Origin of the sequence: Bacillus sp. T3 (assembly GCF_033449965.1) — a bacterium.
Taxonomy (GTDB): Bacteria; Bacillota; Bacilli; order Bacillales; family Cytobacillaceae; genus Bacillus_BU.
Genome location: NZ_CP137761.1, coordinates 1,903,158 through 2,018,500 on the forward strand (window position 1 = coordinate 1,903,158; position 115,343 = coordinate 2,018,500).

Below are 115,343 nucleotides of genomic sequence, written 5' to 3' on the forward strand. Positions count from 1 at the left end.
AAGGTTAAGGTCGGCAGCATCGGTTTCATATTGGTTCATCCTCTGTAGCATTACTTTTTATTAGTGTTCCATCTTTCATTGACATCATCCATTACCAATCTTTTGAGCGTATGACTGCAACAAATTACACAAAAAGTAATAAAAAATAAACAAGAATGGAGAAATCCACATGCACACAATCTGGAAGGGAAGCATTAGTTTTGGATTGGTCAATATTCCAATCAAGCTCCATACTGCCACAGAGGACAAAGATATAAAGTTAAGAACACTTCATAAGGAGTGTCATTCTCCTATAAAATATGAGAAGCTTTGTCCGGTATGTGAGGTCGAAGTGAAACCTGAAGAAATAGTTAAAGCATATGAATATTCAAAAGGAAAATTTGTCGTTCTTGAAGAGGAAGACCTAGAAAAATTAAAAAAAGAAAATGAAGATCGTGCGGTTGAAATAATCGATTTTGTCAAAATGGAACAAATAGACCCAATCTATTTTGATCGGACCTATTTTATGTCGCCAAGTGAAGGCGGTGTGAAAGCTTACTCGCTCTTAAGAAAGGCGCTTGCGGAGACAGCAAAGGTTGGGTTAGCAAAAATAATCATTCGCTCAAAGGAGCAGCTCGGGGTAATCCGGGTTTATGAAAACACGCTGGTAATGGAAACGATACATTATCCTGATGAAGTGAGAAAAACCGATGATGTACCAAATGTACCACAAGAAAGCAATGTGACAGAAAAAGAATTAGACACCGCCATCATGTTGATCGATCAATTAACGACAGAATTTCAGCCTGAAAAATACAAAGATGATTACCGAACGGCCTTGATGGAGCTGATTGAATCAAAACGAACTGGACAAGAAACGGTTGCACCTGCAACGAAAGAAACTGTTTCGAATGTCACTGATTTGATGGCTGCACTGCAAGCTTCAATAGATCGTACAAAACCACAAACAACAGCACCTGCAAGAAAAAAACGGACCATTACAAAGGTAAAAAAAGAAGCGTAAAAGGTCAGAAACAAATTGGAAGGTCATTAAATTTATCGAAGAGGATGGAGATCTATAATAAATGACTATTGACATTTAGAAAGAGTTACCATATGATTATAGAGACGCTGTTAGGTCGTTCTATAATTTATATGGATATAAGTAGTCGTAGCTGCATGTATTGTAGGCGATGGTTTATCCCCTACATTCAACTGATGCTACGCTTTTTTTGTTACTGAGTTATACGAAAACTAATGGTGAATGAATTTTTGGAGGTCATTACATGACTACAGGTAAAGTAAAATGGTTTAATGCAGAAAAAGGATTTGGATTTATTGAAGCAGCTAATGGTAACGATGTATTCGTTCACTTCTCTGCAATCCAAACAGAAGGTTTCAAAACGTTAGAAGAAGGTCAAGACGTAACGTTTGAAATCGTTGAAGGTAACCGTGGACCACAAGCAGCTAACGTTCAAAAAGCATAATTTGAACTGATATTATGAGGTGATGCAGCATAATCGCATCACCTTCTTTTATGATTTAGTATGATAATCGATATTCTTCATGTTCCTCTTGCTAAGTCTCCTCAAACGTATATGTATTTTTGATACTAAGCCCCTTCTAAGGACGTTTTCCGAACAGAAGTTGATTTATTTGTGGGGATTCCACATAATTGCATATTGATTACTTTTTTTAAAAACCTGATTCACACTGGAGCGGCTTAGGAGCCGTGAGGACGAAAGAGAGGCAGGGCTTTTGTTGTTTTAGGAAAGAAACTGGCAGATGACGGAATTCTGCACGGGAATGAAGTACAAGCAAAAACAATGCAATAATGTAGTAACTTGAATTAGTTATGGTTACCATTCTTTTTTATGAAAAAAGATTACCGTTTTAGATAATAATGTAGATATGGAACATTGTAAGGAGGAAATTTATTTGACAACATTTTCAGATTTTAATTTAAGCGAAGTATTAGAAAAAGCATTATCACAAATGGGGTTTGAAGAGCCAAGCCCAATTCAAGCACAAGCTATTCCCGTTGCATTAACTGGGAAAGACATAATTGGCCAGGCACAAACAGGAACAGGGAAAACAACAGCATTTGGTGTTCCATTGATTGAACGCACAAAAGTCGATGAATCATCCATTCAAGGTCTTGTACTTGCACCGACACGGGAGTTAGCAGTACAGGTAGCTGAAGAATTAAACCGTATCGGTAATGTAAAAGGAATTCGCACATTACCAATATATGGTGGACAGGATATTAACCGCCAAATTAGAGGGTTAAAAAACAGACCACATATTATTGCTGCAACTCCAGGAAGATTAATTGATCATATTGAACGTAAAACCATTCGCTTACAAAACATTCACACGGTTGTATTGGATGAAGCCGATGAAATGTTAAATATGGGCTTTATTGAAGACATTGAAAAAATCCTTGCAGGGATCCCAAATGAGCGTCAAACCTTATTGTTCTCTGCGACGATGCCTAAACGTATTAAAGCACTAGCTGAGAAATTCATGGACAATCCTGAGCTTGTTACCGTTAAAGCAAAGGAAATGACGGTAAAGAATATTGAGCAGCATTACGTAGAAGTTCAAGAAAAGCAAAAGTTTGATGTAATGTGTAGCCTGTTGGATATTCAATCACCTGAGCTTGCCATCGTATTTGGAAGAACAAAGAAACGGGTTGATGAGCTCGTTGAAGGTTTAATTAAGCGTGGATACTCAGCTGAAGGAATTCACGGCGATATTCCGCAATCAAAGCGTGATCAAGTTATTCGACGCTTCAAAGAGTCTACAATTGATATTATGGTCGCGACAGATGTTGCTGCTCGTGGATTAGATATCAGTGGCGTATCACACGTATATAATTTTGATATTCCGCAGGACCCTGAGAGCTATGTTCACCGTATAGGAAGAACAGGACGAGCTGGAAATAAAGGCTTAGCTGTTACATTTGTATCACCAAGAGAAATTGACCACTTAAGAGTGATTGAAAATATTACGAAATCTAAGATTATTAAAAAGCCAATCCCAAGCTTTAAAGATGTTTTATTTGGGAATCAACAAGCAACAATTAACAAAATTTTAGGTGTAGTCGAATCTGGAGAATTTAGTGAATATAAGCGTGCTGCCGAGAACCTTTTAGAGGACACAGATTCCGTGACTTTATTGGCATCAGCACTGAAGTTGTTAACAAAAGAGCCGGATTCAACACCAGTTACTTTAACAGCTGTTGAGCCGCTTCGTTCGAAAAAGCCTAGATTTGATCGTGACAGAAATAGACGCAATGATCGTCCTAAAGGGAACAGCAGCCGTCCAAGAACCAATGACAGAAGACCAAGAAATGAGAAAACAAAGCGACCATCTAGACCACGTCCGTAATATTTTTCATTTTTTTGTATGATTTTTGGATGTTTGTCCCATATTATATAATGTTTGAAAGTAACATGCTATATAGTTAATTAGGAGGATTTTTCATGGAAACAGGTAAGGTAAAATGGTTTAATAGTGAAAAAGGTTTTGGATTTATTGAACGTGAAAATGGAGAGGATGTATTTGTGCATTTCTCTGCCATTCAAGGTGAAGGCTATAAGTCATTAGATGAAGGCCAAGAGGTGACCTTTGAAGTGGAACAAGGTCAACGTGGACCACAAGCAATTAACGTTCAAAAATCATAATTTCATTATCGAGATCGAATTGATCTTTTGTAATCCGAATATTTGAAAATTTTTAGTAAAAACGTTATGATGTAAATATCTATTGAATGATATTTCGTGTAAATTCACTGATTATAAAGAGTAACATTTGTTGTCAACTTTTTATAATTGGTGAATTTTTCATTTGGTTTCAATTAGCAGTTGGCAATTCTGTTATGACAAAAAATGGATACACTGGAGGTAGATAGGATGGCTTTCGGCAGAAGAATCGTTGAAGAAATCGTTACAGTTGAAACAAAGGTTTGGGAATGTGAGTCAGAAAACTGCAATTGTTGGGTACGTGATAATTTTAAAAACTCAGAGGTTCCTAAATGCCCTATCTGTAACAGTGACATGGTTTCAACAACAAAATTGCTTCAATCGATTGATAACCACAATAAGAGTTACTAATTATTCATGTTAATTACGTAATCATTTTATTTGCTTTTAGAAATAAAAAAGGAGGCGGACATTTAGTCTGCTTCCTTTTTTATTTATTCCACCGGTAAATGTTCTTTACAAAAGTTAAAAACCATTTCGAGTTCCTCATCCTCAAGAGCTAAATCAATATATTTTTCGGTCGAGCTTTCGAGGAGACTATAATTTAAGATTTTTTCCTCCGTCTCATCGGCAACATAAAGAATTTTTAACAGTAGTCCATTTTCATTGTAGAGCTCATCATCTTCATCAACTTCAATATCTAAAAAGAACTCATAGCGGTCCCCGCTTAATATTCCGAATGGATCTGTTAATTTTTCAACAGCGAAACCAGTAACATTCATTGTAATTCATCCTTTATTTAATTTTTTAACCAACATCCTTCCTTATCTATTATATACTTATTTTACGATAGTAAAAAGCTTCTGCTGTGATCTCGCTGCTTTCTGTCCGTTCTCTTTCATTTTGATTAGCTGTGCAATTAAACTAAGTACTCTTTTTTGGCGAACCATTTCCATCCGGCTTGATAGCAAACAAGGTAAATAACCCAGTTAATAAACTTATCCCGGCGAATAAATAAAAAATCCATTGATCTGAATGCTTCATCAGAAGGGCAACTACCGGTGGACCGGCAGCTACGCCTATAAAACGCATTGAACTGTATAACGAAGTAATCGTCCCTCTTTCTTCCTTTTTAATTCCCTCCGTAATTAAAGCATCTAAGCAAGGAAGACTTATCCCAATTCCAATTCCGCAAATTCCGAATATCAATATCATGATCCACAGTGAATCAAAAAATCTCAATGCTAACGAAGCAATAGTGAGCAGTATAATTCCAATGAATGTAATCCACTTCATAAGAACTTTATCTTCCTTAATTTTTTTCCCTGTAAAATAGGAGGATAAACAAAGGGCTCCAAGTGGAATAGCCAAAATGCAGCCTTTTTTTACATCCTTAATCTGGTAGATTTTCTCGAGTGAATCGGACAAATAAAAAAGAACTCCAAATAGAACAAACATTAGAGCTCCACCAATAATAAAAACAGCTGTCAGCCACCTTCCGTTATTGGAGAATATTTCTCGTGTTTGATGGATAAATTCCTTAAAGCTAGTTTTTTCTTCATTCTTTTTGGGAGCTTTTACTAGAAAAACAATCATCAGTATTGATATTAAGCAAAAAATAGGAAATGCGAAGAATGGAATAAACCAAATAATTCCTGCCAAGAACGCTCCTAATATAGGACTCAATACTTTTCCAAGTGTATTTGATGTCTCGATTAACCCTAAAGTACTACTAACTTCATCATCATTTGTAAACATGTCACCAACTAAGGGCATGACAATCGGCGCTGCACCAGCTGCTCCTACTCCCTGCAAGGCTCTGCCTAATAAAATAAGCCAGTATGCATCCTGAAGCTTCCATCCAGCATAACCAGAAACAAGTCCTCCAATACCAGCAATAATTAGACTTGGAATCATAACTCTTTTTCGGCCGATATAATCAGAGAGGAAGCCTGCGATAGGAATTAAAATAATCGCCACGATCGAATATACTGTCAAGACCATACTTGTTTGAAAAGAGGTAATATTGAGCTCCTTTTCCAATGCAGGGAGAACGGGAATCAACATTGAATTCCCAAGTGTCATCACCATTGGAATCGAGGAAAGTGATACAATGGTCCACCTTTTTTGAATCGCTTTCTTTTCTTTTTTATGATCATTAAAATGCTCAAAAAGACTATCGGTCTGTTCCATTGAGAAGCCACCTTTGCTCTGTTTCACTATTGTTAATATGGACTGTTTTGTTTTTAATTAACGATGTAATAATTGGGATATGTTTGGAAATGATTTATAGTGAATGGTGAAAATCAGTTTAAAAAAGTGTTGACATTTTTTCAGAAAGTTTATAATATTAAATACAACATAAGGATTCGGCGTTGACAAAGAGTAGTAACTTAAATGGATTCTCTAGAGAGCTGGTGGTTGGTGCAAACCAGTGCTGAAATTTAAGTGAATGGACTTTCGAGCCTCCAAACTGAAACCCAAATAAGGGGATTAGGCTTTGGCGAAATGCTTCATCGTTACAAGAAGCGGGTATTCAAGCAAACGCTTTGATACTTATTAAGGGAGCTAAAATTTATTTTAGCTAATTAAGGTGGCACCACGGGTTTCTCGTCCTTTTTATGACGGGGAACCCTTTTTGTATTCAAAAATAAATATGTAAAATCGTGGATTAAGAATAGTAAACAGAATCACTTCCTTTCAGAGAGCCGGTAAGGGTGAGAGCCGGTAGGAAGCTTCTGTCGAATGGACTTATGAGTGATGCCTGAACTTAAGTAAGGTATCCAGTGTTCACCGTTATATGATGATGGATTGAAAAGATTTTCAATCCAAAAGCGGGTTCAAGCAACAGTCTTGGACCAATCGAGGTGGCACCGCGGTCAACTATCGTCCTCTATATACACAGATAATCTGTGTATATAGGGGATTTTTTTATTTCTGTTATTTTATGGAATGGATAAAAAGGGAGGTACAACAATTGAAAAAGATATTAAATCCTTTTAACGGATTGATTGAGCAAATGGAAGGGGATACGCACACTCCAATTTCTATTTTTCAAAAAATTAGTGGTACAAAGAAATTCTTACTAGAGAGTTCTTTAAAATATGAAAACACAGGTAGATATTCGATTATTGGGGCAGATCCAGTAATTGAAATAAAGGGATATGGTGATGAAAACAGAGTTACGACGGAAAAGGGAACGGAGATCGTTCCTGGAAGACGTTAGATATTGTAAAACAATTAATCCCACAATATCAGCTTGAAGGAGAAGGTTTCCCATTTGTCGGTGGTGCAGTTGGATATGTTGGTTATGATACGATCCGACAGTATGAAAACATTGGGCCACAACCTGAAAATGAATTAAACATGCCCGATGTTCATTTAATGGTGTACGAACAGGTGATTATTTATGATCATCTTGAGCAAAAAGTGTATTTAGCTGCTACACCAATCCTTGCAGATACAGACGAAAAGAAGCTAGAGCTACTAAATGCGAAGCGCAAAAAGGAAATCTTAGCAGAATATCATACAGATGAGCCGTCAAAAGTTACGTTGTCAGCCTTTCAAGCCTCAACAACTAAGCAAGAATTTATCAGGAATGTCGAAGTAGCGAAGGAATATATATCAAAAGGTGATATTTTTCAAGTCGTTTTGTCTCAAAGAATGAAAGCAAGTATAACAGGTGATCCATTTTCATTTTATCGAAAATTAAGAATATCTAATCCATCTCCATATATGTACTTCTTAGATTTTGAAGACTATGTAGTCGCTGGTTCTTCTCCAGAAAGCTTAGTGAAAGCCAAACAATCATACGTCTTGACTAACCCAATTGCTGGTACTCGTCCAAGAGGTAAAGACGCGGAAGAAGATGCTCAGCTTGAACAGGAATTAATCCATGATGAAAAGGAATTGGCTGAACATCGGATGCTCGTCGATCTTGGTCGAAACGACTTGGGGAAAATTTGTAAGTTCGGAAGTGTTGAAGTTCCTAAATATATCGCCGTCGAGAAATATAAGCACGTTATGCATCTTGTTTCGGAGGTAAGTGGTGAATTATCAGAGCAATATGCAAGTGCAGATGCGCTCATTTCTTGTTTACCTGCTGGAACTGTTTCGGGAGCACCAAAAATTCGGGCAATGGAAATTATCAATGAGTTAGAACAGGTGAAACGAGGAGTTTACTCTGGAGCCGTTGGATATTTCTCAGTTAATGGAAATATGGACTTTGCACTGGCGATTAGGACGATGGTCATTAAAGATGAGACAGCATACATTCAAGCAGGTGCAGGAATCGTGTATGATTCGGTCCCAGAAACTGAATACGAAGAAACGATTCACAAACTAAAAACATTTTTGGAGGATCCTAATGATTTTATTAATTGATAATTATGATTCTTTTACCTATAACCTATATCAATATTTTGGCGAGCTTGGGGAAGAAATTACAGTTATTCGCAACGATCAGTTAACCATTAATGATATTAAGAAACTTAACCCTGAAGCAATCATCCTGTCACCTGGACCAGGAAGGCCTGAAAATGCAGGGATTTGCGTCGATGTCATTAAAGCCTTTCAAGGGTCTATTCCAATTTTAGGAATTTGTCTTGGTCATCAAGCCATTGGTTATGCGTTTGGGGCAACAATTGACAGGGCTGACAATATTATGCACGGAAAGACATCCCAGGTTGAACATAATCGTTCAGACCTATTCGCGGGGTTGCCGCAGCATTTAGAGGTAATGCGTTATCATTCATTAGTGATCAATAAACAAACAGTACCAGAGGAATTGGTCGTTCTGGGAACCACCACATGTGATGAGCAAATTATGGCAGTAAAGCATAAACAATTTCCAATCTATGGATTACAATTTCATCCGGAATCAGTCGGTACGATTCATGGGAAACAGATGTTAGCCAATTTTCTTGCGGAAATAAGAAAGGAGTCAAATTATGAAGTTATTTCTTGAACAGCTATCACAACAACGTTCATTAACCGAAACAGAAATGGAAGACGCAGTAAAATATCTTTTCTCGGATGAAATCTCTGATAGTGAGATGGCTGCATTTCTTATTGGTTTAAAAATAAAGGGTGAAACAGTTGAAGAAATTATCGGACTTGTCAACGTCATGCGCCAATTTGCGCTTCCGTTTTCAAAGCAAATTACGGGTGCAATCGATAATTGCGGTACTGGTGGAGACGGTTCAAAAAGCTTTAACATTAGCACAACTTCTGCATTTGTCATGGCTGGTGCCGGAATAACGGTGGCAAAGCACGGGAATCGAAGCATCTCTAGTAAAACAGGAAGTGCAGATGTGCTTGAAAATTTAGGCGTGAACTTAAACATTCAGCCCGAGGCTTCAGAAGAAATCTTACACGAAACAGGAATCACATTTTTATTTGCACAGTATGTTCATCCCAAAGTTAAAAGAATTATGAAGGTCCGTCGGGATTTACGCATTCCAACGATTTTCAATTTAATTGGGCCATTAACAAATCCTATTACATTAGATTATCAATTGTTAGGAATTTATCGTCGGGATTTATTAGAAATGTTTGCAGAAGTATTACTGCGTCTTGGTCGAAAACGCGCAGTCGTACTTAATGGAGCTGGCTTTATGGATGAGGCATCCTTGCAAGGTGAAAACCATTTGATGATTGTGGATAATGGAACAATTACAAAGAAAATTATCCATCCAGAGGATGTTGGACTTAGTCTCTATGCAAACCAAGAAATCGTTGGCGGTGACTCACAGGTGAATGCCGAAATCCTTCGACGTGTTTTAACTGGCGAAAAAGGCGCACGTCGTGATACCGTATTATTGAATGCAGGAATTGGTATTTATACAGCTCAAAAGGCTGAATCGATTGAAGAGGGCATTTCGATAGCGAAGGAAAGTATTGATTCAGGTGCTGCAATTGAAAAGCTAGAACAATTGATTGAATTGAGTAATAGCTACCAACAAGAGGTGATATAAATGACAACTATATTAGATCGAATAATTGAAGTGAAAAAAACTGAGCTAGATCAATTAAGGAGTTTGTCCTTTATTAATGATGGAGAAAGAAAAAAGAGATCTTTTATTGAAAAAATCAATCAAGCAAACGAAATGAACATTATTGCAGAGTTTAAGCGAGCATCACCGTCAAAAGGGGATATTAATCCAAATTTAAACCCAGTCGAGCAGGCACAAAAATATGCGCAGTTTGGTGCTGATGCCATTTCTGTTTTAACCGATTCCAGCTTTTTTAAAGGTTCATTCGCCGATCTCCAGGCTGTTCGTGAAGCAGTTGATTTACCAATATTATGCAAGGATTTTATCATTGATCAAGTGCAAATTGACATAGCGAAATTCGCGGGCGCAGATCTTATTTTATTAATTGCAGCAGCCCTTGAAGGTTCTAAGTTAGTAGAACTATATCAGTATGCACAATCTCAGAATTTAGAGGTATTAGTAGAAATCCATGATGAAGAGGATTTAGCAAAAGCCATATTAGCAAAAGCTCAATTAATTGGAATCAATAATCGTAATTTAAAAACCTTTGAAGTTAGCCTTGGGACAACTGAAAATCTTGCACCACTTGTAACAGAAACAGGTGCTGCTCTAATCAGTGAAAGTGGGATAAAGTCTATTGAAGATGTAAGTCGAGTTCAAGCAGCAGGAGCGCGCGGAATATTAGTTGGGGAAACCTTTATGACATCAGATGATTTAAAAGGAACCTTCGGACAATTAAAGTTACCATTAGGAGCGGTGCGGTAACATGAAAGTGAAAATATGCGGAATTACTGATTTAGGTACCGCCCTCCAAGCAGTAGCATTTGGTGCTGATGCAATTGGCTTTGTGTTTGCCAAGAGTAAACGAGAAATTGAACCATCAGCAGCAGGTTACATCGCTAAGGCTTTACCTACTAATATTGAAAAAATCGGTGTGTTTGTAAATGAATCTCGAGAAAAGATTGAAGAAATTGCATCTCAAGCTAATTTAACCATGGTCCAGCTTCATGGAGATGAATCACCTGAATTTTGTGATTCTCTAACTCTACCAGTCATTAAGGCTCTCAGTATTGGTTCTGAGCAGGATTTAGAGAAAATACAGCTATATTCGAACCATACGATATTAGTGGATAGTCCTGCCGGGAAGTATCGAGGGGGCAATGGGACTTCCTTTAATTGGGATTTGTTATCCTCTGCTAGATTTTCCAATCAAAAAATCATCCTTGCAGGCGGACTACATCAGGAAAATGTTGCTAGAGCCATTGAAATCGTTAAACCCTACATGGTGGATGTAAGCTCTGGTGTAGAATACAACGGAAAAAAAGATTTAAAGAAAATGAAAGTGTTTATCGAAACAGCGAAGCAATCTATTACGCAATAGGAGGAACAGAGGATGACAACAACCTATACATTACCAGATGCACGTGGTCATTTTGGAAAATATGGAGGCAAGTATATACCTGAAACATTAATGAAGGCTATCGTCGAGCTTGAAGCGGAATATACAAAAGCCAGTCAGGATGAAGCGTTTCAACAAGAATTAAAGGAATTGCTAACAGATTATGTCGGGCGAGAAACTCCACTTTATTATGCTAAACATTTAACGAAATACAGTAACGGTGCAAAGATTTATTTAAAAAGAGAAGACCTAAATCATACTGGTGCACATAAAATTAACAATGCTATCGGTCAAGCTTTACTTGCCGTTAGAATGGGAAAACGAAAAATTGTGGCAGAAACAGGTGCTGGACAACATGGTGTTGCCACGGCAACAGCCTGTGCTTTATTGGATTTAGAATGCGTTGTTTTTATGGGGGAAGAGGATATTAAGCGCCAGCAGTTAAATGTATTTCGGATGGAACTGTTGGGCGCAAAAGTGGTCAGTGTGACATCTGGAAGTGCGACATTAAAGGATGCTGTAAATGAGGCACTACGCTATTGGGTTTCCCATGTTGAGGATACGCATTATATTTTAGGTTCAGTCACAGGGCCTCATCCATTCCCCATGATTGTGCGGGATTTTCAAAGTGTAATTGGCATTGAAACAAAAGCTCAGCATTTGGCTAAAGAAGGTAAGCTACCTGAAGCGGTTGTAGCCTGTATTGGTGGAGGCAGCAATTCAATGGGTATGTTCTATCCCTTCATTAATGATCCATCCGTTCAATTATATGGAGTGGAAGCAGCCGGACACGGAACGGTTACAGAGCGTCACGCTGCATCACTAACAAAAGGCACACCAGGAGTGTTACATGGCGCGTTTATGTATTTACTTCAGGATGAAGACGGACAAATACAAGAAGCTCATTCCATTTCCGCCGGGTTAGATTATCCAGGGTGTTGGACCTGAGCACAGTTATTTAAAGGATATTGGCCGTGTGCAATATGATTCTATTACGGATGAAGAAGCACTTGCAGCTTTACAGCTACTCTCAAAATTAGAAGGAATTATTCCTGCGCTTGAAAGTGCACATGCAGTAGCTTATGCATTGAAACTAGCCCCAACAATGAAGCCGGATGAGAGCTTAGTTATTTGCTTATCGGGTCGTGGAGATAAAGATGTTAACACTGTAAAGGCAAGATTAGGGGGAGAATAAGGATGAACCGTTTAGAGCAAACATTCCAAGCGTTAAAGATTAAAAAAGAAAAGGCATTTGTGCCGTATATAATGGCAGGAGATGGAGGACTTGAAGTGCTAGAGGAGCGTCTCCTATTTCTTGAAAAATGTGGCGTAACAGCAGTTGAACTTGGAATTCCATTCTCTGATCCTGTCGCAGACGGCCCGACGATTCAACAGGCAGGGATTCGGGCACTTGAAAATGGGACTACGCTTAAGAAAGTGCTTCAAACAGTTGAAGCTGCCCGTAAAAAAGTCAGTATCCCTATTATTCTTATGACGTATATGAATCCAATCCTTGCGTTTGGAATAGATCGGTTTGCAGAGCTTGCACATCAAGCTGGAGTAGATGGCTGTATTATTCCTGATTTACCGATTGAGGAAGAAGAAATTATTGAACCGCTTCTGAATCAATTCAACATAGACTTAATCCGTTTGGTAACATTAACGAGTACCTCAGAACGAATAAAAGAAATTGCTACAAAAGGAAATGGTTATGTATATGCCGTCACTGTAACGGGAATTACTGGTGCTCGAACTGGCTTCGATGAAAACCTTGGAAAGTTCTTAAATGAGGTAAAATCAATGAGTCCACTGCCAGTATTAGCTGGCTTTGGGATCTCGACTCCTGAGCACGTAAAAGAAGTAAGTCAATACTGTGATGGTGTCATCGTTGGAAGCAAAATTGTGGACCTATTTGCTCAAAATAAATTGCAGGAAATTGAAGTGTTAATAAAATCAGCCAAGGCTGTAATAGCATAGAACAATATTTCAAGAGGGGCTCATAAAGAGTCCCTTTTATCATAAAAATTTATAAATTGAAAGTATTGACAATATTTAATTATTTCTTGGGAAAGCGCAAAAATAGACATGGTTTTCGGTTTTTGTCGAATTAGGGATGCTGGATGCTATGTAGATTTAATAAACGATTTAGAATATAATGAAAAAGGTTAGAGGTCAATTAGTCTAAAATATTGACATACAACATAGATTTCCATCAATAGGACAACTTTTCGTGCCATTTGTTACAGCTTTATTAATTATATATCGTTATACTTTAATACATACTGAACCCAATAAATTAAGATGCTAAGTTTTTATCGAAAAAGTAGTTAAGGGGTATTGAACAAATGGGTTGATTTTGAAAATAAATGGGGGAAATGATCCAATGTTTTTGTATGAAATGATTTATAATATTTTAGAGGAAAAAGGGGCATTGTCGATTCCCTCAATCTGTCAGGAACTTAACGAAAAGACAAATCACCATCAAGAACAGGAAAAACTTGTTCTGCCTGCACATATTAAGTCTGCAATCAGCAGAAAAAAAGACTTATTTAAAGTTGAGGAAAATGTGGTATCCATTGACCCTGAAAAGAACATTCAAGCTTTAACAGTTCATATTGGTGGAATTATCGAACCTTCCATTACAATCAAAATTGATTTTAATAAAAATCGCTTTATCATCTTTGAATGGAATCATGAATCACAAGCATGTAACAACCCAGGGATCCAGCCAACTCGAACCTGCGGTGAGATGGATGCCTTTAAAAAGGAGCTTTTTCGCATAAAACCGTGGGAATGGAGTGCTAACTATCATCAGGAACAGATGATTCTAGATGGGATATTCTGGTCAATTAAGCTTGTTACTGAGGGAAAAGTTTACGAAAGTGAAGGGTTGCATTGTTTTCCAAAAGAGTGGGGGAAATTGTGTAATAGCTTAACAAAATTAACTGGATTGAATCTTAAGAAACAGCTATCGGTCTGAGGCCGGAGCTGTTTTTTATTCATCAAAAAAGTCTTAATCATTGAATCCCTATAGCATTTACGGAATAATGGAGTTAAACATTTAAGGTACTAGGTGAAGGGAGTGAAGGTTAATTGAATTTTAGACAACTTGATTCACAGATTGATCGATTGAAGTTAATGGATCAATTAAAGGACTCGTTTCATAGTCGGGCGGCTAAAATTGATGAAGAGGGGTTATTTCCGTTTGAAAATATCGAAGACCTAAAGACGAGTGGATATACTTCCTTAACTGTTCCGTACAAATATGGAGGATGCGAGATTTCATTAACTGAAATGTTGATGCTTCAAGAAAAAATAGCGGAAGGGGATGGAGCCACAGCCCTTTCGATTGGCTGGCATATGGGGATTGTGAAGAACATCGCCGAAAAACAGCTTTGGTCTGAGGATATGTATAAAGAAATGTGCGAAAAGGTTATGGGAGGAGCATTACTAAATGGTGCGGCATCGGAGCTTCAAACGGGAAGTCCGACACGTGGTGGACGTCCAGTAACGTTTGCAATAGAGAAAGGCAACAGTTGGGTTATTACTGGCAGGAAAATATTTACGACAATGGCACCTGTTCTTGATTATTTTATTGTTAGTGCCTCTATGGATGATGGTGGGGTCGGAAATTTCCTTGTTCCACGAAACTCAATTGGACTAACAATTGAAGAAACATGGGATAGCATTGCACTTCGAGGAACAGGAAGCCATGACTTGGTATTAAACAATGTGGAAATCGAGAAGAAATACTTGGTTGAAAAAATTGAACCTGGGAAAAAACAGGCGAATGGCTGGCTCCTTCACATACCTGCTTGCTATCTTGGAATTGCCACCGCAGCTCGAGACTATGCTATAAACTTTGCGAAACACTACTCTCCATCTAGCATTACAGGACCGATTAGTCAATTGCCCAATGTACAGCAGAAAATAGGTGAAATGGAATTGTTATTATTGCAATCACGTCATTTTCTCTACTCTGTTTCCAAACAATGGGATCTTGCAAATGACCAGGATAGAACGACTATGCAGCCGGTATTGAGTGCGGTAAAATATACAACTACCAATTCTGCGATATCGATTGTGGATTTAGCGATGCGTATTGTTGGTGCCAAAAGCTTGTCTTTAAAAAGTCCACTGCAACGCTATTATCGTGATGTCCGAGCTGGTCTACATAATCCACCTATGGATGACATGACATTAGGGTTGCTGGCAAAAGAAGCATTACAATCAAAACAATAATCCCATAAAAGAAACGAGCAGGTGAAAAATCTGCTCGTTTTTACATGAGATTTTACATTTAAGCGACAGCGATTCGATTACGACCAGTGTTCTTAGCGGTATACAATGCATGATCAGCTTGGTGAATTATATCCGAAACACTTTGATCGATTGAGCTTAGAGCAACACCAATTGACACTGTAATTGATATGAAATTCCCATTAGGCAAATAGAACTCATGATCCTCAACGATGTTTCGAATCTTTTCTGCAAGTTTAAGGGCAGTCTCTTGGTCGGTATTAGGAGTAAGAATTGAAAATTCTTCTCCACCATTGCGAAAAACATAATCTTTTATTGAAGTTGATTGAATGAGCAAGCGACTTAAACTTCTTAAAATTTCGTCACCAGCTGGATGACCATATGTATCATTTACTCTTTTAAAGTAGTCGATATCGATGAAGAAGAGAGCGTATTGGCGATTATTCTGCATTGATTTTTTTGACTCTTTTTCTAATAATAACTCAAATTGACGAACATTTTGTAGTCCGGTTAAATAATCAAATTGGGCTTGCTTTTTTAATTCCAAATAGGAATGGTTGGAGGACAAAATATAGTTCGTTAAATAAAAGGTTAAATAACCACCTAGCAGTGATATTGGTGTATAGGACAATAAAATAGTATCAACAAAAGTATCCTGTATATTGTAATGGGACAAAACAAACGCAAACATAATAGAATATAGACTCGTACTACATATAAGCATGAGAATGGTTTTGTTATGTTGGGAAAATTTTAGTTTTTCAATTATTATTACACAAAAGCAAACAACAAACAGTGTAATGATTGTTGCATAGGTTGAAAAACCAACAGGAAAAAAAATAAACCTTGTAAAGGCTATGATGCAAGTGGTAATGATAGCTGAAAATGTACCACCAAAAAATGCCGATATGAGAATGGCGAGATGTCGAAGATCAAGTAATACATATTCCGACAATTTTACATTAAAGAAAATGATGATGGACCCGATAACTCCCGAGATAAGTCCAAATATGATCCTGGAAAATCGATTTGTTGGAGTTTGGTAAATCCTAAAAATGGAACCAACTATAAAATATAGGGTAATGACTACGCAGCTATGAGCAAACAAATCTTTAAACATCGTTTCACCTTTTTGATAGAATCTATAACTTTTTTATAATAACAAAAATTAATCGATAAATCTTTGGAAGAAGGCGATAGTTATTACAATTTTTTGTATTTTTACATTAATTTTACCTAAAATATTTCAGAAAATGGTATAGGAAGAAGATGCTGGTTCTTTTTTAAGTAATCCCCTATATAAAATATGTATTTTTTGGTATACAATAGTAAGAGTGATTTTAAAAGTATATGGAGGTTTATTACCTTGTTTGATATATCAGTACAACAATTTTTATCCATGAACAACGCTATTCCTGTGGATGTTCGTTCCCCCGAGGAATATGAAGAGGCAACCATTCCAGGAGCGATAAATGTTCCACTGTTCAATAATGAAGAACGAAAAGAAATTGGGACCATTTATAAGCAAATTGGTCCAGAAAATGCTAAGTGGCGAGCAATGGAATTAATATCGCCAAAACTACCAGCCCTATTATCACAAATTAAAAAGCTTGCAAAGGACGGTAGTATTCCAGTCCTTTTTTGTTGGCGAGGGGGCATGCGTAGTAAGTCTGTAGCGACGTTTATGGATTTTGCAGGATTTTCAGTTCATCGTATTGAAGGCGGTTATCGAGCGTATCGAGAAGAAATACTTGATATAATCCCAAAAATGATTCCAACTCACACTGTCGTTATTCATGGCATGACTGGTGTTGGGAAAACGGAAATTCTAGCAAAACTAAATCAAAACGATTATCCAGTACTCGATTTAGAAGGTCTTGCAGGTCATAAAGGTTCAATTTTTGGTTCTATGGGTAAGGAGACAGATGTTAATAATCAAAAAACCTTTGATGCTTTATTATTTTCACGTTTAGTCCAATTAAAGGATTCCTCTTATGTTATTGTTGAAGCAGAAAGTAAACGGATTGGGAAAATCACTCAACCCGAGGAATTGTTAATAACCAAATTGGGCGGTGTTCATTTTTACATTGAAGCGTCTTTAAACAGTCGGGTTGAACGAATTTATCATGAGTATGTTGAAACTTTTTATCAAGAAGAGTGGTTTCATCCACAAGTAGTTGAGAAATTTTCCCGGATTCAAAAACGCATTAAGAACGTCGATATTAAGTTGGCTATGACCTCGTCATTGGAAAATCAAGACTATAAAGAGTTTATTAAGCTTTTACTTGAATTTTACTATGATCCACGTTATCAGCATAAGCAATTGGATTATGAAGGAGAATTTATCCAAATTGCTACGGATGATTCTGAGCATGCAGCTAAAATTATCGCTGGAAAATTGGATAAAATTTTTACAACTCCACACATACATTATTGATGAAAAACCAGGGCAACCTGGTTTTTTTAATCTAAAATTCTCCCTGTTGCCCCCACAGATTTATCGGTATTTTCTTGGCTATTATAATCGGACTTATTAAAGTTCCCACTGTTATCAAGGGTTTTATTGCTGACATATGGAGACTGATGCTTTTTTTGTTCTTGATTAAATTTATTAAAATTTTCGTTAACCACATTTTTCCCTCCTTAATTGTCAAATTCCATCTTATCATCCATTTCCCCTAAGATTTTTATGCATAAAAGACATTTCTTTCTTAAGAATGAAAGAAGTTGTCTTTGGAAAACTAATGTTATAATTCGTGCAAATGAAATAAACATATTTGATTATATGTGAGCGAATTCTCCCTGATTGGGTTGAAAGGAGTTAGATTATGCTTACTTCAGAACAACTATCCAACTTCCGCAAACAGCTAAATGATGAAAAACAAGATTTACTAATGCGATTCGAACAAAATGATCATTTTGGTTTAGAAAGAGGTCACTATCATGAGTCGATGGGGGAGCTGTCAAGTTATGATAACCACCCTGCAGACGAAGGGACAGATCTTTACGAACGGGAAAAGGATATTGCTTTAAATGAACACGAAGAACTGCATTTAAGAAATATTGATAAGGCACTAAAATCGATAGATCAAGGGACGTATGGGAAATGCGAGGTTTGTGGAGTTGAAATCCCTCTAGAACGTCTTGAAGTACTACCAACCACAACCTATTGCAAAGAACATAGTCCAGATCGACTCGTGTCACACAAACGACCATTAGAAGAGGGCGTATTAATGCCTCCATTTGGCAAGTTTGATTTAGATGAAGAGGATGAGTCCGTTGCGTATGATGCAGAAGATTCTTGGCAGGAAGTAGCAGAATGGGGCACTTCTGAATCGCCATCTGACTTTGCGTTTCCAAATGATCGTTATGAAAACAGTTATAATGAAGCAGATGAAAAAATTGGATATGTTGAAGATTTTGAGAATTTTATTGGAAATGATATGTATGGAAAAAATGTGACTGTATACCCTAACGAATTGCATGATCAATACGAGGATACCTTGGACGAAGAAGGTATCATGACAACCTTTGGGGATCTTCCTGCTGTAGAGCATGATCCATACACGGAGGAAGAAGCAGAAAAATAGGTTAAAAAAAACAGCCTTCATACGAAAGCTGTTTTTTTGTGTTATTATTCATTCCGTAATACGGTAAAATATCGAGCATCAGGGTGAGCAAAAACCATCGCAGATACTGATGCCTCTGGTTCCATCATAAATCCTTCTGTTAAGTTTACTCCAATATCTTCAGGCTGGATAAGGGAGAATAGTTTTTCTTGATCATCAAGCTCAGGACATGCTGGATAACCGAACGAGAACCGTTGTCCTTGGTATTTCGCTGAGAAGCGGTCCTTCATTGTAAAATCAACAGGATCAGGGAAGCCCCAACGGTCACGCATTTGTCTGTGAATAAGTTCAGCTAAACCTTCAGCAGTTTCTAAAGCGAGAGCCTGAAGAGCATGGCATTCTAAAAATCTCCCTTGTTCCTTTAAGTTTTCAGCAATTTCACGTACACCTGGTCCCGCCGTTACGGTAAAGAAACCAACGTAATCAGATAAACCACTGTCGACAGTTTTGATAAAATCACTCAAACAAAGGTGTGCCCCCACAGCTTGACGAGGGAAATCAAATTCTTGTAACACCTTTTTTGGTTCTTTAGGATCATAGATAATGACCTTATTTCCATCGCTTTGAGCAGGGAAGAATTGGTAGACAGCCTGTGGCTTAATCCAATTATTCTTTTTTGCATCCACGATTAATTGATTGACCATGTCATTAATTTTTACTGTCTTTTCATCACCAGCGGCAAGGAGTTTTTCGATATTTCCTTTAACACCAAGATGATGACCAATTAACATCTGCTTATTGATATAAGGTTCAACATGGTCCATCGTATAGCTTTTCACAATATGACGGTCTGTATCTTTTGGGACATAAACCGGGACATCCGTTCTTACACTAGAAACGACTTTCACAGCTGTTGCAACCGTGCTTTTCGATACTTGAGCAGGTGATTGAGCTAAGTTGTTTCGTTTTGTTTCTTTTTCTTGAACCAATTTATCAAAGTCTTCAGGATTTTGGACTTGATTAGCAAGGTCTAACCCATTCATGGCGTCTTTAGCATAAAGAACGAGTCCTTCGTATTCATTTGAAATTTTTGTATCTGTAAATTTACGAGACAAAGCAGCTCCCCCTACTAAAATAGGGATATCAATACCTGCTTGCTTCATATCATGAGCTGTAATCACCATCTGTTGAGCTGATTTAACCAATAATCCAGACAAGCCAACCATATCTGGTTCTTCTTTCTTGATAGCTGCTACAAGTTCGGCAGGGGCAACCTTTATACCTAAGTCAATGACTTCGTAGCCATTGTTACTTAAAATAATATCAACCAAGTTTTTCCCAATATCATGTACGTCACCTTTTACAGTTGCTAAGATAATCTTTCCTTTTGTTGAACTGGAACTGTTCGTTTCCATATGTGGCTCAAGGAAGGCAACTGCCGCTTTCATGACTTCAGCACTTTGTAGAACTTCAGCTACGATTAACTGATTATCGTTAAAGAGACGCCCAACTTCCTTCATTCCATCCATTAACGGTCCATTAATAATATCAAGTGGGGCGGGATATTTTGTTAAGGCTTCATCTAAATCTGGTAGCAAACCTTCCTTTGTTCCTTCAACGATATAGTAGGCCAGACGCTCCTCTAATGTCATCGATGGTATTGTTTGCTTAGTTTCTTTCTTCTTGTCTCGATAAAAATCAGTAAACGTTGCGAGAGTTTCTTCATTAGTATCGAACAAAAGCTTTTCAGCTAGTTCTACTTCTTCCTTGGAAATAGAAGCAAACCGTTCTAGCTTTTCCGTATTGACAATGGCATAATCTAAGCCTGCCTGAGTACAGTGGTATAAAAAGACAGAATTTAATACTTCTCTTCCAACAGCAGGTAATCCAAAGGAAACGTTACTAATTCCAAGAACAGTTTGGGTTTTTGGGAACGCTTCTTTAATTCTTTTAATTCCATCCACAGTTGCTTTTGCTGAACCGATATATTGTTCGTCTCCCGTTCCAACAGGGAAGACAAGCGGATCGAAAATAATATCTTGTGGTTGAATTTTATACTTATTAACGAGTAAATCATATGATCGCTTTGCAATTTCTAGCTTTCTCTCAGCCGAAACACCCATTCCAATCTCGTCAATCGTTCCTACTACAATAGCAGCTCCATAACGATGTATTAATGGAGTAATCGCCTCAAAACGCTCTTCACCATCTTCAAGATTAATCGAGTTGATGATGGCTTTCCCTTGGGAATAGGTTAAAGCTTTTTCGATGACAGCATCATCTGTAGAGTCAATAACCAGAGGCACCTTTACTTTTTTGACAACTTCCTTAATAAAGCCTTCCATGTCTTGAATTTCATCTCGGTCAGGGTCGGCAAGACATAAGTCAATAACGTGAGCACCGCCCTTAACCTGAGCGCGAGCTACTTCTGCCGCTTCTTCAAATTTTCCCTCTCCAATTAATCGCTTGAACTTTCGAGAACCGATAACATTCGTTCTTTCTCCAACCATGATTGGACGTAATGTTGGATCATCATAAATAAAAGGTTCAATCCCTGAGACCATATGAGAAGAGTTTTCGGTAGCCTTTCGCGGTTTGTATTCTTTCATAACCTCTGAAATGGCTTGAATATGTGCTGGGGTTGTACCGCAACATCCCCCAACAATATTTAGCCAGCCTTCTTTAGCAAATCCTGCTAGCTTTTTAGCCAAAATGTCAGGTGTTTCATGATAATGACCTTCCTCATTCCGGTAGTCCTGCATTTGGATAGCAAATGACAGAAGTTGAGGCGAGATTTGAAAGTGAGCGTATATGGTCCTGCATAAATTCTGGACCAGTCGCGCAATTTAGCCCAACAGCAACAGGATTCATGTGCTGAACCGAAATATAGAAGGCATCGATGGATTGACCCGCAAGAGTGGTACCCATCGGTTCAATTGTCCCTGAGATGATTAACGGCAATGTTTTTCCTGTTTTTTCAAATGCACGTTGTATTCCAACAAAGCCAGCCTTTACATTTAATAAATCTTGGCTAGTTTCAAGTAAAAGTAAATCGACATCTCCGTCGATTAAGCCTATCGCTTGCTCTTCATAAGAGTCTGCGAGGGCATCAAAAGTCGTTCCGCCTGTAACACTTAACGTTTTCGTAGTAGGACCCATCGAGCCTGCTACAAAACGTGGTTTTTCAGGGGTCGAGAGTTGGTCTGCGGCATTCCTGGCAATTTGGGCAGCTTTTTTATTAAGCTCATATGCCTTATGTCCAAGCTGGTACTCATCTAATACAATACTGGTTGATCCGAAAGTATTGGTCTCAATAATATCTGCACCAGCCTGTAGATATTGCAAATGAATTCTTTCAATGACATCAGGTCGAGTGAGGGTTAAATTTTCATTACAGCCTTCATATTGCTCTCCGCCAAAATCCTCAGCAGATAAATTCTCTTCCTGAAGCATCGTTCCCATCGCGCCATCCATAATGAGGATCCGTGATTTTAACTGATCAGTAAATGATGCTCTGGACATCTTGTTTCCCCCTTGCTAATTTTGCGATTCTCTTGTTGGTATAGTCTGCTAATTCGACAGTTAGCTCATAGCGAAGGAATGGTGTAATAAGGTAGATGCCGTTGAAAAGCTCTAATGCCGTATCAATTAACGACTTTGTAATAGCTAAACCTTCTAGGGCTGCTTGAGCAGGGTCATCCTTGTACTTCGCAATGGTTTCTCTGATTGAATCAGAGATTTTAATGCCAGGTACTTCATGATGTAAAAATTCCATGTTTTTATAGCTAGTTATTGGCATTAAGCCAATGTATATTGGAGCACTAATATGTCGGGTTGCTTCATATACCTCTATTAATTTCTCTTCAGAATAAACAGGTTGGGTAATAAAATAATCTGCTCCATGAGCGATTTTTTTCTCCATTCTAATGACGGCTTTTTCTACTGATCGAACGTTTGGATTAAAAGCCGAAGCAACGGAAAAAGTGGTTTTTTGCCCTAATTCTTTACCAGAAACACTTACGCCTTCGTTTAACTGCTTAATCATCGAAATTAATTCGAATGACGATACGTCGTATACCGACGAGGCACCAGGGAAATCGCCAACACGAGCAGGGTCGCCTGTAATCGCTAATACATCCGTTAATCCAAGTGTAGAAAGTCCCATTAAATGAGATTGTAAGCCGATAATATTACGATCACGACAGGTAATATGGATTAAAGGTCTAAGTCCAATTTCTGTTTTTACCAAATGTCCAATGGCCGAATTTGAAATCCGTGGTGAGGCAAGTGAGTTATCCGCAAGGGTAATGGCATCAATTCCCACTTCCTTTAATGCTTTTGCACCCGCGAAAAATTTGGTCGTGTCTAGCTTTCTAGGTGGATCCAACTCAACTAAAATTGAATGGCGTTTTTTTACGATTTCGTGTAATGCTGGAATTTCCCTAATGGTTGCAACCGGCTTAATATCAATTTTTGGTGGTTGCTGCTTCGTTACCTTTTCCGTAATGGGTGGTACGTTTCTAAGTGCTTCACTAAAAGCACGGATATGCTCAGGAGTTGTCCCGCAGCAGCCACCAAGTAATCGTACCCCTTGATCTCTAAACAATGGAGCAGAATTTTTAAAGTACTCAGCATTTCCTTCATAGTGAAAAACACCATCAGTAAAGGTTGGCAAACTTGCATTAGGATAAGCCGATAAAAATGAATGCTTTGGAAGAGGAACCTCTTCTAATGCCTTTAACATATGATGAGGACCAAGTCGACAATTAAGGCCAACGACATCCGCACCTAATTGCTCCAATCTCAAAAGCGCTTCTGCGATAGGGGTATGGTCCTGCATGAACCCAACCTCCTGCATCGATAATTGCGCAACGATTGGAAGTTCTGTTTCTCTCCTAGCAATGGCCAAAACCGTTTCAATTTCCTCGAGGTCATAGTAAGTTTCTAGGATGATCCCATCTACACCCTCAACTAGTAAGGAAAAAAGCTGTTCTTGAAAGCTTTTTTTAATTCCTTCAAGGCTCACACTTTTGGGTTTAATCCCACGGTTTCCACCAATGGTTCCAAGAACATAGGTTTTACCTTCAGCAGCTTTTTTTGCAATTTGAACCGCCGCTGTATTAATTTCTTTTACTGATGATTCAAGACCATATCTTGCTAATTTTAACGCATTTGCTGCATACGTGTTGGTTTGAATAATGTCGGCACCAGCATTAATATAAGCACGGTGAATGGAAAGGATTTGTTCAGCATGGGAAAGATTTAGTTCCTCAAGACAGCTGTCCTTTCCATATGAATAAAGCAGGGTGCCCATTGCACCATCACCTATAAGTATTTGATTTTCTAATTTTGATAAAAAGCTCATTTTACACCTCTAAAGGTTTATCGGCATGATCATGAATGGCTGATGTGAAATCAGCGATAAGATCATCCGGATTTTCTAGTCCGACTGAAAGACGAAGCAATTGATTGCTAATCCCTCTTTGTAATCGTTCTGCTTCCGGCATTGCAGCATGTGACATTTTGGCTGGGTAGGATAGAATGGATTCAACTGCCCCCAGGCTTACAGCAAATACTGGTATTTTTACATTCGCTATAAATTTACGGAAAATTTCTTCATTTTTCAATTCAAATGATAACACAGCACCTGCATCTTTGGCTTGCTTAGCTTGGATATCATATTGCGGATGGTTTGCTAAACCAGGGTAGTATACTTTTTCTACCCAATCCTGCGATTGTAAAAACTCTGCAATTTTTTGTGCAGCCTTGACGGAGTGTTGTAGTCGCACATGTAAGGTTTTTAACCCTCTAAGTACAAGCCAAGCATCCTGTACGCCAAGTACAGCCCCAAATGAGTTTTGTAAAAAGCCTAATCTTTTTGCTAATTCTTCATCCTTGACGACAGCTAGTCCAGCAACAACGTCACTGTGACCTGACAAAAATTTAGTGGCACTATGAAGGACAACATCAGCCCCAAGTTCAAGTGGTTTTTGGCTGGCAGGTGTTAGAAAGGTATTATCGACGAATGTAAGAGCGCCGCATTTCTTTGCTAGATCACTAATCGCTTGTATATCCGTTACCTTTAATAATGGATTTGAAGGCGTTTCAACATAGAATAATTTTGTATTAGGTTGAATGGCTTTTTCAACTTTTTCGAGGTCAGTCATATCAACAAATGTATGTTGAATGCCAAGTCTAGATAAAACCTCGGTTACCATACGGAAGGTACCACCATAAACATCCTCAGTAATGACTACGTGATCATTCTGTGAGAGAAGGAGAAAGGCAGTTGAAATAGCTGCCATCCCAGATGCAAAGGCGAATCCTTTTATACCACCTTCTAATTCGGCAATCACATCCTCCAAAGCTTCCCGAGTAGGGTTTAAACTTCTTGCATAATCATATTTTCCAAACTGATCGACATCAAACTGATGGAAGGTTGATGCATGCTGAATGGGCACACTCACTGCCCCAGTGTTCGGATCAATTTTATGGCGATTGTGAAGCAGTCTTGTTTCAAATGTGTAGTTTGTCTCCATTATACCGCAACCTCCTTTTTAGCGTGTGTAAGCGCGTGTTGTAAATCATTAATGATGTCTTCTGAATCCTCTAGGCCAACTGAAAAGCGTAAAAGCCGATTACAGACACCCGTTTCCTCACGAATGTGTTCAGGGATGTCGGCATGTGTTTGTGTCGTAGGGTAGGTAATAAAGCTTTCAACGCCTCCTAAGCTTTCTGCAAATGAAATCAGCTTCATGTTTTGTAGGAAGGGATTTACCCAGGCTGCATCTTTAATACGGAACGAAACCATTCCACCTTTACCAGGGTAAAGGACATCGATTACATCTTCGTGTGCGGATAAGAACTCCACGACTCTTTTTGCATTTTTTTCGTGTCGTTCCATCCGAAGTGATAATGTCTTCATGCCTCGAATCAACAGCCAAGAATCAAACGGGCTTAATACAGCACCAGCGGCATTATGAAAGAGGGCAAGTTTATCACAAAGTTCTTTGCCCTTTGCGACGATTAGACCGGCAAGAACGTCATTATGACCACCTAAATATTTTGTAGCGCTATGAATGACGATATCGGCTCCAAGTGTAATTGGTTTTTGCAGGAGCGGTGTATAGAAGGTATTGTCAACGATTAGTAAAATATTGTTTTCATTGGCGATTTTCGCAACTGCGCCTATATCGGTTTGCTCCATTAACGGATTCGTTGGTGTTTCAATAAAGATTGCTTTCGTTCTTGGAGATATGTATTTCGTAATCTCCTCAGGGTTTGTTGTATTCACATAATGGCTCGTTAAGCCCCACTTTTTAAAGCCTTGTTCAAGGAGTCGGTAAGTTCCACCATATAAATCTTTGGATACAATCCATTCGTCCCCTGATTGGAAAATCGATAATATGGTAAGGATGGCGGCCATGCCCGAACTACAGGCATATCCTTGGTCGCCAGCTTCTAGCTCTGCTATCGCCTGCTCCAAAATTTTTCTAGTTGGATTCCCAGTTCTTGTGTAATCAAATCCGGTTGATTGTCCAATTCCTTCATGTCGATATGCAGTAGAAAAATAGACCGGTGGATTTACTGTTCCTGTTGTTTGTTCACTACGATTTCCAATTTGCGCTAGCACAGTATCAATTTTGTACAAAGCCGCCACTCCTTTTCAAGTAAAAATAAAAAAGTCTTCTTTCTAAGAAGAAGACTTAAGTGTAGTTGGGACATTTAGCCATTCTCCTTATCTTTCAAGTTTTTACAACTTGCTGGACTTAGCACCTTTTCAATGATAAATCATTGATGGTTGCTGAGGTTTCATCGGGCCATACCCTCAACCTCTCTGGATAAGAAATAAAAATATTTTATTTTTTTAAACTTTACTATATATATAGTAATAATGTCAATTAGTTTATAAAAATATTCTGGGAAATCAATAAATATTCTCAATTAATTTAGGAAGCTTTATTACTTGACGCGTATTGTTTACTATTTTATGCTCAGTTACATAATTATAGTAAAAATAGCGTAGTGAAGAATGGGGATTGAAAATATGCTTTCAATAGAAGTAAAAGATATTTTAAAAGAAAAGATGACCATGATTAATATAGATAATAAACCAGCAATTTGTCTCGTCGGTCCAGTCAAATTACCCGTGCAATTAGGTGATAATGTTGTTACATTTAAATGGTACTCTTGGTTAAAATTAAAAGAGGAATACATAGATAAAGAACAGATTCTCGATTCACTTTCCACTGCCCGTTTGGCTGATTTACAGCAATCATCCATTTTAGTTTATGGAGATTTTGAACACAGTGAGCAATCGTTCGTTAGGTTTCATAGCATTTGTCATACGGGTGATATTTTTGGCAGCAAACGCTGTGACTGTGGATATCAGCTTCAGCAATCACTGAAAATGATTGTTGAGAATGGACACGGCGCATTGTTTTACTTGGCTAATCATGAAGGAAGAGGAATTGGCCTCTTTTCAAAATCATTAGCGTATTTATTGCAGGAACAGGGAATGGATACGGTTGATGCCAATCACGCATTAGGTTTTGAAGATGATTTAAGGGCTTACGATGAGCCATTGTTCATATTACGAGCCATGCGATCAAAACCAGTTGTCCTTATTACAAACAACCCGAAAAAGCTTCACGCACTTAAAGAAAAAGGTCTTTCAACTAATTCTCACATGCCGCTTTGGGGTGGAATTAGTGAACACAATGAAAAGTACTTAGAAACGAAAATCTTAAAATCTGGGCACATCCCAGAACAAACGCGAATACCTAGTTAAGGAGCTATTAAAATGAAAACAGACCAATATTTTATGAATATTGCCTTAGAGCTTGCCGCCACGGCAAGAGGGAAAACGAATCCAAATCCACTCGTAGGGGCTGTTATTGTTAAAGACGGGATGATTGTTGGCTCGGGTCTGCACCGCCGGGCAGGTGAACCACATGCGGAGGTGCATGCATTTCGTATGGCAGGAGACCATGCAAAGGATGCTACTTTATATGTTACGTTAGAGCCTTGCTCCCACTATGGAAAAACTCCTCCTTGTGCAGAGCTTGTGAAGGATTCAGGAGTCAATCGGGTGGTCGTTGCCATGCAAGACCCTAACCCACTAGTAGCCGGTAGAGGTATTAAAATCCTTCAGGATGCTGGAATAGAAGTAGAGGTTGGTGTGCTGGAGCAGGAAGCCCGCTTACTAAATGAACGGTTTATTCACAATATGGTCAAGAAAACTCCGTTTATTATATCAAAGGTGGCGATGACCTTGGACGGCAAAATAGCCACCTATAATGGGCATTCCCAATGGATTACGGGAAGCGAAGCCAGAAGCTCCGTTCACCAACTACGCAATGAGGTAGATGGAATCATGGTTGGGATTGGGACGGTATTAGCTGATGATCCACAGTTAACAACAAGGCTTCCTAACGGTGGTAAAAACCCGGTTCGGATTATACTTGATACAAATTTAAGGTTACCCCTTAACGCTCAAGTTACGGAAACAGCGGATGCATCGACATGGGTTATTACAGGTGAGGATGTTAACGAGCAAAAAGTTCAAGAGTTAAAGGCAAAGGGACTTGAAATAATCTCTGTTCCTATTGCAGAGTCAGGACTAGATCTACCGAGCGTGCTAAGTGAATTATATAATCGGGGATTAACCGATGTATTGTTGGAAGGCGGAAGTGAATTAAACGGAACATTTTTACAAGCAGGTTTAATTAATAAATACTTGATCTATGTTGCACCGAAATTTATAGGTGGGAGAAATTCAAAAACACCTTATGCCGGGCCAGATTCAGAAACAATGGATGCAGCAATAAATGTTGATTTTCATTCTATTGAACAAATTGGTAGCGATCTTTGTATCACTGCTTATCCGAAAGGTGAATAACAATAATACTAAAAAAATTGACATATTTGTGAACAAAGAATATACTTACCTAAGTAACTATTTCAATGAATGAAGTAGTTACTTTTTTTATTAAATAATTACCTAGGTAAGAGAAAAGGAGGGGATCAATTGATTATTGAACATGAATTATTTCATCAAGTCCATCAGCTTTCTAGAAAGTTAACGAAAAAACTAAACGAAGTACTGCAACCATTTGGTTTATATAGTGCACAATGGTCCGTTATTTATGTTTTAAAAGAAAAAGGGACTCTTACGCAAAAGGAACTTTGTGATTACCTATCGGTAGAGGCTCCTCCGATGACAAGGACGATTATGCGGTTAGCAAGACAGGGGTATATAATTCAAGAATCAGGTTCTGATAAACGCAAAAAGTATATTAAATTATCGGAAAAAGCTCTTCTTGCTTTTCCTGAATGGGAAAAAGCGGTCATGAATTTGAATTACCAATTAAGTGAGTCACTTACAGAAGCTTCAAAAAGAGAATTAACTGCTCTTTTATCAGCATGGTTTAAACAATTATAAGCGAGGCGTAATTTTTATGAACAAGAATCAAACATTATGGACAAAGGATTTTTTATTGATAGCTGGGGGAAACTTTTTTGTTTTTCTGGCCTTTTACATTTTCCTAGTAACGTTACCGGTTTATGCAATTAAAGAATTTCACAGCAGTAATGCAAATGCAGGGTTGCTGACTACAGTATTTTTGGTCTCAGCTATTGTTACCAGACCATTTGCTGGATACTGGTTAGAGCGCTTTGGTAAAAAACGAACGCTAATTAGTGCACTAATTATATTTTCGGGTGCATCGTGCTTGTATTTTTTTCCTAACTCACTCTCTACTCTACTATTACTTCGACTTTTACATGGGATTGGCTTTGGAATGAGTACGACAGCCACCGGTGCGATTGTCGCTGATATTCTCCCAGATTCACGCCGAGGAGAGGGGATGGGCTACTTTGTCTTATCCAATAATGTTGCGATGGTCGTGGGCCCTTTTATTGGGCTTACAATCATTAATCAATTCACAACGTCGATGCTATTTACAGTTTGCCTAATAAGCTCTGGATTAGCTTTAATATGTGGTTTTGGTATCAAACTACCTAAACAAAAATCGTCTGTTGTTCCATCATTTCAATTGAAGAATCTATTTGAACGATCTGCCATTCCTATTTCAATTCTAGGATCCTTGTTAGGGCTCGTCTATGCTTCCATTCTTTCCTTCGTTTCTGTCTTTGCAGTTGAAGTGGGTTTAGTGGAGTTATCAAGTTGGTTTTTTGTTGTATATGCGCTTGTGTTACTTTTATCCAGACCGTTTACTGGCAAATGGTTCGATTTATACGGTGAAAATTGGATTATTTACCCCGCACTGTTTTGTTTTGCTGTTGGCATGTATGTCCTTGGATCGGTACATTCCGCCTTTGTTTTTATCCTTGCGGCTGCATTAATTGGGTTAGGGTGGGGAACGGCTTCACCTAGCTTCCAAACGATCGCTGTTCAATATGCAAAACCAAAACAAAGGGGAATGGCTACAGCCACCTATCTTTCTATATTTGATATTGGAATTGGAGTAGGTTCCTATGTCGCTGGACTCGCAATTAATGAAATTGGCTTTCACCAAATTTACCAATCAAGTTCAATTATTATTTTACTCGGGATTGTTATTTATTACATGATTCATGGACGGAACATGACTGCATATCGAAAAAAGGTTCAAAGTCATTAGTTCTTAAATTAGACACAATTAATGACAGAAAATTTGGTATATAATGAATATATAGAAGAATTATGACGGAGGGAAGTAGAGGAATGCATGAACTAAAGCACAGTTCACACCGTTTTTCGACTTATGAGGAGAATGTCCTTTTTCTCAACGAGGATGGTATAGATGTTTTTCTTACTGGAGCAAGATTTCAACATTGTTTATCCTGTGCAGATTTAGATCTTCAGGTTGAAAACAAGGAAATTATTGAATCTGCCCTGTCCGAAAAACGTAGGCATCCGCAAAGCTTCAATGATTTTTCATATATGGATTTTTCTTAAACCGATTTATTCGGTTTATTTTTTTGCTCAAAAGAGATACAAAAAAATAACACCGCTGTTAGCTAACTAACAGCGGTGTTGATAATTGATTACCCTTTTTTAAATGGTCTTAACCCACGTCGTTGAATTTCATCCTTCAAAACTTTAATCCAATCCTTATCCTTATCCGACTTCAATGCATCACGATACGAGACGATTAATTGCTCATTACTCATAATTTTCACTTGCATGCCTCCTCGGTTTTAAGGAAATATTATTAAGTTTGAATTTATTGTAAAGGTTTTTCAAGGTTTTGAAAACCCTTATTTTTATTTCAATTGTATGAAATTAATTTCAAAATTGGTAAAATTCAAATATTTTTACCAAGTAGATCCAACTGAGATTTAACCCTGGAAATGAACAATAGGGTTGCTGTTTGTCCTATCCATTCCTTATAATAAATTAGAAATAGATTTCTAAAGGAGTGTCACATCTTGATTCATAATAAATGGCATGATCGCGAATCAATCAAAAAAGTAACCTGTGTTCATACAAATGCAAAAAAATATGTGGTTAATCAAGTATTAACAGAGGGCAAAACGTATGAAGTAAAAAACGAGACAGATGAATTTTACTTTATCATTGATAATTCAGGAAAAGTTGGCGGGTATTACAAGGAATATTTTCAAGAAGTATAATAAGAAAGGCTGTTAGCATTCGAGCTAACAGCCTAAGAATGAAGCCAAACTCAATGGAAATTGAGTTTGGCTTCATTTTTTATTTGATCTGTTGCAACGGACATCTGTTCCGCTAATTTCACAAAAAGTGTTGTTTTGATAGGCTAAACGGACAACAGGTTCGTTATTTGATCATTATTTGGCATGATTCAGTGGTTATTATATTAATAGGGTATCCTATGTCCACATATGACCAACAAAAGGTTATTTTTATCAAAATAAGATACTCTATGTCCGCTCAATAACTTAGAGTGAAATCTTACTTTTCTAGCGATATATTTTTAGCTGTTTTTGGTTGGTACATTTTACGCCCAAGCATTGTTTGAAGGATTAGAAATAATCCTCCTACAGTCCAATAGAGCGGCAGGGCTGCAGGTGCATTTAGCGACATGAACACAATCATAAAAGGGGATAGTAGTCCCATCATTTTCATTTGTTGCTGCTGTTCAGTTGGGAGATTAGATTGTGATACTTTAAACTGATAGTAGTAAATCACACCAGCTAAAAGCGTAATCCAAATATCTGAATGACCTAAGTTAAACCATAGGAAGGTGTGGCTCGCTATTTCTTTCGAACCTCTTATTGCATAATATAATCCCATTAAAATAGGCATTTGGATAAGTAAAGGTAAGCAGCCCATTCCTAACGGATTTACCCCATGTTTTTTATATAATCCAAACATTTCCTGCTGAAGCTTTTGCTGTTCAACTTTATCTTTTGTTGCTTTAATTTTTTCTTGAAGTTCAGACATCTCAGGTTTTAGTGAATCCATTTTTTCTTTCATTTGCTGTTGGCTTTTGTATTGTCTTAGCATAAGTGGCATTAACACTAAACGAATGATAAATGTAATGAATATTATCGCCAATCCATAGCTGCCTTGAAAAAGATTAGCCAATCCGTGAATACCTGTTGCAATCGGTCCGACTAATATTTGATGAAATAGGCTGCTATTATCTTGTGCGCTCGCTGCTGAGCAACCTGATAAGAATAAGGTCACAGTGGCAATGATGGAAAAAATAAGCGTTGATTTTGAAAGTTTCATGATTTCCTCCTAGGAAAAATTATTTTTTCTATGGTTGAAGGAGAATCATTGACGCTTCTTGATCATCACCCGTTCCCGTTTTATTACGAATGAACTTGATAATCCAGATAAGAATCTGATTTGGAGCAACTCTGCTTTTCTTTTGGATCTGTATATCATTGGTCGTTAATTTAACTTGTACTTTTTTTGTAAATATGTCGATATTGGCTTCTTGTAAAGACCATACTAAAAAGAGTTTAATAAAAAGACCAAGAACAAGGCCTGCATATATGGAATATAGACCATAGCTATTTGAAAAATCCAGAATATATTCAAGCATTATTCTCACCTCTTTTTTTACACTAATGAATTGAGTATATAGAATTAAATGATTTAGAACAATGGAAAATAGAAGAAAACAATAAATTATATACGAACGTATTGAACAATTTGTTTCAAAAAATGAATATAAATATGATTTCATAGAAAAAAAGGTGCATTTCCGTTTGGAAAAGCACCTTTACTTTATTATACCGTAACGGTTTGTTCTGTAAGGATTTTATAGGCCTCTGCAACCTTTTCGTCACTTGGCGGTTTAACATCCTTAAGTGGATATTCCATTCCAAGAGCTTCCCATTTATATACACCGAGCATATGGTAGGGGAGGATTTCGACCTTTTCAACATTTTTCAATGTAGAAATAAACTGTCCCATTTGGTTAAGATCCTCAATATCATCGGTGATGCCAGGTACTAGAACATGCCTAATCCAACCGGAATTTGGCGTTCTGATAGAAACTTAGCAAATTCTAAAATATGGTCATTTGGCATACCGGTTAGTTTGATATGCTTTTTTCGGTTAATGTGTTTCAAATCTAGCAGGACTAAATCTGTGTAATTCAACAATTCGATTAGCTGGTCTTGGAACTGTGGTGCTGTTGAAAAGCAACCACCAGAGGAGTCAATGGTAGTGTGGATTCCTTCTTTCTTACATTCTTTAAATAATTCTAGTAAGAAGGGGAGTTGTAATAATGGTTCTCCACCACTTACAGTGATTCCTCCGCCAGATGACTGAATGAACGGTAAATAGGAGCGTAGATCATTCATGATTTCAGAAACAGACATTTGTTTTCCTGTACCTATTTCCCACGTATCCGCATTGTGACAAAATTGACAGCGCAATAGACAACCTTGCGTAAAAATAACGTACCGAATTCCTGGGCCATCGACAGTACCAAATGTTTCAATTGAATGAATGTTTCCGAGCATAATGAGCTCTCCTTCCGTTAACAGAGAACCTTCCACTTCGCATGAAGAGGAAGGTTCATTTTTAGTTTGCTAAAATTTTATTACATTGTTTCGTGGAATGTTCTGTTAATAACGTCTAATTGTTGTTCTTTTGTTAGTTTAATGAAGTTAACAGCATATCCAGATACACGAATCGTTAATTGCGGATATAATTCTGGGTGCTCCATTGCATCAATTAATGTTTCACGGTTAAATACGTTAACATTTAAGTGGTGACCAGTTTTAATTGAATATCCGTCAAGGATCGAAACTAAGTTTTGAATACGGCTTTCCTCATCCTTACCAAGTGCTTTCGGTACGATAGAGAACGTATTAGAAATACCGTCTAATGAATATTCATAAGGAAGCTTAGCAACAGATGAAAGTGATGCTAATGTACCTTTTGTATCACGGCCGTGCATTGGGTTTGCACCTGGTGCAAATGGCTCACCTGCACGACGTCCATCAGGTGTGTTACCAGTTTTCTTACCGTAAACGACGTTTGAAGTAATGGTTAGAACTGACATCGTATGCAATGAATCACGGTATGTTTGATGTTTACGTAATTTTTTCATAAAACGTTGAACAACATCAACAGCGATATTGTCAACTGCATCGTCGTTGTTTCCGTATTTAGGGAAATCGCCTTCTGTTTCAAAGTCAACAGCTAGACCATTTTCATCACGAATCACTTTTACTTTTGCGTGTTTGATCGCACTTAATGAGTCAGCTACAACACTTAAACCAGCGATTCCTGTTGCCATAGTACGAAGAATTTTCGTGTCATGAAGCGCCATTTCAATACGCTCATAGCTGTATTTGTCATGCATATAATGAATAATATTAAGCGTGTTAATGTAAAGTCCAGCTAACCATTCCATTGTTAGGTCAAAGCTTTCCATTACTTCATTATAATCAAGGTATTCAGACGTAATCTGACGGTATTTAGGACCAACTTGAATTTTTAGTTTTTCATCAATCCCGCCGTTAATAGCATATAATAAAGCTTTTGCTAGGTTAGCACGTGCACCGAAGAATTGCATTTGCTTACCAATTTCCATTGCAGATACACAACAAGCAATTCCATAATCATCGCCATATTCTGGGCTCATGATATCATCATTTTCATATTGAATTGAGCTTGTTTTAATAGACATATTTGCACAATATTTCTTGAAGTTTTCTGGAAGCTTAGATGACCAAAGTACTGTTAAGTTTGGCTCTGGAGCTGGTCCAAGGTTATCAAGTGTATGAAGGAAACGGAATGAGTTCTTAGTTACTAAAGGACGGCCATCAAGCGCCATACCACCAATTGATTCCGTTACCCAAGTTGGGTCACCACTGAATAAATCATTGTAATCCGGTGTTCTTGCAAATTTTACAAGACGAAGCTTCATGATGAAGTGATCAACGATTTCTTGAACTTCTTCCTCTGTTAATACACCATTCATTAAATCTCTTTCGATATAAATATCTAAGAAGGTTGAAACGCGTCCAAGGCTCATTGCTGCACCATTTTGTTCTTTAATTGCAGCTAAATAACCAAGGTATAACCATTGGAATGCCTCTACTGTGTTTTGCGCTGGAACGGATAAATCAAATCCATAAGCAGCACCTAGTTGCTTTAATTCATTTAAAGCACGAATTTGCTCGGAAATTTCTTCGCGAAGGCGAATGTTTTCTTCGCTCATTACTGAAGATGTACCAGCTAAGTCTTTTTTCTTTTCTTTAATTAAGAAATCAATACCGTATAAAGCAACACGACGGTAGTCACCGATAATACGTCCGCGGCCGTAAGCATCTGGAAGTCCTGTAATGATAGCAGATTTACGAGCAAGCTTCATTTCATCTGTATAAGCATCGAATACACCGGCATTATGTGTTTTACGGTAATCAGTGAACGTTTTTTCAACTTCTTTATTTAATTCAAAGCCATATGATTCACAAGCTTGAGCTGCCATACGAATTCCGCCAAATGGTTGCATTGAGCGTTTGAATGGAGCGTCAGTTTGAACGCCGACAACTTTTTCAAGATCTTTATTAAGATATCCAGGACCATGAGATGTAATGGTTGATACAATCTCTGTGTCCATATCTAAAACGCCGCCGTTTTCACGTTCTTGTTTCGTTAAATCCATAACCTGATCCCAAAGCTTTGTTGTTGCTTCTGTAGGACCTACTAAGAAGGAGTCGTCTCCTTCATAAGGCTTAAAGTTTTTTAAAATAAAGTCTCGTACATTAACTTCCTTTGTCCATGTACCTGCAGCAAAATTTTTCCATTGTTCCATCGTAAAAGCACCTCTTTAGGTAAAAAGTATATAACAGTTTCGATGAATTTATCTTACATTTATTATAACAGAAATCATGTGAGAATTATCACAGTTTTTCATAATAAATTTTTATTCTAAATGATAAATGTTGATATATAGCGGTTTATAAGAAATTGACAAATTGGTGAACTAATAAAAATCACTCGAAATATTAAACTGTACTATAATTGAAAGCGTTATTTCAAAAACTGTTATACAAAAACTAAAACCTGTTTTTATATGGTTAAAGTTAATATTATTATTCCAAAATCTTTGGGTAAGAATAATGGGAATTTTTCTAAATCCCTGTTAACCATTGCAGTAGTAACGTCTATTTCGCAATCAATCGGAAAGGGTAACTTAGGTCAAAAAAAAGAACAGAGTAACAATCTCTGTTCTTTGGCTTTATCGTTTGTAATTAATCGACGATGATATAGGCAATCATTGGTCCATTATGTTCCTTATCAGGATGAGTTAAACAAATTAATCGATAAACTCCTTCTTCATTAAATTGAAGTGGAATAACGGTTTCCTTATTCTGGGTTACCGTTCCTTTAATTTTAGTCCCTTCAATTATAAAAGGGTGCTCTCTACCATTAATACCGAAAATCTTTAGGCGAATGTTTTCTCCTTTATTTATAAAAATAGTTCCTGGATCCCACCGATAGGCTTCAATTTCTTTCCCATCTACTGTTTTCGCTTTAAATTCTCCTGTTACCAGGTGAATATCTCGAACCTTCTCCTCATACTGATTTATCGTAGTGACTGATTTTTTTGAACCTGAAAGGATCCAAATGGACGTGACAAAGATTGAACAGCAAAGGATCAATAGAATTGCGACTGTTTTTCTCTTGACGATAAAAAAATGCATGAAAACACCCCCGAATTAGTAGTCCACATAACAATATATGCAGGTATGAGGAGAAAACTTGTCCAAAACTTTCCCCATCATCAAAAGAAAAAAGCTCGATTAACTTGGTCGAAAACGTGGTAAAGATGATAGCTTCCTAAAATAGCGTAAGGAATAGGAGGGCTGACTATGAATAAAAAACTAAAACAGAATTTACGGCAATATCAATATTCTGGCCAACACCTGAATGCAAAAGGATGGATTCAAGAGGCAGCGCTTAGGATGCTAGCAAACAATATTGATCATGATGTCGCTGAGAATCCTGATGAGCTTATTGTATATGGCGGGTTAGGTAAGGCTGCTCGAAATTGGGAATGCTTTGAGGCCATCATTGATTCCCTGTTAACACTTGAAGAAGATGAGACACTGCTGATCCAGTCAGGGAAACCAGTAGCAATATTTAAATCGCACCGTGATGCCCCCAAGGTCCTATTAGCCAATTCTAACCTTGTACCTGCGTGGGCGAATTGGGAAACATTTCATGAATTAGATCGAAAAGGGTTAATGATGTATGGACAAATGACAGCAGGAAGTTGGATATATATCGGCAGCCAAGGAATTATTCAAGGAACCTATGAGACATTTGCCGAGATTGCACGTCAGCATTTTGGTGGTTCGCTAAAGCACACCATTACATTAACTGCTGGTTTAGGGGGGATGGGTGGTGCTCAACCACTTGCAGTGACCATGAACGAAGGGGTGTGTATTGCTATTGAGGTGGATTCTAATCGAATCGCACGACGGATCGCAAGCCAATACCTTGATATAAAAGCAAACTCATTGGATGAAGCGATCCGGTTTGCTGAAGAAGCAAAGGAACACGGGCAGCCACTTTCGATTGGATTGGTTGGGAATGCGGCTGAACTTATTCCAGCTCTGATCAAATTAAACTTTATACCCGATATCATCACAGACCAAACGTCTGCACATGATCCGTTAAATGGATATATTCCGATAGGATTGACCACAAAAAAAGCGAAGGAACTTCGGAATACGAACCCCGATGAGCTGGTAAGTAAAGCAAAACAAAGCATGGCGATCCATGTTCAAGCGATGTTATCGATGAAGGAAAGGGGAGCCATAGCCTTTGATTACGGGAATAATATTCGCCAGATTGCTTTTGATGAAGGAATTAAGGCAGCCTTTGATATTCCAGGCTTTGTTCCTGCCTATATTCGCCCATTATTTTGCGAGGGTAAGGGACCGTTTCGTTGGGTCGCATTATCGGGGGATCCAGAGGACATTTACACAACAGATAAAGCAATTCTAAATGAGTTCAAGGACAATGAACCCCTGTGTAAATGGATTAGGATGGCACAATCAAAGATTAAATTTCAAGGCTTACCTGCGCGCATTTGCTGGCTTGGTTATGAAGAACGGGCTAGATTTGGAAAAATTATCAACAATTTAGTAGCAAAAGGTGAATTAAAGGGTCCTATTGTCATCGGTCGTGACCATTTAGATTCTGGTTCTGTTGCATCCCCGAATCGAGAAACGGAAGCAATGAAGGATGGGAGCGATGCTGTTGCTGATTGGCCAATACTTAATGCGATGATTAATGCTGTCGGTGGGGCAAGCTGGGTCTCGCTTCATCATGGTGGTGGTGTAGGAATGGGCTATTCCATTCATGCGGGAATGGTTATCGTCGCAGATGGAACCCTAGAAGCGGAAAAGAGACTGGAGAGGGTGTTAACTACGGATCCTGGCATGGGGATTGCGCGGCATGTTGACGCTGGCTACCAAGAAGCGATTGATTTTGCTCGAAAGCACAAACTAAACATTCCAATGATGAATCGTAAGGAGTAGAAAAAATGGAAAATCGGCCAATATTTATAAAAAATGCTTCTCAGTTGATCACAATGGCTGGCTATTCAACTTCTCCTGCAAAAAAAGAACAAATGAATCAGCTTTCGATAATCAAGAATGGAGCCATTTGGATTGAAAATGACAGAATTAAAAAAGTGGGTACGACCCCAGAATTGCTGCGTGACTATCACAATAAACTGCCAGAAGCTTATACGATTGATGCAAGAAACAAGGTGGTCCTACCTGGTTTGATCGATCCACACACTCATTTAGTGTACGCGGGGTCAAGAGAACAGGAATTTGAGCTCCGCCTGCAAGGAGCAACCTATATGGAAATCTTGCATAAGGGTTGGGGAATCCATGCTACCACGGCTAGAACCCGTGCTGCATCTGAAGAATTATTAGTAACAGAAGGATTACAAAGACTCGATGTATTTCTTCGTCATGGTGTCACGACAGTAGAAGTAAAGAGTGGGTATGGACTTAATTGGGAAACAGAGCGCAAACAATTAATAGTAGCTGCCAAAATGAATCAATTACATGCTATTGATGTTGTGCGAACGTTTATGGGAGCACATGTCATCCCAAAAGAATATAAAGACCAACCAGATCGATTTGTTGATGAAATTATCGAGGAAATGTTACCTCAAGTGTCAGCGGAAAGCTTAGCGGAATTTAACGATGTGTTTTGTGAACGGGGCTTGTTTACGCCCGAACAGTCCTTGCGAGTTTTAGAAGCCGGTAAAGAATTAGGCCTGATACCAAAAATCCATGCTGATGAAATAGAACCATATGGTGGGGCAGAAGTGGCGGCAGCTGTGGGTGCCATTTCAGCTGATCATTTAATGAAGGTATCTGATCGTGGAATTCAGAAATTAGTAGAAAAAGGAGTCGTAGGAGTTTTGCTGCCGGGTACAGCCTTTTTCCTAATGGCGGAAATGGCAAATGCAAGAAAATTAATTGATAGTGGTGTACCGATTGCCTTATCAACAGACAGTAACCCTGGGTCCTCACCAACCTGTTCCTTACCATTTATTATGAATCTTGCCTGTTTTAACATGAGGTTAACCCCAGCAGAAATTATCACAGCTGTAACGATAAATGCTGCACATGCCATCAATCGTCATCATGAGATTGGTAGCATTGAAGTCGGAAAAAAAGCCGATATTACAATCTTAAACACTCCTGACTATTTACATTTATTCTATCATTATGGACACAATCTCACCGATACGGTTTTGAAATCAGGAAAAGTGGTAATGAAGGAAGGGGTATTATGCAAAGCTTTCCCTTAAATCCTCCGCCGTTTTACTGGAAGCAATCACGTTCCAGTCCAGATTTAAGAGTTCATGAGTGGATTCATCAAATGGAAGGACATGATCATTTTTTATCAGATCAAAAATGGGATGTAGTAATGGTCGGTGTGCCGCTATCAAGAACTTCAATTTCACCATCGGCCGCATCTGAGTTTCCCGAGGCATTTAGGCGATCTTGGAAAAGCTTTTCAACCTATAATATTGATTACGATCTAGATATTCAAAGTCTTTCTGTCGCCGATTTAGGAGATGTGTCTATACATGTAACAAATAACCAAAAGAGTCATCAAAATATCAAAATAATAAGCAAATGGATGCGGAGTACATTTACCGGCAGTTTTCCTGTTGCCATCGGAGGAGACCACTCGATTACAGCCATGCTTGTGGCTGGGATAAAAGAATGTGAACCTTCAACTAAAATTGGAATTCTTCAATTTGATACTCATTTAGATTTACGTGATTTATTGGATCATGGACCGACGAACGGAACACCCATCCGAAATTTAATTCAATCGGGTATTGTCGCAGGTGACCATGTTTATAATATTGGAGTTCATGGCTATTTTAACGCTCCTTCCCTTATTCAATATGCGAAGAATCAGGGGGTTCATTATATAACACTCAGAGAAGCTAGAAAATGTGGAATTCAAAGAACAGTAGAAAGGGCATTGAACGAGTTATATGACAAGGTGGATTTTATTTATTTGACCGTGGATATGGATGTACTTGATATAGGTGTTGCCCAGGGTGCTCCTGCTTCTACTCCTGGAGGCATGGGGACGCATGAATTATTTGAAGCTGTATATATTGCTGGTCAGTGTCCAAAGGTAAGGGCAATGGATATTGTTTGTTTAGATCCACTACGGGACGCCAATTCACAGGCGACCGTTAAAGCTGGAACGCATGTGTTTTTATCCTGTTTATCTGGAATATTTCAAAGGAAGACTAATGGGAACGATCCTACAAAAAACTCCACTGAGTAATTAGCCATTCTCGTTAGGAATAGCCAACAGCTACAAAACTATTTATAAGCAGTGCGATTTGTATTCCAAATCCCATTGCTTTTTTATTTGTATATCGAGGTTTTTAGCGCTTTGTTTATGAAACTAGACTGTTTCTTTAGCTTGAGCTGCATTCCCTAATTTTCTAATCTGTTATTTAAATTTTCCGTGGCCTTTTAGTCCTACAATTATGCGAACAAGTAAAAATCCACACACCGCTCCGAGACCTCCGCCAATGATAGCCCCGATTTGTCCAACTGCTTCGTATCCACGTAATCCATTGAATACAAAGTTTTCGTAATCGTTACCACCTAAATTCATCCCTATAAACAATCCGATGATAATACCGGCAATAAAGAATAGTGAAAATATAATGGTTAACATTGCTCGCCATGTTCGATTAACTTTTCTTTTTAAGGAAGAATAAAGAAAATAAATAATAAGTACAGGGAGTAACAAGGGTATTAAGAATTCCATCCAACTTCCCCCCGAAAAAACGTTTATATCTCAATAATTCGACCAAAGTATTGTTATTCCCTATTAGTTTTAAAATTTTCTTAATCATCTCTATAAGCCGAATCTGTCATTTAACAAGTGTCTATTGCTTGTATTTCATTTATATAACAATTCGATAAAATACGACAAATATCTGTCGATTTTTGCTAAAATAAAATTTGTTATTTTAAAATAGTAAGGTGTGTTATCTCGTGCGAAAAATATTCATAACTTTGCTTATCGTATTGAGTTTTTGTACAGCTCAAGCTCCAGTGCTTGCCCAGCATCAGGATGATCTACAGCTGAAAAGTGAAGCAGCTGTATTGATGGATTCCCAAACTGGCGCCATATTATATGGAAAAAACGCGACCGAAAAAATGTATCCCGCTAGTCTTACAAAAATAGCAACCGCTATTTATGCAATCGAAAAAGGTAATTTAAACGATATCGTCACAGTAAGTGAAAATGCCTATAATACAGAAGGAACGAAGGTTTATTTAGAGATCGGGGAAAAGGTGCCCCTGCATCATTTACTTCAAGGCCTGTTAATTAATTCAGGAAATGATGCTGCCGTCGCGATTGCTGAACATTTAGATGGCAATGTTGAAAATTTTTCCGTTAACCTTAATGAATATTTAAAGGATAAAATTGGTGTTAAAGATACTCATTTTGTCAATCCACATGGTTTATACGATGAAAATCATTATACTACTGCTGCAGATTTAGCAAAAATCACAAGCTATGCAATGAAAAACAAAGACTTTAAAGAAATATTTGGCACAAAAGAATTAACATGGGATGGACTTACTTGGGATACCACATTAATTACCCACCATCAAATGCTAAAAGGAGAAATCCCATATCCAGGTGTTACCGGCGGGAAAACTGGTTTTGTGAACGAATCCAAACAAACACTGGCTACCACTGTTGATAATGGGCAATTGCAGTTCACTGCAATTGTATTAAAAACGGATTATAAACGTGATATTTATAATGATACAAAACAATTATTTGATTATGGTTTTCAACATTTTAAACGGTCGCAATTAGCAGAATCAGATACATTTAAAATTCAAGATAAAGTGTTTAAACCAAGGGGATTAGTACTAATAACCGAACCTATCGAAGGGGTTAAATACGAGGTTTCAAATAAAGGCATGCTGCGTGTTCAAACACCAGAAAATGAAACCATTCAAGAAATTCAATTAGTCCCAAATCAAAAACAACTTAAAAAGCAAAAGGTCATCCCTTCATCAGAAAATAACGCCCCGTTTAAAAGCATGAATGTGTTTTTTGGGACGATTGCTGTGTTGGCGACTGGAGCGGCATTTAGTGTAAGAAAAAAGTAAAATAAAAAACGTGCTACCTGTTGGAACAGTCAAATCCTTTAGTTAAAGAACCCAATACTAAATATAAAAAGCAGTGCGATTCCTTATGAAGAAACGCACTGCTTTTTTGGTCGTTTATGAGTAGGAGAGCACAAAGGATAAGCAACTATGTTCTTACTTTATAATCGTGGTTAGGATTAGCATGAAAAACGAAATAATTATTATGGTAATGACAAATAACCATGCTAATTCTACTTTTCCTGATTCTAAAGCAACATAAACAGCGATCGGTATGGTTTGTGTTTTGCCAGGGAGATTTCCGGCAAACATAAACGTCGCGCCAAATTCCCCAAGTGCTCTCGCAAAGGCAAGGATAAAACCAGACACGATAGATTTTATTGAGAGTGGAAGCGTAATCGCTAACAAAACCTTTATGTTGTTTGCACCATCAATTCTTGCTGCTTCTTCAATATCGCGATCAACCGACTGAATACCAGTCTTAGCAGATTGATACATTAAGGGGAAGGAAACCACAATGGCTGCAATCAATGCTGCCCACCATGTAAACATAATGGATTGTCCAAATAATGCTTCAAAAAATTGTCCAACTGGACTTTGTACTCCGAATACCATAATTAAAATAAAGCCAACTACGGTTGGTGGTAGGACAAGCGGAAGAAGCATGATCGTTTCTAAAACGATTTTCCCACGGAAATTTTTTTGAGTCATGAATATCGCCGCCGCAATCCCAATGATAAGGACAATTAACACAGCGACAGAAGAAATTTGAAGTGATAGTTTTACTGGTGTCCAATAATTTTGATTCAACTTTATCATTCCAATACACAAATTCGATATTTTAATAAAACATAGTACGAATTATATCGAATAACGAGCGAAAGGAACAGTATTTCATTGAGAAAAAAAGCAGTATTAAGGGAAATTGAAAAAGACTAAAGCCATTTTTTGAGATCGTTAGGTCCAGATTAGTCTGAGTGGATCAAAGCTAGATTATTGAACGGCCATTGATTTTACCCACTCTGTTGATTGGAGTGGAAGGCGCGAAGACTCCTGCGGGAGCAGCGGGACAGGTGAGACCCCGCAGGCGCGAAGCGGCGAGGAGGCTCACCGCCCGCCCCTAAGGTCCGCGAAGCGCCTGGAACGGAGATCAACAGCCCACATTAATGGGAAAAATAAATAAACTGCAGGCAAACCCAATTTATATTGAGTTTGTCTACAGCCTAAGACTAAAGTAGCTTTTAGTCTTTCCTACAAGTAAAGAAAGTATATAAGTTTGATGGGTGCCTAGCTCCAGGCGCCATCGGCTCGAGGTCACAAGCCAATCCGTCCAAAAGGTTAAAGTACAACCTTTCGGCCGGCTCGTCTTGTGCTTGTCGCCGATAAACAGGCGCCTTGCGCTTTTCTAGTAGTTATTGAATTCTTTTTTCGACTTGCTGACAGATTTCATCTGCCGTTAATCCATTCGCTTCGATAACGGAAGCGCTAGTTGTCGTGCCGCTCATACCCATCACATTAGAATCCAATCCAGTAATGACACAGCAATCACAGCCCTGTGCGTCCTGCTCCTGCTTCAATTCAACAATATCATACCCTTTTTCACGAAGGGCTTGTTGAACATCAGTTAAAGATTGCTCTACACCAATTTTAGCCAAATCAAACACCTCCTCACAAAATCTAAGTTTTCCAAACCTAAGCAAAAATATTCTCGTTCATTTTGGAGAAAATAATCTCTAGATTGTTAGTAGAGGGGAGGTGTAGGGGTGAGTAAACGAAAAAAAGACCCTTCAACAATAGGACTTAGTTCGCCGCAGGTAGAAGGTCAAGGAACAACCAATATGGAAACAGGTGCTCGTGCTGAAGATTCCTCACGTAAGAAGCAAAAACGTTCCTAAAAATAAAAGGGGTCTGACTCAAACTAATTTTTGTAAACTAGTCGAGTCAGACCTATTATATTTTAGAATTAAGCCTCATTGTACATTTCGGCGATTTCCTTTTGAAGCTTCGTATCATCAAGATACTCATCATAGGTCAATTGTTTATCAATCACGCCATTTGGTGTAATTTCAATGATGCGGTTGGCGATTGTTTGAATAAATTGATGATCGTGAGATGAGAAAATTAATGAACCTTTAAAGTTTATCAAGCCATTATTTAATGCCGTAATGGATTCAAGGTCTAAGTGGTTTGTAGGCTCATCAAGCAATAGAACGTTTGCGCCACTTAACATCATTTTTGAAAGCATACAGCGAACCTTTTCGCCACCTGATAGTACATTCGCCTTCTTTAAAACTTCTTCACCAGAAAATAACATTCTACCAAGGAAGCCGCGTAGGAAGCTTTCGCTGTCATCTTTAGGTGAGAATTGACGAAGCCAGTCAACAAGGTTTAGCTCACTGCTTTCAAAGAATTCAGCATTATCCTTCGGGAAATACGCTTGGGAAGTTGTGACACCCCATTTATAAGATCCACTATCTGCCTCAAGTTCTTCCGGTTAAGATTTTAAATAAAGCTGTTTTCGCTGCTTCATTAGGTCCAACAAGAGCAATTTTGTCACCTTTGTTCATAATCAGATTGAAGTCCTTTAATACAGAAACCCCATCTAAATCCTTGTTTACACCTTCAACTCGTAATAAATCATTTCCGATTTCGCGTTCAGGTGTAAATCCAACATAAGGATATTTTCTTGAAGACGGACGAATATCGTCTAACGATATTTTATCTAATAATTTTTTACGTGAAGTTGCTTGCTTTGATTTAGATGCATTCGCACTAAAACGGGCAATAAAGGCTTGGAGTTCTTTAATTTTTTCTTCTTTCTTTTTATTAGCGTCCTGTGTCATTTTAAGTGCTAATTGGCTGGACTCATACCAGAAATCATAGTTACCGACATAGATTTGAATTTTTCCAAAGTCTAAATCAGCAATATGTGTACATACCTTGTTTAAAAAGTGACGGTCATGGGAAACAACAATCACTGTATTTTCAAAATTAATTAGGAACTCTTCTAACCATTGAATCGCCTTAATATCAAGATGGTTTGTAGGCTCATCAAGTAATAAAACATCCGGTTTGCCAAAAAGAGCTTGCGCAAGCAATACTTTTACCTTTTCGCCACCAGATAATTCAGCCATTGTTTTATAATGGAGATCTTCTTCGATTCCCAAACCTTTTAAAAGAATCGCTGCTTCAGATTCCGCTTCCCAACCATTTAATTCTGCAAATTCTCCTTCAAGTTCCGCGGCTCTCATACCATCTTCATCAGTAAAATCAGCCTTCATATAAATGGCATCTTTTTCTTGCATTATTTCATAAAGTCTTGTGTGGCCCATGATAACGACCTTTAACACTTCATGTTCTTCATATTCAAAATGGTTTTGTTTTAAAACTGCAAGTCTTTCGCCTGGTCCCATTGAAACGTTACCTGATTGCGCCTCAATTTCTCCTGACAATATTTTGAGAAATGTTGATTTTCCAGCGCCGTTTGCACCAATTAAACCGTAGCAATTGCCAGGATTAAATTTAATATTCACATCCTCGAACAACTTGCGGTCTCCGTACCGTAAACCTACATTACTAACTGTAATCATTTATAATCCTCCAAAAACATAATCTACGAAATTATAACATAAAAAACGGACAGAGCGAACGATTTAGAGATATTAATGGTTCTTTCCACATACTAGTGGAGTAAAATGATAATACAGAAAATTCAAGAATGCAAAAAATTTGGTTTCTTTTTTTGATTTTTTCATTTTTTTTACTACAATTTGGTGTACAATAATAGTAATGAATCGGGTAGGATAAAGGGGTTATGATGATGGTTAAAAATCATTTAGTTGATTTCGTCAACAAATTAAAAGAATCAGGAATTAACGTCAGCTTTACAAAGCCTAGATCTCAGTTTGTTTTAACACTAGTTCAACCGAATCATGCTCCATCAATGACGATTAAATCTTAACATAAAAACAAGCGGTGAATGTTCTTTCACCGCTTGTTTTTTATATTTCCTTCATGATTTTATTGAACACTTCTTTATTATTAAAGTCTTCTCCCATTGGGAACTTCTTAATAAACTTATTGTTTTCGTCGACTAAGAAGGTAAGGGATGTATGTACAAAATATCCATCTCCAGGGTCGCGGAATTGGAATTTAAATGGTTCTGCTGCTGACTTAATTTCTTTCAAGTCTTGCTTAATATTGTTAGGGTCACCAGTTAAAAAGATCCAGTTACCGTCATTTTCAATATCAAAGTTTTTCATGTAGGTTGTTAATGCTTCAGGTGTATCGTTATATGGATCAATTGTTATCGTAATAAATTGTATCTTATCCCCAAAGACACCCTCTTTTTCTAGTTGCTTTTTTAATAAATTCATTTTTTGTGTGGTCGTTGGACAAATATCGGGACAATTAATATACATAAATTCAACCAATTTTAGCTTTTTATCAGCTTCTTTAAATACGTATGGATCCCCATTTTGTGTAACTAAAGATACGTTGTCTGGGATTGTTGCATTCGCGTCCCGTAAGACGAAAAAAAGAATTCCAGAGGTAATACCTAATATGATAAGCGCTGTGGATATAAAATATACTTTCTTCACCAAAATCCCTCCCCATTTAAAGATAAGGAAAAAACTCACATAATCATATGGACATTTTGTGAACACTTTCGATATAATTCCAATTTTCTAGAAATTAAGAAGAAATGTTTGTAAAAAAATAAAATTCTGAATATATTGATAAATAACGAAAATTAGGATAGTATTATTTAAATATATAGATAAAATTAAATCTGTGTTTATAGGGGAAAAGGAGATCTTCTTACATTAATGTGGGTGAACACTGCCTGTTCATTCGTTATTTGAATAAAGGGGGATTTCTTTTGAAATTAGGAAGAGTCATGTTTATTTTGCTTCAGCTGTTTATTTTGCTATTGATAAACAAAGTTGGGTTTATCGTTGTGGATGTTATTCATCTTCCCATACCTGGAAATGTTATGGGGATGCTGCTTCTTTTCATTTTATTATCTACCGGTGCTGTAAAGTTAACGTGGGTTGACGAGGTCTCGACTTTTTTAATAAAGCATTTATCATTCTTTTTTATTCCTGTTTCTGTTGGCTTGATGACCCTCGCACCATTATTTCTAAAGAACGGTTTAGCACTGCTTGTTGTTCTAGTTATCAGTACATTAGTTGGAATTCTCGTATCAGGATCTCTTTCGCAGGCGCTAGTAAATAGAAAGGAAGCGATCCGAAGTGAACAGCATCATCACCATCTATAGTATTAGTTTAACAGTCGTTGTATATTGTTTGGTTAGAAAAGTATCTCAAAGGTACCCGTCTCCTTTTACTACACCTGTTTTCCTAGGGACGGCCATTGTGATTTTGATTCTCCTTGGTAGCTCGGTAACCTATAATGAATACGTTACTGCAAAGGATATCATGACTTATCTCCTTGGACCTGCAACAGTGGCACTAGCCGTACCGCTATATCGGAATCGTGGCCTTTTGAGGAAGTATCTTATTCCCGCAATCGTTGGTTTATCCATGGGGACAACGGTAACGATATTGCTTGCCATCTATATTGCAAAAATGTTTCATTTAGCAAAGTATATGTTGGCTTCTCTTAGTATTAAGTCCGTAACGATTCCAGTAGCATCGGAGATTTCGAAAATCATTGGTGCAGATGCCATTCTAGTTGCAGGTATTGTCATGATGACTGGTATGTGTGGTGCGATGTTCGGTCCGTGGTTGATGAATAAATTTAACATTCATCATCCGTTTGCAAGAGGCTTGGCCATTGGGGCAATGGCGCATGGGATTGGAACAGCAGAGGTTGCGAAAGAGGGGGAATTACAAGGAGCTGTAGCTGGAGTTGCAATGGGTATTGCAGCCATCCTGATTTCTACGGTACTTCCATTTGTATTACCTCATTTAATATAGAAAAGATGATTTCCTGAAATTTAGCATTACCTGAACTGGCATACTCGCGTAGTATGTCTTTTTTTGTGGGAAAAATAATTGTGCTTATCGTGATAAAAAAATAGTATGCGATTTTTTATTAAGACTGAGTTAAAGAACCTTGTTGATTTTTGAGCACTCTCTTGTTGGAGTAGAAGGTGCGAGACTCCCCGCGGAAAGGGAGCACCTGGAGCGGAAATCAACAGACATGTTAACCCAGCCTTTATTGCATTAGCTATCTCACATTGGTGATGGTACAATAAATTTTGCACATTCGTGTGAATTTGTTTTTACAGCAGGAGAGGGTAACATGGAAACGAATAAAGTTAGACGAAATATCCTAACCATGAAGGGATTTTATTTATTCACTTTCTTTGGAGTCGGCAGTCTTTATCCATTATTAAGTGTTTATTTAAATGAAGTAGAAGGGTTAACTGGCTACCAAATTGGAACAATCATGTCGATTAGTCCGATTATGATGATTTTTTTTCAACCGATTTGGGGGATGATTGCTGACATAACAAATTCTCCAGTCAAAATATTAACTGGAACAACACTAGTTGCAGGAGTATTCTCGCTTGGATACTTACTTAATCATGCATTTTATTGGTTTATAATCGTGGCCATAATGGTAGCTTTGTTTCAAAGTGCAATCATCCCGATCTCTGATAGCATCACCTTAAAATATTCCAATAAAGTTAGAGTAAATTATGGGAGTATTCGATTGTTTGGGTCATTAGGATTTGGTTTGGCAGTATTTTTTATGGGGCGCCTTTCTGAAATTGATGAAACGGTGATTTTTTATAGTTTTTTTATTTCGCTTACTCTTTCGGCTATTTTATCTAGTAAGTTGCCAAAAGAGAAAGCGATGGGACAAAAACAGCCACTACTAGCAGGCATTAAAGAAATGTTAACTTTTAAAAAATTTATTATTTTTTTAGTGATAACTTTTTTGATTTTTGGACCAAATCTTGCAAATAATACGTATTTTGGATTATTTGTAGAAGAACAAGGTGGGACCTATACTGGAATTGGAATAGCGTTTCTTATTGCAGTACTTTCTGAAATCCCATTTATGAAATTAGCGGGTGCATGGATACATAGACTGGGATTATTGCAGGTTGCCACAATCGCAGGCGTTATTTCATTATTAAGATGGTTTTTCTATTATACAGAGCCAAGTCTGCCTATCGTATATCTCACGGCAATTATGCAAGGCCTGTCAGTCGGTTTATTTATTCCTGCTGGACTTCAATATATACGGGACATAACCCCGGTACAAATGACAGCTACTGCAGTTACTATTTATTCGGCGATTGGAAATGGCTTTGGAAATTGGTTTAGCACTTTCTTTGGTGGATTTTTTTATGACCAAGGAGGAATAAAGATGGTATATTTGTTCTTCAGTGTATTAGCTTTGATTGGGGTAGTATTAAGTATTTGGTTAATAAAGATTGAAAAGGAAGACCCATCAAAACATAAAGTTTTGGCGAGGAATTAGTTCAAAATATTTAATTGGATAAACACTCTTTCTTAGAAAATAATAAAAAGACCATGATGATTTATATAAATTGAAGGAGTGGATAATTTGAATAAAAAGTTAACGTCCTTGAATTATGAAACAACTGCTCCAAAACAATCAACCGTTACGGTTCAAACTGACAGTGCTCTTCCAAATCCAAAAAGTATTCCAGGCGATTCGGTGAATGAACACAAACAGTTAGAACTAGCCAATGCCATATTGGCGGGGGATGAAATAAAACAACAAAACGAAAATTTATAAAAAAAACGGCCGCATTGGGCCGTTTTTTATTCTTCTTTTTTTGATAAACAGCGGTCACATTCCGATAGATATGATTCCGCTTGCTCAAACATGCTCTCGCCACATTCTGGACAAGTTTTATTCGGTAATGTACGGAAAAACTCAACCGGGCTTTGGATTAACATTTAGAATTCCTCCTTTTTAGAAAGACAACGATCACATTCTTGGATATAAGATTGCTCTTGTTCGTTCATATGGCTCCCACATTCTGGACAAACCTTTGTAGACCCTTGGCGGAAATTTTCAACTGGATTTTGATAAATCATTTATATTCCTCCTTTTTATAATACAGATTATTTAAGTTTTCTTCTGTTGTAATACAGTATATTATGATTTGTTGTGTTTGTATAGCCCTTTTTTCGAAAAAATCTAAAAATTTAAAAAATAATTCTTTTGGATTAAATGGGAATAATCAAAAGTAAAAAAAGGAATATGAGAAAGTAAAGAAATTATTTTAGGAAAATGCATGTTTTGTAGAAAATTGTTGAAAAATCGTCAAATTTCACTTCCATTCATAGTGGGAATCTATTACAATCGTTATATAGATATGACAAAAGTTTGATTGGAGAGATGGAAATGGTTGCTACCTCAAGCCCGATTCTAATGATGGTTACGATCATATTAACAATGATGTCGTCATATGCAGCATTAGATCTATTTTCATTGTTGGATTCATCAGATCGGAATAAAAGATTATTATTTTTGGGTGGCACGTTTTCATTAGGGATCGGAATTTGGGTAATGAATTTTTTCGGAATGTTATCTGGAAATATGAATGGTTCGCTAAGTATTCAATTTCAAATTGTCATATTAGCAATCATACTTTCCGTTTCGTTTACTGGAATGGGGCTTTATTCAGTGACAGGAAAATCGATTAAAATGATTAATCTTGCACTTGGAAGCTTTTTTATGACGATGGCCGTTTTTTCAAACTATGTAATTGGCTTGTATTCCCTGAATATAGGTGTTCAATATAATAAGGCTATCATATTATTAGCACTCATTTTAATCTTTGCTGGTTTTTTGTTTTCGTTTTGGATGCTGTTTTATACAAAGAGCTATGTAAGAACTCATCATATTTGGTTAAAACCAATCGGAGCCTTCATTATTGCAGCCAGTATTGTTCAAGGTCACTTCTTGTTCATCCGCGCATCGAGATTTATCTATGATCCACAAAACGAAATACAGCAGATAGCGTCTGAAAACTTAATTTTTTATTTAATATTATTTGTATCGATTATTATTTTAGTAGGATTGCTAAGTACAAGTGCACTAATAAGTAAACGTCTTGCAACTAGCGATACGAACTTAAAGGACATTACAGCAGCACTTGATGAATCTGCCATAGTAGCCATTACGGACTCAAAGGGGATTATAACCTTTGTCAATGACAAATTCGTGGAAATATCGAAATATTCCAAGGATGAGTTGATGGGTGAGGATCATCGAATATTAAACTCAGGAACTCATTCGAAAAAATTTTTTACAGATATGTGGGCAACCATTGGAAAAGGGATGGTTTGGAAGGGTGAAATCCGTAATAAAGCTAAGGATGGATCGCTATATTGGGTGTATACAACCATCATTCCCTCACTAGATAAAAAGGGGAAACCGTATCAATACGTTTCAATCCGGCATGATATTACTGCACGAAAAGAAGCAGAGGCCAATTTGCGAAATTCGATGAAAGAAATTAGTGATATTAAATTTGCGCTTGATCAATCCTCAATTATTGCCTTTACAGATGAAAAGGGAAGAATTACAAGTGTAAATGATAAATTTTGTGAAATTTCCAAGTATGATCGCAGTGAGTTAATTGGGATGGATCACAGACTGTTAAACTCTGGCTATCATCCAAAGACTTTTTTTAGGGATTTATGGCAAACGATAGGACGTGGCGATGTTTGGAAAGGTGAAATAAAAAACGTGGCAAAGGACGGCAGTTTTTATTGGGTTGACACGACGATTGTTCCTTTCCTAAATGATCAAGGAAAACCGTACCAGTATTTGGCGATTCGCAATGATATTACAGAACGAAAGAAAACAGAGGAGACCTTGCATCGCCAGGACAAGCTAGCCGCTGTTGGTCAATTAGCTGCTGGAGTAGCTCATGAAATTCGTAATCCTCTGACTTCAATTAAAGGGTATGCTGAATTTTTACAGCTGGATGAAAAGAACCCAGAAAGGCTTGAGTTCCTTGATATTATTTTAGATGAGATTGAGCGTGTCAATACGATCGTCGAGGAATTTATGGTTTTAGCTAAACCAAAGGCTGCTAATTTGGAAGAAAAGAATATTGTTCCGATCATAAAAAATGTCCTGAATCTGCTGTCATTTGAAGCCAGAAAAAAGCATGTTAAACTTCATTTTTCCTCCTGTGAGGATATCATCCAAGTGGAATGTGACGAAGATCGTTTAAAACAAGTCTTTTTAAATCTTGTGAAAAATGGGATTGAAGCAATGCCAAATGGGGGCGACCTAAGGATATTTACGAACGTTCGTGATCAAAAGGTGGAAATCTCAATCCAAGATAGTGGCATAGGAATTCCTGAAGAAAAAATAAAAAAGCTAGGGGAACCATTTTATACAACAAAAGAGAACGGGAATGGACTTGGTCTAATGGTTACCTTCAAAATTATAGAAAGTCACAATGGCAGTGTGTATATTGAAAGTGAAGTAGACAAAGGAACAACCTTTAATATTGTATTGCCAGCAAGACCTGCATAATAACGTGAGCTGTATCACAGCTTACGTTATTTTTTTCACATAAAATGTACGAAAACGTTCTAAAATATTTTAACATATTCACGTATATTTCTATTAATATAGTGTTAGGGTTTATTATTTTAAAGAAATGCAATAGGAGGGGAAGCTGTGAATACTGGGATTTTTAAAACAGTATGCGGTTATTGTGGTACTGGTTGTGGACTTTTAGTTGAAGTTGAAGACAACCAGATTAAAAGAATTAGAGGAGACAAAGAAGCTCCTGTTAATCAAGGTCAAACATGTGTTAAAGGTGCATTTGCCTATAAATATGTACATGCTCCATCACGACTAAAATCACCACTCATCCGCAAGGCTGGGGAGCTTGTGGAAGCATCGTGGGAAGAGGCAATCCAATTTGTTGCTGACCGTTTATCCTCAATAAAAACAAACTTTGGACCTGAAGCCATTTCGATGTTCGCATGCGCTAGATCGACAAATGAATCGAATTTCATCACGCAGAAGTTTATGAGAACTGTCATTAATAGCAATAATATCGATGGTTGTAACCGAACGTGACACGCTCCTAGCGTCGCCGGTCTGGCGACTGTTTTTGGTAGTGGATCACCTACAAGCAGATTAGAGGATATAAACGAAGCTAAAGTACTATTGTTAATGGGTTCTAATACAACAGATGCTCATCCGATTATCGCTAATCGAATGAAAAAGGCTGCAAAAGCTGGCTTGAAAATTATCGTTATTGATCCTCGCCGAATTGATATGGTGAAGGTTTCGCATCGTCATCTCCAACTAAATGTCGGCTCTGATATCGCATTAATTAATAGCTTCATCCATGTTATTATTAAAGAAGGTTTATATGATGCAGACTTCATTTTGAAAAGAACATCTGAATTTGAAGCGTTGCGTCAAAAGGTGGAGCAATATACTCCTGAATTTGCAGCAGGTATTACTGGATTAACAGCTGATGAAATTATCGAAACAGCACGAGAATATGCAACTTCAGGAAGTTCAATGATTGCTTACACACTTGGAATTACTGAACACCATTGTGGAGTCAACAATGTTTTTGATATAGCAAACTTAGCATTATTAACAGGAAACATCGGAAAAGAAGGAACGGGGATTATGCCGCTCCGTGGTCAGAACAATGTTCAGGGTGCTGGAGACATGGGCTGTCTACCAAACCAATTAACCAGGTGCCATGAGTATAGCCGATGATGAAAAAAGAGCACGTTTTGAAGAGCATTGGGGTGTCGAAATCAACCCGATTGCAGGAGATACGCAAACAAGGACGTTTGACAAAATTGAAAACGGTGCAGTAAAAGCACTGTATGTAGTTGGCGAAAATCCGCTAATGGCTGACGTTCATATGAACCATACAAGAAAACTACTTGAAAAGCTTGATTTCTTAGTTGTTCAAGATATTTTCTTAACAGAAACAGCGCAACTGGCTGATGTTGTATTCCCTGCGAAGTCATGGGGAGAAGTGGATGGGACATATACAAACACAGATCGTCGAGTGCAGCGTGTTCGCAAGGCAGTCGATGCGCATCCAAACATTAAAGAAGACTGGCAAATTCTTTGCGAATTAGCTACACAAATGGGTTATCCAATGTCATATGAGTCTAGTGAGCAAATTTGGGATGAAGTTCGCGAACTAGCTTGGGAAGTTTTTGGCGGTATTTCGTATGCTCGTTTAGAGCAGCATTATAGCCTGCACTACCCATGTTCCGGACGAGAATCATCCAGGAACTTTACTCCTTCATCAGCATTTCCATGAAGATCAGGCAGAGGGAGTGAACAAATCATCCTTTGTACCGGTAGACTACACTGCTCCACTTGAGGAGCCAGATGAGGAATATCCGTTTACGTTAACGACTGGCAGACGCTACGAATCCTATAATACACATTCACAAACGAAGTATTATGCTGATGGCGTGAAAATTAAGCAAACAGAAGAAACGCTTGATATTCATCCGAGTGATGCCGAAGCATTAAATATTGAAGACGGGGAAGTCGTGGAAGTGAAATCCAGACGTGGTCAATTAAAGGTGAAAACAAAAGTTACAGAACAGGTTGTTCCAGGGGCTTGTATTTATGAGTTTCCATTGGAGCGAGGTACCTACCAATGTTTTAACTTTAAATGAATTTGATCCTATTTCAGGAACAGCCGAATTCAAGGCTTGTGCTGTTGCTGTTAATAAATTATAAAAAGTTAGCAGAACCAGTCCAATTATACTGGTTCTGCTTTTTAATTTTTTTTATATTGTGGTTCTGCTAATTCAAGTTCATTCTTCCGTTCCTCAAGATCAGCTTTAATGTCTTGGAAAACGAGCATGGATTGGTGGAAGATTCTTTGTGCATCAGGATCCATCGAATTAAGAGCTAGAGTCGATAACTGAGATTCTATTCCTTTTATTGAAGCGATACATTGGTTAAGATTTGAAGCAATGGTCATTTTTTTCTCCTCCTTATTATTTTAATTCATTTTTTCCCACCAGCCCTTTATCCTGAAATACATGGCAATGGTGATACCAATCGTCAGCATCAAACCTAAGGCTACTCCATAGCCATAGCGCCAACCTAACTCTGGCATATGTTGAAAGTTCATCCCGTATAATCCTGCTAAAAATGTCATAGGTAAAAAAATCACGCTAGCTAAAGTTAATGTTTTCATAATAGCGTTTGTATGATCTGCTTTTAGTGACATTTGCAGATTGTAAATACTCAACAAATTTTCTTTAAACGTATCAAGAGCTGCGATAATTCTGGCCTGATCACTATCTAAATCCTGAAAGTAAAAGTGAGACTCTTCATCTAAAAAGGGGAAGTCTTCCTTTCCGATGATTGCTAGCACAGCTTCTTGAGGCTCGATGATTTGTCTTAATTCATGTAATTTTGATTTCCAACGATAAGCGGTTTTACCGATTTTATTTTCAAAAGGATCCTTAAACACGTCTTTTTCAAGCTGTAGGATTTGGTCCGCTATTTCATCAATGACACTAAAGATAAATTCTGTGCTGTTATTGATGATGTGAAAAAGAATTCGCCCTGTGTGGGACATTTGCTCTGGGTCATCATGAAAAATGTTTAATATAGACTCATAAAGGTTAATAGGGTCCTGTTCCATCATCGTCACAACATAATTGCTTCCAACGAGAATGTTTATTTTTAGAGTTTCGAATTGACTAGTCATAGAGCAAATGGATAACACCACTTCGTTCTTATATTCATTTATTTTAGGTATGTCTGAATAATGAAGCAGATTTTTTTTTGCCAAAGGGTGGATTGGTAATTGCTTAATAAATGAATTTTGATCCGAGGAGGTAAGGTGTAGCCAAACTACCTCATCTACTTTTGGCATCGAAAAGGTGTCGATGTTTTTGATTTGCTTCGTTTTAGTCTCGTAAAGCAGCATGGAAACTCCTTCTTTCGAAAATGTGGGGTTAATAAAGAGCCTGTAATTTGAGGGATGCATTACTAATGTGTCCTGGTGTACAAAAAAAATGCATGGTTATCCATGCATTTAACGGGCAATAACTTTATTTAAAAACTGGGCCATTCTTTTATTTTTCGAATGATGAAAGATTTCTTGAGGGGTACCTTTTTCAATCACTGTGCCTTGATCCATGAAAATAACTTGATCGGCTACATCACGAGCAAACTGCATTTCATGGGTAACAACAACCATCGTCATTCCTTCTTCAGCCAAATCCTTCATCACCTTTAGAACCTCACCAACAAGTTCCGGGTCTAATGCAGAAGTCGGTTCGTCAAATAATAGCACAGCAGGATCCATGGCCATTGCCCGTGCAATTCCAACTCGCTGCTGTTGACCGCCAGAAAGTTGATTAGGATACATTTCGGCACGATCTTTAAGTCCAACTTTTTCGAGTAAAAGTAAAGCTTTTTTTCTTGCTTCTGCTTTTGGGCGTTTTAAAACAATAATCTGACCCTCCATTACATTTTCAATTGCAGTTAAATGTGGAAAAAGATTATAGTTTTGAAAGACCATTCCGGTTTGCCCGCGAAATGAAGTAATTACAGATGAGGGGAGCTTGATTTTTTCATTTAAATTAATCGATTTATTCCCAAGGGTAATTTTTCCTTCATCCGGCATCTCCAATAAATTCAAACAGCGCAATAGAGTCGTTTTGCCTGAGCCAGAAGGCCCTATTATGACTGCTGTCTTGCCCTTTTCAATCGACAAATCGATTCCCCGAAGGACCTCAACATCACGAAATCGCTTATGTAAATTTTCAACGAATATCATTGTTTTCCTCCATTCATTCCATTTCCCAATGCATAATTAAGGGGATCGCCTTATTTGGCAATACCTCGTTCGAACCGCTTTTCAAGCTTTTCTTGGAAAAAGGAAAGGACCGTACTAAAAATTAAATAAATGAAGGCAACTTCAATGTATAACCAAAGCGGCTCATACGTCACAGCAACTACCTGTTGTCCTTTTTGAAACATTTCTGGAACCGTAATGGTAGCCGCAAGGGAGGTATCTTTTACAAGGCTAATAAAGGAGTTCCCTAAAGGTGGGATAGAAACTCTAACTGCCTGTGGTAAGATGATCCTCCGCATTGCTTGGGCTTTTGTCATCCCAATCGAAAATGCTGCTTCCCATTGCCCCTTTGAAATGGACTGGATTGCTGCCCGAATAATTTCAGAGCCATACGCTCCAACATTAAGTGAAAATCCGATCACGGCAGCAGGGAAAGGGTCCAGCATAACTCCGATACTTGGTAAACCAAAAAACAAGATGAACAATTGGACTAAGAGAGGGGTTCCTCGAAAGATCCAAACATAAAATTTTGCCAACCAAACAAATGGTTGAAAACTTGAGAGACGGCCTAAAGCCGTTATGAGTGCAAGTAAAAGACCTAATGCAAAGGAAATTAAAGTAAGTGGGATGGTAAAGGATATCCCTGCCTGTAAAATTGGAAAAAGGAATCACTAAGGATTCCTATAATTCGTTCAGAACGTTCTGTTGTCAACATTTATCTCAGCCCTTATTTTGATACGTCAGTACCAAACCATTTTTCAGAAATTGTAAGATACGTTCCGTCTTTTTTCATATCAGCTAATGCACCATTAACCGCCTTAATTAGCTCATCGCTTTCTTTGCGGAAAAGGAATGCATTTTCTGTCGCATTTTCTTCTTCAGCAGCAATTTTCACTGCTAAATCAGGACGCTGTTTTTTAAGGTCAAGATAGGATAAGGAATCATTGATGTGAGCATCAACTCGACCAGATGTTACAAGGTCAATCGCTTGGTTAAAACCTTCGATTGGAGTTGTTGTCGCACCAAATTTTTCGGCCATTTTATTATAATTACTATTTAGTGATTGAGCAGCTTTCTTCCCTTTAAGGTCTTCAAAGTTTTTGATTGTATCATTTCCTTCTGCAACGAGTAACACTGCTTTTGATACAATGTATGGATCTGAGAAATCATATTTTTCTTGTCGTTCAGGATTGATGGAAACTTCATTCGCCACAACATCATACCGTTTTGCATCTAAACCAGCAATTAAGCCATCCCATTTTCCTTCAACAAAGTTAACCTTAATATCAAGGCGCTTAAAAACTTCTTCTGCGATTTCAACATCAAAGCCAGTTAGCTTCCCAGCTTCGTCATGAAAAGTAAATGGAGCGTATGTACCTTCTGTACCAATAGAAATTTCGCCTTTTTCTTTAATTTGATCATAAAGGCTAGCGGTCTCTTTCGTCTGATCTTCGGTTGTATTTTCTTTTTCATCGTTATTGCAAGCAGCTAGTCCAATAGCAAAGAAAATGCTCAAGATAAGTAATAATGTCTTTTTCATGTGCGTAAACCCCCAGTAAGTTAATAGGTATTATAGAATATGCTATATTAGAATAATATAGAGAATGATGCGTGTCAATAAGAAGCTATCAACAATCTTATTGTTTGTAAAAATAATGATTTTAATCATTATTTTACTAAAAGGCTATCTGTGAAGCAGACAGCCTTTTACTAATGTTTTATGTGTTGGATTGATTATGACTTGTACTATCATTTTCCCGTTTCGATGGTTTAAAAAAATATCCTGAAAACGTCTTAAGCATCTGTTTTGATTGTAATTCTATTTTTTCTGTTAAAAGGGAAAATCTTTCATATATCACTGATTTTAAAGTGTCCAGTTGACGATTCAATTTGTGTGTATGTGCTTCCTGTTGATCAATTCTTTCCATGACGGTTTGGTGATAAACATCATGAACCTCGATTTTTGAAGAAAGTTTGCGATTACTATCCTGGATTTGGCTATTTATCTCAGCAAGAAGATTTTCTTCAAGTTCTTTTAGTTTAGACATTAACCTATTTGTTGTTTGATCCTGAGTCGTTAATTGAGCTAGAAGTGCTTGATGGAGGATTTCTTCCTGATCAACCAATTGGATCAGTGCTTGCTGTTCCTTGTTCATATTTGCTAACTTCTCTAACACAGTTTTTTCTAATGCAGTTAAATTATTGAGGATCGTCATTTGATTTATTTCATGTTTTTCCATTCTTGTCGTCATGGCTGTGTTGCTTTCCTGTTGATCATTATTTCTTGTTTCCAATAAATCCCCAATACTTTTAATTGATTGGGATAATTTCTGATTGATTCTCTCTTGTGATTTTAACATCTCTTCCATGTAATGTTGGTGGTATACTTGTTGATTTGATGGGGGATTTTCGGGAATACTTAAATGGACTTTCGTCTTGTTCGAGTTGTTTTCATATACACTCATAAACTCACCTCGACTTGTTTTTTAATATGGGGCAATACCCTTTATCCTATGTCAAAATTTAAATTATGTTAGAAATAGAACATATAATTAGTTTTTTTCACATTAGTCTATCAGTAGTTGAAGAAAATTTTTGCGTTTACGAGGATGAAAAGTTAAGATGAAAATTGAAAATAAAATACTAAAAGGTGATAAAACATGAAATGTAAAATTAACCGGATGGCAGCAAAGGTATTAAAAGAAATGCTTGAAAAGAATGAGGCAGCAGATGGAAAAATGATTCGGGTTTATGTTACACATATGCATGATGATCATGCCCATTATGATTTAAAATTTGATACACAAACAGAACATGATGAAGTGGTTAAAACAGATAAAGAAATCGATATTTTGCTTGACAAGCGAGAAGAATTTTTAGATGGGGTTTGGATCCAATATTTCCAAGTTCCAAAAGAAGAATTTGTGATAACCAATCCCTCAAAATCGCATCACCACCATCATTAATATCCATGAAGCCAAGGGAATTTACCTTGGCTTTATTAATAATATCCACTTCCATTTTTTGTGAAAAAACGGAGGTGGATATTTTTATACCAGACGTTAAAACTAGAGAAAGGTCACACAAGGGGTGGGGCGTATATGATATTTTTTGCGTGTACCAATTATAATGGAACAAATCCTGAAACTTACAACGGGATTCAAGTAACAACTTTAGGAGATCCGAATATTGTTGTCGCAACATTTAACTCCTATGATCCACTGTATGATTATCAAAATTTCATAAGTTGGACGGAAAGCATAGGTGACGAAAATGTCGGTTTTTGTGATAGCCTAAAACATTTTGCTAAAGACTATAAAACGGTATCCAATCATGATGCAGCTTTAATGCTTTCAATGGTATATGGAGATCATCAGGACTGTGAAAATGGATGAGTAGTAATTATGTCATTTAATCAGAAAGGTTGGTGTAATTATGTCTTTAGAATGGTTTGATCGAGTAAGTGGGGAAATTCAAGATCACCTTGAATCAATCTGTGCAAAATATGATCAAGTTGGTAATATGACCATTGAAAGAGGAGCAAAATTTCCAAGAATAGAGTTTTTTATAGAAACCGAAGAGGAAGACCGTGTATATTTTTGTACGATTTCCTATGATCCAGCGCACGAAGATTTCTTTTTTGAATCATTTGATCCTGATTTAGGGCAAACGGCTCGAATTGTTTTATATGACATCGAGGATATCATTGATGCAGTTCATGAAAGTCTGCATGACTATTTAAATGATGATGTCATGGATGAAGATTTGGATGAAGAATTTGATGAAAATCTGGATGAAGATTCGGATTATAACGAACGTGTCCTTTATCTAGATGAAGGTGAGGCTTCTGATATATTTGAGGAAATTGATGTGGAATGGGAAACTCCTGAAGTAACTGCTTACCTTGAAGAGGATGAAGTGGAGGTTACATACCAATTTGGAATTGTAACAGAAACCGGAGATGGTGTGTTAAGAAGAGTGAATCGAATTTGGACAGAAGATCAAGAATTAATTAAAGATGAGTCGAACTTTATTTTCAGTAAAGAGGAAGCTGGCACGATTATTGCTATGATAGCTAGCCATATGGACAAATTAAGTAATTTTGATTACTCATAAAAAATTAGTTTAAAAAGTGGAAGGTCTTCTCATTGTGAGAAGACCTTTCAAATGTCATTACAATAAATAAATTATAAAATCGGTGATAATAAGCGAGAAATTGATTCTTTTGTTTGAATAAGGATGGATCTTTTTTGGTATTTTTCGATTGTTAATTCTGAAGAAAGACGGATATCTATCTTAAATATTTCAGCTAATTGCTGTGCAATATCAGGATGATATAAAAAAGCATTGACCTCAAAATTCAATCTAAAACTACGTACATCTATGTTGGCTGTCCCTACTGAAGCAATTTTGCCATCCACAACAATCATCTTCGCATGAAGGAATCCATTTTCATAAGTAAAGATTTTTACTCCAGCTCTTAACAATTGTCCTGCATTAGAATACGTCGCCCAATATACAAACGGATGATCCGGCTTATTTGGTATCATTATTTGAACATCAACACCTGAAAAAGCAGCGATTTTTAAGGCATCTAATAAACTTTCATCTGGAATGAGGTAGGGTGTTTGAATATAAACATATTTTTTTGCTGAAAGGATCATCTTTATGTACCCGTGTTTTATTTGCTCCCATTCAGAATCAGGCCCGCTGGAAACAATTTGGATTCCAATTTCACCATGTATTTCCAGGGTAGGATAATAATATTCTTTAAAAGAAATCTTCATTTTTGATGCTTGGTTCCAATCCAGCATAAATCTCGATTGGAGATTATTTACAGCTTCACCTTCAATCCGCAAATGAGTATCCCGCCAATAGCCAAACCTTTGGTTCAAACCTAAATATTCATTTCCAATATTAAATCCACCAATATATCCGATTTTACTGTCGATAATGGCGATTTTACGATGATTTCGGTAATTAACACGCAAGTTTATCATCGGAATTTTGCCGGGAAAAAATGCTTCAATGATTCCGCCTGACTGCTCAATTTGTTTTTTAAAACGTCTCGACAGATGCCTTGAACCACTATCATCATAAAGGACTCTTACTTCTACACCCTGACGAGCTTTCTCTGCTAAAGTTGATGCGATTCTTTTTCCTAACTCATCATCACGAATAATATAGTAAATCAAATGGATATGCTCTTGGGCATTTTGTATATCATATAATAATGATTCAAATTTCTCATGACCGTCCGTGAAAATTTGTAATGCGTTGTTCTCTGTGTAAAGCGCTTCGTTATTATTTAAATGTAAGAAAATAAGATCATTGTAATTATGAATAACAGGGTTTCTAAATTCTGAGCGGTTTTCTTCAATTAATTTCATTTGTGCAAACACAGCTCTTTGTAGAAAGGTATGTTCATGTTTATCCCATTTGAATATTCTTCTTCTACTTAAATTTTGTCCAAAAATGATATATAAAATAAAGCCTAACACAGGCAAAAAGAATAAGACCATTAACCACGCCCAAGTTGCACTAATATTTCGGCGTTCTAGGAATACAACGATACCAGCTAATATAATATTTAATACCATGGAGATCCCTAATAACACGGTCGTTATTTGCATCTTATTCTCCTTTCAAAACACATTCTCTATTTAATGCAATAAGTGATAAATCAGTAAAATACTCTCATGTGGCATAAGTATTCTTCTCTACGTTATAACATATTGTCATGCAATATTTCAAAGTAAAAATGGTTTAAGCTAATCAAAGTAATGAAATGAATTAGAGCAGAATAAAATAGAGTCTTATTCTTTATCGGATTCTAATCGATATAAAGCTAGTCATACTGTTATATTGTAAAGCCAGAGAAAATAGAATCTAAACATAAATGATTTGTATTGTTTCGAAATTTGAACCGAGTCCGTATTGATCATACAGTTTGATTGATGTAAAAAGGTTGAAAATAATTTGTGAGTGATATTTTTTATCTGATTTAAGTGAATTTTCTGAAAAATGTCAAAAAAACAAGAAAAGTATTTGAAGCGTACTAAATATTATTTCTGATATTATCTAGACAGATATAATAATCGGGAGTAATATGTTTTGTATATTCAAAAATTCAAATATATAAATATAGTGAGGTTGGTATATTTGTGAAACGTTTTTTGAGCAGTATTAACCAATATACAATGGAAAGTTTTCGTAAGGATTTTCTGTCAGGAACAATTGTCGGTGTTATTGCCATCCCTTTAGGAATGGCATTTGCAATTGCCTCGGGTGTTAAACCTGAGTATGGTATTTATACAACCATTATTGCTGGTATTTTAATCTCGTTACTTGGTGGTTCAAAATTCCAAATTGCAGGGCCGACGGGTGCATTTATTCCTGTTTTACTGGGCATTGTTATGACCTATGGCTATGAAAATCTTCTAATTGCTGGATTTATGGCTGGGTTTATGCTGTTGTTAATGGGTGTGTTTAAATTGGGCTCACTCATTAAATATATACCTCGTCCTGTTACAATTGGGTTCACATCTGGAATTGCCGTGATCATTTTTACTGGCCAAATTGCTAGTTTCCTAGGCTTGTCAGGAATTGAGAAGCATGAAGAATTTATTGCAAATATAAATGAGATTTTTGTTCACTTAAATACGATTAATTTTTATAGCATCATAATTGCGATAACTTGTTTAGCTATTATCTTAGTAACACCAAAATGGTTTCCTAAAATACCTGGTCCCCTTTTAGGTCTTTTATTTTCAACTATTATTGCGGCGGTGTTTTTTCCAGGTCAGGTTACCACAATCGGATCAGCCTATGGCGAGATACCGAATAAACTGCCAAGTTTCCATTGGCCAGATTTTTCGATAGATAATATGGTGAAAATGATACAGCCAGCCTTTGTAATTGCCATTTTGGGCGGTATCGAATCATTACTTTCCGCGGTGGTTGCTGATGGAATGTCTGGTACAAAGCATAATAGTAACAAAGAATTGATTGGCCAAGGGATTGCGAATATGGTAACGCCTTTATTTGGGGGATTCCAGCAACTGGAGCCATTGCTAGAACGGCTACGAATATAAAAAATGGGGCGGTATCATCTGTTTCTGGAGTAATTCATGGTTTTGTGGTTCTTTTTGTATTGTTGATTTTTGCACCGTATGCATCGCATATACCATTGGCTAGTATGGCTCCTATCTTAATGGTGGTTGCTTGGAATATGAGTGAAAGAAAGGCTTTTGCTCACGTACTCCATACTAAAACAAGTGATTCATATATTCTTGTTATCACATTTTTGTTAACTGTGTTTACCAATCTCACTGTCGCAGTTGAAGTCGGACTCATTTTAGCTGCCATGCTGTTTATTAAACGAATGAGTGGGTTATTAACGGTTGCCAAAGTATTGCCTGATCAAAGCTCAGATTTGAAAAAGGTAAACCCGCATGTGGTTCATGAAGGTCATGATTGTCCACAAATCGGTATTTTTACAGTTGAAGGGCCACTATTCTTTGGAGCTGCACAAATGTTCGAGCAATCGATTATGTCGACGATTAATCATCGGCCATTGGTCTTGATTTTACGGATGGCAAAAGTTCCTTATATGGATACAACAGGTGAAGGAACACTAAATAGTATTGTTCGTCATTTTCAAAGGCAAGGTGGAACAATCCTAGTTTCTAGCGTGCAAGAACAACCAATGGAGGTTCTAAAAAAATCAGGTTTATATAACAAAATAGGTGGTAATCAATTTTTTGAGCATACCGGTGATGCGATTAACTATGCTTTAACACATCTAAATTATAATAAGTGTATTGGTTGTAGACATTTTGCCTTCCAAGAGTGCCGTCAGCTTTCACAAACAGCAGAAACACAAGAAATTGGTCGAAAAATGACACTTCAAGTATAATGAAGAAAAAAAGCATGTCACATTATAAACTTGTTAGTTTTGGTGTGAAACATGAAGGAGTATTGGAGGAGAAAATGGATTTACAATTACAGCAATTCAAGGCAGATTTTTTCAAGGCTTTGGCACATCCGTTAAGGATCAGAATATTGGAGCTCCTTGCAGAAGGGGATAAAAACGTAAACGAATTATTAACGATTATTGGTGCGGAAGGTTCATCTGTTTCACAGCAATTAAGTGTGCTAAGAAGTAAAAATATTGTCAATGGAACAAAAGAAGGGAATCGAGTCCTTTATTCATTAAGAGACCCGATGATTATCGATTTGTTAAACATTGTACGGCAAATTTTTAACAATCATCTCATTGATACGGCTATCTTACTTGATAAATTCAGCGATGATTTAGGGAAAGAAATAAAAGAAAAAGAAGAACAAAAGGGTATCTAAAAAAGGGCAAAAAAAAACGCCTGAATAAACAGGCGTACCCCATCTGATCCGAACATGGTTAAGTGTCCCGCAACAAGCGTGATTTTCAGATGGGGCTTACATAATATATGTAAGAAATTCTCCTTTTATACATCTAACAAACGATTTAAGTAAATTTTCAAAATTTATGCTTTAAAATGTTGTTGTAGGATATCATTAGGAGTAAAATAACCTTTATAGATTTAAAAATTCGAAGTTTTGCTAAAAACTTTGGTGTAAGGAGACAGTCAAAAATGGGCGGACATAAAGCAATTGATATTCAATTAACTGCAACCAAAAAAGAAAAACCTGATTTTACAAATTTGGGATTTGGAAAGGTATTTACCGATCATATGCTGATGATGGATTATAAGGAAGGTGAAGGGTGGCATACGCCTCAAATCATTCCTTACCAACCTATTTCATTAGACCCAGCATCAGTCGTTTTCCATTATGGACAAACCGTATTTGAAGGATTAAAAGCATACAAAACAAAGGACAATAAAATATTTTTATTCCGACCAGAGAAAAATTTCCAGCGATTAAATTCATCCAATGATCGTTTATGTATTCCTCAACTTGATGAGGAGCTTGTTTTGGAAGGATTAAAAAAATTAGTATGGATTGATCGCGAATGGATTCCAACTGTGGAAGGTACATCTTTATACATTCGACCTTTTATTATTTCAACTCAGCCTTATCTTGGAGTTAGTGCTTCTACACAATATAAATTTATGATAATCATGTCACCAGTCGGTTCTTATTATAAAGAAGGTATCGCACCAGTAAAAATTGCAGTGGAAGAAAAATATGCACGAACTGTAGCTGGTGGTACAGGTACGGCAAAAACAGGCGGGAATTACGCAGCTAGCTTAAAGGCTCAGGAAATTGCCAGCGGAAAAGGATACTCACAAGTTTTATGGCTTGATGGTAAGGAAAAGAAATATATCGAAGAAGTTGGAAGCATGAATATATTCTTTAAAATTAATGGAGAAGTTGTAACTCCAGCATTAAATGGAAGTATTCTTGAAGGAATTACAAGGAATTCAATTCTACAGCTTCTAAAATATTGGAATATTCCAGTTTCTGAGCAAAGAATTTCAATGGAAGAGGTTCATGCTGCATACAAAGCTGGTCAGCTTGAAGAAGTATTTGGTACAGGTACAGCAGCCGTTATTTCTCCTGTGGGTGAATTAGCTTGGAATGGGGAACACCTTGTCATTAATAACGGAGAAACTGGAGAGTTATCCCAAAAACTTTACGATACGTTAACAGGAATCCAATATGGTAACGTTGAGGATCCATTTAATTGGGTGTTAGAAGTAAAGGAAAACTAACCATTCCTAAAAAGTAAACATTAAAAATGACTAACAAATTGTATGATAATTTGTTAGTCATTTTTTATTTGGAAGCGGACAACAGATCCTTTATTTGTACTAAAAGTGCTGTTTTGATAGGCTAAATGGACAACAGGTTCGCTATTTGTTAATTTATTAAGATTATTCAGTGGTTTTTATCTAAATAGGGGATCCTGTGTCCGCTTAAGTTTAGAAATATGGGTATTTTATCAAAATAAGGTCCTCCATGTCCGTTTAGTAGCCGTGCATTATCAATGTACCGAAAGATTTCCTAAAAAATTCAATTTTGATATTCTTCCTAATTATAAAATTATTATACAATTAAACTGACCATGTAATTGAATACATATTTGAATTTATATAAATTGAAAAATTATTTAGTAAGGAGCAATAAGATAAAGAGAATTGGAGGTAAATGCAATGGAGGGAAGCCGAAAATTCAGTGTGCCATTATTAAACAAGGCAGATGAATATGACAATTCTAACACAATTGTGGAAAATTCCGATTATTTAAAGGATGGGCGGCCGATTATTACGCAAGTTTGGAAAGAGGATGAGTATACATTTATTACTTATTTTCTTCCTTCAGTAGGAATCGAAGAGAGCTCACAAAACCAACTCCTTAATTATTTAATTCAACAAGGTGTAAAAATGCCTCCTGATGTTAATGAATTAAGAATATCCACCTTGAAGTTTAATGATATGCTCGATATGGAATGCTGGAGCATTACGATCGTAGTCGGCGGTTTAACAAATTAAGCAAAAGTGTTGAAGGACATAGGAATTCTATGTCCTTTATTTATTGTTTTTTCGAGATCACACCTACCATGTTAACACTATTAAAATCAGAAAAACAGTGACAGTAGTAAAATAAGCAGAATTTTCTAAAGAGTTAGAAATGTTCATCAGTTTGTCACAATTAAGCGATGTATAGTTTGGAATTTATGGTATATTAAGGACATAGAAAGAAAGCAGTTAACATCTTAGGAGACTCAGCCATATAAGTGTTCGTTCCGTAAGTGAACGAGTAACTTATTCCTTATCAAGAGCATTTTTAGATCACTGGTTACCTGTCCAAGATGGTCATAGAAATGCAGCAGAATTTGTGGGAAGAAATCAGTCCACAAAAATAAAAATTTATTTACTACTTACAATGGAAACGAAATGAGAGGATTCCACCTAACAAGCATATTCAACATCATCTGGAGGAAAACGGAATTTCTACCTATGATAAGACATGTACGTAGAAAAGAAGGATTCTACCAGAAACACTTTTAAACCTATAATCCAACCAAAGAATGTAAAGAAATTCTTTGTAACTATGGAAATTAGGCAAAGTGGATGAAGATATGTGATAACAACTATCGGTGAAAAGTTGTTATTAACTGTATGGTGAACCATTCAAAAAGTGGAAATGAAGAGTGAGTAAATAAAAGAAGCTGCAATTGAAAAAATTGATTTTCTTGTTTCGATAAAAGAAAAGTCAATGGCTTCAAATCTAATACTATTAATGGAACGGAACTAAATGAAAAAAATTGCAGAAGGATGAGTGAGTCTTCGATTAAAAAATCGGAAAGGTGTTTGTCAGGAACCATAATATTTAGTGTGAAGAAACTGAATAAAATGAATTCCTCTAGCGGAACAAACACGCATTGGCTAATCTGCATAAACCAATTCATCATTTCAAAAGTAATAAAAATGAAATGAAATGAAAATGATGCAAGAATTGGCTGATGTTTATGGTTGGGTCCCCTAAGATGTTAATGACATGAATGCTCTTTGGCAAGTGCCAGAGGGCTTTTTTGTGTTTACCTTTTTATTTGGATGATTGGCAAAATGGGGTCTAGAACATATAAATAAAATAATAATTGGTTTGGAAGGGTAAATGGTTGAAATATTTTAAGAATTTGTTAAAATTATAAAAATTTATCCTTTTTCCTATACTTATATATTAGTGTTTGGAAAAATATCCAATTTACCTATGAAGGAAGTGAAATCATGAGAGATGTGAAGTTGACTGATCTTTTCAACCATCATATTGCACAAAAATATATCACTCGATCAGGCTTGGTCCATGCTATTGCCGTTGCGTACCACGCTTTTAGCCTTGCAAAGCAAGCCGGTGAGGATGTAGATATTGCATCAAAAGCTGGTTTCCTCCATGATATTGGCCACTACACATGGTATAAGGATGGAAGATGGGATTATGAGTTATATAAAAAAAATGATATTCATGCTATAAAAGGTGCGGAGCGTGCACATAAACTTTTAATTCGATGCGGAGAAAATCCAGTTAAAGCGAAGGAAATTTCGTTGGCGATTCTTTTTCATACTGATTCGTTCCTTCCAGGGGGCGAGGTTGTCAGAACTAAGCTGCAATCGATTATTAAACTAGCCGATGAAATGGACGAGGAACCTGGCGGTTTACATCATTATCGTCAAATCGACCCAGCTCGAGCTTTAAAGAGCCTGGAAAAATTAGATATGATTATTGATGAGGTTTTACAGACTAAGTAGTGCTGAAAAGCTTCATCCTTTTCTTTAAATTTGAAAAGTCAGAAAATAATGTAGATAATCATGAAGTGTAGTGGTATAATTTTCTCGTGAATTTGTACCATTTTAAAGGAGATGAGTTTAGATGAGTCAAGTTAGTCAAGATAAGGTAGGCTATTTCGGAGAATTTGGTGGTAGCTTTGTTCCAGTAGAACTTCAGAATGTATTAAACATATTAGAACAACAATTTTTGAAATACAAGGATGATCCAGACTTTAACGAAGAATTTAACTATTATTTAAAAGAATACGTTGGCAGAGAAAATCCGCTTTATTTTGCTGAACGTCTAACAAATGAATTAGGCGGTGCAAAAATTTATTTAAAGCGTGAAGATTTAAACCATACGGGATCACATAAAATAAATAATGTTTTAGGTCAAATTTTATTGGCGAAGCGAATGGGAGCAAAGCGTGTAATCGCTGAAACTGGTGCAGGACAGCATGGGGTGGCGACTGCTACTGCCTGTGCGATGTTTGGTATGGATTGCACGATTTATATGGGTGCAGAGGATACAAAGCGCCAAGCATTGAATGTGTTCAGGATGGAATTGTTGGGTGCAAAGGTCGTTGCGGTTACGAAAGGACAAGCCCGTCTAAAGGATGCTGTTGATGAAGCATTTGCTGATTTAGTTCAAAACTATGAAAATACATTTTATTTATTAGGTTCGGCTGTAGGGCCGCATCCGTTCCCGTTAATGGTCAAGCATTTTCAGTCCGTTATTAGCAAAGAGAGTAGAAAGCAAATTTTAGAGAAGGAAGGAAAACTTCCAGATGCAGTACTTGCCTGTGTCGGTGGTGGAAGCAATGCTATAGGAGCATTTGCAGAATATCTGCCTGATGAAAATGTACGCTTAATTGGTGTCGAACCACAAGAAGCGGCAACCTTGACAGAAGGGAAGCCAGGGGAGCTTCATGGCTTCAAATGCTTAGTACTTCAGGATGAAGAAGGTAATCCGATGCCGACCTACTCTATTGCAGCTGGTTTAGACTATCCTGAAGCCGGTCCAGAGCATAGCTATTTAAAAACAACCTCACGTGCTGAATATGTTTCAGTTACAGGTGAGGAGGCATTACATGGCTTTCAAGTATTATCGAAGCTTGAAGGTATTATCCCTGCCTTAGAAAGCTCTCATGCAGTTGCTTATGCATTGAAACTTGCACCAACCTTATCAAAAGACCAGATCATCATTATCAATATATCAGGACGTGGCGATAAGGACGTTGAGCAAGTTTTTGAAATGTTGAAAAAATAATGTAGATTATCTTACAAAAAAAGCGCCCTCTGGTGCTTTTTTTTTATTGTTAAATATAACAAAAGAAAGAGGGTATTTTTTATAGTGAGTGTTTATAAAGGAGGCGGACTCTTATGGGATTAAATTCTCAGTCAATAAAACGGAGAATTGAAGTTGCAGCGAAACGGAAAAAAGCTGATTTAGTCATTAAAAATGGTCACGTGGTTGATGTGTTCAATCAGGAGCTATTAAAAGCCGATGTAGCGATTGTAGATGGTTGCATCGTTGGTCTTGGACAGTACGAAGGAATAAATGAAATCGATGCACGAAATAAATATATTTGTCCCTCCTTTATTGATGGACATGTCCATATTGAATCATCTATGGTTACACCTGCAGAGTTTGCTAAGGTTGTTCTTCCCCATGGGGTAACGACAGTGATTGCGGATCCACATGAAATTGCCAATGTCGCAGGCACTGAAGGGATTAAATTTATGCTTGATAGCTCTGATAATCTCCCCTTGAATGTATATGTCATGCTTCCTTCGTGTGTTCCAGCAACAACTTTTGAAAATGCAGGGGCTACCCTATTGGCCGATGATCTAGCCCCATTTTATCAGCATCCGAGAGTTTTAGGGCTTGGAGAGGTAATGGACTATTCGTCTGTATTCCACTCAAATGAGCAAATGGTTAATAAGCTTGTTAGTGCACATCATTTTGGTAAAAAAATTGATGGTCACGCTGCTGGTTTAATGGGGGATGCGATAAATGTTTATATGGCCGTAGGGATCAATACAGATCATGAGGCTGTCTCGAGAAAAGAAGCACAAGAAAGATTACAAAGAGGGATGTACTTAATCATTAGACAAGGGTCGGTGGCAAAGGATCTTTCTAATATAATTACGGCAGTTACAACCAAAAATGCTAGGCGCTGTTTATTTGGAACAGATGATAAACATATTGATGATTTAATCGAAGAAGGCAGTATTGATTTCAGTGTGAGACTGGCGATAAAAAAAGGAATAGATCCTATTACAGCTATAGGAATGGCTACTCTTAATGCTGCTGAATGCTTTGGACTTTCTAGTAAAGGAGCTATTGCCCCTGGATATGATGCGGATTTTCTCATTTTGGATGATTTACCAACGATAAACATTGAGTCCGTGTATAGTGCTGGTGTACTAGTAGCTGTGAACGGGACGTATTTGGGAAATCAGGAAGTAAAGCAAAATCAAGCTTTGCGACAGTCTGTAAAAATAAACAAATTAACTGTTAATGATCTGCAAATTCCAATGACTAAAGGGTGTAATGCGAATATCATCGAGATTATACCTAACAGCTTAATCACGAAGCGCATTTTGGCGGAGGTAGACATAGAAGGAGGGAATTTTGTCCCTTCGACTAGTAAAGATTATTTAAAAATCGCGGTCGTTGAAAGGCATAAACAAACCGGGAATATTGGACTCGGAATTGTAAAAGGCTTAAATTTAAAAACTGGTGCGATTGCCACAACCATCGCCCATGATTCCCATAATGTGATTGTGGCTGGAACGAATGATGAAGACATTCTTTTTGCGATTGATCAGCTACAAGAAATCAACGGAGGGCTAATGGTAGTTGCCAATAGAAAAGTACTTGCTAAGCTACCTTTAGCGATCGGGGGAATTATTTCAGAAAATAGCTATCCAACTGTTTATAAGGAATTAAATCATATTAATGTAGCACTAAAAGAATTAGGGGCTTCGCAGCAATTCAATCCATTTCTAACCCTTTCATTTCTTGCACTCCCTGTCATACCGCAGCTTAAATTAACTGATCTTGGTTTATTCGACGTTAACACCTTTCGGCACATTGGCATCGCTGAACAATCTTAAACGATGTGAAGCTTATCGAAAAACAAGAAAAGGTGAGGGGAATTACGTGAGAATCCTAATAAAAAATGCGGAAATCATTACCATGAACCCTGAAAACGAAATCTTATATGGAGATTTGTTAATTGAGAATGAACGAATAGAGGCAATAGGGAAAAATCTCATTTCCGATCCAGTTGACAAAATCATCGATGGAACAGGGAAAACTGTGATACCAGGATTTATTCAAACTCACATCCATTTATGTCAAACGTTGTTTCGTGGTCAGGCCGATGATCTTGAATTATTAGACTGGTTAAAACAAAGAATTTGGCCACTTGAAGCCGCTCATGATCCAGAATCGATTTATTACTCTGCCATGCTCGGAATTGGTGAATTGATTCAAAGTGGTACCACCTCAATTGTTGATATGGAAACCGTACATCATACTTCTTCCGCCTTTCTCGCGATGGCGGATAGTGGAATTCGGGCCATTTCAGGAAAGGTGATGATGGATCATGGGTCAGAAGTCCCGACACAGCTATTGGAAAGTACAGCTGATTCGCTTCAACAAAGTGTTGATTTGCTAGAAAAATGGCACAACTATGATCATGGTCGAATCCAATATGCTTTTTGCCCGCGTTTTGTGGTTTCTTGTACGGAGCCCCTGTTAACCAATGTAAGGGACCTTTCATCCTTTTATCATGTTAAGGTTCACACGCATGCTTCAGAAAACCAAGCTGAAATCAAGCTTGTTGAGCACGAACGAGGGATGCGAAATATTGTGTATTTGGATCATATCGGCTTAGCGTCGCCAAGTCTCATCTTAGCTCATTGCGTTTGGTTAAACGAGGCTGAAAAAAGAATTATTAAGGAAAGAGGGGTAAAGGTAAGTCATTGTCCAGGTTCTAATTTGAAGCTGGCATCTGGAATCGCCGAGATACCGGATTTAATTAATCGTCAAATATCGATCAGTATTGGTGCTGATGGAGCCCCATGTAACAACAATCTTGATATGTTTAATGAAATGAGACTGGCAGCAATTATTCAAAAATCATTTCACGGACCCACTGTCATGGATGCAGAAACAGTGTTCCGAATGGCAACAATTGGCGGGGCAAAAGCGATGGGCCTCGAAACTGAAATTGGAAGCCTGGAGGTGGGAAAAAAAGCGGATGTGGTCATATTGAATCTTCAAGATTTTCATGTCTATCCTTCCTTTGGGGTAAGTCCAATCTCTCGTCTTGTCTATTCTGCAACGAGGGCAGATGTTGAGACAACGATCATTAATGGGAAAATTGTCATGGAAAATCGGCTAATGAAAACAATGGATAAAAACGTTATTTTGCACGAAGCCGATCAATCCATAGCAAGACTATTGAAACGGATTGAGAATCTAAGCACTAGATTATAATGCTTTTGTTTTGAGAGATTGCTAGTGTAAACAAATAACCGTGAAGGTTATGGAATAGCATTCATGAACCATTCATATTTTTATGAAAGGGGCTATAAGAAAAAATCAAACTAATGGATAGGGGAGCGAATAATTGTGCCAAATCGGGTGATGTATTATGGGAAGGGTGAGGTGTATGCATATCGTACTTATGGTACACCGTTATCAAGTGTTCAACAGATTCCTGAATCAACTGTTAATGGAAGAGAAAATATTTTATTCGGACTGAATTGTCATGTTGCAATCGGCGGAAATCAATTTTTATCATCCTTTACCGAGGGAGATAATCAGTTAGTGGTTGCCACTGATTCAATGAAAAATTTTATTCAAAGACATCTTGCAAAGTTTAAGGGCAGTACGATTGATGGATTTCTCTACTACGTTGCAAATCAATTTCTCAAAACCTATCCACAAATGGAGACAGTTCAAATCACTGCTGATGAGATTCCATTTTTACCGACGAATTGTATTGAAAAACATACCCTCCAAGCTAGTTCACTTGTATTTAAAAAATCCCGAAATGAAAAATCATTCGCAACGATTGAAGTTGCTCGTGAGGATAACGGAATAAAGCTAATTGATCATCGTAGTGGAATTAAGGACCTTCAACTCATAAAAATTAGCGGCAATTCCTTTGTTGGCTTTGTACAGGATCAATATACGACACTTCCAGAGGATTCAAATCGGCCATTGTTTATTTATTTAAATATAAATTGGAAATATCAAGAGCCTAGAGATGTGGTTGTTGAAAATCCAAATGGGTTTGTACTGGCAGAACAGATAAGTGATATTGCATCTTCTGTTTTCCATGTGCTGGATACAAATTCGATTCAACAACTAATCTATCAAATTGGGTTAAAGATATTGGAGCGGTTTCCGCAGCTAAGTGAGGTAGAATTTGAATCACAAAATCGAACGTGGGAAACCGTGGTGGAGGAGATTCCTCATTCAAAAGGAAAGGTTTACACAGAGCCTAGACCGCCATATGGGTTTCAAAGATTTGTTGTTCTTAGAGAGGATTTAGAACGAGAAAAGTCATATTAAGGAGGTACAGTTTTGCCTAATTTTAAGAGGAAGCTAATCGATATCATTGATGAAAATCATACCGAATTAATTGCATTCTTACAGGAACTGGTCAAGATTCCATCGGATAACCCTCCAGGAGATTGTATCGGAATTGCTGAAAAAATTAAGGCTAAACTACAATCCTACCAATTTAAACAAGTCTCGTTTCATGAGCTCCCAACAGATGCCCTAAACCGTGTTGGGATGAAAAGAGCCGCAAATGTTGTGGCGTATGAGGTTTTTAACGAGAAAAATGGTCTTGAAATCACGTTGAATTCGCATGGTGATGTTGTGCCCCCAGGAACTGGCTGGAGGATGAATCCTTATGGTGGTGATATCATCGATGGAAAGCTTTATGGGAGAGGAGCGGCGGTTTCTAAATCAGATATAGCCTCCTACACTTTTGCGGTGCTTGCTTTACGTGAAGTGGCTGATGCACTTCAAGGAAAAATATCCTTAGCCTTCACCTTTGATGAAGAAACGGGTGGCGAGGTCGGACCGAAGTGGTTGCTAGAAAAGGGGTTAATCCAACCGGATCTTGCTGTCTGTCCGGGTTTCACGTATTCAATTGTCAATGCTCACAACGGCTGTCTACACCTAGAGGTTAAACTTAAAGGGAAGCAAGCCCACGCGGCAGAGCCTCAGTTTGGACATGATGCATTGGAGGCAATGACAGCCGTTCTCACAGAATTGTACAACTATCGAAAATCATTAACGGAAACGGAGTCTAAGGTGCCTGGTATCCAATCCCCTACCTTAGTAGTGGGTAAGATTAATGGTGGTATCAATACAAATGTTGTACCAGACGAATGTACGATTCGCATTGACAGAAGGCTAATTCCGGAGGAAGACGCTGAAGCTACAGAACAAGAGCTTGTCTCTGTTATTAATAAAGTTGCAGGGCAATTTCCTGGCATTACAGTCGAAATAAAACGAGTTTTGTTAGCCAAAAGCTTTGGGCCAGTTCCTGAAACGCTCCCACTTCTTCAAGCATTTAAACGGAATTGGGGTCTTGTGATGGAAGGGGATTTGTTGGTTCAAGGCTCTCCGTTGTATACAGACGCTAGGCATTTTTATGAAGTGGGGATTCCTGTTGTCTTGTTTGGAGCAGGACCGCGAACTTTACTTGAGGCCAATGGGCACCGAGCTGATGAACACGTAAAAATTGATGATTTAATTAAAGCAACAAAGGTGGTTGCATTAAGCTTGTTTGATCTTCTTAGAGCGCAGTAGGTAAGAAGTCGCGATGTCCCAAGTTGGATTTTGAATAAGGAATCGGTCATTTAAGCAATAAAATGACCGGTTCTTTTTCTTGGCTGTGATAAATTTGACTTTATTATTGTTGCGATTTTCGGTATCCTGCAGATTGAGCGTCAGCTTCGGAACAAAACCAAACAATATTATCTGTAGTCTTTTCATAGTATCGACCACCAGGTACATGGTAGATATGACTGTTAGCATTTCCCTTTATTTTTTCTTTGCAGTCTAGGTTAGTTTCCTGATCATCACTTGGATCGTTAATGTAGGAGCCCGAGGATCCTGAAGCATTTGAATTGGAATTAGCCGCTGGCGGCTCGGTTCCAGTTTGATCAGAATCATACCCATCATTTTGGACATAGTCTTCAATACTCCAAATTCCAATCCCAGCCTTCTGGGCTTTAGACTGAGCCTCGCGGAAACGATCGACATACTTCGTATTAGGCGGAAAGACCGCAACTCGTGCAAGTCCTTCGTTAATTAGAACTTCATTATAAAGTGTATTGTCAATCCAAACATAGGCTAATAGTCTTCCGTACTGGTCTCGTTCCTCGACATCGAGTTCTAGTGTGATATTTTTATCAGTTAATTCTTTTGTAGTAAAACTTGATGCCTCCTTCCCAAATGGCTGTACACCAAGTCTTGGATGTTTGGTTTCTGGTGTGTCTATCAAAATCAAGCGAACCTTTTCCGTTGTTCCATTCTCTAATTGAACTTTAATCGTATCGCCATCAGTTACAGATAGCACTTTCGCCTTAAGACCATTTATCTGTGAGTTTCCAATTTCTTCTTTTGATTGATTAGACCTATTATCTTCTGTTAAATTGTTAGAAGGTGTTTTCTGTTCAGTCTCTTTAGGAGCTTCCTTCTCCATCGATGTATCCGTACCTGTACATCCGCTAAATATGCCAATGAACAGAAGTGTAGCTCCAATACATAAGATGTGTTTATACTTTATTATTTTATTTTTTTTGCTAACATAAAACCCAATAATTAGAATTGCCGTTAGTATACCAAGCATGAATGAATCTCCTCTTCGTTATAAAATCAAAATTAATAGTAGCATATTTTAGGAGAGTAAAAAAATAGAACAACAAAAAGATAAGATTTTGTTATAATGAAAGAAAATTTAATATATTTTGAAAACTATTGTTGCGTACAGAAAGGTTTGATTTTAAGTGAGTGTTAATCGAAACGACGCGTGTCCATGCGGAAGTGGAAAAAAGTATAAGAAATGTTGTTTAAATAAGAAAAAAGTCATTCAAATCCAAGAGGTCAAAGAGGAGCGCTTCTTCCAGCAAAAGAATGCACTAGTTGATCGAATGAGAGTGTTTTTTCAGTCTAACATCTCTCGTGATCATTTTCGACAACTAGAAAGAGAGTTTCATATAAGAACAAATAGGTTAGTTCCTGCTGATATACGAGATGGATTTTTCCGATTTTGGCTATATTTTTGCCATCGATTTACTAATGGTTTAAGAGGAATAGAATGGTTTTATCAGGAACAACAGTTTAGGCTATCACATGAGGAAAAAATGATGGCAAATCATTGGACAGGTCTAAAGATGAAACTAGTTGAGGCTGTAAACAAGGATGGAAACAAGGTTGTATTTGAAGACATGCTATCGAAAGACCAGTATACTGTTCCGGAAATAAGAGAAAATATTCCCGCCTTTTCCCCTTGGTATGGAACATTAGGATTAATAGAGAGCTTTGAAGGAAACGACTATTTTAATGGAGTCAGAATTTTTAAAGGTCCAATCCATTTAATGAATGCATTAGAGCTGGTACGACAGCTTGCTCAAAAAGAAAATACGCCTGCGGATAAGATTTTGTTTGATTATTATCCTGAAATATTAGCTGTATTGCTAGGTAATGACTACGCTCAAAAACCTGAGGATAAAACAGAACAGGAAATTCATCAATACATACTGGAATATCATATCCTTAATGAAGTATTGCTTCATTCATTCTTACAAGAGAATAAGGATTTTATTGTAGATAAAGCCGATAGTAGTCTGAAAGGATATTCCTGGGCCGGAAATTGGCGCGAATATCAGGATAGTGAAATTGCTGACGAGGTGGTTATTGCTGAAGTCTTTGCTACCCTTTCAATCCAACAAAACAAACTGATCATAACGAGCTTTGACAAAAAGAAAACAGAACAATTAAAAGAAATCTTAAAAAAGGCGATTTTAGCGCTACAATTTGATTCTGAAAGGACAAATGTAATTAAAAGTCCGATTCAAGCCCAAATAAAGAATTACTTTGTACAAATGAGTCAGGATGCACCGTTCTATTATTCCAACTATGCTCAAACGAACTTATTTGAGGAGATAAATGTCTCCATTCCAAAATATAATAATCGCTCGATCAGGCAGTTAATTGAAGATGGTGAAGTAGAATTAGCTTTGTCGTGGTTAAAGCAAGTGGAGCAAAATATATATCAACAAGTGATGAAGCAAACAGATGAGATTAAGGTTACGGCTGATTTGAATTCTGTTCGGAAAATTTTAGGTTTACCGCTATCTCCATTTGTCACTGGTGGTGCAAGTCGCAAAAGTGGGTTTATTGAGATTGAAAATCCATTCAAAGCCATCATTGTTGAAAGAGAAGATATTCCTTTTTATGAGGATTTAGGGTTTACTCCAACCACTATTAGTAATTTTTACGCTACAGATATGGTTACCTTTTTCAAAGAAAAAACGATTGGTAAAGGAGAAGGTACTGTTAGAAAATATAGAAATAGCTTGTATTTCCTAAGAGAAGTACTTGAGCAGTCTTCTTTACAAGAATGGTCACAATGTAATGATGCTTTATGGAGATCCATCCTTCTAGAAGTGTTTGCATCAGATGAGGTCAGCAAGACTTATCAAAAAGATTTCGTCAGTACAATGAAAGCTTTCGCAAAATGGTTGGATAGTATAAAGCAAACATCTGTTTCATCGGTTCTATTACCAGAAATAAAAAAGGTAGAACTAAAAATCACAAACAAGAAAGTATTACAAAAAATATAAAATCAAACGGGCAAAAGGCAGATGACCAAAGTGGTCTCTGCCTTTTGCTCTATTTTTTAATATTAGTATGAAGCTTCGTAAAATCAACATTAGGATAGTACCGCTCTTTAACTAGTACATTTGGTCCTAAACAAGCAACCTCTGGACAATGACAGGAAAGCTGTTTGGCGATTGGGGTGTTTGCCCACTGATCATATGCCTGTTGTAATCTGGTATTAACTACATTTCCTAATGGGGGAATATCCCCGAAATCGGTCACAATAATATCGCCATTAAATATATTAACATTTAAACGTGAGCGACCATCAGGGTCGTTACGGACTGTGACGTTTTTACTTCGATAAATCCGCTCTAACAATTGCAAATCCTCTTTGTTCGAGCTGCAGGGATAAAAGGGTAAAGTTCCGAATAGCATCCAAACATTCTCATCTCGAATATCAAGTAAATGGTGAATGGCCTGTCTTATTTCATCGATTTTTAAGTATTCTAGATTGCTAGCGAAATCACTTGGGTACATTGGGTGCACTTCATGCCGTTGGCAAAGCATGTCATCAACAATTTGCCGATGGATCTTTTCCAAAAATGGGAGTGTCCGTTTGTTCAGCATCGTTTCTGCAGAAACGGTGACGCCAGCTTTCACTAGAGCCCGGCTATTTTCAATCATCCGCTCAAAATACTTTACACGTTGGGTAAAGCTTGGTTTATGTTCCATTCGCGCAAAGCCAGCTGTTGCAAAATCCTCTTCCGTTCCCCAGTTATGCGAGATATGTAGGACATCCAAATAAGGTATGATTAATTCATAGCGTTGTAAATCCATGGTTAAATTTGAGTTGATTTGGGTTCTGACACCACGTTCATGTGCATATTTGAGTAGGGGTACGACATAATTTTTAACAGATGTGAGGGATAACATCGGTTCTCCGCCAGTTATGCTTAACGCCCGTAGAGTAGGAATTTCATCTAATCTTTTTAAAAGGAGACCAACAGGCACAGCACTAGGGTCTTTTGTTTGTAATGTGTAGCCAACGGCACAATGCTCACATCGCATATTGCAAAGATTCGTCGTAGTAAATTCAATATTGGTTAACATTAGTTTTCCGTTTTCATCTATATCCAAATAGGCTTCCCATGGGTCATAAAGGGGTGATATTGGTTTTAACGTGGTCATTGCAAAACTCCTCATTTTTTCATGAATTGTAACAAACTAGACAATATTATAGACCATTATCATTTCTATATGGTAAATATTTATATATTTTTTAAAAAATAGTTGCGTCTCCTTTAAGTTTATGAGAGAAAAAATTTAATATGAGGACTTAAGATTGAGCGGACTAAAGAACTAAACACTAGCTTCATAGTGAATGGAGAGTGTTTTTTGGAGTCAGGACTTGTTTATAGAATATTTAAATGGTAATAGTGGAAGAGGAGGTGGAGAAATGTTAAAACCAATCGAAGATCACATCAAGGAAGGGCTTTCGGTGTTGTTTGTTGGCTTTAATCCAAGTCTTCGGTCAAGTGAAACAGGGCATCATTTTGCTAATCCGAATAATCGCTTTTGGACTATTTTACATAAGGCGGGCATGACGGAAAGAAAATATATGCCTGAAGAGGATTCTCGGCTGCTGCATCTTGGATATGGATTAACCAATATCGTCCAACGACCAACGAAAGCGGCAGATGAGATTACAAAGGATGAGTTCAGAAAAGGGCGCGAGGTACTAATTCAAAAAATAAGTCAATATAAACCAGAAATTGTTTGCTTTGTTGGAAAAGGGGTTTACCAAGAGTATAGTGGAAAAAGGGACATAGACTGGGGTGTTCAAGCCGAGTCTGTGGTCAAGGGAACCACAGATTTTGTCGCTCCATCTTCAAGCGGTCTAGTCAGAATGAAACTTGATGATATTGTTTCTATCTATAGCGAATTACCAAGTTTGATAAAAGGTTAATGTTCAATTTTTGTCTTCAAGCTAAAATAATGGTATGATAAACGTGATTTTTACATAAGGAGATGTTATAAATGTCGAAAAAAGGATACATAGTAATGGAAAATGGCGATAAAATCGAATTGGAATTTTATCCAAATGAAGCACCAAATACAGTAGCAAACTTTGAAAAATTAGCAAATGAAGGCTTTTATGATGGTGTTATCTTCCACCGCGTAATCCCTGGCTTCGTTTCACAAGGCGGAGACCCAACTGGTTCAGGTATGGGTGGCCCAGGATATACAATTAAGTGTGAAACAGTAGGAAATCCACATAAACATGAAGCAGGAAGCCTCTCAATGGCTCATGCTGGTCGTGATACAGGTGGTAGCCAATTCTTTATCGTTCATGAACCTCAACCACATTTAAATGGTGTTCATACTGTTTTTGGCAAAGTAACAAGTGGAATGGATACAGTCCTAAAAATGAAGAATGGCGATGCAATGAAAGAAGTTCGAGTATTTGACGCTGAATAAGAATCATTATTGAAGAGAGCAGACTTGCTCTCTTTTTTCAGTATACAAATGATCCCTCAAAAAAAGCTTGTAGAGAAAAATTTTCTCGACAAGCTTTTTATTTTTATTCTTTGTCATTACACAATCTGAGTGCCCACATATTTTGATCTTTCCAATATCTTTTTTGATACTTATAATAGGTCGGTTTTTGACAATCTTTTTTGTTTTTTGAATGTGACGCCCGTCTCGTTGAACAACTTGAAGATCTACGTGTTGAACGGCGAGTGCTGCGACGAGTCGAACGGCGGGTGCTGCGACGAGTAGAACGGCGGGTGCTGCGGCGAGTAGAACGGCGAGTGCTGCGGCGAGTAGAACGGCGAGTGCTGCGATGAGTAGAACGGCGAGTGCTGCGGCGAGTAGAACGACGAGTGCTGCGACGAGTAGAACGACGAGTGCTGCGACGAGTAGAACGGCGGGTGCTCCGACGAGTAGATTTCCGAGTACTACAGCGAGAAGAGCAACGAGAGCTCCGACGAGTGGATTTCCGAGTGCTCCGACGAGTCGAACGGCGAGTGCTGCGACGAGTAGAACGGCGTGTGCTGCGCCGAGTAGATTTCCGAGTACTGCAGCGAGAAGAGCAACGAGAGCTCCGACGAGTGGATTTCCGAGTCCTGCGACGAGTCGAACGGCGGGTGCTCCGACGAGTAGATTTCCGAGTACTACAGCGAGAAGAGCAACGAGAGCTCCGACGAGTGGATTTTCGAGTGCTCCGACGAGTCGAACGGCGAGTGCGTCGACGAGTAGATTTCCGAGTACTGCAGCGAGAAGAGCAACGAGAGCTCCGACGAGTGGATTTTCGAGTGCTGCGGCGAGAAGAACGGCGTGTGCTCCGACGAGTGGATTTCCGAGTAGTGCAGCGAGAAGAGCAACGAGAGCTCCGACGAGTGGATTTCCGAGTGCTGCGACGAGTAGAACGGCGGGTGCTGCGCCGAGTGGATTTCCGAGTAGTGCAGCGAGAAGAGCAACGAGAGCTCCGACGAGTGGATTTTCGAGTGCTGCAGCGAGAAGAGCGGCGGGTGCTCCTTCGAGTAGATTTTCGAGTAGTGCAACGAGAGCTCCGGCGAGTAGAACGCCGAGTACTTTTCCGTGAACTACGGCGGTGTAGAGGACCATGTTTAGGACCAGTACTGCGCCGAGTAGATTTCCGAGTTGAGCGCCGCGTACTATTGCGAGTGCTGCGCCGAGTAGATTTCCGAGTTGAGTGCCGCGTACTATTGCGAGTGCTGCACCGAGTAGATTTCCGAGTTGAGCGTCGCGTACTTTTGCGAGTACTGCGCCGAGTAGATTTCCGAGTACTTTTGCGAGTACTACGCCGAGTACTTTTCCGCATACTGGATGTGCGCAAATGTGCACTTTCCGTTGAAGTTTGATCCTCAATGCTTTCCTCATTATGACTATGTTCATCTGATTCGTGTTTTCGAGTCCGCCCCTTGGCATTTGGGTCTTGGAACATAAAATCTCTTAGACCCCTTTTGTTTGCTCCTTCAGCTGCTCTTAATATTTCATCCCATGAGAAAAATCCCACTAAAGAAACCTCCTTATTTAAATTTTCTATTGAAAAATGAACTAAATTATCAATTTAGAAATACATAAAAGCCTATCTAGTTCTTTTCCCTTTTATAGAGTACGCAAAATTTAACCAATTGTCTGAGACATTCGTTTAGATAGGAAAAAAATAGATGAATTTCAGCAGTGTCATTTATTCGTTACAGTCATACGTATAGAGTAAAACGAAAGGGATGATGGATTTGGATAATTTAAACAGTACCATTCCGATTTATCATCTTTATATTCACCCATTAGATCTTAGTGAAATGAGACGGGATATATGGTGTGATGACCCTCTACCGGCGAAATTAACCTTTGATAAAAGAAAACTTGAAATTGATCTCGCTTATCGTGGCTCTCATATTCGCAAATCTAAGAAAAAATCTTACCATGTATGCTTTAAAAAACCTGCAAAATATCGCAATGCCAAAGAACTCCATCTCAATTCAGAGTATAGTGATCCATCATTGATTAGAAACAAATTATCATTGGACTTTTTTTCAGAGATTGGAACACTTTCACCACAATCCAGACATGTTTTTTTGAAAATAAACGGAAAAAATGAAGGTGTTTATCTTGAATTAGAATCTGTCGATGAGCATTATCTTGCATCGCGAAAATTGCCATCAGGAGCGATTTTTTATGCAGTTGATGGCGATGCCAATTTCTCGTTAATGAGCGACTTAGATAAGGAAGTAAAGAAGTCATTAGATAGCGGGTATGAAAGAAAGAATGGCACAGATAAGGACAATTATTACTTACAGGAAATGATTTTGAATATTAATACAATACTACGAGCAGAATTCGAAGTTGAAATACAAAAATATATAAATGTTGAGCAATACCTTAGATGGTTAGCTGGAGTAGTCTTCACCCAGAATTATGATGGTTTTGTGCATAATTATGCATTATATCGAAATGGCGTTACTGGACAATTTGAAATGATTCCCTGGGATTATGATGCAACATGGGGGAGGGATGTCAATGGAAAATACATGAATGAAGATTATGTTAGAATACAGGGCTTTAATACATTAACAGCAAGAATTCTTGATGTGGATTCCTATCGAAAATACTACAAAACCTTGCTTTTAGAAATCATGAATAATCAATTTACTACAGAGTATTTGATTCCAAAAGTTGAGGGGCTTGCTTCAAAAATTCGTCCTTATGTCCTTAAAGATCCATATTTAAAGGAGAGAATTAATCAATTTGATAATGAACCAGATTTCATAGCCCGCTATATTAAAGCCAGAAGCACCTATATAAAACGTCAATTATCAATTTTTGATTGATTCATAATATGTGCGGAAAAAATTTTTTCATAATTAGGCATGTTCATTAGGTCAATGGACACCTATGAAACGTAATATAAGCATTATAAATAACCATTATGGATATATGACAAGGAGGATAATTATGAACAATGACCTTGCTGAATCATATCACGCGTTTCTTGAGTCTCTAAAAGGAAAAATCGTGACTATTTATCGAGGGGGACCAGAATCCAAAACTGGGATGTTACTAGATGTAAAAAGTGACTACGTAACTCTTTATGCTTATAACGATAATAATAACAATAGTAACGATAATAACAGCAATAGTAATAACAACAATAATCAACAAAATAATAACAATCAACAAAGCGATGACAATAGTAATAATAATACTGTCATCTATTATCAAGCAAAGCATGTGAAAAGTATTAGTGAGGATTCAAAAACAAACTCAACACAAACGACTCAAGTAGAAGAAGAGGACATTGAATTTTTTGAGGCAGACGATTTCATCGGCCTTATTAGCAATCTAGTTAACGAAACGATTCAAATTAACCAAGGTGGCCCAGAATCAAAATACGGGACACTACTAGGAGTATCTGATGATTTCATCATCCTATACACAGAAGATGATGGCATCGTGTATTTTAATGTATACCATGTTAAAAGTGTGAGCAAATACGAGGATAACAATAACAATAACAATAACAATAACCAAAATGGTGGGCAAAATAATAATAATAGCAATCAACAGGAGGTAACATATCCTGAAATCATTGAAGCATCCGACTTCCATAATGTATTTCAACACATGGCTCATAAATGGGTATCGATTAATCGTGGTGGCCCAGAGGCTATGGAAGGTGTATTAGTTGAAAATGCAGGAGGTCACTACACTCTGGTAAGCAATCAGGAAGTTTTACGTATTCATCCTTATCATATTCGAAGCATTAGTTCTGGACCGAAGGGATCGTTAAGTCAAAATAACGATAGTGACGACAGTCAAAACAATGATAATAACAATAACAATAATCAATCTGCACAAAATTCCAGCAACCAAGATAATTCCTCTAAAAATAATGAAAGCAACAAAAGCAAGGAGAAAGAGTACAAAAAATCATCCTCTTCAAGTAAATCAAGCCGCTCTGATTATCGTCGCGAAAAAGTTGTCAAAACAATCGATTATGTTTGGAAAGGCAAAAACTAAAGCTAAACAAATGTTTTTACAACATACCAATATCCCTTATAACTGATGGTGCATTAGTGATATTACTGATGCACCATTTTAACTAACTTCCTAATTAGAAGGGAGGGAGAAAAAGCGGTTATGAAAAATCTTTTAGGAAAAGAAGTTGAAATTGAAATATCTGGAAGGACCAATTTTACAGGCTTATTAATTGATTCTGGACTAGATATAATCGTCCTGTTTGATGGTCATAATTATTTATACATTCCACTTATGCATTTGCATAATATATGTGAACGGACGCTTAAAACGAATCCAGAAATAATCGAAAAACCAACTTTTGATATGCCCTTTCAAAATGAAAAGGAAACGATTTCGTATCGAAAAATTTTAAACAATGCTAAAGGGCAATTTTTAGAAATTTTTGTAACTGGGAATCGATCTATCCACGGCTATATTACGAGTGTGCTCAATGATTATATTGTTTTTTACTCCCCTGTCTATAAAAATGTATTTGTTTCAATGCAGCATTTAAAATGGTTAATTCCATATTCGAATGCATTAACGCCCTATACACTTAGTAATACCGTTTTACCGGTTGTACCTTCAAGCATTCCATTAGCTCGTTCGTTTGAGGAGCAATTAAAAAAATACGAAGGAAAGCTACTCGTCTTTGATTTAGGCGATAATCCAAGTAAGGTTGGTTTAGTGAAGAATATAAATAATAATATTGTCAATTTGACCACTGCTGGAGGAGAGACAGTTTTCTGGAAACTTATGCATTTAAAAACCGTTCATATGCCTTAAATAGAAATACCAATGAGTCGAACTCATTGGTATTTTTTAATAAAAGACGAGCTTTATCCAATAATACAGACAAATTAATGTGAAAAAAGTTGCTAAAGGTATGGTGATGATCGTGGCACTTATATATTGTTTCCAGGTTATTTTTATTTTGTGCTGCCGTAGAATATGCATCCAAATCATGGATGCCAACGTTCCGATTGGCAGTAAGAGCGAGCCTATATCACTTCCAATAATGTTCGCTAAATAAATGGTTTTTACAGTAAGTGGGTCAAGTCCCATCTCTGAAAGTGCCAATGTGCCGATCATTAAGGCAGGGTGGTTATTAAACATATTGGAAAGGACAGCGGTTAAGGTCCCCATTATTAAGCTGGCATGGAGTAGACTAGTAGAAACAAGAGGTTCAAGATAATGAATGAGCTTTGTAGTTAATCCAATATTTTGTAGTCCAAAAATAATTACGTACATGCTGAAAGCAAAAATGAAAATGTGCCACGGAGTCTTTTTAAACATATCCAAAGGGCTTATCTTTAACACATACCATCTCCAACCCAGTAATATAATAGAACAAACCATGGATACGATTGATACTGGAATCCCAAAATAAGATGCGACGAATAAACTGATTCTGACCAAAATAATAAACGCGATAACAAGAATCAAAAGTTTTGGTTCCTTTTTTAATTGAGCCTCATTTTGCTTGAATTGCAGTGGATGGAGTCGTGTAAATGCTAAATAGCTTAGTTGATTCGTATTAATTGGAAGGCTCTTAGGTAAGCTTTTAAAAAAGATAAAAAAGAGGAGACAGGTTAGGAATAACAACCCAAGAGTTGCGGGAACAAACATCATCGCTGTTTGGAGATACAAATCCAACCCGATAATTTCAAGGGAGATGAGATTCACGATGTTACTTACACCAATCGCTGCACTTGAGGCTGTGGCAATAATTGCTCCGCTTATGAGATAGGGAATTTGCTGATGCGGTTTTAACCCTACATATTTTAACGCCATAATTAATATCGGTGTTGTAATAAGGATGCTTCCATCATTATTTAAGAAAAGCGTCATTGAAAAACACAGTAAGTTTGTCAGCCAAAACAATCGGATTCCGGAATTTTTTGTTGCTATTAAAAGCTTTGTCGCAATCCAATGGAAGAATCCAAAGCTTTCTAATGCAATTGCCATCACCATTGTTGAAATGATTGTTAGAGCGGCACCACTAACTTTATTTGCAATTTCACCTAAATCTGTAATCGTTACACTCCCGCTCAATAAAACGAGAATGGCTCCAAGCGCTGCTGGTACTGCTTCGTTTATTCCTTTAGGTCTCCAAAAAATTAGTGTCATCGTTAATATAAATGAGAATATGGTGAAAAAAGGTGTGAACTCTGTCAATTCAACACCTCCTCTCTTGAGTTTGGAAATGTCTTGAATGTACCACTCCTCCCAATGTCTTTAGATATCACTCGTACTATATCTATACGTGTCCAATAGTGAAGTTGTACTAAGCAATATCACTATATCTATAAAAATCCACGTCTATCTTTTACTGATATATGTCCACTTGTGATGAAAGCCTAAAAAAAATCCCTCCTAATAAAAAGGAGGGATTCGCGTCGATAAGGTTTTTTTAGAAAATCAATTTAATTAATAGAATTGTGAATTCCTGTATTAGCTTTCACGACAATTTCATCGAACTTCTTCGCATCGGCTTTTTTCGATGAAACAAGCGTACCAACAATGGCGGCAAGGAATCCAACTGGAATCGAAATAATTCCTGGGTTTGTTAAATTAATTAGTGGATTTCCAACAAAGATGGCTTTTCCAACTTCAGGCGACCACACATTTGGACTTACAGCGACAAGAATCAGAGCTGTAAACAAGCCCACTAACATTCCAGTAATTGCGCCAGTTGTGTTAAAGCGTTTCCAGAAAATTGTTAATAAAATGATTGGTAGGTTTGCACTTGCGGCTACAGCAAATGCGAGTGCAACTAAGAACGCGACGTTCATTTTTTGTGCAAACAAAGCAAGTATGATGGACAATACAGCAACACCTACAGATGCCCAGCGAGCTGCTACAATTTGTTCCTTTTCTGTTGCTTTACCTCGGCGTAGAATATGGCTGTAGAAATCATGTGCAAAGGCAGAAGCTGCTGTTAACACTAGACCAGCTACTACGGCTAAGATGGTTGCAAAGGCAACTGCTGATACGAAGGCAAATAAGAAATCTCCGCCCAATGCTTTTGCTAGAAGAGGAGCTGCCATATTTCCACCTGCATCTGCTGCAATGATTGTATCAAAGCCCACAAACGCTGCTGCGCCAAAACCAAGGAAGATCGTCATAACATAGAAGATTCCGATAATCCAAGTTGCATAAACAACTGATTTTCGTGCAGTAGCTGCATCTTTTACAGTGAAAAAGCGGATTAATATGTGCGGTAATCCAGCTGTTCCTAACACGAGTGCCAGGTTTAGAGAGATTGTATCGAGTGGATTTTTAAATTTGTTCCCAGGATTTAAGTATGAACCTTCTAAAGGAGTAGCTGCTTTTAATTCAGCAAACATTTTCATCACACTGAAATCAAATTTTGCAAAGACTATCATTGAAATGATGAACGTTCCAATCATTAGGAGGACGGCTTTTACAATTTGTACCCAGCTTGTTGCCGTCATACCACCAAATACTACGTAAACAGTCATTAATGTACCAACGATGAGGACGGAATAAATATAATCAATTCCTAGCAAAAGCTTGATTAATCCACCAGCACCAACGAGTTGAGCAATCATATAGAAGATGGAAATGGTCATCGTGTTAAGGGCCGCAACTCCACGTACCTTTTTATCATCAAAGCGAGCAGCAATCATATCAGCTAATGTATATTTTCCAAGATTACGAAGTGGTTCAGCAACAATATACAAAACTACTAAATAGGCAACTAGGAAACCAATACTATAAAAGAATCCATCGAAGCCATTTAATGCAATCATTCCAGCAATACCGAGGAAGGAGGCTGCAGACATATAGTCACCGGCAATTGCCATTCCGTTTTGCCACCCAGTTAAGCTACCGTCAGCAGTATAAAAGTCACTAGTCGTTTTTGTTTTTTTCGATGCAAAGTAGGTTATGACAAGTGTTAAACCAACGATTCCTAAAAATAATATGAATGCGAGTGTGTTCAATGATATTCCCCCTTAGTTCTTCGATTCTTCGATTATTTCTGCTACTACCTGATCAAATTTTCTGGCTTTGCTTGAATAAACACCACAGAGTGTCCATGTCATGATAAATTGAGTAAAAGCAAATACCCAAGCCCAGCTAATATTGCCAATTGCCTTGTTGTTTAATACATCTGAGTATGAGGTCATGATTGGTAAAGTAAAGTAGAACACTAAGAAAAACAATGACAGTGGTAAGATGAAATTTCGTTTTTGACTTAGAAGTTTTTTAAACGATGGTGTTTGCACAATTTTCGAGTAATCCAGTTCAGTTGATTGATTAAGCTCTTTCTTGTAAGCCTTTTCATTCACGGCCATAAAAATCCCCCTTATTCTTCATTTGTTGTGGCTGTCCGCCAATCACAATTTTGATTATAATCTTTTTGCATTATTTTGTAAATTTAGAAAATTGAAAATATTTTCTTCATTTTTCTACAAAATATATAAAAAACAACAAGAATGAACCAGAAAATAATGCGAATAAGACATGGAATTTTTGCTTGAAACATAAAAAAGTCCTGAAATCCTCCTGCGTTAGCAGAAGCTTTCAAGACCGTTCAATATTCGTATGATCCTAATGATTAAGTGCCATTTTGATTAAGTGTTGAGCAAGATTTACAATGTCATTCTCTGTGTTATCTCTTCCTAGCGACACCCGAAAATATTCTTTCGCTTTCTTCCCTGTAAAACCTAGTGCTGACATGGTTTGAGCAGGGGTAAGCATTCCGCTATGGCAGGCAGTTCCCGTTGAGATAGCAAACCCGTTACGGTTGCATTCTAACAATACCCACTGACCTTCAAGACCATCAAGACTCATGCCGATAATAGCCGGAAGTTGATTCGGACAGGCTCGAACCATGAATATGAAATCGATGTTCTAACGGCTTCAATGATTCAATAAATAATGTCCGTAAATGAAGATAGTTACGATCATTTACGTCTAGTAAATCGAATGCCTTTTTAGCTGCAACGGTCATAGCTGCAATCCCTGGAAGATTTACAGTACCTGGGACGAAAGCCATTTTCATGCGTTGTATTTGGAAAAAATGATCTTGTGTTTAATTGGGGACGTACGTAGGCAAGCCCCACCCCTTGGGGCCATAAAATTTATGACTTGAAAGGGAGAGACTGTCGACGGATGTCGAAATATTTCTGATATCTACTTTGCCAAATGTTTGGACACAATCAGAATGAAAAAGAATATCATGTTTTTTACAAATGTTTCCGATTTCGTTTACAAGCTGAATCGTTCCGATTTCTGAATTTCCATGTTGAATCACTGCTAAAACAGTATCCTCACAAATACCATCTAAAAACTGCTCTACTTCTATTAATCCTTCTTTATTATAGGGTAAACAAGTAATTTCAAAGCCTTCATGCTTTAACCGTTCTAAATGATTGTGGATCGATGAGTGTTCAGCAATACTCGTTATAATGTGCTTTCCTTTTTTCCGTCTACAAGTTAGTAATGCTTCTATTGCCAAAAAATTGCTCTCAGAGCCCCCGCTTGTAAAATAAATGCCATCTTTATCTACCCCGATCATCTGGGCCATTTCGCTACGGCACCTTTCAAGAAGCTGCCGTGCATCCTCTCCAAAATCATGTAAGCTATTCGTATTTCCAAAGAATTGCGTGGCAACTTTTACGTACATAGAAGCTGCTTCTTCATCAAGGGGGCTAGTTGCTGCGTAATCAAAATATTTCATCTATTCTCACCATTCTCCCGTATATTCGAAAAAAATACTTGTCATAATATTAATTCTGTGTAAAGATATGTGTCAAGACAGATGAAACATTCAGGAGGGAATTAGTCTTGAATATAGGTGACGTTATTGTTATTGGGAGCGGAATTGCAGCCTTGCAATTTGCCCACCATATTCGTGCGGATAAGAATGTGATTATACTCACAAAGTCGAATGTAAAAGCAAGTAACTCATCATTAGCACAAGGGGGAATTGCCGCCTCTGTTGGTGTGGACGATAACGATTCACTTCATAGGATTGATACGCTGGAAGCTGGTCGATTCCATAACAATGAAGAAGTTGTACAAAAAGTTACGGAAGAGGCGCCTCGATTAATCGATGAGCTTAGAGCTGCAGGCTGTCCCTTTGATGAAGATGAAAAAGGGGAACTTCTGTTAGGGATGGAAGGGGCACATAGTCGCTTCAGAATTGTCCATTCTGGTGGTGATGCAACAGGAAAGCAGATTATTGATTTTCTAGCGGCAACACTTAACAGGAATATTTTTATTGAAGAAAATAGGTTTGCCTATGAATTAATAGTAAATGACCGCAATCAGTGTATTGGTGTAAAAGCCAAGGATGAGGCTGGGAAAATCCATTATTATTATGCAAATCATGTAGTGCTGGCAACTGGAGGGTGTGGGTACTTATATAGTCTTTCATCAAGTGACCCAAATGTAACGGGTGATGGGATCGCAATGGCCTATCTTGCAGGCGCGGAAATAGCAGACATGGAATTTATCCAATTTCACCCCACTATGTTAGTGAAAAACGGAGAAGTTAAAGGACTCATTTCAGAAGCTGTGAGAGGACAAGGGGCGACACTTGTTACAAGCAATGGTGAAGCCATAATGGAGCATGTTCATCCACTTAAGGATTTAGCACCTCGCCATATCGTATCACAAACTATTTTCAATCATATTCAAAATGGAAAAGACATTTTTCTGGACATTTCTTCAATTGAGCATTTTACAAAGAAATTTCCAACGATTACAGAACTTTGTCTAGAAAATGAGATTGATCTAAGCAGTGGGCTAATCCCTGTTGCTCCAGGCTGCCACTTCCTTATGGGAGGAATAAAAGTGAATATGCAGGGTGAGACAAACATAGGTGGACTGTATGCAATAGGAGAGGCAGCATGTACAGGTTTACATGGCGCCAATCGTCTTGCGAGCAACTCGCTCCTTGAAGGATTATCATATGGAAAGCGGCTGGCTCAACATATTAATGGTTCTAACTGGTCAGAAGTTCCGTTGAGTTATATGAGGACTTTACAAGATTCGGGTTCAAAAGCAATTTTAGTACCGACCTTAAATGAGCTTAGACAGTCCATGATGGATCGGGTAGGGATTGTTCGAACAGAAAGTACGCTTACGGAGCAAAAGACTTGGCTTGAACGCTTTTTCAAATTAGATCAATATAGCCCTTGCTTAGATGAATTATCAAGTTCTCAAATTCAAAGCTTTCTAGGATGTGTAATTGCCTTACTGATTACAGATGCAGCATTAGAAAGAATGGAAAGCAGGGGCGGACATTTTCGAATTGATTTTCCAAATGAAGATAAAAACTGGCAGAGTAAACAATTAATCTACCAATTTCGCAAAGGGAGAATGGTGTTAGATGAACAAATTAAAGCTTCGGAATATGCTAGAGCAGTATTTTCTTGAGGACATTGGGGAACGAGATATTTCGACTGAATTAATTTTTGGTAAACAAGAGCGTGGTGAAATTGCATTTATTGCTAAAGAAGCTGGCGTATTTTGTGGTGAGGAAGTCATTGTTGCCGGCTTCAAACTGTTAAGTGAGCAGAATCAAGTTGAGCTTTTTGTTCGGGATGGAGAATGGTTTGAAAAAGGGGCAATCCTGGCAAAGGTTTCTGGAAATATTTCAGACTTATTAACCGGTGAAAGAGTTATTTTAAATTTGGTACAAAGAATGTGCGGAGTTGCGACATTAACGAATAAAGCTGTTTCGATTTTAGGAAGCGAAAAAACCCGAATTTGTGATACAAGAAAAACGACACCAGGATTAAGAATGCTGGAGAAATATGCGGTTCGTATTGGTGGTGGTTATAACCATCGTTTCGGTTTATATGATGGGGTTATGATTAAAGACAATCATATTTCCTTTGCTGGTTCGATTACCAAAGCAGTTGAAAAAGTGCGGTGCCAAATCGGGCATATGGTTAAAATTGAAGTGGAAACAGAAACGTTACAACAAGTAAAGGAAGCGATTGAGGCTGGTGCAGATGTCATCATGTTTGATAATCGATCACCTGAAGAAATAAAAGAGTGGATTGGTATCGTTCCAAAAAATATCGTCACAGAAGCATCTGGTGGTATTACACTTGAACAGCTTCCATCATATAGAGAAACGGGTGTTGATTATATTTCACTCGGCTTTTTAACTCATTCAGCCAGAGCGATTGATATTAGTGTGAAAGTTTCAATCACCGCAAGATGAATCTAACGAGGGGGATTATGCGATGAATTTATTAGATACTCTTGTTAACCCAACTTCTATCCCTGAGCATTATCGCACCATGAAACAAGCAGAATTAGAAGAGAGAGTACGAGGTATAAAAGCAAGACTAGGAAAGAAATTGTTTATTCCTGGACATCATTACCAAAAGGATGAAGTCATTAAGTTTGCAGATGCAATAGGAGATTCTTTAAAGCTGGCACAATATTCTGCCGAAAATAAAGACGCAGAGTCCATCGTTTTTTGTGGTGTGCATTTTATGGCGGAAACTGCAGATATTCTAACAACTGAGAAGCAAACAGTCTATTTACCAGATATGCGTGCAGGCTGCTCGATGGCTGATATGGCTGATATTTATCAAACGGAACGTGCTTGGCAGGAATTAACGTCTGTATTTGGGGACACGATGATTCCTTTAACGTACGTTAACTCCACTGCAGCAATTAAAGCATTTGTGGGCCGTTTTAATGGAGCAACCGTCACATCCGGAAATGCTGAGAAAATGGTGAAATGGGCATTAGAAAGAAAACAACGATTAGTATTCTTACCTGATCAACATCTGGGTCGTAACACGGCTTATAACCTTGGTATTAAGCTAGAAGAAATGGCCATATGGGATCCAATTAACAGCAGACTTGAAGCTCAAGTTGAAAGTGACAAGATTAAGGTTATTCTTTGGAAAGGGCATTGTTCTGTCCATGAGAATTTCACAGTTGAGAATATACAGCAAATTCGCTCGCAATTTCCAGAAATGAACATCATTGTCCATCCGGAATGTAGACGAGAAGTGGTGGCATTATCAGATTACGCTGGGTCAACGAATTACATTATTGATCGTATACGTGAGTCTGAGCCTGGTTCAGCATGGGCGATTGGAACTGAGATGAATCTAGTGAAGCGAATCATTCATGATTACCCTGATCGACATATTGTGTCATTGAACCCACATATGTGTCCATGCTTAACGATGAACCGGATTGATCTCCCACATTTAACATGGTGCCTGGATCAAATTGAACAAGGCACTGCTCAAGAAAAAGTAATTAAGGTTGACGAAGAGATTGCAAAGGATGCAAAGCTTGCACTAAATCGGATGCTAGAACTTGCCTAATAAACGAAAATCCCCACAGTTTTTGTGGGGATTTTCGTTTGTCGAGAAAGGCTACATTTCGAGTTAACGGACATGGAGTACCTTATTATTATGAAATCCCCTTTTTGCTAGACTTAAGGGGACACAGGGTACCTTATATAGATAAAAACAACTGAATCATGGCAAAAAATGATCAAATAACGAATCTGATGTCCGATTAGCTTATTAAAACTAGACATTTTATGAAGATAACGGAACAGATGTCCGGTACATCTTTTTAAAACAAGACAATGTAAAAGCTCAATATTGATTTTACCCACTCTGTTGATTGGAGAGGAAGGCGCGAAGACTCCTGCGGGAGCAGCGGGACAGGTGAGACCGCACAGGCGCGCTGTGTGCGCCGAGGAGGCTCACCGCACGCCCCTAAGGTGCGCGAAGTGCCTGGAACGGAAATCAACAGACTTCATAATAAAAAACTGCAGGCTCCTCATTTTTCACTGAGTTTGTCTGCAGTCTGTAATCCCCACAATTTTGTGGGATTTTCTGTTAGCTGGCTTTTGAGATTTGATCTTTTTCTTTGCCTTTCGTTAAAAAAGCAAACACTGGTAAACCGATTAAGGCAATTCCAATTGAGAGAAAAGCATCATTTGGTGTATTCATAATCGTACTACCTAAAATATAAAACGCACCGATAATTGCCACGATTGGTGTAATTGGAAAGAATGGTACACGGTAAAGTCCAACTTCTCCAACTGTTTTTTTGCGAAGGATAAATACCGCTAAAAATGCTAAACCATAGAAAGAAAACACGGCAAAAATAGCAATATCAGATAGGCGATCAGCACTACCAAGTAGCATTAAAATTACAGCAATAACGAGTTGAAGGATGGTTGCCATCACAGGCGTTTGATATTTAGGATGAATTTTTGCTAGTGTTTTTGACGCAGGAAGTAAGCCGTTTTTTGCCATCGCAAATGGAATCCTTGGGAAAGTTAATATCTTCCCGTTTAAACAGCCAAAGATTGAAACTAAGATTCCAATCGTTAAAATATTACCACCTACATCACCAAACAAAATAGATGCTGCGGTACTTGCAGCATTCGGTCCCAATTCAACTATTTTACTAGCAGGAAGTACATGGAGCATCGCAATATTGACAGTGATATAGGAAAGAATAACCACACCAATCCCTGTAATGATAGCAGTTGGAAGTGTTTTACTAGGGTTTTTCATTTCTCCAGCCATGTAGCCTACATTCATCCAGCCGTCATATGCCCATAGGGTCGCAAGTACTGCAGCTCCCATACTAAATGAACGGCTATCACCGCTTTCCATGTTTAGAATTTGAATATCACCTTGGAAAATACCAAATGTAGCAATTAAAACGATCGGAATTAATTTTCCTATGGTCGAAACCGTTTGAATTAATCCTCCGTATTGTGTACCAAGTAAATTCATAAAAACTAAAAAGAGAAGGGTAACGATTCCAATAATGATGTGACTGCTTTCGGTTAAGTTAAATATACCAGCCACTAATGAGCCAAAATATAAGCTTAGTGCTCCCATGATTGCTGGTCCGTATATAAGGGTTTGAACCCAGCCGCAAAGAAATCCCCACATTTTCCCGTAAACTTCTTCGATATATGCATACAATCCACCAGTTTTTGGGATTCTTACACTTACCTCTGCAATAGTTAATCCACTAGCAAGTGTGATGATTCCGCCAATTACCCATGCCCATAAGGCAAGTGTTGAATTTCCTGTTGCTGAGATTACTACACCAGGTTTCATAAAGATCCCTGAACCAATCACCGTTCCGACAACTAATGACGTGGCAACAGCAAAGCCAATATTCTTTTTTAAATGAGCTTCGTTTTTCATGATGTCCGTCTCCTAAGTACAGATGTATTTCTAATCTTTATTGGATTATAACACGTAAATTATACTGAAATAATTTTTCGAAAATATAAATTATTCACCAAGTTGATTAAAAATTCAATTTTTACATTTGAAGATACAGATGATACCATTATCCGATAAAGTAATTTGAAATTATATTGTGTCAAGTCAAATGAATGTTTATTCTTTATATAAAAGTAAACATAATATTCATAATGAAAAAGGTTGCTAATGAGATTCACTATGCAGTAAGGAGACTGAAATGAAAACACTAAACTCGATTTATCCGATAGCCGTTGAACATACGAAGAAAAAGGTCTATGAAGACATTGACCAGGTACCTTGAATATAAAGAAACAGCTCCTTCATTTGAACAGTTTAGGGCGGATCGCAGTCACTATCTTGAACAAATTTGGATTAATGTTTGGATCAATAAAGCAACAAATGCGGTAAATAAAAAAGATAAGAAAGTTTTTTTAGCAGAAAAAGGCTTTGAAGTTGAGGGAGTAGACCGAAAGTTAATCAATCAATTATTTCGAACCGAAATACGGAACTATCAGCCTTTTGATGTGAATGCTTGGATTGATAGTGTTTTTTTAAACAATGAAAAAGCGTGGCAGGACCAATATTCAAAAGCTAGAAAGAAGCTATTTGAACGGTTGGAAGAAGAGCGTACAGCCAAACGAAAAACAGAGATAAATAATACGGTAATGAAGGCTTCACATGAATTATTACAAAAAGAGTATACAGTCATCTATTTATATATTCGTGCTTATGTAGCGAGACATATTACCAATGATCTTATGCAAAATCCAAAATATGAGCTGAAAACATCCTATCAACATCAGAAATTAATCGAGGTGAAACCATCATTGGTTTCTCAAGATTATATCCAGGTAAGTGATTTTTTTGAAGAACTGACAGGAGCGATTCAAGAAACCTTTGATTGGGGACGAATATGAGTATGAGACCTACTATTTCCTATATGAAAATCTAATCAGTGAATATTTATTTGAAGTTGCACCAGCATTTTTTTTAAAACACGCTCCCAAAATGAAAACATTATATAAGGATACTGTTGGAATTGATCTAAACGAATCGATCCTAATGGACATTCTGTACGATTTATTGGTGGAGCTGGCGATGGACTATACCGAAGATATTCAAGAGGAGTATATAACAGATCTGGCCAAGCTATGTGAAGTTCCATTCGATGAAGTTAGTCATCTTAAAATTTTTGAGCATGACCTTGAACAAAGGGAAAAACGAAAAGCTGAAGAATTAGCGGAAATACAACGAAAAAAGCAGGAAGAAGCTAGAATTATAAAGGATGTATTTGGGATAGAATATAGCCCGAGCGTGGGGGGAATATTCATTTTGTCCTGCATATTGGTGAAACGAATACAGGGAAAACTCATCACGCTCTAACTCGGATGAAGGAAGCTCAAAGCGGATTGTATCTTGCTCCGCTACGATTATTAGCGCTTGAGGTTTACGACAAATTAAACGCAGATGGAGTTCCTTGCTCGTTAAAAACCGGTGAAGAAGAAAAAATGACAGAAGGAGCGACACACATTTCCTGTACTGTTGAAATGTTTTATGAAAAAGATCATTTTGATGTGATTGTCATTGATGAAGCGCAAATGCTAGCAGATAAAGACCGTGGTTTTTCCTGGTACAAAGCCATTACAAAAGCAAATGCGAATGAAGTTCACATCATTGGCAGCAGAAATATTAAAGAAATGCTTTTACAATTATTAGGGGATTCGAGTGTTGAAATCCATGAATATAAGCGTGAGATTCCCCTTGAGGTCGAAAAGAAAGAATTTAGTTTATCTCATACTAAAAAAGGTGATGCTTTAGTGTGTTTTTCGCGGAGAAGGGTTCTTGAAACCGCGGCAAGACTTCAAAGTATGAAGCATAAAGTCAGTATGATTTATGGAAGTATGCCACCTGAAACCAGAAAGAAGCAAATCCAACGCTTTAATGACGGTGAGACCACAACCATTGTTTCTACAGATGCAATTGGCATGGGATTGAATTTACCAATACGGCGGATTGTCTTTTTAGAAAATGAAAAATTTGATGGTACAAGAAGAAGACGATTGAGCTCACAGGAAGTTAAACAAATCGCCGGACGCGCTGGAAGGAAAGGCATATATGACGTTGGGAAAGTGGCATTTACTTCTAACATTGGCTCAATGAAACGGCTTCTGCAAATGGAGGATGAGCCTGTCCTCTCCTTTGCAATAGCACCGACAAATGCTGTATTTGAACGATTTCAAAGGTATTATCGTGATCTCGGTACTTTTTTTGAACTCTGGGATAAATTCGAAAGCCCAAAGGGAACGAAAAAAGCATCGTTGATGGAGGAACGTGAGCTATACGAAATGGTTCGTGGAACAGAGATAGAGGCACGTTTACCTTTAACGGAGCTTTATGGATTTCTCCATCTACCGTTTTCATCGAAAGAAATGGATTTAAAGCAGCAATGGAAAAAAACGATTCATGCAATCCTAGAAGGAAAAGAACTTCCAGAGCCGCTGCTGAAGAAAAAAAATCTTGAGGACCTTGAGCTTACATACAAGGCGTTAGGACTTCATCTTTTATTTCTTTATCGGTTAGATAAACGAACGGAAGCCCATTATTGGGAGATCGTACGCGAGGAGATCAGTGATGAAATCCATGAACATTTAAAACAGGATATTAAAATCTATAAAAATAAATGTAAACGCTGTGGGAGAAATCTTTCACTGGATTTCACGTTTCCAATTTGTGACGACTGTCACAGTACACGATTTAAGTAAGACTTTTAAAAAGGTGACTAGGGGGCTGCACCCTTAGTCACTAAAATCTATAAAAATAAATGTAAACGCTGTGGGAGAAATCTTTCACTGGATTTCACGTTTCCAATTTGTGACGACTGTCACAGTACACGATTTAAGTAAGACTTTTAAAAAGGTGACTAGGGGGCTGCACCCTTAGTCACCTTTTTAAAATACCCGATTAGAACGACAAATGCACTTGATAAAAAATAGAAAATTTTAAAAATTCAATAACCCTACTTTTAATGTGTATCTTTCTCTGTTACAATATTAATTAAATTGTTAAATCTGTTTTATAACAAGAAGGAATTAAGCGGTTACAGAGAGAATATTTAAACTCGATCAAAAAGGATCTATTAGGGGTAGAACACAATCCACAAGAGAGAATAAAATGATTAGTTGTTGTCTAATCATGCTTAATTCATCAAGTTTACAGAAAAGTATTTTTATTTTTGAAAGGTAGGAAATGACCATGACGAACTACATTGAAAAAGGCGATTTGAAAATCGCATCTGTACTTTATGATTTTGTAAACAAAGAGGTTTTACCAGGAAGCGGAGTGGAACAAGATTCTTTTTGGACAGGCTTTGAAGCATTAATCAATGAACTTTCTCCCGAGAATAAAGCACTTTTAGCTCGTCGTGACGAATTACAACGGAAAATTAATTCATGGCACCTAGAAAATAAAGGTGACTATGAATTTACTAATTATAAAGCATTTTTGCGAGAAATCGGGTATCTAGAACCGAAACCAGAGGAATTTACAATCGATACAACGAATATCGATGATGAGGTGGCATTACAAGGTGGACCACAGCTTGTTGTGCCAATTAATAATGCTCGTTATGCAATCAATGCGGCCAATGCTCGTTGGGGCAGTCTTTATGATGCACTGTATGGTACGGATGCAATCAGCGAAGAAAATGGAGCTGAGCGTGGAAAAGGCTATAATCCAGTTCGTGGTGCTCAAGTTATTGCATATGGTAAAGACTTCCTTGATAAAGCCATCCCACTATCCAATGGCTCACATAAAGAAGCTATCAAATATGCGATCATTGAGAATGAATTGGCGGTTACGTTAGAAAGCGGCAAAACGGTTGGACTAAAGGATGCTTCTAAACTAGTAGGTTATTTAGGTGAGCTAAGTGAGCCATCTTCAATTCTATTAAAAAATAACCGTATGCATTTAGAAATTCAAATTGACCGTAATCATCCTATTGGCAGCACAGATTCTGCAGGTGTAAAGGATATTATCCTGGAATCAGCTATTACGACGATTATGGACTGTGAAGATTCCGTTGCTGCTGTTGATGCAGACGATAAAGTTGAGGTTTACCAAAACTGGTTAGGTCTTATCAAAAGCGATTTAACTGCAAACTTTTATAAAGGCAGCAAGGAGTTAATACGTTCTTTAAATCCTGACCGACAATACCAAGCAATTGGTGGCGGGACTCTAACATTATCGGGACGCTCCCTTATGTTTATCCGTAATGTAGGTCATTTAATGACAAATAATGCGATTTTAGATGGAGCTGGTAATGAGATTCCAGAGGGAATTCTTGATGGAGTGATAACGAGCTTAATAGCGAAGCATGAAATAATTGGCAACAGCAAGTACAAAAACTCAGCTAAGGGTTCAATCTACATTGTAAAACCAAAAATGCATGGTTCACAAGAAGCGGCATTTGCCAACAAGCTATTTACTAGAATCGAAGAATTAATTGGCTTGAAACCAAACACATTAAAAATTGGTGTAATGGATGAAGAGCGACGTACATCCTTAAACCTAAAAGCATGTATTCGTGAAGTAAAAGAGAGAATCGCATTTATCAATACTGGTTTCTTAGATCGAACTGGTGATGAAATGCACACTTCGATGGAAGCAGGCCCAATGATTCGCAAAGGTGATATGAAAACCTCGGAATGGCTTGCATCTTATGAAAAATCAAATGTGTTTGCTGGACTTGATTGCGGTCTCCAAGGTCATGCCCAAATCGGAAAAGGAATGTGGGCGATGCCAGACTTGATGGCGGATATGCTTCAACAAAAAATTGGTCATTTAAAAGCTGGTGCTAATACAGCGTGGGTACCATCACCAACGGCTGCAACCTTGCATGCGACACACTATCATCTTATAGATGCAGTAGAAGTTCAAAATGGCTTGAAAAAGGATTCAACTGATTTAGTTGATGGAATTTTACAGGTTCCAGTTGCAAAAAATCCAAACTGGGCACCAGAAGAAATCCAAGCTGAGCTCGATAATAATGCGCAAGGGATTCTTGGCTATGTTGTTCGTTGGGTTGAACAAGGAGTAGGATGCTCAAAGGTACCTGATATTAACAATATCGGGTTAATGGAAGACCGTGCAACACTTCGGATTTCCAGTCAGCATATCGCAAACTGGTTACACCATGGTATTTGCACGAAAGAACAAGTGATTGAGACGCTCGAGCGCATGGCTAAGGTCGTAGATGAGCAAAATGCCGGTGATGCTGCTTACCGTCCGATGGCTCCTAATTTCAATGATTCAGTTGCCTTCCAAGCTGCTTCTGATCTCATTTTCTTAGGCTATGACCAACCGAGCGGCTATACTGAGCCAATCCTACACCGTCGCCGTCAAGAAGCTAAAGCGAAATTTTTAGCCGAGCAAGTTCGTTAATCTTTTTTAACAGAGCCAATGTGTTCCTTTAATTATCGGAATACATTGGTTTCATTTTGTTTATGGGAAACACTTACATACACTTACGGGGGACAGTTTATGAAACCATTTTCCGTCAATTTATCAACGATATTTACTGAGGTTCCGTTTTTAGAACGATTTAAAAAGGCAAAGGAAGCGGGTTTTAAATATGTTGAATGCCAATTTCCTTACGATGTTCCAATTCGTGCCATTGAGGCCCAGCTAATAGAGACTGGATTAACTCTCGTTTTAATTAATCTGCCACCAGGGAATTGGGAACAAGGTGATCGAGGAATGGCTATCTTTTCAGATAGAATACCAGAATTCAAAGAATCCGTGCAAAAAGGAATCGAATATGCGCGTGCGCTTGGGGTGGAAAAAATTCATTGCTTGGCCGGAGTGCTTACTTCCGATATGAACCGTGAGCAGGCACGTCAGGTTTATTTAGAGAATCTGAAATACGCTGCCTTGGAAATGGCCCGTGAACAGATAACGTTGTTGATTGAACCTATTAATCATGCCGATATGCCATGGTATTTTTTACACAATATTGGTGAAGCTGCCAAGGTTTTGGACGAACTTGAACTGTCTAATCTCATGCTTCAGTTTGATTTTTACCATATACAAAGGCTTCATGGTAATCTGCTGGTAAACTTTGAGCGATTTTTAGATCGAATAGGTCATATTCAGGTCGCTGATGTTCCCGGTCGCCATGAACCAGGAACAGGAGAAATTAATTATCAGAATGTGATAAGTGAAGTACGAAGGCTAGGTTATCGTGGATATATCGGGTTAGAATACACCCCTATCGGTAAAAGTGAGGACAGCTTTGGCTGGGTACATCGTTTTGAAGGAGTTGCTAAAACATGAAAATTGGGTTTATTGGCACAGGTGTAATGGGAAGTAGAATGGTTATGAAGCTTTTAGATGCGGGGCACGAGGTAGTCGTTTACAATCGAACTCCTGAAAAGTTAATACCCTTAATTGAAAGGGGGGCAACTGCGAAGGATGATATTGCATCATTAGCAGGTGAAGCGGATATTGTTTGTACGTGCCTACCGATGCCAAAGGATGTTGAGAATGTTTATCTTGGTGTAAATGGAATTTTTCAAAATGCCAAACGAGATGCTGTTTGTGTGGACTTTACAACCATAGATGTCGAAACAAGCAGGATGATGGCTAAGGAAGCGGACAGGTTTGGTGTAGGATATTTAGATGCACCTGTTAGCGGGGGACCTGAAGGGGTTGAGCTGGGCTCTTTAACGATTATGGTTGGAGGGAAGAAAGAAGATTTTGATAAGACTTCAAAGCTATTTGAGATTCTCGGTGAGACAATTGTTCATCTTGGATCGTCTGGTGCAGGATCGATTGCCAAATTGATCAACCAATATCTCGTAGCTGTTCATTCTGTGGCAGCCTCTGAAGCGATGGTTGCGGGTACTAGTTTAGGGCTTGATTCTGACCAACTTTATCAATTATTAAAGGTAAGCTATGGTGATAGTAAAATGCTCCGTCGCCATATGGATGGGTTTGTACTTAGTCGGCAATTTACACCAGGTGGGGCGGTGAAATATGTCCATAAAGATGTCGTTCTTGCTAATCAACTGTTTGCTGAGACGGGGCTGACTCGATTTTTAGGTCAACACGCGGAGGAATCCTTTAAAGACGCGATGGACAAAGGTTTGGGGGATTTAGACATGTCTGCAGTCATTCAGCCGTTAGAGGAAGAATGTGGCGTAGTCGTTCAACAAGGGGAATTCCAAAAAAAGTAGGGTTAAATAAACGAATGAAAAGGTGGTTCCTCTTCGGAAACCACCTTTTTCTAATCCTTAACCTACTCTGCTTGTGTCTTGAGTGTGATATTATCAATAGCACGCTGATCCCAAATGAGAAATGCTGTGCCAAGAGAAAGAATACTACCGATAAATCCAAACAAGAACAGGTTATGAATTCCTCCCATAAACGTTTCTGAGCCATTTAACAATGCACCCATAATGGTGACACCAATCGCTGTTCCCATGTTTCGACTAAACATAAAAAATGATGTTGAAATTCCTTTTTCATGTGTACCGACAAGCTGCTGAACACCGATCAAGCCAACTGTACTAATTAACCCATAGGCCAAGCCTTGAATAATCATAATGAACAGAATATACCAAAATCCGTGTTGTTCGTTTAATAATACGAGTAATACCCCTGACAATAACAAAAGGGCATTTCCGATTATCAGTAGCATCCGATAACCATATTTAGAAATCCAAACACCTGCTGGGACTGAAACGATCATCCAACCGATTGCTACACCGAGTAAGGCTGCACCGCTTAAAAATAATGATAATTTAGCCACGTCCTGTAAAAATAATGGTACAAAACTAGAGGTACCAAACAATGCCACACAGCCGATAAACGAGTTGATATTGATCCAAGAAATAGTCTTATTTTTAAACATCGAGATAGGGATGATTGGTGACTTATGTTTTTTCTCAAAAAGATAAAATATGATCATCAGCAGTGTTCCCAATACTGCGTAAAAAAGGCGATGTTTCTCAACAACCGTAACAAGTAGAAGGAGAGTTACGGCCGCACCGAAAAGGAATGCACCAACATAATCGATATTCGCTTTTTTGGGCTGATATACCTCTTTATATGGCATTAGTGTTAAAAAGGCAATCAGACAAACAGGTATATTGACGTAAAAAATCCATCTCCACGTCATGAATTCAACAAAAAAAGCTCCCAAAAGTGGTGCTAAAATGGCTGAGAGTCCCCACATAGCCGTAAACAGCGCTTGAATTTTTCCACGCTTTTCTGGTGGAAATAAATCGCCAGCGATAATGGCGGGAAATGGCATCATAAAGCCTGCTCCTATTCCTTGAAAGGCACGGAAGATGACTAATTGAACCATGTTATCAGATAATCCACAAAGCAACGAACCTAGTAAAAATAAAATAATACCAGCACTAAAGACTTTTTTTCTTCCAAACAAATCAGACAATCTTCCAGCAACAGGAGAAAGGATTGTACTTGCGATCATATACGAGGCAAATGACCATGCATAAAGATCAAATCTTCCTAATTCTTCAGCAATGATCGGCATCGTAGTATTCATAATGGTTGAATCAATGGATGCGACAAGCATGGCTAGGACAATGCTAACCATGACAAATATTCTACTATTCATTTTATAACCTCCCAAAGCTACATAAGAACATATTATAACTGCTAGCTACCATTATGAGAAATAAATTTGCATTTAAAGAACAATTTTATGTCTCATTATCAATGTGAATCCTTGTCACCATAGTTTTTCACCTAATTTTTTGGTAAGGTAGTAAAAAAGGCAAAATTTTTGAAAAGGGGAATGCTCTGATGGGTCAAGCTTTAACTGGAAAAACAATCGCAATAGCCGGAAGCCGCAAATTAGAGGAAATCAGTGCTCTAATTGAAAAACAAGGTGGAATGGCCGTAATACGACCATTACAAGGTACTGTATTTTTTGCAGAGAAGGAAGTAGAGGTTGATTTGCGCCGTTTTGTGGAAGAAGGTGCGGACTGGGTTATTTTAACAACTGGAATTGGTACAACTAGTTTAATTGATTTAGCTGATAAACTTGGAATCAAGGAGAAACTCCTTAATCGATTTAAAGAAGCTAAAATCGGTGCACGAGGCTATAAGACGTTAGCTGTTTTGAAAAATTTAGAAATTGCACCTGTTGCAGTGGACGATGATGGAACGAATAGAGGGCTCGTGCGCTCCCTAGAAAAATATGATTTCACTGGAAAAAGAGTATTAGTTCAGCTTCATGGCGAAGCGGCACCAGCATTGATTCGTTTTCTGGAAACAAATGGTGCGATCGTTCAGCAAATTTTACCTTATTTACATACTCCACCACAAACGGATACAGTTGAACAATTGTGTCAAGAATTACTTGAAGGCAGAGTAAATGCAGTTTGTTTTACAACCGCTGTTCAAGTTCGGTTTCTGTTTGAGTATGCGAAGGAACATGGGTACATAGAGGACATTGTGAAGAGATTTAATCAAGATGCTCTAGCTGTAGCGGTAGGCAAAATAACTGCAGAGAGTATTCGCGAAGAAGGAATTGAGCGGTTGGTTGCGCCTGAATTTGAACGAATGGGCGCGATGATTGTTGAATTAGCTCGTTACTATGATCAACTGGATAAATCATTGTTATAAGTGAATAAGTTAAGCTAATGATTCATTATGCTTTATTGCTTATATTATTCACAGGTTTTGGCAAAAGTGGTTAATGGAATGATGCTGTATATATTTGTCACCAAACCTTAACGATTAATAAGATTTCTAACATCATTTCCTTGTTAAAATAAAGACAACGCTTGTACTAACACATTTGAGGTGAACTCCATGAAGAAAAGGAAACTCTTTGCTATTTGCAGCTTCGTATTTATTTTGATTTTAGCTGGGTGTGGCTCTAAAGATGAATTAACTTTAGATTCTAAGCATAAAGAATTACCTGATTTTGTGCTTAATACTTCTGATATGATTCAAGAAACCTATATAATGGCTGCTACTTACCCTGAAGCATTAGCATCTGTCCCTTGTTATTGTGGTTGTAATGAAACGGACGGACATATCAGTAATTTGGATTGTTTCGTTGATAGTATGAATTCTGATAACGCAGTAACGGAATGGGATGCAATGGGTGTATCTTGAGACATTTGTGTAGAGATCGCCCGTGAGGCGACTGAAATGTATCAGGATGGAAAAGAATTAAAAGATATTAACAAATATATAACAGAAAAATACGCAGATTATGGTACACCAACACCAACCCCTGTACCAAAGTAATTCGAACACACGGAAAAAGCCATCATTACGATGGCTTTTTTTTATAATTATTATTTCAGAAATTAGGAAAAGTTAGTAAATTCTACATAATTCAATAAATTTTCGATATTTTGAAAGGTAAAATCACAGAAATCAACTATGATAATAGTAAGAGTTTCATCTATTTTCAAAAGAGGTAAAACAGGCTCAATCTTCAAATACATCCGGCTTTCGACATAAGTGTTATGTTTGAGCTGGCTTTTTTTATTTGGCTTTGTAAAGAAGAATGTTGATTCTTTGCAGTGTTGATTGGAGCGAAGCACCCGTAGCGGAAATCAACAGTCAAGTTTAACAAAGCTTTTTATTTTTACAAAAGGAGGGCTTTCGATGAATAGTTTAATTGTTTATTGTTCCTCTCATGGAACAACAGCAAGAGCAGCAGGGATCCTTGCAGAGAGACTAGATGGGTTTGTAGAAATGGTCGATTTAAGTAAGCAGAAAGACCCGGATTTAACTTATTATGATGCCGTAATTGTTGGTGGGTCGATTCATGCAGGAAATATTCAACGCAAGGTTAAACAATTTATCAATAAAAATCACAATCAATTAATAAATAAGAAACTGGGTTTTTTCTTATGTTGCTATCGTGAGGGAGACGAAGCGAGAGCACAATTTGAAAATGCATTTCCAGCTGATTTACGCGCGATTGCCAAATCAGAGGGCTTATTTGGCGGAGAATTTATCTTTGCTGATATGAACCTTATCGAAAGAATAATTGTGAAAAAGGTGGCCGGAGTCGCCAGAGATCATTCGACTTTCAATGTGGAGTCTATTAATAGATTTGCAGATCAATTTAACCATGCCTCATAGTCAAGTTTGAATGAGGGAGAATGGAGAAGGGGGTCTCACAAGTGAAGTTCAAGAAACATATTAGTGTGTTAGTAATCTGTATTGCATGTTTAGCCTTGCTGGCATCGGCATATGGGGTTTTCGCAAACGCAGGACCTGGAGAGCATACTTTCACCAATATTGAAGGGCTAACAGTTTCTATTTACGGGAAAGGCTTGTATCAAAATGATAGTGTTGCCATGGCTGTTCAAGCTAGGGCGCAGGATGTCGTCACATTATGTTTGGGCATTCCATTATTATTGTTTTCCTTGAATTTAGCCCGAAAAAATTCACTTAAAGGAAGATTGCTCCTAACTGGAACATTGGGGTATTTCTTGTACACATATGCTGTTTATACGTTTGTAGCCATGTATAATCCCTTCTTTTTGCTGTTTGTTGCACTAATGTCATTAAGCTTGTTCGCCTTTGTGCTGGCAATGATGTCATTTGATCTTAACGTGTTATCCGATTCATTTAGTATAAAGTTACCAGGTTATTTTCATAAGTGGGATACTTGGGTCTTTAAGTGTGGTTGTTGGTTTAATGTGGCTTGGACGAATCATTCCACCACTGTTTAACGGAGAACCCACACTTGGATTAGAGCATTATACTACCCTGGTAATCCAAGGAATTGATTTAGGGATTATCGTTCCGGTTTCTATGCTTGGTGCGGTGTTGCTCCTTAAGAGAAAACCGTTTGGCTTTCTTTTGACATCTGTATTAATGGTGAAAATGATCACGCTATTAAGTGCATTAACAGCGATGATTATCGGCCAGGCGATCGCTGGTGTTGAAATGAGCGCTGCTGAGATGACGATATTTCCAGTGTTTAATCTCTTAGCAATCTATACACTCTTCTTAATTATGAAAAATATCCGCGAGCCGATTATCACCAGGGATCATCTTCCGATTGCGGGATAACGGGTTAAATTTAATTTAATAGAGTAATAGCGTAAAAACCAATTCCAAGCTCAATCGAGAGGGTGGAATTGGTTTTTTTGTAATCAACTCTTCATCATGTATTTCAAGTGTTCTTAATAAAATAATCATATACGTATCTGTGACCTCTCCCTTCATTGCGAGTTTTTTCTGTAATGATCAAATTAGAAGGGCGTGGATAACAGGAAGGGGAGATGCAGGAGGATGTTTTTTCAGAAAAAAGGAACACCAAAGCTACCTGCATCGTTACAGACGATTAAAGAGGAGTTAATGATGAAAAGTAAAAAGCACCCAACATTAACTCTCCCACAAGAATCACTATCCCAGGAAGAAAGGTTACTCGTAGAAAAAATAGATAAACAATTGAGCAGATGTAATCGCAACAATGTGACTAGAACAAAGGCGTATCTAGATTTCTATAAAAATCATCCGGAAATTCATTGGGCGTTCCTTGCTCATATGGTCTCTCGTAATGGCGGTTGGAATATGACTGATTTAAAAGGAGATTTTCTCACAGAATTAATATCAGAAAAAGAGAGAACTTCATTCTTTTTATTTTTAGAACGTAGTAATTGGTTAATTTTTCAGGATGCCTATCCTCAATTATTATTATACGAGGAGAGCTTGAAAAGAGGGAAACCACTGTTTAATCTTTTATCGCGATTTCATGTTTCCACCTTTATGGAAACGATATGGAACCACTTCCACAATTATCATGATCCAACCCTTTTAACGAATGCCCTCATTATCAATGAACAATCCTATATAGAGAAGCGGGTCGTTCAAAATCCTGAATATCAAAACAAGGTATTGAATACATTGGAATTTTTATTACAGGAGCTATTTTCTTTTACTCATCTCCTTTTTCCGTATCAGTATAATGGGAAAATCAAACTCGTAGGCGAGACACTAGGACAATTTTCAACCTTACATGATCGAATTTATCTGGGAAAAAGATTATACACACTTCTTTTTAGAGATAAAAATCGGAGGCAAAATATTTTGTCGTGGGCGAACCATCAACCCCACACCTGGTTCACGAGCCGATTATTGGCCAATGCTTTTTCATCCTGTTAAGGAAGGGGTTCCAGGTAAAATAGATAAAATACGAATAAGCTCATGTACGATTAAACAAGGGGCACCTAGGTTGTATAGCCCTGAGCTGAGCTATGCTTGGAAGGATGTGACACACGAACCGGCAGAAAAAGGAGATTGGTTTCGTGATTGGAAAATAGTAGAGGAATTCATTTATAAGGATGAAGAAATGGATGGGGAGATTGAACATGAATATTGCCAAGCAATCGAAAAACTGGAGCTCGCAGTGATTGCCAAAAAGACGCTTTTGAAATAAGGCTGACTCCAACTTGAGGAGTCAGCCTTATTTCAAATTATTTATTTACATATTCTTGGACCATTTGTCCTGTTACATATTGACGTTCCGGGAGATTTTCAATCTTTTTTGATAATAGATTCATTTTTTCAGTCACTGCATTGATTTTATCAGTATTAAATGGCTTGCCTTCCTTGCATAACGTACAGGCCTCGTCAATAAACGCCTCCCGTTGTTGATCTAATGTTACATACTCACTAAGAATATGATTTTGTCCACTGACATGCTTTGAGATCGCTTTATGTACACTCATTAAAATGACACTCCAATTCTTTCTAAATAATCGTTTCTTTATCATATCATGATTTTTCTTTTTGCTAAAGTACGATGAATTTTGTCGGATATTATTGCTTGTGAACATTTCGAAACCCTCAATTCTTATATTTGTCACAAATCGTTAAAAAATGAATTAATAATTCCAATTGAATCGAAATGTAATATACTATATATTAATCGTATAACACATTTATGGAGTTAATCTTATATGTGTATCATAATTAACTTATTTTCTCGGTTGGAGGGTGGTGGAACTCATAAAACTTACAAAACGGCAAGAGGAAATCCTGCAAATTGTAAAAGATGAAGGGCCGATTCTGGAAAAGAAATTGCTCAGAAGCTTTCCTTAACGAGAGCAACTTTGCGTCCGGATTTGGCGATCTTAACAATGGTCGGAAATTTAGAGGCTAGGCCGCGAGTTGGCTATTATTATAAAGGCCCCGAGTTAGATCAAATTAAAGACTGGTTTTCAAATCATTTTGTAAGTGAATATAAGGCGCATCCTATTGTCGTAAAAAAATCTGTATCCGTCTATGATGCAATTGTACAGATTTTCTTAAAGGATGTCGGAACGCTTTATGCAGTCAATCAAAATGGGCATCTAGCCGGAGTAATTTCTAGAAAGGATCTCCTGAGAGCCTCGATAGGTAATCGGAACCTTCAGGAATTACCGGTGAGTGTTATCATGACAAGAATGCCTAATATCATAACGATTAAACCGGATTCAACCCTCCTCGATGCTGCAAAAAAAATGATTGACTACCATATAGATTCGTTGCCTGTTGTTTTAGAGATTGATCCTGATGCTCACCTTTATAAGGTGATTGGCAGGATAACCAAAACAACGATTGTAAAAGCATTTATCGAAATGGGCGGTCATTAAATTGGACATAGGAAGGTTGAGCGATTTTGGAGCATAAAGAAATTGTTTATGTAGTCTCTGACTCGGTTGGAGAAACTGCTGAATTGGTTGTTAAAGCAGTTGCTACACAATTTAATGGCGGGAATGTTGAGCTAAAAAGAAATCCATATGTGGAGGACTTTGAAGATATCGAGGATATTTTAACGATAGCAGGTAGAACAAATTCGATTATTGCTTATACCATTGTCATCCCAACATTAAAGGAATACATGGATCGCAGGTCAAAGGAAGAGGGTATTCTCGCTGTAGATTTGCTCAATCCGTTGATGGATGCTTTTATTCAAAAATTCCATAAGAATCCTAACCATCAACCAAAATTAATGAGGAAATTAGATGATGACTATTTCCGAAAAATTGAAGCAATTGAATTTGCGGTGAAGTATGATGATGGGCGCGATCCTCGCGGAATTCTACGCGCCGACATCGTCCTGGTAGGGGTGTCACGAACATCAAAAACACCATTGTCGATGTATTTGGCTCATAAGCGTTATAAGGTGGCGAATGTTCCACTTGTGCCTGAGGTCGGGCCACCGGATGAGTTGTTTACCGTTCCAAGAAATAAATGTGTAGGTCTGATTATTTCACCAGATCACCTAAATGCGATTCGAACGGAGCGACTGAAAAATCTAGGCTTAACCTCAAAAGCTAATTATGCAAGTTATGAGAGAATACTCGAAGAATTAGATTACGCAGAAAAGATTATGAAACGGATTGGCTGTCCTGTCATCAATGTATCAAACAAAGCAGTAGAAGAAACAGCAGATTACATTTTAGACGTGCTAAAAAGAGAGAGGAGTTCGTAAAATGAAAAAATTCGTTTATCTGTTTAATGAAGGGCATAGTGAAATGAAGGAACTATTAGGAGGAAAAGGAGCAAACCTCGCTGAAATGACGAGGATTGGCCTACCTGTTCCTTTTGGCTTTACCATTTCCACAGAGGCATGTAATGCATATTACGATGCAGGGAAAAAGATTTCGATCGATGTGGAGATGCAAATTCTGGAAGCACTTTCACGCCTGGAAGAAAAAACAGGCAAACGACTTGGGGATCCTGCGAATCCGCTCTTAGTCTCCGTTCGCTCAGGCGCTGTTTTCTCAATGCCTGGAATGATGGACACCGTTCTGAATCTAGGTATGAATGATGAAACGGTTGAAGGGATGGCAAAATTAACAAATAATCCTCGCTTTGCTTATGATTCATATCGCCGTTTTATTCAAATGTTCTCAGATGTTGTGCTGGAAGTAGACGTTTATTTCTTTGAGCAATTATTAGAAGAATATCGCGAGGAAAAAGGCTATAGCTCTGACCCTGAATTAACGGCAGAGGACTGGAAAATCGTGATCCAGGGCTATAAAGATATCGTGAAAAAACGGACGAAGCATGCGTTCCCGCAGGATCCAAAGGAACAGCTTTTCCTATCCATTAATTCAGTTTTCGATTCTTGGAATAACCAACGAGCGATTGTGTATCGTCGTCTTCATAAAATACCAGGGCACTTAGGTACTGCCGTTAACATCCAGAGCATGGTATTCGGTAATATGGGCAATGATTGTGGCACTGGTGTAGCCTTTACTCGTAACCCATCCACTGGAGAGCATGTCCTTTATGGTGAATACCTCATCAATGCTCAGGGGAAGACGTAGTAGCAGGAATTCGTACACCGAATCCGATCCATACATTACAATCAGAAATGCCAGGAGTGTATCAGCAATTTGCTGACACATGTCGTCAGCTCGAAATGCACTACAAGGATATGCAGGATATCGAATTCACGGTGGAAAAAGGAAAGCTGTACATTTTACAAACTCGTACAGGTAAAAGAACAGCTCAAGCAGCGATCAGAATAGCTGTTGAGATGGAAAAAGAAGGAATTATCGATAAGAAAACAGCACTGCTGCGGGTAGATCCTGACCAGTTAAACCAATTATTACACCGTCGTATTGATGATTCATATGATCGAAAGCAAATCGCCAAAGGTCTTCCGGCTTCTCCAGGGGCTGCTACAGGCCAAGTGGTATTTGATGCAGACGAAGCGGAAAGCTTAACAAATGATGGGAAAAAGGTCATTCTAGTACGTCCTGAAACAACACCAGATGATATTCACGGAATTGTAGCTGCTCAAGCGGTTGTTACAAGCCGCGGCGGTATGACAAGTCATGCTGCAGTAGTAGCAAGGGGTATGGGGAAAGCTTGTATATGCGGTTGTGATGCGCTAAAAATTGATTTAAAAGAAAAACAATTTAGTGTTGGCGAACTTGTTGTTCAATACGGTGATGTGATTACAATTGATGGGGGAACAGGAGAAATCATGCTCGGGGAAATTCCAATGATTGATCCTGAACTGTCTGTCGAGTTCCAACAATTATTACAATGGGCCGATGAGGTACGTAATCTAGGTGTTCGAGCAAATGCTGATAATCCAGAAGATGCGAAAAAAGCGTTTGAGTTTGGTGCAGGTGGAATCGGCTTATGTCGCACAGAGCATATGTTTATGGATATTAAGCGAATTCCAATCGTCCAAAAAATGATCCTGGCAACCACATTTGATGAGCGGAAGGTTGCGCTCGATCAATTGCTACCGATGCAACAGGGAGATTTTGAAGGAATCTTTGAAGCCATGGAAGGACTTCCGGTAACCATTCGTTTATTGGATCCTCCATTACATGAGTTCCTTCCTGATAAAGAAGAGCTGCTTGTGGACGTAACGAAGCTGCAAATCACAGACCCAGGCTCAGCGGAATTAAAGGAAAAGGAAGTCCTGTTAAAGAAAGTTCGTCAGCTTGATGAGTTTAACCCAATGCTTGGTCTCCGCGGTTGCCGTTTAGGGATGATTCAC

Annotated in this window: 106 protein-coding genes, 10 pseudogenes, 1 riboswitch and 2 other annotated features (2 of these 119 cut by a window edge); of the genes and pseudogenes, 75 read left to right on the top strand and 41 right to left on the bottom strand. The window is 37.8% G+C overall.

Annotated elements, in window-relative coordinates; all coding sequences use genetic code 11:
* Positions 1-29: pseudogene (locus RGF10_RS09920) on the bottom strand (DNA ligase D); it reaches 1,820 nt to the left of the window's first position.
* Between the two features lie 140 nt (positions 30-169).
* Between RGF10_RS09920 and RGF10_RS09925 the strand changes: the two are divergent.
* The 5 genes from RGF10_RS09925 (at position 170) to RGF10_RS09945 (ending at position 4,097) form a co-directional block, all read left to right on the top strand.
* The gene (locus tag RGF10_RS09925; protein ID WP_318508868.1) at positions 170-1,003 is read left to right on the top strand and encodes a non-homologous end joining protein Ku; all 834 of its coding nucleotides are present in this window, start codon (positions 170-172) and stop codon (positions 1,001-1,003) included.
* 262 nt (positions 1,004-1,265) lie between these two features.
* Entirely contained in the window at positions 1,266-1,466 is a 201-nt protein-coding gene (locus RGF10_RS09930; protein ID WP_169096754.1) for a cold-shock protein, read from the top strand.
* A 451-nt stretch (positions 1,467-1,917) separates the two neighbouring features.
* Entirely contained in the window at positions 1,918-3,372 is a 1,455-nt protein-coding gene (locus RGF10_RS09935; RefSeq protein WP_318508869.1) for a degradosome RNA helicase CshA, read from the top strand.
* A gap of 95 nt (positions 3,373-3,467) precedes the next feature.
* A complete protein-coding gene (locus RGF10_RS09940; protein WP_318508870.1) occupies positions 3,468-3,668 on the top strand; it encodes a cold-shock protein in 201 nt (66 codons plus the stop codon).
* Between the two features lie 228 nt (positions 3,669-3,896).
* Entirely contained in the window at positions 3,897-4,097 is a 201-nt protein-coding gene (locus RGF10_RS09945; RefSeq protein WP_318508871.1) for a cold-shock protein, read from the top strand.
* 83 nt (positions 4,098-4,180) lie between these two features.
* Here RGF10_RS09945 and RGF10_RS09950 read toward each other — a convergent pair whose 3' ends face one another.
* Both RGF10_RS09950 and RGF10_RS09955 read right to left on the bottom strand, forming a co-directional pair.
* The gene (locus RGF10_RS09950; protein WP_318508872.1) at positions 4,181-4,468 is read right to left on the bottom strand and encodes a DUF6509 family protein; all 288 of its coding nucleotides are present in this window, start codon (positions 4,466-4,468) and stop codon (positions 4,181-4,183) included.
* Positions 4,469-4,610: 142 nt separating this feature from the next.
* Positions 4,611-5,879, bottom strand: coding sequence for a bacillibactin exporter BcbE (locus RGF10_RS09955; RefSeq protein ID WP_318508873.1), 1,269 nt, complete (start codon positions 5,877-5,879; stop codon positions 4,611-4,613).
* 173 nt (positions 5,880-6,052) lie between these two features.
* Positions 6,053-6,307, top strand: a binding site (T-box leader).
* A 37-nt stretch (positions 6,308-6,344) separates the two neighbouring features.
* Positions 6,345-6,583 (top strand) — a binding site (T-box leader).
* Positions 6,584-6,633: 50 nt separating this feature from the next.
* Between RGF10_RS09955 and trpE the strand changes: the two are divergent.
* The 9 genes and pseudogenes from trpE to RGF10_RS10000 all read left to right on the top strand — a co-directional run bounded on the left by trpE (position 6,634) and on the right by RGF10_RS10000 (position 15,320).
* A pseudogene (trpE, locus tag RGF10_RS09960) lies at positions 6,634-8,069 on the top strand (anthranilate synthase component I).
* Entirely contained in the window at positions 8,053-8,652 is a 600-nt protein-coding gene (locus tag RGF10_RS09965) for an anthranilate synthase component II (protein ID WP_318508874.1), read from the top strand. Before trpE ends, RGF10_RS09965 begins: the two are co-directional and overlap by 17 nt.
* Positions 8,636-9,661 (top strand): anthranilate phosphoribosyltransferase, encoded by a 1,026-nt coding sequence (gene trpD, locus RGF10_RS09970; RefSeq protein WP_318508875.1) that lies wholly within the window; start codon positions 8,636-8,638, stop codon positions 9,659-9,661. The genes RGF10_RS09965 and trpD overlap by 17 nt, the downstream gene beginning before the upstream one ends.
* Positions 9,662-10,444 (top strand): indole-3-glycerol phosphate synthase TrpC, encoded by a 783-nt coding sequence (trpC, locus tag RGF10_RS09975; RefSeq protein WP_318508876.1) that lies wholly within the window; start codon positions 9,662-9,664, stop codon positions 10,442-10,444.
* Position 10,445: 1 nt separating this feature from the next.
* Positions 10,446-11,060, top strand: coding sequence for a phosphoribosylanthranilate isomerase (locus tag RGF10_RS09980; protein ID WP_318508877.1), 615 nt, complete (start codon positions 10,446-10,448; stop codon positions 11,058-11,060).
* Positions 11,061-11,072: 12 nt separating this feature from the next.
* Positions 11,073-12,273, top strand: a pseudogene (gene trpB / locus RGF10_RS09985) (tryptophan synthase subunit beta).
* A gap of 2 nt (positions 12,274-12,275) precedes the next feature.
* The gene (gene trpA / locus RGF10_RS09990; protein WP_318508878.1) at positions 12,276-13,055 is read left to right on the top strand and encodes a tryptophan synthase subunit alpha; all 780 of its coding nucleotides are present in this window, start codon (positions 12,276-12,278) and stop codon (positions 13,053-13,055) included.
* A 406-nt stretch (positions 13,056-13,461) separates the two neighbouring features.
* A complete protein-coding gene (locus RGF10_RS09995) occupies positions 13,462-14,058 on the top strand; it encodes a hypothetical protein (RefSeq protein WP_318508879.1) in 597 nt (198 codons plus the stop codon).
* 113 nt (positions 14,059-14,171) lie between these two features.
* Positions 14,172-15,320: an acyl-CoA dehydrogenase family protein gene (locus tag RGF10_RS10000; protein WP_318508880.1), complete on the top strand. Its 1,149-nt coding sequence runs from the start codon at positions 14,172-14,174 to the stop codon at positions 15,318-15,320.
* Between the two features lie 58 nt (positions 15,321-15,378).
* Here the strand turns inward: RGF10_RS10000 and RGF10_RS10005 are convergent, their stop codons facing one another.
* A complete protein-coding gene (locus RGF10_RS10005) occupies positions 15,379-16,458 on the bottom strand; it encodes a GGDEF domain-containing protein (RefSeq protein ID WP_318508881.1) in 1,080 nt (359 codons plus the stop codon).
* A 246-nt stretch (positions 16,459-16,704) separates the two neighbouring features.
* On the opposite strand from RGF10_RS10005, the gene mnmH reads away from it, so the two are divergent.
* Positions 16,705-17,775, top strand: a complete 1,071-nt coding sequence (gene mnmH, locus RGF10_RS10010; protein ID WP_318508882.1) for a tRNA 2-selenouridine(34) synthase MnmH — start codon at positions 16,705-16,707, stop codon at positions 17,773-17,775.
* 26 nt (positions 17,776-17,801) lie between these two features.
* Here mnmH and RGF10_RS10015 read toward each other — a convergent pair whose 3' ends face one another.
* Positions 17,802-17,969 (bottom strand): hypothetical protein, encoded by a 168-nt coding sequence (locus RGF10_RS10015; RefSeq protein WP_318508883.1) that lies wholly within the window; start codon positions 17,967-17,969, stop codon positions 17,802-17,804.
* Positions 17,970-18,166: 197 nt separating this feature from the next.
* Here RGF10_RS10015 and RGF10_RS10020 point away from each other — a divergent pair, with 197 nt between their 5' ends.
* Positions 18,167-18,928 carry a TraR/DksA C4-type zinc finger protein gene (locus RGF10_RS10020; protein WP_318508884.1) on the top strand — a complete coding sequence of 254 codons (762 nt, stop codon included), beginning with the start codon at positions 18,167-18,169 and terminating at the stop codon, positions 18,926-18,928.
* Between the two features lie 44 nt (positions 18,929-18,972).
* Here RGF10_RS10020 and metH read toward each other — a convergent pair.
* From metH to RGF10_RS10040, 4 genes and pseudogenes are all read right to left on the bottom strand, one after another.
* A pseudogene (metH, locus tag RGF10_RS10025) lies at positions 18,973-22,429 on the bottom strand (methionine synthase).
* Entirely contained in the window at positions 22,407-24,272 is a 1,866-nt protein-coding gene (locus tag RGF10_RS10030) for a bifunctional homocysteine S-methyltransferase/methylenetetrahydrofolate reductase (RefSeq protein WP_318508885.1), read from the bottom strand. Before RGF10_RS10030 ends, metH begins: the two are co-directional and overlap by 23 nt.
* A gap of 1 nt (position 24,273) precedes the next feature.
* Positions 24,274-25,446, bottom strand: coding sequence for a cystathionine beta-lyase (gene metC / locus RGF10_RS10035; protein WP_412176695.1), 1,173 nt, complete (start codon positions 25,444-25,446; stop codon positions 24,274-24,276).
* Entirely contained in the window at positions 25,446-26,558 is a 1,113-nt protein-coding gene (locus tag RGF10_RS10040) for a methionine biosynthesis PLP-dependent protein (protein WP_318508886.1), read from the bottom strand. The genes metC and RGF10_RS10040 overlap by 1 nt, the downstream gene beginning before the upstream one ends.
* A gap of 84 nt (positions 26,559-26,642) precedes the next feature.
* Positions 26,643-26,755: riboswitch (SAM riboswitch) on the bottom strand.
* 199 nt (positions 26,756-26,954) lie between these two features.
* On the opposite strand from RGF10_RS10040, the gene RGF10_RS10045 reads away from it, so the two are divergent.
* From RGF10_RS10045 to RGF10_RS10065, 5 genes are all read left to right on the top strand, one after another.
* Positions 26,955-27,698 (top strand): GTP cyclohydrolase II, encoded by a 744-nt coding sequence (locus RGF10_RS10045; protein ID WP_318508887.1) that lies wholly within the window; start codon positions 26,955-26,957, stop codon positions 27,696-27,698.
* 12 nt (positions 27,699-27,710) lie between these two features.
* Positions 27,711-28,808, top strand: coding sequence for a bifunctional diaminohydroxyphosphoribosylaminopyrimidine deaminase/5-amino-6-(5-phosphoribosylamino)uracil reductase RibD (gene ribD, locus RGF10_RS10050; protein WP_318508888.1), 1,098 nt, complete (start codon positions 27,711-27,713; stop codon positions 28,806-28,808).
* 129 nt (positions 28,809-28,937) lie between these two features.
* Positions 28,938-29,351: a MarR family winged helix-turn-helix transcriptional regulator gene (locus RGF10_RS10055; protein WP_318508889.1), complete on the top strand. Its 414-nt coding sequence runs from the start codon at positions 28,938-28,940 to the stop codon at positions 29,349-29,351.
* Positions 29,352-29,367: 16 nt separating this feature from the next.
* A complete protein-coding gene (locus RGF10_RS10060) occupies positions 29,368-30,552 on the top strand; it encodes an MFS transporter (RefSeq protein ID WP_318508890.1) in 1,185 nt (394 codons plus the stop codon).
* A gap of 83 nt (positions 30,553-30,635) precedes the next feature.
* Positions 30,636-30,869 (top strand): hypothetical protein, encoded by a 234-nt coding sequence (locus tag RGF10_RS10065; RefSeq protein ID WP_318508891.1) that lies wholly within the window; start codon positions 30,636-30,638, stop codon positions 30,867-30,869.
* An 89-nt stretch (positions 30,870-30,958) separates the two neighbouring features.
* On the opposite strand, the gene sda is transcribed toward RGF10_RS10065, so the two are convergent.
* Complete coding sequence (gene sda / locus RGF10_RS10070; protein WP_248278391.1) at positions 30,959-31,084, bottom strand: sporulation histidine kinase inhibitor Sda; 126 nt, start codon at positions 31,082-31,084, stop codon at positions 30,959-30,961.
* A gap of 258 nt (positions 31,085-31,342) precedes the next feature.
* Between sda and RGF10_RS10075 the strand changes: the two genes are divergently transcribed.
* Entirely contained in the window at positions 31,343-31,546 is a 204-nt protein-coding gene (locus RGF10_RS10075; protein WP_318508892.1) for a DUF6501 family protein, read from the top strand.
* 298 nt (positions 31,547-31,844) lie between these two features.
* Here the strand turns inward: RGF10_RS10075 and yidC are convergent, their stop codons facing one another.
* From yidC to RGF10_RS10100, 5 genes and pseudogenes are all read right to left on the bottom strand, one after another.
* Entirely contained in the window at positions 31,845-32,627 is a 783-nt protein-coding gene (yidC, locus tag RGF10_RS10080) for a membrane protein insertase YidC (RefSeq protein ID WP_318508893.1), read from the bottom strand.
* 28 nt (positions 32,628-32,655) lie between these two features.
* Positions 32,656-32,946 (bottom strand): hypothetical protein, encoded by a 291-nt coding sequence (locus RGF10_RS10085; RefSeq protein WP_318508894.1) that lies wholly within the window; start codon positions 32,944-32,946, stop codon positions 32,656-32,658.
* A 188-nt stretch (positions 32,947-33,134) separates the two neighbouring features.
* Positions 33,135-33,874: pseudogene (gene pflA, locus RGF10_RS10090) on the bottom strand (pyruvate formate-lyase-activating protein).
* Positions 33,875-33,954: 80 nt separating this feature from the next.
* Entirely contained in the window at positions 33,955-36,180 is a 2,226-nt protein-coding gene (gene pflB / locus RGF10_RS10095; protein WP_318508895.1) for a formate C-acetyltransferase, read from the bottom strand.
* A gap of 439 nt (positions 36,181-36,619) precedes the next feature.
* A complete protein-coding gene (locus tag RGF10_RS10100; RefSeq protein WP_318508896.1) occupies positions 36,620-37,072 on the bottom strand; it encodes a cupredoxin domain-containing protein in 453 nt (150 codons plus the stop codon).
* Positions 37,073-37,240: 168 nt separating this feature from the next.
* Here RGF10_RS10100 and hutU point away from each other — a divergent pair, with 168 nt between their 5' ends.
* From hutU to RGF10_RS10115, 3 genes are read left to right on the top strand one after another with little or no spacing between them, the layout of a single operon-like run.
* Entirely contained in the window at positions 37,241-38,917 is a 1,677-nt protein-coding gene (gene hutU / locus RGF10_RS10105; RefSeq protein WP_318508897.1) for a urocanate hydratase, read from the top strand.
* A gap of 5 nt (positions 38,918-38,922) precedes the next feature.
* Positions 38,923-40,212 carry an imidazolonepropionase gene (gene hutI, locus RGF10_RS10110; protein ID WP_318508898.1) on the top strand — a complete coding sequence of 430 codons (1,290 nt, stop codon included), beginning with the start codon at positions 38,923-38,925 and terminating at the stop codon, positions 40,210-40,212.
* A complete protein-coding gene (locus RGF10_RS10115; RefSeq protein WP_318508899.1) occupies positions 40,194-41,216 on the top strand; it encodes an agmatinase family protein in 1,023 nt (340 codons plus the stop codon). The genes hutI and RGF10_RS10115 overlap by 19 nt, the downstream gene beginning before the upstream one ends.
* Positions 41,217-41,387: 171 nt before the next feature.
* On the opposite strand, the gene RGF10_RS10120 is transcribed toward RGF10_RS10115, so the two are convergent.
* Entirely contained in the window at positions 41,388-41,711 is a 324-nt protein-coding gene (locus tag RGF10_RS10120; protein ID WP_318508900.1) for a hypothetical protein, read from the bottom strand.
* A 230-nt stretch (positions 41,712-41,941) separates the two neighbouring features.
* Between RGF10_RS10120 and RGF10_RS10125 the strand changes: the two genes are divergently transcribed.
* Positions 41,942-43,078, top strand: coding sequence for a D-alanyl-D-alanine carboxypeptidase family protein (locus tag RGF10_RS10125; RefSeq protein ID WP_318508901.1), 1,137 nt, complete (start codon positions 41,942-41,944; stop codon positions 43,076-43,078).
* Positions 43,079-43,231: 153 nt separating this feature from the next.
* Here the strand turns inward: RGF10_RS10125 and modB are convergent, their stop codons facing one another.
* Positions 43,232-43,894 carry a molybdate ABC transporter permease subunit gene (modB, locus tag RGF10_RS10130; RefSeq protein ID WP_318508902.1) on the bottom strand — a complete coding sequence of 221 codons (663 nt, stop codon included), beginning with the start codon at positions 43,892-43,894 and terminating at the stop codon, positions 43,232-43,234.
* 593 nt (positions 43,895-44,487) lie between these two features.
* Positions 44,488-44,730 (bottom strand): YkuS family protein, encoded by a 243-nt coding sequence (locus tag RGF10_RS10135; RefSeq protein ID WP_318508903.1) that lies wholly within the window; start codon positions 44,728-44,730, stop codon positions 44,488-44,490.
* Between the two features lie 108 nt (positions 44,731-44,838).
* On the opposite strand from RGF10_RS10135, the gene RGF10_RS10140 reads away from it, so the two are divergent.
* Positions 44,839-44,970 carry a YuzL family protein gene (locus RGF10_RS10140; RefSeq protein ID WP_318508904.1) on the top strand — a complete coding sequence of 44 codons (132 nt, stop codon included), beginning with the start codon at positions 44,839-44,841 and terminating at the stop codon, positions 44,968-44,970.
* A 68-nt stretch (positions 44,971-45,038) separates the two neighbouring features.
* Here the strand turns inward: RGF10_RS10140 and RGF10_RS10145 are convergent.
* Positions 45,039-46,665: pseudogene (locus RGF10_RS10145) on the bottom strand (ABC-F family ATP-binding cassette domain-containing protein).
* A gap of 224 nt (positions 46,666-46,889) precedes the next feature.
* On the opposite strand from RGF10_RS10145, the gene RGF10_RS10150 reads away from it, so the two are divergent.
* Complete coding sequence (locus RGF10_RS10150) at positions 46,890-47,036, top strand: hypothetical protein (RefSeq protein ID WP_318508905.1); 147 nt, start codon at positions 46,890-46,892, stop codon at positions 47,034-47,036.
* 40 nt (positions 47,037-47,076) lie between these two features.
* On the opposite strand, the gene RGF10_RS10155 is transcribed toward RGF10_RS10150, so the two are convergent.
* Positions 47,077-47,676, bottom strand: coding sequence for an SCO family protein (locus RGF10_RS10155; RefSeq protein WP_318508906.1), 600 nt, complete (start codon positions 47,674-47,676; stop codon positions 47,077-47,079).
* Positions 47,677-47,957: 281 nt separating this feature from the next.
* On the opposite strand from RGF10_RS10155, the gene RGF10_RS10160 reads away from it, so the two are divergent.
* The 4 genes from RGF10_RS10160 (at position 47,958) to RGF10_RS10175 (ending at position 50,818) form a co-directional block, all read left to right on the top strand.
* Positions 47,958-48,356, top strand: coding sequence for a CidA/LrgA family protein (locus RGF10_RS10160; RefSeq protein WP_318508907.1), 399 nt, complete (start codon positions 47,958-47,960; stop codon positions 48,354-48,356).
* Positions 48,331-49,017: an LrgB family protein gene (locus tag RGF10_RS10165; protein WP_318508908.1), complete on the top strand. Its 687-nt coding sequence runs from the start codon at positions 48,331-48,333 to the stop codon at positions 49,015-49,017. Before RGF10_RS10160 ends, RGF10_RS10165 begins: the two co-directional genes overlap by 26 nt.
* Before the next feature lie 328 nt (positions 49,018-49,345).
* Entirely contained in the window at positions 49,346-50,536 is a 1,191-nt protein-coding gene (locus RGF10_RS10170; RefSeq protein ID WP_318508909.1) for an MFS transporter, read from the top strand.
* Between the two features lie 87 nt (positions 50,537-50,623).
* A complete protein-coding gene (locus tag RGF10_RS10175; RefSeq protein ID WP_318508910.1) occupies positions 50,624-50,818 on the top strand; it encodes a hypothetical protein in 195 nt (64 codons plus the stop codon).
* Positions 50,819-50,844: 26 nt separating this feature from the next.
* On the opposite strand, the gene yhfH (RGF10_RS10180) is transcribed toward RGF10_RS10175, so the two are convergent.
* Both yhfH (RGF10_RS10180) and yhfH (RGF10_RS10185) read right to left on the bottom strand, forming a co-directional pair.
* Complete coding sequence (gene yhfH / locus RGF10_RS10180; RefSeq protein ID WP_318508911.1) at positions 50,845-50,982, bottom strand: protein YhfH; 138 nt, start codon at positions 50,980-50,982, stop codon at positions 50,845-50,847.
* On the bottom strand, positions 50,983-51,123 hold the full coding sequence (gene yhfH, locus RGF10_RS10185; protein WP_318508912.1) for a protein YhfH: 141 nt from the start codon (positions 51,121-51,123) through the stop codon (positions 50,983-50,985). It abuts the gene before it with no gap.
* A 310-nt stretch (positions 51,124-51,433) separates the two neighbouring features.
* Between yhfH (RGF10_RS10185) and RGF10_RS10190 the strand changes: the two genes are divergently transcribed.
* The 5 genes from RGF10_RS10190 (at position 51,434) to RGF10_RS10210 (ending at position 55,792) form a co-directional block, all read left to right on the top strand.
* Positions 51,434-53,584 carry a PAS domain S-box protein gene (locus tag RGF10_RS10190; protein WP_318508913.1) on the top strand — a complete coding sequence of 717 codons (2,151 nt, stop codon included), beginning with the start codon at positions 51,434-51,436 and terminating at the stop codon, positions 53,582-53,584.
* Between the two features lie 147 nt (positions 53,585-53,731).
* On the top strand, positions 53,732-54,799 hold the full coding sequence (locus RGF10_RS10195) for a molybdopterin oxidoreductase family protein (protein ID WP_318508914.1): 1,068 nt from the start codon (positions 53,732-53,734) through the stop codon (positions 54,797-54,799).
* Positions 54,783-55,361, top strand: coding sequence for a molybdopterin oxidoreductase family protein (locus RGF10_RS10200; RefSeq protein WP_318508915.1), 579 nt, complete (start codon positions 54,783-54,785; stop codon positions 55,359-55,361). Before RGF10_RS10195 ends, RGF10_RS10200 begins: the two co-directional genes overlap by 17 nt.
* 16 nt (positions 55,362-55,377) lie before the next feature.
* Positions 55,378-55,728, top strand: a complete 351-nt coding sequence (locus tag RGF10_RS10205) for a molybdopterin dinucleotide binding domain-containing protein (RefSeq protein WP_318508916.1) — start codon at positions 55,378-55,380, stop codon at positions 55,726-55,728.
* Positions 55,679-55,792 (top strand): hypothetical protein, encoded by a 114-nt coding sequence (locus tag RGF10_RS10210; RefSeq protein WP_318508917.1) that lies wholly within the window; start codon positions 55,679-55,681, stop codon positions 55,790-55,792. Before RGF10_RS10205 ends, RGF10_RS10210 begins: the two co-directional genes overlap by 50 nt.
* A gap of 40 nt (positions 55,793-55,832) precedes the next feature.
* On the opposite strand, the gene RGF10_RS10215 is transcribed toward RGF10_RS10210, so the two are convergent.
* The 6 genes from RGF10_RS10215 to RGF10_RS10240 all read right to left on the bottom strand — a co-directional run bounded on the left by RGF10_RS10215 (position 55,833) and on the right by RGF10_RS10240 (position 60,337).
* Entirely contained in the window at positions 55,833-56,039 is a 207-nt protein-coding gene (locus RGF10_RS10215; protein ID WP_318508918.1) for a DUF1657 domain-containing protein, read from the bottom strand.
* Positions 56,040-56,060: 21 nt separating this feature from the next.
* The gene (locus RGF10_RS10220) at positions 56,061-56,999 is read right to left on the bottom strand and encodes a magnesium transporter CorA family protein (protein WP_318508919.1); all 939 of its coding nucleotides are present in this window, start codon (positions 56,997-56,999) and stop codon (positions 56,061-56,063) included.
* A 108-nt stretch (positions 57,000-57,107) separates the two neighbouring features.
* Positions 57,108-57,854 carry an amino acid ABC transporter ATP-binding protein gene (locus tag RGF10_RS10225; protein WP_318508920.1) on the bottom strand — a complete coding sequence of 249 codons (747 nt, stop codon included), beginning with the start codon at positions 57,852-57,854 and terminating at the stop codon, positions 57,108-57,110.
* 50 nt (positions 57,855-57,904) lie between these two features.
* The gene (locus tag RGF10_RS10230) at positions 57,905-58,528 is read right to left on the bottom strand and encodes an amino acid ABC transporter permease (protein ID WP_318509404.1); all 624 of its coding nucleotides are present in this window, start codon (positions 58,526-58,528) and stop codon (positions 57,905-57,907) included.
* Positions 58,529-58,599: 71 nt separating this feature from the next.
* A complete protein-coding gene (locus RGF10_RS10235) occupies positions 58,600-59,412 on the bottom strand; it encodes an amino acid ABC transporter substrate-binding protein (protein WP_318508921.1) in 813 nt (270 codons plus the stop codon).
* 178 nt (positions 59,413-59,590) lie between these two features.
* Entirely contained in the window at positions 59,591-60,337 is a 747-nt protein-coding gene (locus RGF10_RS10240; RefSeq protein WP_318508922.1) for a hypothetical protein, read from the bottom strand.
* Between the two features lie 195 nt (positions 60,338-60,532).
* On the opposite strand from RGF10_RS10240, the gene RGF10_RS10245 reads away from it, so the two are divergent.
* The 3 genes from RGF10_RS10245 to RGF10_RS10255 all read left to right on the top strand — a co-directional run bounded on the left by RGF10_RS10245 (position 60,533) and on the right by RGF10_RS10255 (position 61,988).
* Positions 60,533-60,838 (top strand): iron-sulfur cluster assembly accessory protein, encoded by a 306-nt coding sequence (locus tag RGF10_RS10245; RefSeq protein WP_318508923.1) that lies wholly within the window; start codon positions 60,533-60,535, stop codon positions 60,836-60,838.
* Between the two features lie 135 nt (positions 60,839-60,973).
* Complete coding sequence (locus RGF10_RS10250) at positions 60,974-61,267, top strand: hypothetical protein (RefSeq protein ID WP_318508924.1); 294 nt, start codon at positions 60,974-60,976, stop codon at positions 61,265-61,267.
* Positions 61,268-61,307: 40 nt separating this feature from the next.
* Positions 61,308-61,988: a hypothetical protein gene (locus tag RGF10_RS10255; RefSeq protein WP_318508925.1), complete on the top strand. Its 681-nt coding sequence runs from the start codon at positions 61,308-61,310 to the stop codon at positions 61,986-61,988.
* A gap of 71 nt (positions 61,989-62,059) precedes the next feature.
* Here the strand turns inward: RGF10_RS10255 and cls are convergent, their stop codons facing one another.
* Positions 62,060-63,505 carry a cardiolipin synthase gene (gene cls / locus RGF10_RS10260; RefSeq protein ID WP_318508926.1) on the bottom strand — a complete coding sequence of 482 codons (1,446 nt, stop codon included), beginning with the start codon at positions 63,503-63,505 and terminating at the stop codon, positions 62,060-62,062.
* Positions 63,506-64,138: 633 nt separating this feature from the next.
* On the opposite strand from cls, the pseudogene RGF10_RS10265 reads away from it, so the two are divergent.
* From RGF10_RS10265 to RGF10_RS10315, 11 genes and pseudogenes are all read left to right on the top strand, one after another.
* A pseudogene (locus tag RGF10_RS10265) lies at positions 64,139-65,115 on the top strand (SulP family inorganic anion transporter); the annotation flags it as partial.
* 291 nt (positions 65,116-65,406) lie between these two features.
* Entirely contained in the window at positions 65,407-65,790 is a 384-nt protein-coding gene (locus RGF10_RS10270; RefSeq protein WP_318509406.1) for a sodium-independent anion transporter, read from the top strand.
* 74 nt (positions 65,791-65,864) lie between these two features.
* Entirely contained in the window at positions 65,865-66,233 is a 369-nt protein-coding gene (locus RGF10_RS10275) for an ArsR/SmtB family transcription factor (protein ID WP_318508927.1), read from the top strand.
* A 272-nt stretch (positions 66,234-66,505) separates the two neighbouring features.
* Entirely contained in the window at positions 66,506-67,588 is a 1,083-nt protein-coding gene (locus RGF10_RS10280) for a branched-chain amino acid aminotransferase (RefSeq protein ID WP_318508928.1), read from the top strand.
* A gap of 441 nt (positions 67,589-68,029) precedes the next feature.
* Positions 68,030-68,368, top strand: a complete 339-nt coding sequence (locus RGF10_RS10285) for a hypothetical protein (RefSeq protein ID WP_318508929.1) — start codon at positions 68,030-68,032, stop codon at positions 68,366-68,368.
* A gap of 1,239 nt (positions 68,369-69,607) precedes the next feature.
* A complete protein-coding gene (locus RGF10_RS10290) occupies positions 69,608-70,126 on the top strand; it encodes an HD domain-containing protein (protein ID WP_318508930.1) in 519 nt (172 codons plus the stop codon).
* A gap of 121 nt (positions 70,127-70,247) precedes the next feature.
* Complete coding sequence (trpB, locus tag RGF10_RS10295; protein ID WP_318508931.1) at positions 70,248-71,414, top strand: tryptophan synthase subunit beta; 1,167 nt, start codon at positions 70,248-70,250, stop codon at positions 71,412-71,414.
* 113 nt (positions 71,415-71,527) lie between these two features.
* Positions 71,528-73,267: an adenine deaminase gene (ade, locus tag RGF10_RS10300; RefSeq protein WP_318508932.1), complete on the top strand. Its 1,740-nt coding sequence runs from the start codon at positions 71,528-71,530 to the stop codon at positions 73,265-73,267.
* A 46-nt stretch (positions 73,268-73,313) separates the two neighbouring features.
* Positions 73,314-74,657, top strand: a complete 1,344-nt coding sequence (locus tag RGF10_RS10305; RefSeq protein WP_318508933.1) for a 5'-deoxyadenosine deaminase — start codon at positions 73,314-73,316, stop codon at positions 74,655-74,657.
* Between the two features lie 135 nt (positions 74,658-74,792).
* The gene (gene pucL, locus RGF10_RS10310) at positions 74,793-75,740 is read left to right on the top strand and encodes a factor-independent urate hydroxylase (protein ID WP_318508934.1); all 948 of its coding nucleotides are present in this window, start codon (positions 74,793-74,795) and stop codon (positions 75,738-75,740) included.
* A 12-nt stretch (positions 75,741-75,752) separates the two neighbouring features.
* Positions 75,753-76,994: an ArgE/DapE family deacylase gene (locus tag RGF10_RS10315; protein WP_318508935.1), complete on the top strand. Its 1,242-nt coding sequence runs from the start codon at positions 75,753-75,755 to the stop codon at positions 76,992-76,994.
* Positions 76,995-77,097: 103 nt separating this feature from the next.
* On the opposite strand, the gene RGF10_RS10320 is transcribed toward RGF10_RS10315, so the two are convergent.
* Positions 77,098-78,039, bottom strand: a complete 942-nt coding sequence (locus RGF10_RS10320) for a thermonuclease family protein (RefSeq protein WP_318508936.1) — start codon at positions 78,037-78,039, stop codon at positions 77,098-77,100.
* A gap of 157 nt (positions 78,040-78,196) precedes the next feature.
* On the opposite strand from RGF10_RS10320, the gene RGF10_RS10325 reads away from it, so the two are divergent.
* Positions 78,197-80,035: an SEC-C domain-containing protein gene (locus RGF10_RS10325; RefSeq protein WP_318508937.1), complete on the top strand. Its 1,839-nt coding sequence runs from the start codon at positions 78,197-78,199 to the stop codon at positions 80,033-80,035.
* 49 nt (positions 80,036-80,084) lie between these two features.
* Here the strand turns inward: RGF10_RS10325 and yfkAB are convergent, their stop codons facing one another.
* A complete protein-coding gene (gene yfkAB / locus RGF10_RS10330) occupies positions 80,085-81,203 on the bottom strand; it encodes a radical SAM/CxCxxxxC motif protein YfkAB (RefSeq protein WP_318508938.1) in 1,119 nt (372 codons plus the stop codon).
* Between the two features lie 268 nt (positions 81,204-81,471).
* Between yfkAB and mug the strand changes: the two genes are divergently transcribed.
* Both mug and RGF10_RS10340 read left to right on the top strand, forming a co-directional pair.
* On the top strand, positions 81,472-81,981 hold the full coding sequence (gene mug / locus RGF10_RS10335) for a G/U mismatch-specific DNA glycosylase (protein ID WP_318508939.1): 510 nt from the start codon (positions 81,472-81,474) through the stop codon (positions 81,979-81,981).
* 71 nt (positions 81,982-82,052) lie between these two features.
* Positions 82,053-82,493, top strand: coding sequence for a peptidylprolyl isomerase (locus RGF10_RS10340; protein WP_318508940.1), 441 nt, complete (start codon positions 82,053-82,055; stop codon positions 82,491-82,493).
* A gap of 6 nt (positions 82,494-82,499) precedes the next feature.
* On the opposite strand, the gene RGF10_RS10345 is transcribed toward RGF10_RS10340, so the two are convergent.
* Entirely contained in the window at positions 82,500-83,909 is a 1,410-nt protein-coding gene (locus RGF10_RS10345) for a hypothetical protein (RefSeq protein ID WP_318508941.1), read from the bottom strand.
* Positions 83,910-84,274: 365 nt separating this feature from the next.
* Here RGF10_RS10345 and RGF10_RS10350 point away from each other — a divergent pair, with 365 nt between their 5' ends.
* From RGF10_RS10350 to RGF10_RS10360, 3 genes are all read left to right on the top strand, one after another.
* Positions 84,275-85,375, top strand: coding sequence for a CotH kinase family protein (locus RGF10_RS10350; RefSeq protein WP_318509407.1), 1,101 nt, complete (start codon positions 84,275-84,277; stop codon positions 85,373-85,375).
* Positions 85,376-85,499: 124 nt separating this feature from the next.
* A complete protein-coding gene (locus RGF10_RS10355; protein WP_318508942.1) occupies positions 85,500-86,564 on the top strand; it encodes a spore coat protein in 1,065 nt (354 codons plus the stop codon).
* Between the two features lie 120 nt (positions 86,565-86,684).
* Positions 86,685-87,350, top strand: a complete 666-nt coding sequence (locus tag RGF10_RS10360) for a DUF2642 domain-containing protein (protein WP_318508943.1) — start codon at positions 86,685-86,687, stop codon at positions 87,348-87,350.
* A 36-nt stretch (positions 87,351-87,386) separates the two neighbouring features.
* On the opposite strand, the gene RGF10_RS10365 is transcribed toward RGF10_RS10360, so the two are convergent.
* The 6 genes from RGF10_RS10365 to RGF10_RS10390 all read right to left on the bottom strand — a co-directional run bounded on the left by RGF10_RS10365 (position 87,387) and on the right by RGF10_RS10390 (position 92,274).
* Entirely contained in the window at positions 87,387-88,694 is a 1,308-nt protein-coding gene (locus RGF10_RS10365; protein ID WP_412176723.1) for an arsenic transporter, read from the bottom strand.
* 296 nt (positions 88,695-88,990) lie between these two features.
* Positions 88,991-90,532: a solute symporter family protein gene (locus tag RGF10_RS10370; RefSeq protein WP_318508944.1), complete on the bottom strand. Its 1,542-nt coding sequence runs from the start codon at positions 90,530-90,532 to the stop codon at positions 88,991-88,993.
* 12 nt (positions 90,533-90,544) lie between these two features.
* Positions 90,545-90,886 (bottom strand): DUF485 domain-containing protein, encoded by a 342-nt coding sequence (locus RGF10_RS10375; RefSeq protein WP_318508945.1) that lies wholly within the window; start codon positions 90,884-90,886, stop codon positions 90,545-90,547.
* A 256-nt stretch (positions 90,887-91,142) separates the two neighbouring features.
* Entirely contained in the window at positions 91,143-91,385 is a 243-nt protein-coding gene (locus tag RGF10_RS10380) for a hypothetical protein (RefSeq protein ID WP_318508946.1), read from the bottom strand.
* Positions 91,375-91,590, bottom strand: coding sequence for a hypothetical protein (locus tag RGF10_RS10385; protein WP_318508947.1), 216 nt, complete (start codon positions 91,588-91,590; stop codon positions 91,375-91,377). The genes RGF10_RS10380 and RGF10_RS10385 overlap by 11 nt, the downstream gene beginning before the upstream one ends.
* A 36-nt stretch (positions 91,591-91,626) precedes the next feature.
* A complete protein-coding gene (locus tag RGF10_RS10390; protein ID WP_318508948.1) occupies positions 91,627-92,274 on the bottom strand; it encodes an aminotransferase class V-fold PLP-dependent enzyme in 648 nt (215 codons plus the stop codon).
* 107 nt (positions 92,275-92,381) lie between these two features.
* Between RGF10_RS10390 and nadB the strand changes: the two genes are divergently transcribed.
* From nadB to nadA, 3 genes are read left to right on the top strand one after another with little or no spacing between them, the layout of a single operon-like run.
* Positions 92,382-93,977, top strand: coding sequence for an L-aspartate oxidase (gene nadB / locus RGF10_RS10395; RefSeq protein ID WP_318508949.1), 1,596 nt, complete (start codon positions 92,382-92,384; stop codon positions 93,975-93,977).
* Positions 93,931-94,773 carry a carboxylating nicotinate-nucleotide diphosphorylase gene (gene nadC / locus RGF10_RS10400; protein ID WP_318508950.1) on the top strand — a complete coding sequence of 281 codons (843 nt, stop codon included), beginning with the start codon at positions 93,931-93,933 and terminating at the stop codon, positions 94,771-94,773. Before nadB ends, nadC begins: the two co-directional genes overlap by 47 nt.
* 22 nt (positions 94,774-94,795) lie before the next feature.
* A complete protein-coding gene (nadA, locus tag RGF10_RS10405; protein WP_318508951.1) occupies positions 94,796-95,902 on the top strand; it encodes a quinolinate synthase NadA in 1,107 nt (368 codons plus the stop codon).
* Positions 95,903-96,427: 525 nt separating this feature from the next.
* Here the strand turns inward: nadA and RGF10_RS10410 are convergent.
* Complete coding sequence (locus RGF10_RS10410) at positions 96,428-97,762, bottom strand: APC family permease (RefSeq protein ID WP_318508952.1); 1,335 nt, start codon at positions 97,760-97,762, stop codon at positions 96,428-96,430.
* 338 nt (positions 97,763-98,100) lie between these two features.
* Between RGF10_RS10410 and RGF10_RS10415 the strand changes: the two genes are divergently transcribed.
* From RGF10_RS10415 to RGF10_RS10440, 6 genes are all read left to right on the top strand, one after another.
* On the top strand, positions 98,101-98,742 hold the full coding sequence (locus RGF10_RS10415) for a hypothetical protein (protein ID WP_318508953.1): 642 nt from the start codon (positions 98,101-98,103) through the stop codon (positions 98,740-98,742).
* A complete protein-coding gene (locus tag RGF10_RS10420; protein ID WP_318508954.1) occupies positions 98,723-99,208 on the top strand; it encodes a hypothetical protein in 486 nt (161 codons plus the stop codon). The genes RGF10_RS10415 and RGF10_RS10420 overlap by 20 nt, the downstream gene beginning before the upstream one ends.
* 5 nt (positions 99,209-99,213) lie before the next feature.
* Complete coding sequence (locus tag RGF10_RS10425) at positions 99,214-100,587, top strand: DEAD/DEAH box helicase (protein ID WP_412176696.1); 1,374 nt, start codon at positions 99,214-99,216, stop codon at positions 100,585-100,587.
* Between the two features lie 490 nt (positions 100,588-101,077).
* Entirely contained in the window at positions 101,078-103,264 is a 2,187-nt protein-coding gene (locus RGF10_RS10430) for a malate synthase G (protein ID WP_318508956.1), read from the top strand.
* 99 nt (positions 103,265-103,363) lie between these two features.
* Positions 103,364-104,155, top strand: a complete 792-nt coding sequence (locus RGF10_RS10435) for a hydroxypyruvate isomerase family protein (protein ID WP_318508957.1) — start codon at positions 103,364-103,366, stop codon at positions 104,153-104,155.
* On the top strand, positions 104,152-105,057 hold the full coding sequence (locus RGF10_RS10440) for an NAD(P)-dependent oxidoreductase (RefSeq protein ID WP_318508958.1): 906 nt from the start codon (positions 104,152-104,154) through the stop codon (positions 105,055-105,057). The genes RGF10_RS10435 and RGF10_RS10440 overlap by 4 nt, the downstream gene beginning before the upstream one ends.
* A 62-nt stretch (positions 105,058-105,119) precedes the next feature.
* Here RGF10_RS10440 and RGF10_RS10445 read toward each other — a convergent pair whose 3' ends face one another.
* A complete protein-coding gene (locus RGF10_RS10445) occupies positions 105,120-106,466 on the bottom strand; it encodes an MFS transporter (protein WP_318508959.1) in 1,347 nt (448 codons plus the stop codon).
* 188 nt (positions 106,467-106,654) lie between these two features.
* Here RGF10_RS10445 and RGF10_RS10450 point away from each other — a divergent pair, with 188 nt between their 5' ends.
* The 6 genes and pseudogenes from RGF10_RS10450 (at position 106,655) to RGF10_RS10475 (ending at position 111,269) form a co-directional block, all read left to right on the top strand.
* On the top strand, positions 106,655-107,479 hold the full coding sequence (locus RGF10_RS10450; RefSeq protein WP_318508960.1) for a uroporphyrinogen-III synthase: 825 nt from the start codon (positions 106,655-106,657) through the stop codon (positions 107,477-107,479).
* 189 nt (positions 107,480-107,668) lie between these two features.
* The gene (locus RGF10_RS10455) at positions 107,669-108,112 is read left to right on the top strand and encodes a PCYCGC motif-containing (lipo)protein (RefSeq protein WP_318508961.1); all 444 of its coding nucleotides are present in this window, start codon (positions 107,669-107,671) and stop codon (positions 108,110-108,112) included.
* Positions 108,113-108,478: 366 nt separating this feature from the next.
* A complete protein-coding gene (locus tag RGF10_RS10460) occupies positions 108,479-108,961 on the top strand; it encodes a flavodoxin domain-containing protein (protein WP_318508962.1) in 483 nt (160 codons plus the stop codon).
* A 41-nt stretch (positions 108,962-109,002) separates the two neighbouring features.
* A complete protein-coding gene (locus tag RGF10_RS10465) occupies positions 109,003-109,557 on the top strand; it encodes a hypothetical protein (protein ID WP_318508963.1) in 555 nt (184 codons plus the stop codon).
* The gene (locus RGF10_RS10470; protein WP_318508964.1) at positions 109,523-109,900 is read left to right on the top strand and encodes a hypothetical protein; all 378 of its coding nucleotides are present in this window, start codon (positions 109,523-109,525) and stop codon (positions 109,898-109,900) included. Before RGF10_RS10465 ends, RGF10_RS10470 begins: the two co-directional genes overlap by 35 nt.
* A 222-nt stretch (positions 109,901-110,122) precedes the next feature.
* Positions 110,123-111,269, top strand: a pseudogene (locus RGF10_RS10475) (DUF2515 domain-containing protein).
* 37 nt (positions 111,270-111,306) lie between these two features.
* Here the strand turns inward: RGF10_RS10475 and RGF10_RS10480 are convergent.
* Positions 111,307-111,561 carry a YpbS family protein gene (locus RGF10_RS10480; protein ID WP_318508965.1) on the bottom strand — a complete coding sequence of 85 codons (255 nt, stop codon included), beginning with the start codon at positions 111,559-111,561 and terminating at the stop codon, positions 111,307-111,309.
* Positions 111,562-111,832: 271 nt separating this feature from the next.
* On the opposite strand from RGF10_RS10480, the pseudogene RGF10_RS10485 reads away from it, so the two are divergent.
* The 3 genes and pseudogenes from RGF10_RS10485 to ppdK form a co-directional block, all read left to right on the top strand.
* Positions 111,833-112,467, top strand: a pseudogene (locus RGF10_RS10485) (helix-turn-helix transcriptional regulator).
* A 26-nt stretch (positions 112,468-112,493) separates the two neighbouring features.
* Complete coding sequence (locus RGF10_RS10490) at positions 112,494-113,309, top strand: pyruvate, water dikinase regulatory protein (protein ID WP_318508966.1); 816 nt, start codon at positions 112,494-112,496, stop codon at positions 113,307-113,309.
* Between the two features lies 1 nt (position 113,310).
* Positions 113,311-115,343: pseudogene (gene ppdK / locus RGF10_RS10495) on the top strand (pyruvate, phosphate dikinase); it runs 642 nt beyond the window's last position.

Bases quoted from the DNA above. Each gene is read 5' to 3' on its own strand.
- RGF10_RS09925 (WP_318508868.1), top strand. From the start codon at position 170: ATGCACACAATCTGGAAGGGAAGCATTAGTTTTGGATTGGTCAATATT.
- RGF10_RS09930 (WP_169096754.1), top strand. From the start codon at position 1,266: ATGACTACAGGTAAAGTAAAATGGTTTAATGCAGAAAAAGGATTTGGA.
- RGF10_RS09940 (WP_318508870.1), top strand. From the start codon at position 3,468: ATGGAAACAGGTAAGGTAAAATGGTTTAATAGTGAAAAAGGTTTTGGA.
- RGF10_RS09945 (WP_318508871.1), top strand. From the start codon at position 3,897: ATGGCTTTCGGCAGAAGAATCGTTGAAGAAATCGTTACAGTTGAAACA.
- RGF10_RS09950 (WP_318508872.1), bottom strand. From the start codon at position 4,468: ATGAATGTTACTGGTTTCGCTGTTGAAAAATTAACAGATCCATTCGGA.
- RGF10_RS09955 (WP_318508873.1), bottom strand. From the start codon at position 5,879: ATGGAACAGACCGATAGTCTTTTTGAGCATTTTAATGATCATAAAAAA.
- RGF10_RS09965 (WP_318508874.1), top strand. From the start codon at position 8,053: ATGATTTTATTAATTGATAATTATGATTCTTTTACCTATAACCTATAT.
- trpD (WP_318508875.1), top strand. From the start codon at position 8,636: ATGAAGTTATTTCTTGAACAGCTATCACAACAACGTTCATTAACCGAA.
- trpC (WP_318508876.1), top strand. From the start codon at position 9,662: ATGACAACTATATTAGATCGAATAATTGAAGTGAAAAAAACTGAGCTA.
- RGF10_RS09980 (WP_318508877.1), top strand. From the start codon at position 10,446: ATGAAAGTGAAAATATGCGGAATTACTGATTTAGGTACCGCCCTCCAA.
- trpA (WP_318508878.1), top strand. From the start codon at position 12,276: ATGAACCGTTTAGAGCAAACATTCCAAGCGTTAAAGATTAAAAAAGAA.
- RGF10_RS09995 (WP_318508879.1), top strand. From the start codon at position 13,462: ATGTTTTTGTATGAAATGATTTATAATATTTTAGAGGAAAAAGGGGCA.
- RGF10_RS10005 (WP_318508881.1), bottom strand. From the start codon at position 16,458: ATGTTTAAAGATTTGTTTGCTCATAGCTGCGTAGTCATTACCCTATAT.
- RGF10_RS10020 (WP_318508884.1), top strand. From the start codon at position 18,167: ATGCTTACTTCAGAACAACTATCCAACTTCCGCAAACAGCTAAATGAT.
- RGF10_RS10030 (WP_318508885.1), bottom strand. From the start codon at position 24,272: ATGAGCTTTTTATCAAAATTAGAAAATCAAATACTTATAGGTGATGGT.
- metC (WP_412176695.1), bottom strand. From the start codon at position 25,446: ATGGAGACAAACTACACATTTGAAACAAGACTGCTTCACAATCGCCAT.
- RGF10_RS10045 (WP_318508887.1), top strand. From the start codon at position 26,955: ATGCTTTCAATAGAAGTAAAAGATATTTTAAAAGAAAAGATGACCATG.
- ribD (WP_318508888.1), top strand. From the start codon at position 27,711: ATGAAAACAGACCAATATTTTATGAATATTGCCTTAGAGCTTGCCGCC.
- RGF10_RS10060 (WP_318508890.1), top strand. From the start codon at position 29,368: ATGAACAAGAATCAAACATTATGGACAAAGGATTTTTTATTGATAGCT.
- RGF10_RS10065 (WP_318508891.1), top strand. From the start codon at position 30,636: ATGCATGAACTAAAGCACAGTTCACACCGTTTTTCGACTTATGAGGAG.
- sda (WP_248278391.1), bottom strand. From the start codon at position 31,084: ATGAGTAATGAGCAATTAATCGTCTCGTATCGTGATGCATTGAAGTCG.
- yidC (WP_318508893.1), bottom strand. From the start codon at position 32,627: ATGAAACTTTCAAAATCAACGCTTATTTTTTCCATCATTGCCACTGTG.
- RGF10_RS10085 (WP_318508894.1), bottom strand. From the start codon at position 32,946: ATGCTTGAATATATTCTGGATTTTTCAAATAGCTATGGTCTATATTCC.
- pflB (WP_318508895.1), bottom strand. From the start codon at position 36,180: ATGGAACAATGGAAAAATTTTGCTGCAGGTACATGGACAAAGGAAGTT.
- RGF10_RS10100 (WP_318508896.1), bottom strand. From the start codon at position 37,072: ATGCATTTTTTTATCGTCAAGAGAAAAACAGTCGCAATTCTATTGATC.
- hutU (WP_318508897.1), top strand. From the start codon at position 37,241: ATGAATAAAAAACTAAAACAGAATTTACGGCAATATCAATATTCTGGC.
- hutI (WP_318508898.1), top strand. From the start codon at position 38,923: ATGGAAAATCGGCCAATATTTATAAAAAATGCTTCTCAGTTGATCACA.
- RGF10_RS10115 (WP_318508899.1), top strand. From the start codon at position 40,194: ATGCAAAGCTTTCCCTTAAATCCTCCGCCGTTTTACTGGAAGCAATCA.
- RGF10_RS10120 (WP_318508900.1), bottom strand. From the start codon at position 41,711: ATGGAATTCTTAATACCCTTGTTACTCCCTGTACTTATTATTTATTTT.
- modB (WP_318508902.1), bottom strand. From the start codon at position 43,894: ATGATAAAGTTGAATCAAAATTATTGGACACCAGTAAAACTATCACTT.
- RGF10_RS10150 (WP_318508905.1), top strand. From the start codon at position 46,890: ATGATGATGGTTAAAAATCATTTAGTTGATTTCGTCAACAAATTAAAA.
- RGF10_RS10170 (WP_318508909.1), top strand. From the start codon at position 49,346: ATGGAAACGAATAAAGTTAGACGAAATATCCTAACCATGAAGGGATTT.
- yhfH (WP_318508911.1), bottom strand. From the start codon at position 50,982: ATGTTAATCCAAAGCCCGGTTGAGTTTTTCCGTACATTACCGAATAAA.
- yhfH (WP_318508912.1), bottom strand. From the start codon at position 51,123: ATGATTTATCAAAATCCAGTTGAAAATTTCCGCCAAGGGTCTACAAAG.
- RGF10_RS10190 (WP_318508913.1), top strand. From the start codon at position 51,434: ATGGTTGCTACCTCAAGCCCGATTCTAATGATGGTTACGATCATATTA.
- RGF10_RS10200 (WP_318508915.1), top strand. From the start codon at position 54,783: ATGAGTATAGCCGATGATGAAAAAAGAGCACGTTTTGAAGAGCATTGG.
- RGF10_RS10210 (WP_318508917.1), top strand. From the start codon at position 55,679: ATGAGTTTCCATTGGAGCGAGGTACCTACCAATGTTTTAACTTTAAAT.
- RGF10_RS10215 (WP_318508918.1), bottom strand. From the start codon at position 56,039: ATGACCATTGCTTCAAATCTTAACCAATGTATCGCTTCAATAAAAGGA.
- RGF10_RS10220 (WP_318508919.1), bottom strand. From the start codon at position 56,999: ATGCTGCTTTACGAGACTAAAACGAAGCAAATCAAAAACATCGACACC.
- RGF10_RS10225 (WP_318508920.1), bottom strand. From the start codon at position 57,854: ATGATATTCGTTGAAAATTTACATAAGCGATTTCGTGATGTTGAGGTC.
- RGF10_RS10235 (WP_318508921.1), bottom strand. From the start codon at position 59,412: ATGAAAAAGACATTATTACTTATCTTGAGCATTTTCTTTGCTATTGGA.
- RGF10_RS10240 (WP_318508922.1), bottom strand. From the start codon at position 60,337: ATGAGTGTATATGAAAACAACTCGAACAAGACGAAAGTCCATTTAAGT.
- RGF10_RS10245 (WP_318508923.1), top strand. From the start codon at position 60,533: ATGAAATGTAAAATTAACCGGATGGCAGCAAAGGTATTAAAAGAAATG.
- RGF10_RS10250 (WP_318508924.1), top strand. From the start codon at position 60,974: ATGATATTTTTTGCGTGTACCAATTATAATGGAACAAATCCTGAAACT.
- RGF10_RS10255 (WP_318508925.1), top strand. From the start codon at position 61,308: ATGTCTTTAGAATGGTTTGATCGAGTAAGTGGGGAAATTCAAGATCAC.
- cls (WP_318508926.1), bottom strand. From the start codon at position 63,505: ATGCAAATAACGACCGTGTTATTAGGGATCTCCATGGTATTAAATATT.
- RGF10_RS10270 (WP_318509406.1), top strand. From the start codon at position 65,407: ATGTTCGAGCAATCGATTATGTCGACGATTAATCATCGGCCATTGGTC.
- RGF10_RS10275 (WP_318508927.1), top strand. From the start codon at position 65,865: ATGGATTTACAATTACAGCAATTCAAGGCAGATTTTTTCAAGGCTTTG.
- RGF10_RS10280 (WP_318508928.1), top strand. From the start codon at position 66,506: ATGGGCGGACATAAAGCAATTGATATTCAATTAACTGCAACCAAAAAA.
- RGF10_RS10285 (WP_318508929.1), top strand. From the start codon at position 68,030: ATGGAGGGAAGCCGAAAATTCAGTGTGCCATTATTAAACAAGGCAGAT.
- RGF10_RS10290 (WP_318508930.1), top strand. From the start codon at position 69,608: ATGAGAGATGTGAAGTTGACTGATCTTTTCAACCATCATATTGCACAA.
- trpB (WP_318508931.1), top strand. From the start codon at position 70,248: ATGAGTCAAGTTAGTCAAGATAAGGTAGGCTATTTCGGAGAATTTGGT.
- ade (WP_318508932.1), top strand. From the start codon at position 71,528: ATGGGATTAAATTCTCAGTCAATAAAACGGAGAATTGAAGTTGCAGCG.
- RGF10_RS10320 (WP_318508936.1), bottom strand. From the start codon at position 78,039: ATGCTTGGTATACTAACGGCAATTCTAATTATTGGGTTTTATGTTAGC.
- yfkAB (WP_318508938.1), bottom strand. From the start codon at position 81,203: ATGACCACGTTAAAACCAATATCACCCCTTTATGACCCATGGGAAGCC.
- mug (WP_318508939.1), top strand. From the start codon at position 81,472: ATGTTAAAACCAATCGAAGATCACATCAAGGAAGGGCTTTCGGTGTTG.
- RGF10_RS10340 (WP_318508940.1), top strand. From the start codon at position 82,053: ATGTCGAAAAAAGGATACATAGTAATGGAAAATGGCGATAAAATCGAA.
- RGF10_RS10350 (WP_318509407.1), top strand. From the start codon at position 84,275: ATGGATTTGGATAATTTAAACAGTACCATTCCGATTTATCATCTTTAT.
- RGF10_RS10355 (WP_318508942.1), top strand. From the start codon at position 85,500: ATGAACAATGACCTTGCTGAATCATATCACGCGTTTCTTGAGTCTCTA.
- RGF10_RS10360 (WP_318508943.1), top strand. From the start codon at position 86,685: ATGAAAAATCTTTTAGGAAAAGAAGTTGAAATTGAAATATCTGGAAGG.
- RGF10_RS10365 (WP_412176723.1), bottom strand. From the start codon at position 88,694: ATGACACTAATTTTTTGGAGACCTAAAGGAATAAACGAAGCAGTACCA.
- RGF10_RS10375 (WP_318508945.1), bottom strand. From the start codon at position 90,886: ATGGCCGTGAATGAAAAGGCTTACAAGAAAGAGCTTAATCAATCAACT.
- RGF10_RS10380 (WP_318508946.1), bottom strand. From the start codon at position 91,385: ATGAGTCTTGATGGTCTTGAAGGTCAGTGGGTATTGTTAGAATGCAAC.
- RGF10_RS10385 (WP_318508947.1), bottom strand. From the start codon at position 91,590: ATGGCTTTCGTCCCAGGTACTGTAAATCTTCCAGGGATTGCAGCTATG.
- RGF10_RS10390 (WP_318508948.1), bottom strand. From the start codon at position 92,274: ATGAAATATTTTGATTACGCAGCAACTAGCCCCCTTGATGAAGAAGCA.
- nadC (WP_318508950.1), top strand. From the start codon at position 93,931: ATGAACAAATTAAAGCTTCGGAATATGCTAGAGCAGTATTTTCTTGAG.
- nadA (WP_318508951.1), top strand. From the start codon at position 94,796: ATGAATTTATTAGATACTCTTGTTAACCCAACTTCTATCCCTGAGCAT.
- RGF10_RS10410 (WP_318508952.1), bottom strand. From the start codon at position 97,762: ATGAAAAACGAAGCTCATTTAAAAAAGAATATTGGCTTTGCTGTTGCC.
- RGF10_RS10415 (WP_318508953.1), top strand. From the start codon at position 98,101: ATGAAGACATTGACCAGGTACCTTGAATATAAAGAAACAGCTCCTTCA.
- RGF10_RS10425 (WP_412176696.1), top strand. From the start codon at position 99,214: ATGAAGGAAGCTCAAAGCGGATTGTATCTTGCTCCGCTACGATTATTA.
- RGF10_RS10430 (WP_318508956.1), top strand. From the start codon at position 101,078: ATGACGAACTACATTGAAAAAGGCGATTTGAAAATCGCATCTGTACTT.
- RGF10_RS10435 (WP_318508957.1), top strand. From the start codon at position 103,364: ATGAAACCATTTTCCGTCAATTTATCAACGATATTTACTGAGGTTCCG.
- RGF10_RS10440 (WP_318508958.1), top strand. From the start codon at position 104,152: ATGAAAATTGGGTTTATTGGCACAGGTGTAATGGGAAGTAGAATGGTT.
- RGF10_RS10445 (WP_318508959.1), bottom strand. From the start codon at position 106,466: ATGAATAGTAGAATATTTGTCATGGTTAGCATTGTCCTAGCCATGCTT.
- RGF10_RS10450 (WP_318508960.1), top strand. From the start codon at position 106,655: ATGGGTCAAGCTTTAACTGGAAAAACAATCGCAATAGCCGGAAGCCGC.
- RGF10_RS10460 (WP_318508962.1), top strand. From the start codon at position 108,479: ATGAATAGTTTAATTGTTTATTGTTCCTCTCATGGAACAACAGCAAGA.
- RGF10_RS10470 (WP_318508964.1), top strand. From the start codon at position 109,523: ATGTGGCTTGGACGAATCATTCCACCACTGTTTAACGGAGAACCCACA.
- RGF10_RS10480 (WP_318508965.1), bottom strand. From the start codon at position 111,561: ATGAGTGTACATAAAGCGATCTCAAAGCATGTCAGTGGACAAAATCAT.